At 72.2% G+C, this 113,065-nt stretch carries 101 protein-coding genes, 7 tRNA genes and 1 pseudogene (2 of these 109 only partly in view); 60 read left to right on the top strand and 49 right to left on the bottom strand.

Going from position 1 to position 113,065, the window contains the following annotated elements; genetic code table 11:
• On the top strand, positions 1-102 hold the 3' portion of the coding sequence (locus HUT06_RS26635; protein ID WP_176198208.1) for a TetR/AcrR family transcriptional regulator. 486 nt of this gene lie to the left of the window's left edge; the window shows 102 of its 588 coding nt (coding positions 487-588); its start codon lies beyond the left edge, outside the window; its stop codon occupies positions 100-102.
• Positions 103-416: 314 nt separating this feature from the next.
• On the opposite strand, the gene HUT06_RS26630 is transcribed toward HUT06_RS26635, so the two are convergent.
• The 5 genes from HUT06_RS26630 to HUT06_RS26610 form a co-directional block, all read right to left on the bottom strand.
• Positions 417-488: transfer RNA gene (locus HUT06_RS26630), tRNA-Val, on the bottom strand.
• A 26-nt stretch (positions 489-514) separates the two neighbouring features.
• Positions 515-585, bottom strand: a tRNA-Cys gene (locus HUT06_RS26625).
• A gap of 27 nt (positions 586-612) precedes the next feature.
• Positions 613-685 (bottom strand) — tRNA-Gly (locus HUT06_RS26620).
• Positions 686-727: 42 nt separating this feature from the next.
• On the bottom strand, positions 728-1,696 hold the full coding sequence (locus tag HUT06_RS26615) for a CHAP domain-containing protein (RefSeq protein ID WP_176198207.1): 969 nt from the start codon (positions 1,694-1,696) through the stop codon (positions 728-730).
• Positions 1,697-1,863: 167 nt separating this feature from the next.
• A complete protein-coding gene (locus HUT06_RS26610) occupies positions 1,864-2,667 on the bottom strand; it encodes a universal stress protein (protein WP_176198206.1) in 804 nt (267 codons plus the stop codon).
• Between the two features lie 88 nt (positions 2,668-2,755).
• Between HUT06_RS26610 and HUT06_RS26605 the strand changes: the two genes are divergently transcribed.
• Positions 2,756-3,337, top strand: a complete 582-nt coding sequence (locus HUT06_RS26605; RefSeq protein ID WP_176198205.1) for a YceI family protein — start codon at positions 2,756-2,758, stop codon at positions 3,335-3,337.
• A 46-nt stretch (positions 3,338-3,383) separates the two neighbouring features.
• Here HUT06_RS26605 and HUT06_RS26600 read toward each other — a convergent pair whose 3' ends face one another.
• A complete protein-coding gene (locus HUT06_RS26600; protein ID WP_217711471.1) occupies positions 3,384-4,157 on the bottom strand; it encodes a maleylpyruvate isomerase family mycothiol-dependent enzyme in 774 nt (257 codons plus the stop codon).
• Positions 4,158-4,243: 86 nt separating this feature from the next.
• On the opposite strand from HUT06_RS26600, the gene HUT06_RS26595 reads away from it, so the two are divergent.
• The 6 genes from HUT06_RS26595 (at position 4,244) to hypF (ending at position 10,363) form a co-directional block, all read left to right on the top strand.
• On the top strand, positions 4,244-5,164 hold the full coding sequence (locus HUT06_RS26595; RefSeq protein ID WP_176198203.1) for a MerR family transcriptional regulator: 921 nt from the start codon (positions 4,244-4,246) through the stop codon (positions 5,162-5,164).
• A 157-nt stretch (positions 5,165-5,321) separates the two neighbouring features.
• Positions 5,322-6,401 (top strand): LLM class flavin-dependent oxidoreductase, encoded by a 1,080-nt coding sequence (locus HUT06_RS26590; protein WP_176198202.1) that lies wholly within the window; start codon positions 5,322-5,324, stop codon positions 6,399-6,401.
• Entirely contained in the window at positions 6,398-6,991 is a 594-nt protein-coding gene (locus HUT06_RS26585) for an FMN reductase (protein WP_176198201.1), read from the top strand. Before HUT06_RS26590 ends, HUT06_RS26585 begins: the two co-directional genes overlap by 4 nt.
• A gap of 52 nt (positions 6,992-7,043) precedes the next feature.
• Entirely contained in the window at positions 7,044-7,394 is a 351-nt protein-coding gene (locus HUT06_RS26580; protein WP_176198200.1) for a helix-turn-helix transcriptional regulator, read from the top strand.
• Complete coding sequence (locus tag HUT06_RS26575; protein WP_176198199.1) at positions 7,391-8,026, top strand: SRPBCC family protein; 636 nt, start codon at positions 7,391-7,393, stop codon at positions 8,024-8,026. Before HUT06_RS26580 ends, HUT06_RS26575 begins: the two co-directional genes overlap by 4 nt.
• A 111-nt stretch (positions 8,027-8,137) precedes the next feature.
• Complete coding sequence (gene hypF / locus HUT06_RS26570; RefSeq protein ID WP_254715396.1) at positions 8,138-10,363, top strand: carbamoyltransferase HypF; 2,226 nt, start codon at positions 8,138-8,140, stop codon at positions 10,361-10,363.
• A 20-nt stretch (positions 10,364-10,383) separates the two neighbouring features.
• Here the strand turns inward: hypF and HUT06_RS26565 are convergent, their stop codons facing one another.
• The 3 genes from HUT06_RS26565 to HUT06_RS26555 are packed head-to-tail and all read right to left on the bottom strand — an operon-like array spanning position 10,384 to position 12,851.
• The gene (locus tag HUT06_RS26565; protein ID WP_254715395.1) at positions 10,384-11,673 is read right to left on the bottom strand and encodes a serine hydrolase; all 1,290 of its coding nucleotides are present in this window, start codon (positions 11,671-11,673) and stop codon (positions 10,384-10,386) included.
• Positions 11,674-11,731: 58 nt separating this feature from the next.
• Positions 11,732-12,133 (bottom strand): pyridoxamine 5'-phosphate oxidase family protein, encoded by a 402-nt coding sequence (locus tag HUT06_RS26560; RefSeq protein WP_176198198.1) that lies wholly within the window; start codon positions 12,131-12,133, stop codon positions 11,732-11,734.
• A 10-nt stretch (positions 12,134-12,143) separates the two neighbouring features.
• Positions 12,144-12,851 (bottom strand): Sir2 family NAD-dependent protein deacetylase, encoded by a 708-nt coding sequence (locus HUT06_RS26555; protein ID WP_176198197.1) that lies wholly within the window; start codon positions 12,849-12,851, stop codon positions 12,144-12,146.
• A gap of 115 nt (positions 12,852-12,966) precedes the next feature.
• Here HUT06_RS26555 and HUT06_RS26550 point away from each other — a divergent pair, with 115 nt between their 5' ends.
• From HUT06_RS26550 to HUT06_RS26520, 7 genes are all read left to right on the top strand, one after another.
• Complete coding sequence (locus tag HUT06_RS26550; protein ID WP_217711469.1) at positions 12,967-14,676, top strand: MFS transporter; 1,710 nt, start codon at positions 12,967-12,969, stop codon at positions 14,674-14,676.
• A gap of 115 nt (positions 14,677-14,791) precedes the next feature.
• Positions 14,792-15,796 carry a LacI family DNA-binding transcriptional regulator gene (locus HUT06_RS26545; RefSeq protein WP_176198196.1) on the top strand — a complete coding sequence of 335 codons (1,005 nt, stop codon included), beginning with the start codon at positions 14,792-14,794 and terminating at the stop codon, positions 15,794-15,796.
• Positions 15,797-15,828: 32 nt separating this feature from the next.
• Positions 15,829-17,049, top strand: a complete 1,221-nt coding sequence (locus tag HUT06_RS26540; RefSeq protein ID WP_176198195.1) for an extracellular solute-binding protein — start codon at positions 15,829-15,831, stop codon at positions 17,047-17,049.
• Positions 17,046-18,257, top strand: coding sequence for an ABC transporter ATP-binding protein (locus tag HUT06_RS26535; protein WP_176198194.1), 1,212 nt, complete (start codon positions 17,046-17,048; stop codon positions 18,255-18,257). Before HUT06_RS26540 ends, HUT06_RS26535 begins: the two co-directional genes overlap by 4 nt.
• On the top strand, positions 18,247-19,179 hold the full coding sequence (locus HUT06_RS26530) for an ABC transporter permease (RefSeq protein WP_176198193.1): 933 nt from the start codon (positions 18,247-18,249) through the stop codon (positions 19,177-19,179). Before HUT06_RS26535 ends, HUT06_RS26530 begins: the two co-directional genes overlap by 11 nt.
• Complete coding sequence (locus HUT06_RS26525; RefSeq protein ID WP_176198192.1) at positions 19,176-20,045, top strand: ABC transporter permease; 870 nt, start codon at positions 19,176-19,178, stop codon at positions 20,043-20,045. Before HUT06_RS26530 ends, HUT06_RS26525 begins: the two co-directional genes overlap by 4 nt.
• 10 nt (positions 20,046-20,055) lie before the next feature.
• Complete coding sequence (locus tag HUT06_RS26520; RefSeq protein ID WP_176198191.1) at positions 20,056-20,811, top strand: SDR family NAD(P)-dependent oxidoreductase; 756 nt, start codon at positions 20,056-20,058, stop codon at positions 20,809-20,811.
• A gap of 9 nt (positions 20,812-20,820) precedes the next feature.
• Here HUT06_RS26520 and HUT06_RS26515 read toward each other — a convergent pair whose 3' ends face one another.
• The 3 genes from HUT06_RS26515 to HUT06_RS26505 form a co-directional block, all read right to left on the bottom strand.
• Positions 20,821-21,828 (bottom strand): hypothetical protein, encoded by a 1,008-nt coding sequence (locus tag HUT06_RS26515; RefSeq protein WP_176198190.1) that lies wholly within the window; start codon positions 21,826-21,828, stop codon positions 20,821-20,823.
• A 144-nt stretch (positions 21,829-21,972) separates the two neighbouring features.
• Positions 21,973-23,097 carry a DUF2637 domain-containing protein gene (locus HUT06_RS26510; RefSeq protein WP_176198189.1) on the bottom strand — a complete coding sequence of 375 codons (1,125 nt, stop codon included), beginning with the start codon at positions 23,095-23,097 and terminating at the stop codon, positions 21,973-21,975.
• A 221-nt stretch (positions 23,098-23,318) separates the two neighbouring features.
• Positions 23,319-24,023 carry a dioxygenase gene (locus HUT06_RS26505; protein ID WP_176198188.1) on the bottom strand — a complete coding sequence of 235 codons (705 nt, stop codon included), beginning with the start codon at positions 24,021-24,023 and terminating at the stop codon, positions 23,319-23,321.
• 263 nt (positions 24,024-24,286) lie between these two features.
• On the opposite strand from HUT06_RS26505, the gene HUT06_RS26500 reads away from it, so the two are divergent.
• The 6 genes from HUT06_RS26500 (at position 24,287) to HUT06_RS26475 (ending at position 29,222) form a co-directional block, all read left to right on the top strand.
• Positions 24,287-25,273, top strand: coding sequence for a helix-turn-helix domain-containing protein (locus tag HUT06_RS26500; RefSeq protein ID WP_176198187.1), 987 nt, complete (start codon positions 24,287-24,289; stop codon positions 25,271-25,273).
• A gap of 111 nt (positions 25,274-25,384) precedes the next feature.
• Entirely contained in the window at positions 25,385-25,582 is a 198-nt protein-coding gene (locus HUT06_RS26495; protein ID WP_176198186.1) for a hypothetical protein, read from the top strand.
• Positions 25,579-26,907 (top strand): erythromycin esterase family protein, encoded by a 1,329-nt coding sequence (locus HUT06_RS26490; RefSeq protein WP_254715394.1) that lies wholly within the window; start codon positions 25,579-25,581, stop codon positions 26,905-26,907. Before HUT06_RS26495 ends, HUT06_RS26490 begins: the two co-directional genes overlap by 4 nt.
• 46 nt (positions 26,908-26,953) lie before the next feature.
• Positions 26,954-27,742: a DUF427 domain-containing protein gene (locus tag HUT06_RS26485; protein WP_176198185.1), complete on the top strand. Its 789-nt coding sequence runs from the start codon at positions 26,954-26,956 to the stop codon at positions 27,740-27,742.
• Between the two features lie 146 nt (positions 27,743-27,888).
• Positions 27,889-28,593 (top strand): Crp/Fnr family transcriptional regulator, encoded by a 705-nt coding sequence (locus HUT06_RS26480; protein ID WP_254715393.1) that lies wholly within the window; start codon positions 27,889-27,891, stop codon positions 28,591-28,593.
• A 38-nt stretch (positions 28,594-28,631) separates the two neighbouring features.
• Complete coding sequence (locus HUT06_RS26475) at positions 28,632-29,222, top strand: TetR/AcrR family transcriptional regulator (protein ID WP_254715392.1); 591 nt, start codon at positions 28,632-28,634, stop codon at positions 29,220-29,222.
• A 22-nt stretch (positions 29,223-29,244) separates the two neighbouring features.
• Here the strand turns inward: HUT06_RS26475 and HUT06_RS26470 are convergent, their stop codons facing one another.
• The 3 genes from HUT06_RS26470 to HUT06_RS26460 all read right to left on the bottom strand — a co-directional run bounded on the left by HUT06_RS26470 (position 29,245) and on the right by HUT06_RS26460 (position 33,190).
• The gene (locus HUT06_RS26470) at positions 29,245-30,939 is read right to left on the bottom strand and encodes a cytochrome bc complex cytochrome b subunit (protein WP_368406991.1); all 1,695 of its coding nucleotides are present in this window, start codon (positions 30,937-30,939) and stop codon (positions 29,245-29,247) included.
• A gap of 141 nt (positions 30,940-31,080) precedes the next feature.
• Entirely contained in the window at positions 31,081-31,725 is a 645-nt protein-coding gene (locus HUT06_RS26465) for a hypothetical protein (RefSeq protein WP_176198184.1), read from the bottom strand.
• Between the two features lie 211 nt (positions 31,726-31,936).
• The gene (locus HUT06_RS26460) at positions 31,937-33,190 is read right to left on the bottom strand and encodes a hypothetical protein (protein WP_176198183.1); all 1,254 of its coding nucleotides are present in this window, start codon (positions 33,188-33,190) and stop codon (positions 31,937-31,939) included.
• 176 nt (positions 33,191-33,366) lie between these two features.
• Between HUT06_RS26460 and HUT06_RS26455 the strand changes: the two genes are divergently transcribed.
• Positions 33,367-33,909: a DoxX family protein gene (locus HUT06_RS26455; protein ID WP_176198182.1), complete on the top strand. Its 543-nt coding sequence runs from the start codon at positions 33,367-33,369 to the stop codon at positions 33,907-33,909.
• A 139-nt stretch (positions 33,910-34,048) separates the two neighbouring features.
• Here HUT06_RS26455 and nrfD read toward each other — a convergent pair whose 3' ends face one another.
• On the bottom strand, positions 34,049-35,101 hold the full coding sequence (gene nrfD, locus HUT06_RS26450; RefSeq protein ID WP_176198181.1) for an NrfD/PsrC family molybdoenzyme membrane anchor subunit: 1,053 nt from the start codon (positions 35,099-35,101) through the stop codon (positions 34,049-34,051).
• Complete coding sequence (locus HUT06_RS26445) at positions 35,098-35,928, bottom strand: 4Fe-4S dicluster domain-containing protein (RefSeq protein WP_254715801.1); 831 nt, start codon at positions 35,926-35,928, stop codon at positions 35,098-35,100. The genes nrfD and HUT06_RS26445 overlap by 4 nt, the downstream gene beginning before the upstream one ends.
• A 199-nt stretch (positions 35,929-36,127) precedes the next feature.
• Here HUT06_RS26445 and HUT06_RS26440 point away from each other — a divergent pair, with 199 nt between their 5' ends.
• On the top strand, positions 36,128-36,535 hold the full coding sequence (locus HUT06_RS26440) for a PaaI family thioesterase (protein ID WP_176198179.1): 408 nt from the start codon (positions 36,128-36,130) through the stop codon (positions 36,533-36,535).
• Positions 36,536-36,559: 24 nt separating this feature from the next.
• Here HUT06_RS26440 and HUT06_RS26435 read toward each other — a convergent pair whose 3' ends face one another.
• Positions 36,560-37,420 carry a PaaX family transcriptional regulator C-terminal domain-containing protein gene (locus HUT06_RS26435; RefSeq protein ID WP_176198178.1) on the bottom strand — a complete coding sequence of 287 codons (861 nt, stop codon included), beginning with the start codon at positions 37,418-37,420 and terminating at the stop codon, positions 36,560-36,562.
• A 193-nt stretch (positions 37,421-37,613) separates the two neighbouring features.
• Between HUT06_RS26435 and HUT06_RS26430 the strand changes: the two genes are divergently transcribed.
• From HUT06_RS26430 to boxB, 3 genes are all read left to right on the top strand, one after another.
• A complete protein-coding gene (locus tag HUT06_RS26430; protein ID WP_176198177.1) occupies positions 37,614-39,218 on the top strand; it encodes a benzoate-CoA ligase family protein in 1,605 nt (534 codons plus the stop codon).
• A 126-nt stretch (positions 39,219-39,344) separates the two neighbouring features.
• Entirely contained in the window at positions 39,345-40,988 is a 1,644-nt protein-coding gene (gene boxC, locus HUT06_RS26425; RefSeq protein ID WP_176198176.1) for a 2,3-epoxybenzoyl-CoA dihydrolase, read from the top strand.
• A gap of 3 nt (positions 40,989-40,991) precedes the next feature.
• On the top strand, positions 40,992-42,419 hold the full coding sequence (boxB, locus tag HUT06_RS26420) for a benzoyl-CoA 2,3-epoxidase subunit BoxB (protein WP_176198175.1): 1,428 nt from the start codon (positions 40,992-40,994) through the stop codon (positions 42,417-42,419).
• Here the strand turns inward: boxB and HUT06_RS26415 are convergent.
• A complete protein-coding gene (locus HUT06_RS26415) occupies positions 42,416-43,558 on the bottom strand; it encodes an acyl-CoA dehydrogenase family protein (RefSeq protein ID WP_176198174.1) in 1,143 nt (380 codons plus the stop codon). The genes boxB and HUT06_RS26415 overlap by 4 nt on opposite strands.
• Positions 43,559-43,643: 85 nt before the next feature.
• On the opposite strand from HUT06_RS26415, the gene HUT06_RS26410 reads away from it, so the two are divergent.
• A complete protein-coding gene (locus HUT06_RS26410; protein WP_176198173.1) occupies positions 43,644-44,234 on the top strand; it encodes a TetR/AcrR family transcriptional regulator in 591 nt (196 codons plus the stop codon).
• A 9-nt stretch (positions 44,235-44,243) separates the two neighbouring features.
• On the opposite strand, the gene HUT06_RS26405 is transcribed toward HUT06_RS26410, so the two are convergent.
• The 4 genes from HUT06_RS26405 to HUT06_RS26390 are packed head-to-tail and all read right to left on the bottom strand — an operon-like array spanning position 44,244 to position 48,209.
• Positions 44,244-44,786 carry an ATP/GTP-binding protein gene (locus HUT06_RS26405; RefSeq protein ID WP_254715800.1) on the bottom strand — a complete coding sequence of 181 codons (543 nt, stop codon included), beginning with the start codon at positions 44,784-44,786 and terminating at the stop codon, positions 44,244-44,246.
• Positions 44,787-44,826: 40 nt separating this feature from the next.
• Complete coding sequence (locus tag HUT06_RS26400; RefSeq protein ID WP_138635379.1) at positions 44,827-45,204, bottom strand: DUF742 domain-containing protein; 378 nt, start codon at positions 45,202-45,204, stop codon at positions 44,827-44,829.
• Positions 45,205-45,210: 6 nt separating this feature from the next.
• Positions 45,211-45,648 (bottom strand): roadblock/LC7 domain-containing protein, encoded by a 438-nt coding sequence (locus HUT06_RS26395; protein WP_138635378.1) that lies wholly within the window; start codon positions 45,646-45,648, stop codon positions 45,211-45,213.
• Positions 45,645-48,209: a nitrate- and nitrite sensing domain-containing protein gene (locus HUT06_RS26390; protein WP_176198171.1), complete on the bottom strand. Its 2,565-nt coding sequence runs from the start codon at positions 48,207-48,209 to the stop codon at positions 45,645-45,647. Before HUT06_RS26390 ends, HUT06_RS26395 begins: the two co-directional genes overlap by 4 nt.
• Before the next feature lie 442 nt (positions 48,210-48,651).
• Here HUT06_RS26390 and HUT06_RS26385 point away from each other — a divergent pair, with 442 nt between their 5' ends.
• The gene (locus tag HUT06_RS26385; protein ID WP_176198170.1) at positions 48,652-50,172 is read left to right on the top strand and encodes a M20/M25/M40 family metallo-hydrolase; all 1,521 of its coding nucleotides are present in this window, start codon (positions 48,652-48,654) and stop codon (positions 50,170-50,172) included.
• 66 nt (positions 50,173-50,238) lie between these two features.
• Here the strand turns inward: HUT06_RS26385 and HUT06_RS26380 are convergent, their stop codons facing one another.
• The gene (locus HUT06_RS26380; RefSeq protein ID WP_176198169.1) at positions 50,239-51,066 is read right to left on the bottom strand and encodes an LLM class F420-dependent oxidoreductase; all 828 of its coding nucleotides are present in this window, start codon (positions 51,064-51,066) and stop codon (positions 50,239-50,241) included.
• 61 nt (positions 51,067-51,127) lie between these two features.
• Between HUT06_RS26380 and polA the strand changes: the two genes are divergently transcribed.
• On the top strand, positions 51,128-53,761 hold the full coding sequence (gene polA, locus HUT06_RS26375; protein ID WP_176198168.1) for a DNA polymerase I: 2,634 nt from the start codon (positions 51,128-51,130) through the stop codon (positions 53,759-53,761).
• Here the strand turns inward: polA and HUT06_RS26370 are convergent.
• Positions 53,758-54,825 (bottom strand): maleylacetate reductase, encoded by a 1,068-nt coding sequence (locus HUT06_RS26370; protein ID WP_176198167.1) that lies wholly within the window; start codon positions 54,823-54,825, stop codon positions 53,758-53,760. The genes polA and HUT06_RS26370 overlap by 4 nt on opposite strands.
• Positions 54,826-54,898: 73 nt before the next feature.
• On the opposite strand from HUT06_RS26370, the gene HUT06_RS26365 reads away from it, so the two are divergent.
• From HUT06_RS26365 to HUT06_RS26345, 5 genes are all read left to right on the top strand, one after another.
• Positions 54,899-55,396: an inorganic diphosphatase gene (locus HUT06_RS26365; protein ID WP_176198166.1), complete on the top strand. Its 498-nt coding sequence runs from the start codon at positions 54,899-54,901 to the stop codon at positions 55,394-55,396.
• Positions 55,397-55,439: 43 nt separating this feature from the next.
• Positions 55,440-56,984 (top strand): FAD-dependent monooxygenase, encoded by a 1,545-nt coding sequence (locus tag HUT06_RS26360; RefSeq protein WP_254715391.1) that lies wholly within the window; start codon positions 55,440-55,442, stop codon positions 56,982-56,984.
• 86 nt (positions 56,985-57,070) lie between these two features.
• A complete protein-coding gene (locus HUT06_RS26355) occupies positions 57,071-57,886 on the top strand; it encodes an SAM-dependent methyltransferase (protein ID WP_176198164.1) in 816 nt (271 codons plus the stop codon).
• A 57-nt stretch (positions 57,887-57,943) separates the two neighbouring features.
• Positions 57,944-58,492 (top strand): carboxymuconolactone decarboxylase family protein, encoded by a 549-nt coding sequence (locus tag HUT06_RS26350; RefSeq protein WP_176198163.1) that lies wholly within the window; start codon positions 57,944-57,946, stop codon positions 58,490-58,492.
• A 43-nt stretch (positions 58,493-58,535) separates the two neighbouring features.
• Positions 58,536-61,439 (top strand): hypothetical protein, encoded by a 2,904-nt coding sequence (locus HUT06_RS26345; RefSeq protein WP_176198162.1) that lies wholly within the window; start codon positions 58,536-58,538, stop codon positions 61,437-61,439.
• On the opposite strand, the gene HUT06_RS26340 is transcribed toward HUT06_RS26345, so the two are convergent.
• A complete protein-coding gene (locus tag HUT06_RS26340) occupies positions 61,417-63,057 on the bottom strand; it encodes a glycosyltransferase family 39 protein (protein WP_217711467.1) in 1,641 nt (546 codons plus the stop codon). The genes HUT06_RS26345 and HUT06_RS26340 overlap by 23 nt on opposite strands.
• Entirely contained in the window at positions 63,006-64,703 is a 1,698-nt protein-coding gene (locus HUT06_RS26335; protein WP_254715390.1) for a sulfatase, read from the bottom strand. The genes HUT06_RS26340 and HUT06_RS26335 overlap by 52 nt, the downstream gene beginning before the upstream one ends.
• A gap of 192 nt (positions 64,704-64,895) precedes the next feature.
• On the opposite strand from HUT06_RS26335, the gene HUT06_RS26330 reads away from it, so the two are divergent.
• The gene (locus tag HUT06_RS26330; RefSeq protein WP_176198160.1) at positions 64,896-65,495 is read left to right on the top strand and encodes a dihydrofolate reductase family protein; all 600 of its coding nucleotides are present in this window, start codon (positions 64,896-64,898) and stop codon (positions 65,493-65,495) included.
• Here the strand turns inward: HUT06_RS26330 and HUT06_RS26325 are convergent.
• The 4 genes from HUT06_RS26325 to HUT06_RS26310 form a co-directional block, all read right to left on the bottom strand.
• Positions 65,485-66,339, bottom strand: coding sequence for a class II fructose-bisphosphate aldolase (locus HUT06_RS26325; protein ID WP_176198159.1), 855 nt, complete (start codon positions 66,337-66,339; stop codon positions 65,485-65,487). The two genes, HUT06_RS26330 and HUT06_RS26325, sit on opposite strands and share 11 nt — an antisense overlap.
• The gene (locus tag HUT06_RS26320; protein ID WP_176198158.1) at positions 66,317-67,240 is read right to left on the bottom strand and encodes a 1-phosphofructokinase family hexose kinase; all 924 of its coding nucleotides are present in this window, start codon (positions 67,238-67,240) and stop codon (positions 66,317-66,319) included. Before HUT06_RS26320 ends, HUT06_RS26325 begins: the two co-directional genes overlap by 23 nt.
• Complete coding sequence (locus HUT06_RS26315; protein WP_217711466.1) at positions 67,237-68,130, bottom strand: SIS domain-containing protein; 894 nt, start codon at positions 68,128-68,130, stop codon at positions 67,237-67,239. The genes HUT06_RS26320 and HUT06_RS26315 overlap by 4 nt, the downstream gene beginning before the upstream one ends.
• Before the next feature lie 274 nt (positions 68,131-68,404).
• On the bottom strand, positions 68,405-70,078 hold the full coding sequence (locus tag HUT06_RS26310; protein ID WP_176198157.1) for a hypothetical protein: 1,674 nt from the start codon (positions 70,076-70,078) through the stop codon (positions 68,405-68,407).
• A 119-nt stretch (positions 70,079-70,197) separates the two neighbouring features.
• Between HUT06_RS26310 and HUT06_RS26305 the strand changes: the two genes are divergently transcribed.
• The gene (locus HUT06_RS26305) at positions 70,198-71,310 is read left to right on the top strand and encodes a S1 family peptidase (RefSeq protein WP_176198156.1); all 1,113 of its coding nucleotides are present in this window, start codon (positions 70,198-70,200) and stop codon (positions 71,308-71,310) included.
• On the opposite strand, the gene HUT06_RS26300 is transcribed toward HUT06_RS26305, so the two are convergent.
• The gene (locus HUT06_RS26300) at positions 71,303-72,127 is read right to left on the bottom strand and encodes an SAM-dependent methyltransferase (RefSeq protein WP_176198155.1); all 825 of its coding nucleotides are present in this window, start codon (positions 72,125-72,127) and stop codon (positions 71,303-71,305) included. The genes HUT06_RS26305 and HUT06_RS26300 overlap by 8 nt on opposite strands.
• Positions 72,128-72,229: 102 nt before the next feature.
• On the opposite strand from HUT06_RS26300, the gene HUT06_RS26295 reads away from it, so the two are divergent.
• Positions 72,230-73,105, top strand: coding sequence for an SDR family oxidoreductase (locus HUT06_RS26295; RefSeq protein WP_176198154.1), 876 nt, complete (start codon positions 72,230-72,232; stop codon positions 73,103-73,105).
• Positions 73,106-73,180: 75 nt separating this feature from the next.
• Positions 73,181-73,738, top strand: a complete 558-nt coding sequence (locus tag HUT06_RS26290) for a G5 domain-containing protein (protein ID WP_217711465.1) — start codon at positions 73,181-73,183, stop codon at positions 73,736-73,738.
• A gap of 612 nt (positions 73,739-74,350) precedes the next feature.
• Here HUT06_RS26290 and HUT06_RS26285 read toward each other — a convergent pair.
• The 3 genes from HUT06_RS26285 to HUT06_RS26275 all read right to left on the bottom strand — a co-directional run bounded on the left by HUT06_RS26285 (position 74,351) and on the right by HUT06_RS26275 (position 74,639).
• A tRNA-Val gene (locus HUT06_RS26285) sits at positions 74,351-74,422 on the bottom strand.
• Between the two features lie 34 nt (positions 74,423-74,456).
• A tRNA-Cys gene (locus tag HUT06_RS26280) sits at positions 74,457-74,527 on the bottom strand.
• A 40-nt stretch (positions 74,528-74,567) separates the two neighbouring features.
• A tRNA-Gly gene (locus HUT06_RS26275) sits at positions 74,568-74,639 on the bottom strand.
• Positions 74,640-74,764: 125 nt separating this feature from the next.
• Here HUT06_RS26275 and HUT06_RS26270 point away from each other — a divergent pair.
• The 8 genes from HUT06_RS26270 to HUT06_RS26235 all read left to right on the top strand — a co-directional run bounded on the left by HUT06_RS26270 (position 74,765) and on the right by HUT06_RS26235 (position 84,759).
• Positions 74,765-75,469 (top strand): helix-turn-helix transcriptional regulator, encoded by a 705-nt coding sequence (locus HUT06_RS26270; protein ID WP_176198153.1) that lies wholly within the window; start codon positions 74,765-74,767, stop codon positions 75,467-75,469.
• A 167-nt stretch (positions 75,470-75,636) separates the two neighbouring features.
• Positions 75,637-76,473, top strand: a complete 837-nt coding sequence (locus tag HUT06_RS26265) for an aminotransferase class IV (RefSeq protein ID WP_254715389.1) — start codon at positions 75,637-75,639, stop codon at positions 76,471-76,473.
• 78 nt (positions 76,474-76,551) lie between these two features.
• Entirely contained in the window at positions 76,552-77,964 is a 1,413-nt protein-coding gene (locus tag HUT06_RS26260; RefSeq protein WP_254715388.1) for an extracellular solute-binding protein, read from the top strand.
• Entirely contained in the window at positions 77,936-78,907 is a 972-nt protein-coding gene (locus tag HUT06_RS26255; protein ID WP_176198151.1) for a carbohydrate ABC transporter permease, read from the top strand. Before HUT06_RS26260 ends, HUT06_RS26255 begins: the two co-directional genes overlap by 29 nt.
• The gene (locus HUT06_RS26250) at positions 78,904-79,731 is read left to right on the top strand and encodes a carbohydrate ABC transporter permease (RefSeq protein ID WP_176198150.1); all 828 of its coding nucleotides are present in this window, start codon (positions 78,904-78,906) and stop codon (positions 79,729-79,731) included. Before HUT06_RS26255 ends, HUT06_RS26250 begins: the two co-directional genes overlap by 4 nt.
• Complete coding sequence (locus tag HUT06_RS26245) at positions 79,731-80,840, top strand: ABC transporter ATP-binding protein (protein ID WP_176198149.1); 1,110 nt, start codon at positions 79,731-79,733, stop codon at positions 80,838-80,840. The genes HUT06_RS26250 and HUT06_RS26245 overlap by 1 nt, the downstream gene beginning before the upstream one ends.
• Positions 80,837-82,039, top strand: coding sequence for a CehA/McbA family metallohydrolase (locus tag HUT06_RS26240; protein WP_176198148.1), 1,203 nt, complete (start codon positions 80,837-80,839; stop codon positions 82,037-82,039). The genes HUT06_RS26245 and HUT06_RS26240 overlap by 4 nt, the downstream gene beginning before the upstream one ends.
• A complete protein-coding gene (locus tag HUT06_RS26235; protein WP_176198147.1) occupies positions 82,030-84,759 on the top strand; it encodes an alpha-mannosidase in 2,730 nt (909 codons plus the stop codon). The genes HUT06_RS26240 and HUT06_RS26235 overlap by 10 nt, the downstream gene beginning before the upstream one ends.
• Here HUT06_RS26235 and ppgK read toward each other — a convergent pair.
• Together ppgK and HUT06_RS26225 are read right to left on the bottom strand one after the other, a co-directional pair.
• Entirely contained in the window at positions 84,756-85,691 is a 936-nt protein-coding gene (gene ppgK, locus HUT06_RS26230) for a polyphosphate--glucose phosphotransferase (protein WP_176198146.1), read from the bottom strand. The genes HUT06_RS26235 and ppgK overlap by 4 nt on opposite strands.
• A gap of 28 nt (positions 85,692-85,719) precedes the next feature.
• Positions 85,720-86,040, bottom strand: coding sequence for a multidrug efflux SMR transporter (locus HUT06_RS26225; protein ID WP_176198145.1), 321 nt, complete (start codon positions 86,038-86,040; stop codon positions 85,720-85,722).
• Between the two features lie 120 nt (positions 86,041-86,160).
• On the opposite strand from HUT06_RS26225, the gene HUT06_RS26220 reads away from it, so the two are divergent.
• Positions 86,161-86,769, top strand: coding sequence for a TetR/AcrR family transcriptional regulator (locus HUT06_RS26220; RefSeq protein ID WP_176198144.1), 609 nt, complete (start codon positions 86,161-86,163; stop codon positions 86,767-86,769).
• Between the two features lie 70 nt (positions 86,770-86,839).
• Positions 86,840-88,243: a Si-specific NAD(P)(+) transhydrogenase gene (gene sthA, locus HUT06_RS26215; RefSeq protein ID WP_176198143.1), complete on the top strand. Its 1,404-nt coding sequence runs from the start codon at positions 86,840-86,842 to the stop codon at positions 88,241-88,243.
• On the opposite strand, the gene HUT06_RS26210 is transcribed toward sthA, so the two are convergent.
• A complete protein-coding gene (locus tag HUT06_RS26210) occupies positions 88,240-88,653 on the bottom strand; it encodes an SsgA family sporulation/cell division regulator (protein WP_131944314.1) in 414 nt (137 codons plus the stop codon). The genes sthA and HUT06_RS26210 overlap by 4 nt on opposite strands.
• Before the next feature lie 273 nt (positions 88,654-88,926).
• Here HUT06_RS26210 and HUT06_RS26205 point away from each other — a divergent pair, with 273 nt between their 5' ends.
• The 3 genes from HUT06_RS26205 (at position 88,927) to HUT06_RS26195 (ending at position 90,457) form a co-directional block, all read left to right on the top strand.
• Complete coding sequence (locus HUT06_RS26205) at positions 88,927-89,334, top strand: TIGR02611 family protein (protein WP_176198142.1); 408 nt, start codon at positions 88,927-88,929, stop codon at positions 89,332-89,334.
• A gap of 26 nt (positions 89,335-89,360) precedes the next feature.
• Complete coding sequence (locus tag HUT06_RS26200) at positions 89,361-90,395, top strand: ABC transporter permease (protein WP_176198141.1); 1,035 nt, start codon at positions 89,361-89,363, stop codon at positions 90,393-90,395.
• A tRNA-Val gene (locus tag HUT06_RS26195) sits at positions 90,386-90,457 on the top strand. Before HUT06_RS26200 ends, HUT06_RS26195 begins: the two co-directional genes overlap by 10 nt.
• A gap of 146 nt (positions 90,458-90,603) precedes the next feature.
• Here the strand turns inward: HUT06_RS26195 and HUT06_RS26190 are convergent.
• The 5 genes from HUT06_RS26190 to HUT06_RS26170 all read right to left on the bottom strand — a co-directional run bounded on the left by HUT06_RS26190 (position 90,604) and on the right by HUT06_RS26170 (position 97,275).
• Positions 90,604-91,845, bottom strand: coding sequence for an IS256 family transposase (locus HUT06_RS26190; protein ID WP_176194839.1), 1,242 nt, complete (start codon positions 91,843-91,845; stop codon positions 90,604-90,606).
• An 822-nt stretch (positions 91,846-92,667) separates the two neighbouring features.
• Entirely contained in the window at positions 92,668-95,481 is a 2,814-nt protein-coding gene (locus tag HUT06_RS26185) for an NACHT domain-containing NTPase (protein WP_176198140.1), read from the bottom strand.
• Positions 95,482-95,526: 45 nt separating this feature from the next.
• Positions 95,527-96,567: an IS3 family transposase gene (locus HUT06_RS26180; RefSeq protein ID WP_176195100.1), complete on the bottom strand. Its 1,041-nt coding sequence runs from the start codon at positions 96,565-96,567 to the stop codon at positions 95,527-95,529.
• Positions 96,564-96,983 carry a transposase gene (locus HUT06_RS44050; protein WP_217711149.1) on the bottom strand — a complete coding sequence of 140 codons (420 nt, stop codon included), beginning with the start codon at positions 96,981-96,983 and terminating at the stop codon, positions 96,564-96,566. The genes HUT06_RS26180 and HUT06_RS44050 overlap by 4 nt, the downstream gene beginning before the upstream one ends.
• Positions 96,984-97,035: 52 nt before the next feature.
• The gene (locus HUT06_RS26170; RefSeq protein WP_176198139.1) at positions 97,036-97,275 is read right to left on the bottom strand and encodes a hypothetical protein; all 240 of its coding nucleotides are present in this window, start codon (positions 97,273-97,275) and stop codon (positions 97,036-97,038) included.
• A 169-nt stretch (positions 97,276-97,444) separates the two neighbouring features.
• Between HUT06_RS26170 and HUT06_RS26165 the strand changes: the two genes are divergently transcribed.
• The gene (locus HUT06_RS26165) at positions 97,445-97,708 is read left to right on the top strand and encodes a hypothetical protein (RefSeq protein ID WP_217711464.1); all 264 of its coding nucleotides are present in this window, start codon (positions 97,445-97,447) and stop codon (positions 97,706-97,708) included.
• Between the two features lie 133 nt (positions 97,709-97,841).
• Here HUT06_RS26165 and HUT06_RS26160 read toward each other — a convergent pair whose 3' ends face one another.
• Positions 97,842-98,306, bottom strand: coding sequence for a DUF4365 domain-containing protein (locus tag HUT06_RS26160; protein ID WP_176198137.1), 465 nt, complete (start codon positions 98,304-98,306; stop codon positions 97,842-97,844).
• A gap of 771 nt (positions 98,307-99,077) precedes the next feature.
• On the opposite strand from HUT06_RS26160, the pseudogene HUT06_RS26155 reads away from it, so the two are divergent.
• From HUT06_RS26155 to HUT06_RS26145, 3 genes and pseudogenes are all read left to right on the top strand, one after another.
• Positions 99,078-100,032, top strand: a pseudogene (locus HUT06_RS26155) (transposase); the annotation flags it as partial.
• A gap of 205 nt (positions 100,033-100,237) precedes the next feature.
• Positions 100,238-100,657, top strand: a complete 420-nt coding sequence (locus tag HUT06_RS44045) for a transposase (RefSeq protein WP_217711149.1) — start codon at positions 100,238-100,240, stop codon at positions 100,655-100,657.
• Positions 100,654-101,694 carry an IS3 family transposase gene (locus HUT06_RS26145; RefSeq protein WP_176195100.1) on the top strand — a complete coding sequence of 347 codons (1,041 nt, stop codon included), beginning with the start codon at positions 100,654-100,656 and terminating at the stop codon, positions 101,692-101,694. Before HUT06_RS44045 ends, HUT06_RS26145 begins: the two co-directional genes overlap by 4 nt.
• Before the next feature lie 196 nt (positions 101,695-101,890).
• Here the strand turns inward: HUT06_RS26145 and HUT06_RS26140 are convergent, their stop codons facing one another.
• Complete coding sequence (locus tag HUT06_RS26140; protein WP_176198136.1) at positions 101,891-103,822, bottom strand: hypothetical protein; 1,932 nt, start codon at positions 103,820-103,822, stop codon at positions 101,891-101,893.
• Positions 103,823-104,165: 343 nt separating this feature from the next.
• Between HUT06_RS26140 and HUT06_RS44040 the strand changes: the two genes are divergently transcribed.
• Positions 104,166-104,708, top strand: a complete 543-nt coding sequence (locus HUT06_RS44040; RefSeq protein WP_217711463.1) for a transposase — start codon at positions 104,166-104,168, stop codon at positions 104,706-104,708.
• A gap of 61 nt (positions 104,709-104,769) precedes the next feature.
• Positions 104,770-105,060 carry a hypothetical protein gene (locus tag HUT06_RS44035; RefSeq protein ID WP_217711462.1) on the top strand — a complete coding sequence of 97 codons (291 nt, stop codon included), beginning with the start codon at positions 104,770-104,772 and terminating at the stop codon, positions 105,058-105,060.
• Positions 105,061-105,278: 218 nt separating this feature from the next.
• On the opposite strand, the gene HUT06_RS44785 is transcribed toward HUT06_RS44035, so the two are convergent.
• The 3 genes from HUT06_RS44785 to HUT06_RS26125 form a co-directional block, all read right to left on the bottom strand.
• Positions 105,279-105,620, bottom strand: a complete 342-nt coding sequence (locus HUT06_RS44785) for an amidohydrolase family protein (protein ID WP_302931888.1) — start codon at positions 105,618-105,620, stop codon at positions 105,279-105,281.
• Between the two features lie 96 nt (positions 105,621-105,716).
• Entirely contained in the window at positions 105,717-105,902 is a 186-nt protein-coding gene (locus tag HUT06_RS44030; protein ID WP_217711461.1) for a hypothetical protein, read from the bottom strand.
• Between the two features lie 196 nt (positions 105,903-106,098).
• Positions 106,099-106,704: a TetR/AcrR family transcriptional regulator gene (locus HUT06_RS26125; RefSeq protein WP_176198135.1), complete on the bottom strand. Its 606-nt coding sequence runs from the start codon at positions 106,702-106,704 to the stop codon at positions 106,099-106,101.
• Between the two features lie 60 nt (positions 106,705-106,764).
• Between HUT06_RS26125 and HUT06_RS26120 the strand changes: the two genes are divergently transcribed.
• A complete protein-coding gene (locus tag HUT06_RS26120) occupies positions 106,765-107,667 on the top strand; it encodes an oxidoreductase (RefSeq protein ID WP_176198134.1) in 903 nt (300 codons plus the stop codon).
• A gap of 1,452 nt (positions 107,668-109,119) precedes the next feature.
• Positions 109,120-109,953, top strand: coding sequence for a PE-PGRS family protein (locus HUT06_RS26115; protein WP_176198133.1), 834 nt, complete (start codon positions 109,120-109,122; stop codon positions 109,951-109,953).
• Here HUT06_RS26115 and HUT06_RS26110 read toward each other — a convergent pair.
• Entirely contained in the window at positions 109,886-111,421 is a 1,536-nt protein-coding gene (locus HUT06_RS26110) for a cell envelope integrity protein TolA (protein WP_176198132.1), read from the bottom strand. The two genes, HUT06_RS26115 and HUT06_RS26110, sit on opposite strands and share 68 nt — an antisense overlap.
• Positions 111,422-111,844: 423 nt before the next feature.
• Between HUT06_RS26110 and HUT06_RS26105 the strand changes: the two genes are divergently transcribed.
• Positions 111,845-113,065 carry the 5' portion of an ABC transporter substrate-binding protein gene (locus HUT06_RS26105; protein WP_176198131.1) on the top strand. Its footprint extends 18 nt past the window's final position, so 1,221 of the gene's 1,239 nt are visible here — the first part of the coding sequence; it begins with the start codon at positions 111,845-111,847; its stop codon lies beyond the right edge, outside the window.

Genomic DNA, 113,065 nt, shown 5'->3' with positions numbered 1-113,065 from the left:
GGCCCCTCCGCCGGCATGCGCAGATCCGACGACCCCGAAACAGTGGCCGCCTTCCGCCAGCACCTCCACGTCCTGATGGACCGCCTGCTAGCCCCCCAGTAGCCACACGAGACGGCCAGCCCGGACGCTCAAAGCGCCCCCAACCCGACCCACCTAGGGGGCAAAGCCCCCAAACAAAACCCCACGCCAACAGCACAGGAACGCCCCCCTATAAGCCGGAAGGGGGGCGAGGGGCGTAGCCCCAAAAACAGACCCCCGCCGTCGACAGCACGTAAGCGCGAACCTGAGCCGGGAGGGGGGCGTGGGGGGCGGAGCCCCCCACATCGGGGGTCCGGGGGTCGCCCCCCGGGTCAACATGACGAAGGAGTGGCGGCGAAGAAGCCAAAGGCTTCGAGCACACCACTCCCACTCCGAAGTGGGCGATACTGGGATTGAACCAGTGGCCTCTACCGTGTCAAGGTAGCGCTCTCCCACTGAGCTAATCGCCCTTGTGCGTGCTGCTGCGCGTACTGCGAGGTGGAGACGGGATTTGAACCCGTGTACACGGCTTTGCAGGCCGTTGCCTCGCCTCTCGGCCACTCCACCAGAGCGAGACCTGATGGGGCCTCTCAGAGCGGACGACGGGATTCGAACCCGCGACCCTCACCTTGGCAAGGTGATGCTCTACCAACTGAGCCACGTCCGCGTGCCGGTCCGGGGGTCGCCCCCCGAGCTCGCATGGACAACTCTAGCGGAATCCTGGAGTGCTCGCGTACGGAGCGGCTTCGGAGTCGGTGAGGTCGGCGTGCAGGGTGTTCCAGAAGTCGAGTTCCTTGTCCTCTTCGAGGTGGGCGATGCGGCCCCAGAACTCGCGGTCCTCGGCGTCGCGCGCGGCGGCGAGGGAGAGGGCGGGCATGAGGGTGGTGCCGGCGTCGGCGGCGTCGAGGTCGGCGGGGGTGACGTCGGCGGGGAGGGCGACGGGGGTGGACGGGCGGTGGTGCTTGCCGCGCTTGCGGACGCGGATGGGCGGCGTGGTGGGGGCCTTGGCGGCGGCGGCGCGGCCGGCGGCGAGGGCGACGGTGCCGCAGAGGATGAAGGCGAGGATGCCGCCGAGGACGACGTCCTGGGCCGGGAGCTGCTCGGCGGGGGCGCTGTGCTCGGCCTCGTGGGTGTTGGCGCCGGTGACGGGGGCGCCGACCTTGTCGACGGTGGGCGCGGGGGCGGCGTGCCTGGGGGCGTACTTGGCCTCGACCTTGATCTTGGACGGGTAGCCGTAGCCGACGACGGCGTCCGTGTCGCGGGTCTTGCGCATGAGCTTGTAGCCGTCGGCGTTGCCCTCGATGGTGTGGAGGGTGCGGCCGTCGACCTTCTCGACGATGCCGACGTGGTCGATCTGGTCGATGTCGCCGGAGCCGGTCCAGTCGTAGAAGACGATGGCACCGGGTTCGGGGTCGTGGCCCCAGGCGTCGTTCTTCTTGAACCACTGGGCGTGGTCGACGGTGGAGGCGAACTGCCCGGCCTGGTCGGTGACGTCGGCCTTGTCGGCGGCCCAGGCGAGGAACATGTCGCACCAGGGGGCGGTGGAGAAGTACTCGTCGTGGTCGCCGTCGACGTTCTTGCGGTACCACTCGCCGAACTTGGTGTACCCGTCGCCCTTCTCGGTGTAGCCGAGTTCCGTCTTGGCGATGTCGAGCAGCTTCTTGCCGATCGGGTCCATCTCGCTCCCTGCGCCTGGCTCGTTCGGGCAGGGTGCGCCCGACCGGGGACGGAACGCGCCGCGGTCCGGTGCCCCGGTCCAATGGTCACGTTCCGATCTCGACGGAATGTAGCGGAGGTAAATGAGGGGCGGCAAGCGGTTCCCGGCAAACGGTCAAAACGGACTACTCAGTAGTAGCCACGCGGGAGGACCGTGACCGGACACGGCGCCGCGCGCAGCACCTTGAGTGCGATCTCGCCCAGGAAGACGCGGTGGGCGGCGGCGTCCTCGCTGGACGCGCACACGAGCAGCTCGCCCTCGGTCCAGTCCACGTCGTCCAGCGCGTCGGCCACGTCGTCGCCCTCGGCGAGCTCGGCGGACACCTCCTCCGGCAGCAGGTCGGCCGAGTCGAGGGCGAGCCGGATGGCGAGCGCCAGGTCGTCGCGGAGCGGGTCGCCGGCCACGTCCCCGACGGCGAGGGTGACCAGGCGGAGCGGCACCTCCAGGCGCTCGGCGGCCTGGGCGGCGCGGATCACGGCCTCCTCGCACTGCGGCCGCCGGACGTACATGACCGTGATCCGGCTCGGCTCGTCCGGCGGGGCGTAGCCGGACGGGGCGAGCATCACGGCCTCGGTCGCCGAGTGCAGCAGGTGGTCGGCGGCGGCGCCGACGCCGATCCGGCCGCGGGCGCCGCCCTCGGGGGAGCCGACGACGATCAGGTCGGCGCCGATCCGGCTGGCCAGCACGGTCAGCCCGCGCCCGACGCTGCGGCCCTCCTGGACGAGCAGGTCGGCGGGCTGGTCGTCCAGCTGGTCGGCGAGTTGGTCCAGCGCGGCCCGGGCCTCGCCGGCGGCGGCCGGCAGGTCCGGCGGGTGGACGGTCGCCACGCTGAGCCGGCCGCCGGTCAGCGCGACGATGCCGAGCGCGAGGTCCAGCGCCTCCCGGCCGCCCGCGTCGGGGACGTAGCCGGCCAGGACGTGTTCACCGATCATGTACCCGAGCATTCCCCCGGGGCGGCCCCTCAGACCAGTAGGGATTTGAGGTAGTTTTTCCTGGTTGTCACTCTTTGGGGGGATTTTCATGGGTGCCGAGGTTTCCGACCTCGAAGCCGGCCGCTGGAGCATCGATCCGGTCCACTCCGAGATCACGTTCACGATCCGGCACCTGATGACCACGGTGCGGGGCTCGTTCCTCGACTTCGGGGGCGAGGTCGTGATCGGCGCGGACCCGCTGGACTCCACCGCCCGCGCGGAGATCCGGATGGGCTCGATCGACACCCGCAGCGCCGAGCGGGACGAGCACGTCCGCTCCGCCGACTTCCTGGACGTGCGGCGCCACCCCGTGATGACGTTCACCGGCACCGGGATCGAGCGCGCCGCCGTCGGCCGTCGCGCCCGCTCGCCCCGCTACCACCTGGACGGCGAGCTGACGATCAAGGACGTGACCCGCCCCGTCCGGCTGCTGACCGAGTTCCACGGCGTCGGCGCCGACCCGTGGGGCGGCACCCGCGCGGGCTTCACCGCGACGGCCGCCATCAGCCGCCGCGACTTCGGCATCGAGTTCAACGTCCCGCTGCAGGGCGACCGGGTCATGCTCGGCGACGAGATCACCATCGGGCTGGAGATCCAGGCCGTCCTCGCCACGGCGGACACCCCCGCCTGACCGCGCCCCGGCCGCCCCCGCACGGGCCGGGGCGCGGACGTGCCGGCTAGACCGCCGTGTGGGCGAGCCAGTGGTCCAGCAGGGACGCGTCACCCGTCACCTTCAGCCCGGCCGCGTCCGCCGGGGCGAGCCGCCGGGCGAACACCAGCAGCAGCTCCTGGACGGGCCCGGCAACCGTCATGTCCGCACCGCTCGCACCCTCCCCGGCCCCCTCCTCGAAGACGGGCCCGTCCGGCATGCGGGTGATCAGCCACCCCGGCAGGGACGGCTCCGCCGGGCGCAGCCGCAGCGTCTCGCCCGTCCCGCGCAGCTCCGCCAGCTCCGGCTTCTGCGCGGCCGCCGTCGGCGCCGTCAGCAGCCCGAGGAACTCGGTGATCACGTCGCCGGCGAGGCCGGGCGCCACCGTGAACGGCGTCCCCGCGGCCAGCGCCGCGTCGGCGTGGTGGACGGCGGTCTCGTTCGCCATCCGGCGCAGCCACATGACGGTCGGCCACGCTCCGAGCAGCGGGTGGTCGACGGTCTCGTCCGGCTTGGCCTCGACCGCGGCGATCAGCTGCTCCGCGCCGTCGCGCAGCCAGGCAGGCCAGGCGGCGGGGGAGTCCGGCACCGTGCGGGGCAGGCCGTCGATGACGTCGGTGCCGCCGGTCCGCACCAGGTCGGCCGCCCACAGGTACCCCTGGCCGACGTGACCGACCAGGTCCTGCAGCGTCCACTCCGGACAGGTCGGCACCCGCGTGGACGGGTCGGAGCCCGATGCGGCCTCCGCGAGCCCCCGGGCATGCTCGCGCAGGCCCTCCTTGTAGCGTCCTGCCTCCAGCACGCCGTCTCCCCTCTGTAGGTCTTCTGCGGGTCTCCCCGTTGGCGCTCGTAAGGTAGGACCTCCAGCCTGCTGGAGGTTCAACTGGTGTGAGCGAAGACACATCGCTGGGGATCGGCGATCTGGCGGCGCTGACCGGGGTGCCGGTGCGCACGATCCGCTTCTACTGCGACGAGGGACTCCTGGAGCCGGCGCGCAGCGCGGGCGGGCACCGGCGGTTCGACGCCGCGGCGGCGGACCGGCTCCGGTTCGTCCGGCGGCTGCGCGCCCTCGGTCTCGGCCTGCCCGCCGTCACGTCCGTCCTCGCCGGGGACCGCTCGCTGGAGGAGGCCGTCGCCGCGGAGCGGCGCGCGGTCGACGCCGAGCTGGCCGCGCTCGCCTGGCGCCGCGCCTCGCTCCGCGCCGTCGAGCAGACGCCCCCGGCGGACCGTGCCGCGCGCCTGGACCTGCTCGCCGCCGTCCAGGACGGCCCGGCCGCGCGGGACGTCCTGCTGGAGTTCTGGCGCCGCCGCATCCTGGTGCCGCTGCCGGACGCGGCGGTGCGCGAGTTCCTGGAGCGCAGCGTGCCGGAGCCGCCCGCCGATCCGACGCCCCGGCAGGTCGTCGCCTATGCCGGGATGGTCGCGGTGGCGAACGACCGGCCGCTGCTGCGCGAGGTGCGCGCCCTCGGCCGGGTGGCCGCCGACCGGGTGCGCGACGAGCCGGCCCTGATCACCGGCCTCGGCGAGGCGGCGGCGCTGGCCGCCCCGCTGGTCGCGGCGGGCGGCGAGCCCCGCCCCGGCCCCGCCCTCGACCTGTTCGTCGCGGCGCACGCGGCCGGCCGGGACGAGCGCGACACCCCGCGCTTCCGGCGCGACCTGCTGCCCGCCGTCGCCATGGAGCAGGACCCGCGGCTGCGCCGGTACTGGACGCTGTTCGGCGAGGTCACCGGCGAGCCCGCGACCGCCGGGACGATCAACACCTGGCTGGTCGACGCGCTCGAACGCGACATCGCGCACACCGCCGCCTGACGCCGCCCCCCCCCGGCAACCCCCGGGCCCCGCCCCTCAGGCCCCTGGTCCGCACCCTGGCCCGCACCCTGGAACGCACTGGTCGGGGGCGGAATAGCAGCCCGGCCCGCGCGGTTCCGGTAGAATGGTTGAAAGTTCTACTATTTCGGAGGCCGGCATGCAGTTCGGGATCTTCACGGTCGGCGACGTCACGCCCGACCCGACCAACGGCCGGATGCCGACGGAGGCCGAGCGGATCAAGGCGATGGTGGCGGTCGCGCTCAAGGCCGAGGAGGCGGGTCTGGACGTGTTCGCGACCGGCGAGCACCACAACCCGCCGTTCGTGCCGTCCTCCCCGACGACGATGCTCGGCTACATCGCGGCCCGCACCGAGCGGCTCATCCTGTCCACCGCGACCACGCTGATCACCACCAACGACCCGGTGAAGATCGCCGAGGACTTCGCGATGCTCCAGCACCTCGCCGACGGCCGGGTGGACCTGATGATGGGGCGCGGCAACACCGGCCCCGTCTACCCCTGGTTCGGCAAGGACATCCGCGACGGCATCGCGCTCGCGATCGAGAACTACCACCTCCTGCACCGGCTCTGGCGCGAGGACGTCGTCGACTGGGAGGGCAAGTTCCGCACGCCGCTCCAGTCGTTCACCGCGACGCCGCGCCCGCTGGACGGCGTCCCGCCGTTCGTCTGGCACGGGTCGATCCGCAGCCCGGAGATCGCCGAGCAGGCCGCCTACTACGGCGACGGCTTCTTCGCCAACCACATCTTCTGGCCCACCGAGCACTTCCAGCGCCTCATCGGCCTGTACCGGCAGCGCTTCGAGCACTACGGGCACGGCTCCGCCGACCAGGCGTACGTCGGCCTCGGCGGGCAGGTGTTCATGCGCAAGAACTCCCAGGACGCCGTCCGCGAGTTCCGCCCGTACTTCGACAACGCGCCCGTCTACGGGCACGGGCCGTCGCTGGAGGAGTTCACCTCCGGGACGCCCCTCACCGTCGGCAGCCCCCAGCAGGTCATCGACAAGACCCTGACGTTCCGCGACCACTTCGGCGACTACCAGCGCCAGCTGTTCCTGATGGACCACGCGGGGCTGCCGCTGAAGACCGTCCTGGAGCAGATCGACATGCTGGGCGAGGAGGTCGTCCCCGTGCTGCGCAAGGAGTTCGAGGCGCTGCGCCCGGCGCACGTCCCGGCCGCCGCGCCGACCCACGCGTCCCGCCTCACCGAGGAGGTCCGATGACGACCCTCGCCGTCGTCTCTGCCGGGCTCGGGCAGCCGTCCTCGACCCGGCTGCTCGCCGACCGCCTCGCCGCCGCGGCGGCCGAGGCGCTCGGCGCGGACGCCGCCGTCGAGACGATCGAGCTGCGCGACCACGCGCACGCCATGGTCGACGCGACGCTCACCGGCTTCCCGTCCGGGGCGTTCCGCGACGCCGTCGAGACCGTGACGGGCGCCGACGGCCTCATCGCCGTGACGCCGGTCTTCAACGCGTCCTACAGCGGCCTGTTCAAGACGTTCTTCGACGTCATCGAGCGGGACTCCATGGACGGCAAGCCCGTGCTCCTCGGCGCGACCGGCGGCACGGGCCGGCATTCGCTGGCCATCGACTACGCGATGCGCCCGCTGTTCGCCTACCTGCGCGCGACCGTGGCCCCGACCGCCGTCTACGCGGCGTCGGAGGACTGGGGGAGCGGCGAGACCGGCCTGCCCGACCGCGTCGCCCGCGCCGGCGCCGAACTCGCCGCGCTGATCCAGGCCCGCCCGGCCCCGGCCAAGGAGGACCTCTACGAGAACCCCGTCCCCTTCGAGCGGCTCCTCGCCGGCGGCTGAGGGCGTTCCTTAAGACTTGGCTTATATAAGCTGAGGCTGTAGTTTGGGGGACGTGCACGCGTTCGATGTCCTGGGTGACCCGGTACGGCGCCGGATCCTGGAGCTGCTCGCCGACGGCGAGCGGTCCTCCGGCGAGGTCGCGGCCGTCGTCCGGGCGGAGTTCGGGATCTCCCAGCCCGCGGTGTCGCAGCATCTGAAGGTGCTCCGCGACAGCGGGTTCGCGGTGGTGCGGGCGGAGGGGACGCGCCGGCTCTACGCCGTCGACGCCGCCCCGCTGCGGGAGATCGACGACTGGCTCGACCGGTTCCGCCGGTTCTGGACCCCGCACCTGGACGCCCTGGCGACCGAGATCGCCCGGGGCCGGCGCGCACGCCGAAACGACGACTCAGGGAGCGAGCCATGATCGAGGTCACGGGGCAGATCAACGCCGTCCGGCGCAGGGTCGGCGAGCGGGTGCTGGAGGCCGGGACCGCGCGCACCGCGACGGTCAGCCAGGTCTACGACACCGACGTCGAGGACCTGTGGGACGCCGTCACCAGCCCCGAGCGCATCCCGCGCTGGTTCCTGCCCGTCTCCGGCGACCTCCGGCTCGGCGGCCGGTACCAGCTCGAAGGCAACGCGGGCGGGACGATCGAGCGCTGCGACCCGCCCAAGGGCTTCGCCGCGACCTGGGAGTACGGCGGCCAGACGTCCTGGATCGAGGTCCGCCTCACCCCGGAGGCGGACGGCCGGGCGCGGTTCGAGCTGGAGCACATCGCCCACGTCGGCGACGACATCTGGGACCAGTACGGCCCCGGCGCCGTCGGCATCGGCTGGGACCAGGGCCTGCTCGGCCTCGCCCTGCACCTGGCGACCGGCGAGAGCGCCCCGGAGAAGGTCGGCCCCGACTGGTCCCTGTCCGGCGAGGGCAAGGAGTTCACCCGGCAGAGCGGCGAGTCCTGGTTCGCGGCGCACGTCGCCGCAGGCGCCGACGAGGCCGCCGCCCGCGCCGCCGCCGACCGCACCATCGCCGCCTACACGGGCGAGGCGGAATGACCCTTCACATGACGCCGCCCCGGCGTCCCCTGCCCGGCGGCGGCCGGCCGTAGCACGCGCCCTGCCCCGGCTTTCCCGGGCCTTGGGGGGCGGCTCGGCAGAATGACGCGGGTGGACGTGAGGATGGGCGTCCGCGTCGAGGGGGTCGTGCAGGGCGTCGGATTCCGGCCGTTCGTGCACGGGCTCGCCACCGGCCTCGGGCTGTCCGGGCTGGTCGGCAACGACGCGGCCGGCGTGTTCATCGAGGTCGAGGGCGCGCCCGACGAGATCGGCCGCTTCCTGGACGGGCTGCGCACGCGCCCGCCGCGGCTCGCGGTCGTCGACCGCCTCACCACCCGCCGGCTGGACGTGCGCGGCCGCGCCGGCTTCACGATCGTGGGCAGCGACGCCTCGGGGGAGCGCCGGGCGCTCGTCCCCTGGGACTCCGCGACCTGCGACGACTGCCTGCGCGAGATGCGCGACCCGGCCGACCGGCGGTACGGGTACCCGTTCGTCAACTGCACGAACTGCGGGCCGCGCTTCACGATCGTGAAGGACGTCCCGTATGACCGTCCCAACACGACCATGGCCGGCTTCGCGATGTGCGGGGCGTGCGCCGCCGAGTACGCGGACCCGGCCGACCGCCGGTTCCACGCCCAGCCGGTGTGCTGCCCCGCCTGCGGCCCGTCCCTCACCCTGCACGTGCCCGCCGCGGAGCCCGATGCCGCCTGCGACCCGCTGACGGCCGCCCGCGGCCTGCTCGCCGCCGGTGCCGTCCTCGCGGTGAAGGGGCTCGGCGGCTACCACCTCGCGGTGCGGGCGGCGTCCGGGAGCGCGGTCGCCGCCCTCCGCGCCCGCAAGCACCGCGAGGACAAGCCGTTCGCCGTGATGGTCCCCGACCTGGCCGCCGCCCGGAGCCTGTGCGCGCTGTCCGGCGCCGAGGAGGCGCTGCTCACCGGCCCGCGCCGCCCGATCGTGCTGGCGCGCCGCCGCCCGGACGCGGCGCTCGCCGACGCCGTCGCAGCCGGCGGCCGGCACCTCGGCCTCATGCTGCCCTACACCCCGCTGCACCATCTCCTCGTCACCGAACCGGTCGTGCTGACCAGCGGGAACGTCTCGGACGAGCCGATCGCCCACCGGGACGCCGAAGCGCTCGAACGCCTCGGCGGCATCGCCGATGGCTTCCTGCTCCACGACCGCCCTATTCACACCCGCACGGACGACTCCGTGGTGCGCGTCTTCCAGGGGCGGACGCTGCCGGTGCGCCGGTCACGCGGCTATACACCCGAGCCCCTGCCGATCCCGGAGGGACGGCCCGTCCTGGCGTGCGGCGCCGAACTGAAGAACACGTTCTGCCTGACCCGCGACGGCCGCGCGTTCCTCTCCCACCACATCGGCGACCTGGAGAACTATGAGACCCTCCGCGCGTTCGAAGAGGGCATCGCGCATTTCCGGCGGCTCTTCGACATCGTCCCCGAAATCATCGCGCACGACCCGCATCCCGAATACCTGTCGACGAAGTACGCCCTCGACCTGGAACTGCCGTCCATCGCCGTCCAGCACCACCACGCGCACATCGCCTCCTGCCTGGCCGACAACGGCGCGCCCGGCCCGGTGATCGGCGTCGCCTTCGACGGCACCGGATACGGCACGGACGGCACGCTCTGGGGCGGCGAATTCCTCGTCGCCGACCTCCGCGGCTTCGAAAGGGCCGGCCACCTGGCCCCGGTCCCGATGCCGGGCGGCGCCGCCGCGATCCGCGAACCCTGGCGAATGGCGGCCGCCTACGGCGTCCCCGAAGACCTCCCGGTGGCCGGGCGACCCTCCTGGCCCACCGTGGTGGAAATGGCGCGCCGCCGCGTCAACGCACCGCTCACCTCCAGCATGGGACGACTCTTCGACGCGGTCGCCGCCGTCCTCGGCGTCCGCGACCGCGTCAACTACGAAGGCCAGGCCGCCATCGAACTGGAGCAGCGCGCCGACCCCTCAGAAGGCGCCGCATATTCGGCCGCCATCACCGGATCGGCGCCTTTCACCGTCGCCGGGAGCGACCTGCTGAACGCGGCGGTGACCGATCTCCGCGCGAAAGTCCCCGTTTCCGCGATCGCCGCCCGCTTCCACAACGGCATCGCCGCACTGGTCGTGGACGCAGCGTCCCGAATACGCGAGAGGACCGGCCTCGCTACCGTCGCTCTATCGGGCGGCGTGTTCCAGAACATGCTCCTCCTGGAACGGACGGCATCGGGCCTAACGGCCGCAGGCTTCGACGTGCTGACCCACCATCGCGTCCCACCCAACGACGGCGGAATCAGCCTCGGCCAAGCAGCCGTGGCCACCACCCGCCAACGCCCCCAATGAGCCGATTCGAGGGTAAGGAGCTACCTCAACCTCACCGGAGCGCGGACGTCGGCTCGGCCTGTGTGCAGGTAGCGTGCGCGGCCCTCGCCGTCGTCGCCCAGGAACGCGACGGGGCCGTGGCCGGGTTCTGCGGGCAGCAGGGAGTTTCCTCGCCAGCCGAGCAGCTCCGTCCGGTATGGTTCGTCGCCGAGTTCCACCGCGAGGCCGACGGGGACCTGCTCTAGCCAGAGACGTCCCTGTTCGTCCGTGCTCACCGTGGTCTCGCTGGTGCTCGACACGTAGACGCCCGCGCAGCGCCTGGGGTCGAGGCGCGCTGCGGGGTTCGGGACGGGTTCGGCGGGGGTCTCGACGACCCTGCCCAGGATCTCCCTCATCAGGGGCTTGCGGTCGCCGCCGTTGGTGAAGACCGCCACGCACACGTCGCGGCCGGGGTCGATCCGCAGGGCGGCCGACTGGCCGATGGTGTTGCCGTCGTGGCCGAACACCGGGCCGCCCGGGAGGTCGTGGAGCGTCCAGCCCAGGCCCCAGGCCGTTCCCCAGTCGATGTCCGGCAGGGCGACCTGCGGCTCCCGCATGACCCGCAGGCTCTCGTCGGTGAGGTGCGACCGGGCGAAGGCCAGCAGGTCGCGGGGGGTCATGGCGAGCATCGATCCGGCGGGCGCGTTGGAGCGTGCCATCGCCCAGACCGGCGCGGGGCGTCCGTTGAGGTGGCCGACCGCCGCGCGGTGCAGGATCGCCTCGTACGGGTCGGTCGCCGCGTGCGTCATGCCGAGGGGCGCGAGCAGGCGGTCCCGCAAGCACCGGTCGAACGGCTCGCCCCGCACGACCTCGACGATCCGCCCGAGGACGCTGTAGCCCGCGTTGTTGTAGGAGAACATCTCCCCGGGCTCGGAGATCTGCGGCACATCGGCCAGCAGGTCCACGTACCGTTCCAGGCAGTCGTCCCCCTTGCCCGTGTCGGTGAACAAGTCGCCCTCGAAACCGGCCGTGTGGCACAGCAGCTGCCGGACGGTCGCCGGCCGGAACCCGGGAAGGTACCTGTCCACCGGGGCGTCGAGCTCCACCAGCCCTTCGGCGACCAGCCCCATCACCAGCGTCGCCGTCAGCGTCTTGGTGATCGAGCCGATCTGGAACACCGAGTCGACCGTCGCCTCCACGCCGGTCGCCCTGCTCAGTACCCCCGCCGCCGCCTCCACGAGCCGGCCCCCGGCGTCGACGGCGACCGCCACCCCCGGTACCCCGTGCTCCTCCGCCAGCTCCGGCAGCCGCTCCCGCAGCCAGCCTTCTACCTCGTCGATCTCCATGCGCATTCGCCCACCGTAGACGGGGTCACGGATCGCGACCATGTGCTACTGGTCGGCTTGATCGTCACAGGTTGCCCATGGCCCTGGTCGCGGTGATCTCTATGACCACTCGGTCGGGGTTGGGGCGCGGGGGCTTGTAGCGGGCCGCGTAGCGGTTCTCGGCGTCGGCCACGGAGGTCGGGTCGGTTCTCAGGACGGCGCGGCCCTCGACGGTGGCCCAGCGGCGGCCGTCCACCTGGGAGACGGCCACCGGGAGGCCCTCCTCGCCGGCGCGGGCGACGTGGCGGGCCTTCGCCGAGGTGGACGAGGTGATCACGCGGACGGTGCCGCCGTCCAGGGTGGCGCCCACCGGGACGGCGTGCGGGGTGCCGTCCCGGCGGACGGTGACGAGCGTGCAGACGCGGCGGTCGCGGAAGAACGCGATCAGGCGCTCGTCGTCCAGGGCCAGGTGGTGTTTGCCGTTCATCGGCCGGATCCTAGACGGCGGCCAGTTCCGCGCAGAGGGCGGGGACGGCCTCGGCGATCGGGGTGCGGATCACCTCGTCCGCCAGGTCGTCGTAGGGGGTCGGGTCGCGGTTGACGATGATCAGGCGGGCGCCGCACTCGGCGGCGATGGCGCAGAGGCGGGCGGCGGGGTCCACGGTCAGGGAGCTGCCGATCGCGATGAAGACCTCCGAGGCGCGGGCGATGTTGCCCGCGAGGGAGAGGGTGTCGGAGTCCAGGTACTGGCCGAACAGCACGATGGAGGGCTGCAGGACGCCGCCGCAGGCCGGGCAGGCCGGGTCGTCCTCGCCGCGGGCCAGCACGTCGGCGGTCGCCGACGTGGCGCGGCAGCGGGTGCAGGACGTGGTGGCGAGCGTGCCGTGGAGTTCCAGGACCTTGCGGGGCGTCGAGCCGGCCTTCTGGTGGAGGCCGTCGACGTTCTGGGTCAGGATCCGGACGGCCTTGGTCTTCTCCAGGTCGGCCAGTGCCCGGTGGGCCGCGTTCGGGCGGGCGTCCCGGTGCAGGTCGAGGGTGCGCCAGAAGCGGCGCCGGACCTCGGCGTCGTTGGCGAAGTGCTTGCGCGTGAACAGTGCGGCCAGTTCCGGGTCGCGGGTCCACACGCCGGACGGGCCCCGGTAGTCCGGGATGCCGGAGTCCGTGGAGATGCCCGCGCCGGTCAGCACGCCGATTCGTCCCGTCATGAGGGAGAACGTACGGGCGGAGAGGTGATGGATGCGACTCCTTTTTCGGACTGGCGAGGAATGTATGCCTATGATTAGTTAGCGGAGGAAACTACTTGACGGGGGTGGGGTCGGCGTGCCGTCCAAGCACTATCCGTGGATCGCGCTGAGCAACACGACGCTGGGCATGCTGCTGGCCACGGTCAACTCGTCGATCGTGATCATTTCGCTGCCGGCGATCTTCCGCGGCATCCATCTGAATCCGCTGGAGCCGGGCAATGTCAGCTATCTGCTGTGGATTCTGATGGGCTACATGCTCGTCTCGGCGGTGCTGGTGGTCACGCTCGGCCGGCTCGGCGACATGTTCGGGCGCGTGCGGATGTACAACGCGGGGTTCGCGGTGTTCACGGTCGGGACGCTCGTGCTGGCGCTCGATCCGCTGCACGGGAGCGCCGGGGCGCTGTGGCTGATCGGCTGGCGGGTGTTCCAGGGGATCGGCGGCGCCATGCTGATGGCGAACTCGGCGGCGATCCTCACCGACGCGTTCCCGGCGCACCGGCGCGGGATGGCGATGGGCGTCAACCAGGTCGCCGGGATCGCCGGGACGTTCATCGGGCTCGTGGCGGGCGGGCTGCTCAGCGAGATCAACTGGCGGCTGGTGTTCTTCGCCTCCGCGCCCATCGGGATCATCGGGACGGTCTGGGCCTACCGGAGCCTGGTCGAGACCGCGAAGAGGGCCGTCGCCGCGAGGATCGACTGGCTCGGCAACGTCACGTTCGCGGTCGGGCTGACCGGGCTGCTCGCCGCGATCACCTACGGCATCCAGCCCTACGGCGGGCACGACATGGGCTGGACGAACCCCTGGGTGCTCGCCGGGATCATCGGCGGGATCGCCGTGCTCGCGCTGTTCTGCTGGATCGAGACCAAGGTCGAGCAGCCGATGTTCCAGCTCGGCCTGTTCCGCATCCGGGCGTTCACGGCCGGGAACGCCGCCGGGCTGCTGGCCGCGATCTCGCGCGGCGGGATGCAGTTCATGTTGATCATCTGGCTGCAGGGCATCTGGCTGCCGCTGCACGGCTACGACTACGAGGACACCCCGCTGTGGGCGGGCATCTACCTGCTGCCGCTCACCGCCGGGTTCCTGGTGGCCGGGCCGATCTCCGGGCACCTGTCCGACCGGCACGGGGCGCGCGCGTTCGCCTCCGGCGGGCTGGTGCTGTCGGCGGCGGCGTTCGCCGGGCTGCTGCTGATCCCGACCGACTTCGGGTACGCCACGTTCGCGCTGCTGATCTTCCTGAACGGGGTCGGGTCCGGGCTGTTCGCCGCGCCCAACACCACGGCGATCATGAACTCGGTCCCGGCGGACCAGCGCGGGGTCGCCTCCGGCATGCGCGCCACGTTCATGAACGCCGGCATGGTGCTGTCGATCGGCGTGTTCTTCTCGCTGATGATCGCGGGCCTGTCCGACACGCTGCCGAAGACGCTGACGCAGGGGCTGACGCAGCACGGCGTCCCGGCCGGGCCCGCCGGGCGGGTCGGCGAGCTGCCGCCGGTCGGCACGCTGTTCGCGGCGTTCCTCGGCTACAACCCGATCCAGAACCTGCTCGCGCCGTTCCACGTGCTCGGCGGCCTGGCGCCGGACGACGTCGCCACCCTGACCGGACGCTCGTACTTCCCGCACCTGATCTCCGAGCCGTTCCACCACGGGCTCGTCATCGTGTTCAGCCTGGCGATCGCGATGTCGCTGGTCGCGGCGGTGGTGTCGCTGCTGCGCGGACGCCGCTACGTGCACGAGGACGCCGAGGGCGAGCCCGCGCTGCAGCGGGCCGGGCGGGACGCCGCCTAGCCGCGCCGGCACAGCCCCCGGCCGGTCCGGTCTCAGATCACGAGGCCGTTGCGGTCGGGGGCTTTTTCGCGCCCGCCATTGACACTGTTCCGCAAACGTTTTCATAATCTCCGCCATGAGCGCAGACGGAACCCGGGCCTCGATCCGGGCGGTGGCGAGCCTGGCGGGGGTGTCCCCCTCGACGGTCTCGCGCGCGCTGAACTCCCCGGAGCTCGTGAACGCCGAGACCCGGCGGCGCGTGCTCGAGTGCGCCGAGCGGCTCGGCTACCAGCCGAACCGCGCGGCGCAGTCGCTGGTCCTCGGGCGGACCCGCAATGTCGGGCTGATCGTCCCCGACATCGCCAACCCGTTCTTCGCCCCGTTCATCAAGGGCGTCGAGGCCTACTTCCGCGACACCGACTTCGCGGTGTTCCTGGCCGACACCGACGAGGACACGGCGACGGAGGTCCGGCTGGCCGAGGCCATGGTCGAGCGCGTGGACGGGCTGATCCTGTGCGCCCCCCGCATGTCCGGGACGCGGCTGCGCGCCGTCGCGGCCAAGACCAGCGTGGTGCTCGCCTACCGGACCAACCGCGGAGCTCCGGCCGTCCTGCCGGACTTCCAGCCCGGCCTGGAGCAGGCCGTCGCGCACGTCCACGCCCTCGGCCACCGCAGGTGCGCGTACCTGTCCGGCCCGGCCAACTCGTGGTCGAACCGGCAGCGCCGCAGGTTCCTCGGCGCGGCCTGCGCGGAACGCGGCATCGAGCTGGTGGACCTCGGCCCGTACGAGCCGCGGTTCACCGGCGGGTACCGGGCCGCGGACGAGGTGGTCGCGGCGGGCGTCACCGCCGCGTTCGGCTACAACGACCTGGTCGCGCTCGGGGTGCTGTCACGGCTCACCGAGCGCGGCGTGAAGGTGCCCGGTGATCTGAGCATCGTCGGGTTCGACGACATCCCGATGGCGTCGATGACCAATCCGCCCCTGACCACGGTGGCCATGCCCGTCAGCGCGCTGTCGCGGGCGGCGGCCGCCACCGTGCACACGACGCTCGACCCGGGGGCGCCGAAGGCGCCTCCCCTCCCGCCGGCCGCCGAGCTGGCGACCCGACTCCTCATCCGAGGCACCACCGGGCCGGTGTGAAACCCGGCCCAACCGCCAGGAGGACCCACCCCATGCGAACTCCTCGATCAGCCCTCCTCACCCTCGCGACCGCCGCTGGCCTGCTGCTGACCGCCTGCGGCGCGCCCAGCTCGGACGGCGGCTCCGCGTCCGAGCCGGCGGCCGGCGACGTCAAACTGCCGTCCGAGCCCGTCACCCTGAACATCATCGACGTCGCCGGGAACCTCCAGCTCACCCAGCAGATCTTCGAGAACTACAAGAAGGAGCACCCCAAGCTCGTCGGCAAGGTCACCTACACCAAGGCGACCGCGCCCGAGCTGGCCGGCAAGGTCAAGGCCCAGCAGGACGCCGGGCAGCTCGACATCGACCTCGTCCTGACCGGCACCGACGGGCTGTCCGCCGGGCTGGAGCAGGACCTGTGGGTCGATCTCGTCGGCAAGTACTCCGACAAGCTGCCCGACCTGAAGTCGCTGTACCTGGAGCCCGCGTCCAAGATGCAGGACCTCGCCCAGGGCAAGGGCGTCACCGTGACGTACTACCCGTCCGGCCCGCTGCTGGAGTACAACCCGAAGACCGTCCCGAACCCGCCGAAGACGGCCGACGAGCTGCTCGCCTGGGCCAAGGCGCACCCGAACAAGCTGGAGTACGCCCGCCCGTCCAACTCGGGTCCCGGGCGCACGTGGCTGATGGGCCTGCCCTACATCCTCAAGGACTCCGACCCCAAGGACCCGTCGAACGGCTGGGCCAAGACCTGGAAGTACCTGAAGGACCTCGACAAGTACATCGAGTACTACCCGACCGGCACGACGCAGACGATGAAGGAGCTGGGCGAGGGCACCCGCGACATCGTCCTCAGCACCACCGGCTGGGACATCAACCCGCGCGTCCTCGGCCAGGTGCCGAAGGACGTCAGGATCCAGGCACTCGAAGGCTTCACCTGGGTCACCGACGCGCACTACATGGTCGTCCCGAAGGGCGTCTCCGGCGAGAAGCTCGCCGTCCTGCTGGACATGATGAAGTTCGCCCTCCAGCCGCGGCAGCAGGCGATCACCTTCGACAAGGGCTACTTCTACCCCGGCCCCGCCGTGAAGGGCGTGACCCTCGACATGGCACCGGCCGAGAGCCGGAAGGCGATCGAGGAGTACGGCCGGAGCGAGTACGACAAGCTCATCGCCGACAACCCGAAGGCGCCGCCGCTGGACGCCAAGGCCCTCGTCGCCGCGTTCGACCGCTGGGACCGCGAGATCGGCGGCCAGAAGGTCAAGAAGTCATGACGGCCGAGAGCGCCACGGAGAGCGCGGTGAAGAGCGCGGTGGCGGGCGACGCGCGGGCCGCGTTCGGGCGGCTGCGGCTGGACGGGGTCACCCGGCGGTTCGGGAAGGCGACGGCGCTCAGCGGCTTCGACCTGCGGATCGAGGGCGGCGAGTTCATCGCGCTGCTCGGCCCGTCCGGGTGCGGGAAGTCGACCGCGCTGAACTGCCTGGCCGGGCTGCTGCCCCTCTCGGACGGCGCGATCTGGCTGGACGAGGCGCGCATCGACACCCTCCCGCCGGAGAAGCGCGGGTTCGGGATGGTGTTCCAGAACTACGCGCTGTTCCCGCACCTGTCGGTCCGCAAGAACGTCGCGTTCGGGCTGTCGGTCCGGCGGGTCGGGAAGGCGGAGACGGCCCGCCGGGTGGACGAGGCGCTGCGCACGGTCGAGCTGACCGAGCACGCCGACAAGCTGCCCGGCCAGTTGTCCGGCGGCCAGCAGCAGCGGGTGGCGATCGCCCGCGCGATCGTGCTGCGGCCGAAGCTGGTGCTGATGGACGAGCCGCTGTCCAACCTGGACGCCAAGCTGCGCGTGCAGATGCGCACCGAGATCCGCCGCATCCACCAGACGCTCGGCCTGACCACCGTGTACGTCACGCACGACCAGGAGGAGGCGCTCGCGCTCGCCGACCGGGTCGTGGTGCTGCGGCACGGGAAGGTCGAGCAGATCGGCACCCCGGAGGAGGTCTACACCTACCCGGCCAGCACCTACATCGCCGGGTTCATGGGCTACCGGAACCTGCTGGAGCTGCCCGTCCTGTCGTCGGGCGACGGGACGGTGACGCTCGGGGAGGAGGGCGGACTCACCCTCACCGGGGTCGGGCGGCAGCCGCTCACGGGGGGACGGGCGGTCGCGGCCGTCCGGCCCGAGGACTTCACGGTCGCCGGGGACGGCCCCGGCGGGGAATCCACTGGGGACGCCGCCGGCGCGGGGAACCGCGTGCGCGTCCGGGTCGAGGTGTCGGAGTTCCACGGGCGCGAGGTCGCGGCCGAGGGCGTCACCGATGACGGGCGGGTCGTCCACTTCACGTCCCCGGAGCGGATCGCGCCGGGGGAGCGGGTGGCGCTGACCGTCCCGCCGGAGCGGGTGCTGGTGTTCGGCGAGAGCGTGCGGGAGGCCGCCGAGGCGCTCGACGAGCCCGCGGAGACGGGGGCCGGCGATGGCGGTTGAGGCTCCCGCCCGGCCCGCGGCGCCGGCGCCCGGGCGCGGCCGCGGCGGACTGCGGCACCGGCTCGCCGAACGCGGCGTCGACCGGGTGCTGCTCCTGCTGGTGCCCGCCGTGCTCATCATCGGGCTGCTGTTCCTCTACCCGATGCTGTACGGGGTGAGCCTGTCCCTGCAGCCGAAGAACGGCGGCGGCCCGCTGCGCAACTACGCCGACTTCTTCCAGGACTCCTACCAGCGCGGCACCGTGTGGAAGACGCTGAAGCTGGCGCTGCCCGCCGCGCTGATCAACGTCGGCGCGTCCGTGCCGATCGCCTACCGGCTGCGCGGCCGGTTCCGCGGGCGGCGGGTGCTGACGGCGCTGCTCGTCCTGCCGGTGACGCTCGGCACGGTGCTGGTCGCGGACGGCCTGCTCCGCTACCTCGGCCCCAAGGGCTGGTTCAACCGGGTCCTGCTCGACCTCGGCCTCGTGGACGAGCCCGTCCGGCTCATCTACAACTACTGGGGCGTGCTGTTCTCGCTGATCATCACCGGTTTCCCGTTCGCGTTCCTGCTGGTGCTGTCGTACATGTCGGGGATCGACCCGACGCTGGAGCGGGCCGCGGCCACGCTCGGCGCCGGGCCCTGGCAGCGGATGCGGCGGATCGTCCTGCCGCTGCTGGCACCCGGCCTCGCGACCACGTTCGTGCTGGCGTTCGTGCTGGCGTTCTCGGTGTTCCCGTCCGCGAACCTCGTCGGCGAACCCGCCGGGGAGACGCGGGTGATGGCGATCGCGGCGTACCAGGCGGCGTTCGAGAAGTACGACTACTCGATGGCCTCGGCCATCGCCGTGCTGATGGGCGTGTTCGAGCTGCTCGTCATCTCGGTCACGCTGCTGCTGCGCGGCCGCCTCTACACCGGCCCCGCGATGGGAGGTAAGGGATCATGACCGCCGTCTCGCGCCCCGCCGGGCTGCCCCGCGTGCGCCTGCCGAAGGGCCGGCTGAGCGGCTGGCTCGTCTGGATCAGCGTCGTGTTCTTCCTGGTCAACCTGTTCGCGCTGATCCTGTCGGTGGTCGTCAACTCGTTCGGGACCAGGTGGTTCGCCGGCTGGCTGCCGCAGGGCTTCACCGGCGCGTGGTACTCCGACGCGTGGTCGGAGTTCGCGCTCGGCGACGTCCTCACGGTCACGCTGGAGATCACGCTGATCGTGGTGGCGCTGGCGCTGCTCATCGGCGTCCCTGCCGGGTACGCGCTCGCACGCCGCGACTTCCCCGGCAAGCGGATCGTGATGTTCCTGCTGCTGCTCCCGGTGCTGCTGCCGCCGATCACCTACGGGATCCCGCTCGCGACCGTCCTGTACAAGGTGCACCTGGCCGGGACGATGACGGGCGTCGTCGCGGCGAACCTCGTCCCGGCGCTGCCGTTCGTCGTGCTCGTGATGACGCCGTTCGTGGAGCAGATCGACGCGAACGTGGAGTCGGCGGCGCGGATGTGCGGGGCCCGGACCCGGCAGGTGTTCACCCGGGTGCTGGTGCCGCTGCTGCTGCCGGGCATCCTCGCCGCCGGGATCCTGGTGCTGGTCCGCACCGTCGCCATGTTCGAGCTGACGTTCCTGGTGGCGGACGCCGACAGCCAGACCCTGATCGTCGCGCTCTACAGCGCCGCGTTCACGCCCGGCATCCGCGCGGCGCAGGCCATCGACGCGATGGCCGTGATCTACATGGCGCTGTCCGCGGTGCTGCTGATCGTCGCGCTGATGTTCGTCAACCCGACACAGATCGTCGCCCAGGTGAGGGAGGCTCCGGCCGAATGAGGGCTGTCATATGAGCACTGTCACGTTCGACTTCACGGGGGAGCGGGTGCTGGTGACCGGCGCCGCGGGGCTGATCGGCCGCGCGCTGGTGCACCGCTTCGCGGACGCGGGCGCCGAGGTGCTCGCCGTCGACGTGGACGCCGACGGCCTCAAGGTCTTCGACGCCGTCGCGCGGGTGGCGACGCTGCCCGGCGACCTCGCCCGCGAGGACGTCGCCGACGCCGTCTTCGCGCGGCTCGCCCGGGACGGCGGGCTGGACGTCCTCGTCAACAATGCCGCGATGACCGAGCTGCGCACCCCGTTCATCGACATCGAGGCGGACGTGTGGGACGCGGTCGTCGCCGCGAACCTGCGCTCGGCGTACCTGCTGTCGGTGCGGGCCGTCCGGCACTGGCGGGACGCGGGGCGCGGCGGCGCGATCGTCAGCATGTCGTCGCCGGGCGGGTCCCGCGCCCACGACGACCAGAGCGCCTACGACGTGACGAAGGCGGGCATCGAGGCGCTGAGCCGGGCGATCGCCGTGGAGCTCGGCGGGCTCGGCATCCGCGCGAACTGCATCGCCCCGGCCAGCGTCGTCGGGGAGGTCCGGCCCGCCACCGACATCCCGGCGGGCCGCACCACCGCGCCGGAGGAGGTCGCGGACGCGGCGCTGTACCTGGCGTCCCCGGCGGCGGCGCAGCTCAACGGGCACGTCCTGCGTGTGGACGGCGGCCTGCACGCCCGCCTGCGCACCGACCCGTCCCAGGAGCAGCAGCGCGACGTCTAGCGTGGACCTCTAACGCTGCGCCGGGGTGGTGCGGCACGGCGCCGGCGGTGACTCGGAGACCGCCGGCGCCGGCGTCGGCGTCCGCCCCGGACGGTGCGTGGGCAGGCCGGGGCCGGTGCGGCGCGTGTTGTGGGCCTTCATGACCGACCGCAGGTCGGGGAGCCCGCCGCGGCCGTCGGCGTCGGACAGCGCCGGACACGCCCAGGCGTCCTGGCGGCCCCACGAGTAGCTGATGTCGAACGCGGGCCGCGGGACGAGCCGCTCCCACCGGCCGAGGATGGACCGGAGCTGCCGCTCGCTCGGCAGCCGCCAGTTCCGCTCCCCGTCGTTGCAGGACTGCCCGAACGTCTGGAACACCGGCACGACCATGCGGCGCGGGAACCCGGCGCGGGCGGCCTGCGCGACCATGGCGTCGATCGCGCCGAGGTCGCAGCGCGGGGCGTCCGCCCGGCACGGGTAGGGGTCGAGGCCGATGAGGTCGAGATGGGTCTCGGACGGCTTGAGCGGGCGCATCGGCCAGTCGGTCAGCGACGCGAACGCCCGCTGGCCGGGCGCGTACCGGTGGACGATGTCGGCCCGCTGCCGGATCTTGGCGGCGATGTCGGGGCATTCGTCCGGGTTCGGCTCGTCGGACAGGTACCACCCGTAGACGCGCTCGTTCCCGGCGAACCGCTTCACCGTCTCGGTGAACGCGGAGGCGCTCTCCTGCTGGAAGCCCCCGCAGGTGGTGTTGCCCACCCACAGCAGGGCCCGGCCGCCGGCGGGGAGCGAGGCGATGTCGCCCTCGTCCGGGTCGACGTCGAACAGGGTGTAGCCGAGGGCCGCCGCCTCGGCGCGGTCGCGGGCCGGCATGTTCAGCGCCAGGTGCAGCGTGCCGCCCTTCGGGGGCGGGGCCTGGGCGGCGGCCGGACGGGCGGCGGCGCCGCCCGGCGAGGGGGCGACCAGGTATCCGGTGACGGCCCCGCCGAGCGCGGCGGCGAGGGCCACGGCGGCGAGCTGCGTCCACATCGGCTTCATCGGCTCTCCCGGCGTCGCAGGTCTCCCCAGCGTCGCACGGACGGAGCGTGATCACGCCGATACGCCGGGACCGGCCGCCCGCAATCAGGGGGACGGCCGGTCCGGAACGGCGATGGGGGGGTGAGATCCCCCCGGGGAGTCGTGTCAGACCCGCCAGGACTGGACGAGCGCGTCCAGTGTGGCCTGGTCGTAGACGATCCCCTGCGAGGTCAGCTCCTCGGCGACGAGCTCTCCGTCGCCGTGGTGCTTGGCCAGCAGCCGGTACACCGCGTACGGGAACCAGTGGTTGTCGCTGATCCGCTGGATCTCGGCCTCGTCGCAGACGTAGCCCTCGGCCCTGACCTCGGCGAGCGTCGCGGCGACGTCGCCGTGCCGCCGTTCGAGGATGTCGATGACGACCGAGCGCAGGTTCTCCGGGGAGGGCGCGTGCGGCGCGGCCGCCTCGGTCGCCGTGCCGTAGGAGCTGCGCCCGTTCAGGCTCCCGGCGGAGGCGGCGGCGCTGACGACGGCCAGCGCCGGCTCGGGCTCCGGGGCGGGGGCCGGCGTCTCCGCGACCGGCGCGGGCGCCGGGGCGGCGGCGGGGGCGGGCTCGCTCGGCGCCGCCTTGGGGGCCGGGGCGTCCGCCTTGGCCGGGGCGGCCTCGGCCGCGGGCGCGGCGGACGTGCCGGACTCCAGGGCCTTGCCGGAGTGGCCGGGCACCTGGATCTGCGCGAACGGGCCGGTGGTCCGCAGCGGCATCAGCGTGATCTGGTTCAGCGTGACGGGGCCGGCGATGGCGCGCGGCTGCGGCTCCGGAGCCTTCGGGGGCTCGTCCTCCTCGATCTTCTGCGACACGTACCGGTGCAGGGTCCGCAGCAGGACGAACAGGCCGAGCATCGACACGATCGGCGGGACGGCGGCCGTCGCCTGGTAGGAGAAGGTCTTGTGGCCGACGTGGCCCACGTTGAAGATGAGGCTGGCCGTCCAGCCGGCGAGGGCGATGGTGAGCGGCAGGCAGAAGTCGAGCCAGCTCATGATGGCGCGGCGCTTTATCACGAAGGCGTCGATGGCCAGCAGGAAGAGCCCGAGCTCTCCGACGATGATGAAGAGGTCGACCAGCAGGGGGAACGATTCGGCCTTCCAGCCCCGCAGGCCGTGTTCCAGAGCCCAGTGGTAGAGACCGGCATAGGACTGGGCGAAGCCACCGGCGGTGGCGGTCAGGACCGCGGCCGCCATGAAGGCGATGGCCCCCCACCGTGTGATGACCTGTGCCCGGTTGGCAGCGCTCATGCGGCGTATGCTCCCAGAGTTTTTTACCAGACCAAGAGTGATCGCCTGGGAGACTATCCATTCCTTTGGCGTTTCGTGGCCGATTCACGTTACGGCTCGGTCGCATTCCGGGAGGTTCTGGGCGCAATGCGGCAAACGAGCGGGCGTGAACGGGTGCGAGCGGGCGGGCGTCCCCGCCGGGGCGCGCCGGTGCCCCGGCGGGGACGTGATCCGCGGGCCGGCTACGGCACCTGCAGCACGAAGTCGAACGTCGCGGTGCGCCCGGTGGGGCCGGTCTGGACGTTCATCAGCAGCTCGGGGTCGAACAGCATGTCGGAGGAGTTCCGGGGCTCGTTCGGGAAGTAGAGCTGCGTCGTCAGGATCCGCTGGTACGGGGCCTGGACCTTGACGTGGATGTGCCGGGTGCGGCCGGGGTAGAGGCCGGGCACGATCGTTGTCAGGGTGAATCGTCCCATTGTGTCCGTGTATTGATGTCCGCGTAGCGTATAGCCGTAGTTGTCGTAATTCCCGTAGTAGTCGGCCTGCCAGAAGTCGAGCAGCGCGCGGCCCACCGGGCGGCACGACAGGGAGTAGACGATCCCGGTCACGGTGAGCGGCGTGCCGGGCATCCCGGGCGTCACGATCGACGAGCGCTCCGGCGAGCCGGGCTTGAAGTAGGGGCCCTCCATCTGCGGCGGGGTCGGGTCGTCGTCGCCGTCGTCGCACTTCGGCGTCGGGGTGAGCCGCGGCGGTCCGGTCCTGGCCTGCGCGGGCGCCGCCGCCGCGACGGAGACGGCGGCCGGCAGCGCCATGGCGCCGAGGCCCGCGGCGACGATGAAGTTCTTGCGGCTGATGCCGTCCTGCGGGGTGTCCGCGGGGCCGGTCTCGTGGCCGGCCGGGGCGGCGGCCTCAGGGGTGGTGCTGCGGTCCTGCTCGTCCTCTGGCATGGGGGGTTCCTCTCGGGGGTCGGTCCGGGATCGTCCGGCTGGCGGGGGCTCCCTGGGAGTGCGGACGCGGTGGGTGCGGTGCGTCCGCGATATGTATAAGCCGGTCAGGGGCGGCCGGTCTTGTCGGTGCGTGCCCGGCCGTTGGCGGCGAGTGCCAAAGCCCGCCGCGAGCGTCGTGCTGACTCGCTCATTGACCTTCCTGACGGGGCGTAGAAGCCTGGCGGGTGGCGTCCGAGACCCCGCCCGCCGACCGGAGGAGCGTCATGCCCACGCTCGTTGACACCTCGGACCTCCCTGCCCGCGACCAGGCCGACTACTGGCGGCACCTGGTCAGCTCGGCCTTCGGGCCGTTCCACGTCCGGCCCGCGCGGCCCGGCGGGTTCGCCGCCCGGCTGTCCGCCCGCGCGCTCGGCCCGGTCGAGGCCGGCGACGTGGACGCGCCCGCGCACGCGGTGCGCCGCGGCGCCCGGCAGATCGCCCGCGACACCCGCGAGTGCTACAAGCTCGGCCTCGTCCTGCGCGGTTCGTGCGTGCTGCGGCAGAACGGCCGCTGCGCCGAGGTCGGGGTCGGGGACGTGGTGTTCTACGACCTGACCCGGCCGGTGGAGATCGTGTTCGGCGCCCACCGCATCTTCACCGTCGTGATCCCGCACAGCGCCGTGCCGCTCCCGCCGGAGCGGCTGGCCGCGTTCGGCGGCAGGCTGCTCGGCGGCGCCGGCCGGACCGGGCGGCTCGCCTCGTCCTTCCTCGGCGCCCTCGCCGAGGACGGCGCCGAGGCCGCCGGCATCGGCGCCGGCGCCGGGGACGAGCCCTACGCCCACCACCTCGGCGGCGCGATCGTCGAGCTGGTCGCCGGCGCGGCCGGCGAGTGGCTGGGGGCGCCGCCCGCCGCGTCCCCGCAGAGCGCGGAGATGCTGCGCGCGATCCAGGAGTGGATCGAGGCGCGGCTGCACGACCCGGCGCTGTGCCCGGCCGCGATCGCCGCCGCGCACCACGTCTCGGTCCGGCAGCTGTACCGGGTGTTCCGGCCGGCCGGGACGACCGTCGCCCGCTACGTCCGCGCCCGGCGGCTGGAGAACTGCCGCCGCGAGCTGGGCGACCCGTTCCTCGGCACGCAGCGGATCGGCGCGATCGCGAACCGCTGGGGCCTGCCCGACGCGGCCGCGTTCAGCCGCGCGTTCCGCGCCGCCTACGGCGAGACCCCGAGCGCCTACCGGGCGCGCGCCACCGGCCTGCAGCGCGACGACTAGCGCCGCGGCGCCCCGCAATGTTGCCCAAAATGCCCCGTTTGTCTGCATTGATTCCGGGATCGGGGGAACGCGGGGAGGACGACGAGAAACGGGGGACGGGGGGACGGCGCCATGCCACGACCGGGAAGCCACAAGTACGACGCCGAGCGGCGCAGGCTCCGCAAGGAGCTGGAGGACCAGGGCATCGCCAGCGACCAGGAGGCCGGCGAGCGCGCCAACCGGCTGCTCCAGCTGGACGAGCACCACCGGCCCCGCCGCGCCACCGAGCGCGGCGCCGGGCCGAAGGGGGAGCGGAGGGGATCGCGGTGAGCCCCGCGATGAACCACGACGCGGCCGACGCCGGGGACGTCCAAGGGGCGGCGCTTCCGCTGGAGTACGAGGAGGACCTCGATCCGCTCATGGACCGGATCGGGGACGCGCGCTGCGTGCTGATCGGCGAGGCCAGCCACGGCACCCACGAGTACTACGCGTGGCGGGCCGCGCTGACCCGGCGGCTGATCTCCGAGCGCGGGTTCTCGTTCGTCGCGGTCGAGGGCGACTACCCGGACTGCCGCCGGGTCGGCCGCAGCGTGACGCTGGCGCCGGGCGCGCCCGCCGACCCGCGCGACGTCCTGGACGCCTACGAGCGCTGGCCGACGTGGATGTGGGCCAACGAGGAGACCGCCAAGTTCTGCCGCTGGCTGCGTGGCCACAACGCGGACCTGCCGCCGGACGACCGCGCCGGATTCTACGGCCTGGACGTCTACAGCCTGTGGGAGTCGCTGCGCGCCGTCGTCGACCACCTGGCCGAGCACCGCCCGGAGTACCTCGGCACGGCGCTGGAGGCCTACCGCTGCTTCGAACCGCACGGCGAGGACCCGCAGGCCTACGGCTGGAACACCGCGCTCGTCCCGGACGGGTGCGCCGACGAGGTCCTCGCACTGCTCACCCGGCTGCGCACGCCCGCCGGGGCGGCGGGGGACGGCGACCCGGCGGAGCGGTTCGACGCGCGGCAGAACGCCGAGGTGGCGGCGGGCGCCGAGCGGTACTACCGCGCCATGATCGGCGGCGGGCCGGAGTCGTGGAACGTCCGGGACGTCCACATGGCCGACACCCTCGACCGGCTCCTGGAGTTCCACGGGGCGCGGCGCGGCGGGGGCAAGGCCGTCGTGTGGGCGCACAACACCCATGTCGGCGACGCGCGGGCGACGGACATGGCGGGCGCGGGGATGGTCAACCTCGGCCAGCTGGCCCGGGAGCGGCACGGCCGGGACGACGTCGTCGTGATCGGCTTCGCGGGCGGGCCCGGGGACGTGGTCGCCGCGCCGCGCTGGGGCGGCCCGATGGAGGTCATGCGCGTCCCGCCGCCGGCGCACGGGTCGCTGGAGGACGCCCTGGCCGGGTCGGAGCTGCACCGCGGGATGTTCATCGTGCCGCCCGAGCCGGACAAGCCGCCCTTCCTCACCCGGACGCTCGGGCACCGCGCGATCGGCGTCGTGTACGACCCGGACCGCGACCCGCGCCAGTACGTCCCGACCCGGCTCGCCGACCGCTACGACGCGCTCTGCTGGTTCCGGATCACCTCCGCCCTCGAGCCGCTGCACGCGGAGGCGGCGCGCCGTGGTGAACTGGAGACGATGCCCAGCGGGGTGTGAGCCGGCGCCGGGTGAGCCGGCGCGACGTGAGTAAGAGGAGTCGTCCATGTCCTTGACGATGCGGCCGGGACCGCTCGCGGGTTCGCCCGGCGACGAGGTCAACTTCACCATCGACGGGCCGAAGCACCGGCTGTTCATGCACCGGTTCCCGCGCCGCGTCCACGCCTGGTTCGCGGGGGAGGTCGTCCTCGACACCGAGCGCGGCGGGTTCCTGCACGAGACCGGCCTGCTGCCCGTCCTGTACGTCCCCGAGGAGGACGTGCGGACCGACCTGCTGGTGAGGACCGACCACACGACGCACTGCCCGTTCAAGGGCGACGCCGCGTACTGGACGATCCGCGCCGGCGGGCGCGAGGCCGAGAACGCGGTGTGGGCGTATCCGGAGCCGAACGGCGAGACGCCGTGGCTGCGCGGCCTGATGGCCTTCTACTGGGAGCCGATGGACGCCTGGTACGACGAGGACGAGGAGGTCCACGGCCACCTGCGCGACCCCTTCCACCGGGTCGACGCGCGGCGCGCGCGCCGCCACGTGCGGGTGCTGCGGGACGGGGAGGTCGTCGCGGAGACCGAGCACCCGATCGTGCTGTCGGAGACCGGGCTGCCGAACCGGTACTACATCCCGGCCGAGGACGTCCGCCGCGAGCTGCTGACCCGCAGCCGGAAGCGGACCGTCTGCCCGTACAAGGGCGAGGCGACGTACTGGTCCCTGGAGGGCGCCGGGGACGCGGCCTGGTCGTACGAGGAGCCGCTGGAGGACGCCGCCAAGATCGCGGGCTACCTGAGCTTCGACCACGAGGCCCTGACGATCGAGTCCGAGCCGCCGCCCGGCGCCTGACCGAACCGCGCTTCCGGGTTCTCGCGGTGCCCAAGGCGGTGCCGCCCGGTTTACAGTGCCAGTGACCGTGGGCAGTGACCGGGGCAAGCATCGCGGCGGACGGGCACGCCGGTGAGCGAGTGCGCGGCAGGCAAGGAGACGGGCTGTTGTCAGGGTACGGGGCGTCCTCCCCTCGACCGGGTTTCTGGGCCGCGCTCAACCCCGCGCAACGGTCGGCCCTGCGCGAGGCCGCGCGCCCCCGGCAGTACCCGGTCAAGGCGCCGCTGGTCTACCAGGGCGACGAGTCCGACCATGTGATCGTCATCGAGCGCGGCTGGGCGAAGGTCACCTCGTCCACCGCCGACGGCCACGACGTGGTGCTGGCCGTGCGCGGCCCCGGCGACCTCATCGCCGAGAGCGCGGTGCTCGGCGGCCGGCCGCGCGCCGCGACCGTCACCGCGCTGTCGCCGATCCGCGCGCTGGTGGTGCCCGCCGCCCGCTTCACCGGGTTCCTCGACGAGCACCCGGACGTGTGGATGCTGGTCACCGGCACCTTCGTGCAGCGGATGGACGACTCCGACCGGCGGCTCACCGCGCACGTCGCGAGCCGCGGCCCGCAGCGCCTCGCCGCGCTGCTGACGCATCTCGCGGAGCTGTCGGCCCACCACGCCCCGCCCGCGCCGGACGGGTCGATCGAGATCGGCCCGCCGCTGTCGCAGGAGGAGCTCGGCAGCTGGATGGACGCGTCCCGGGAGACCGTCGCGCGCGCCCTCAACGGCCTGCGCCGCCAGGGGCTGATCCGCACCGGCTGGCGCCGGATCACCGTGGTCGACCTGCCAGGCCTCCGCGAGTTCGCCAAGGAGGAGGACTGACGCGGGGGACAAGCGGCACGGGCTCTAGGATCTCCGGCGTGAGCGGCGACGGGTACCACCACGGGGATCTGCGGCGGACGGTCATGGCCGCCGCCGTCGCGGCGATCGCCGAGTCGGGCCCGGCCGGGTGGAGCCTGCGCGAGCTGGCCCGCCGCGCGGGGGTGTCGCACGCCGCGCCCGCGCACCACTTCGGCGACAAGACGGGCCTGCTGACCGCCGTCGCCGCCGAGGGGTACGGGCTGTTCGCGGACGCCCTCGAAGCGGCCGGCGACGACCTGCACGCGGTCGGGCTGGCCTACGTCCGCTTCGCCGTCGAGCACCGGGCGCACTTCGAGGTGATGTTCAGCCCCGGCCTCTACCGCGCCGGCGACCCGGCGGTGGCCGCCGCCCGCGACCGGGCGGGCCGGGTGCTCGCCGCGAGCGTCCGGGCCGGCGGGCCGGACGCCGCGCCCGGCGACGGGGACGGGGACGGAGGCCGGGACGGGGACGACCGGACGCGGGGCATCGCGGCCTGGTCCATCGTGCACGGCTTCGCGCACCTGTGGCTGAGCGGCGCGCTCCCGCCCGAGCTCGGCGACGACCCGGTGGCCGCCGCCGCGCCCGTGATCGCGCACCTGTTCCGTCTGTGAGCGCGGCCCCGCCGTCCCGCCGTCAGTGCCGCGAGGCGGCCTCGTCAACGGCCCGCCGGTCGCCGTCGCCGCTGCCGCCGCCGTGACCGTCGCCGTTGCCGGAGGCCGGCTCGGGGCTGCGTTCGGGGACGACGGCCAGGTCGGCCCTGAACCGGCGGTTGAGCGCGGCGCGCAGCCGGCCCCGCGCGGTGCGGCCGCGCGGGCTGTCGATCCCGTCCACCGGCGGCGGGACGTCCAGGTCGACGGCGACCGCCGGGCGCGGGTCGGTGATCGCGGCGATCGCCTCGTCCGGCAGCGGCCGCTCCACCTCGCTGTACCCGCCGTCCGGCGACCGCCGGATGATGCCGGTCTCCAGCCCGTGCCGGGCCAGGCCGAGGTCGCGGCGCTGCAGGCCGACGCAGATCCGGTAGGCGACGATGTAGCCGATCACCGGGCCGAGGACGATCAGGCCGCGGAAGAACCAGGTCGTCCAGAACAGCGAGACGTGGAACCGGTCGGCGAGGATGTCGTTGCCGCCCGCGAGCCACAGCGCACCGTAGAAGACGACCCCGGCGACGCCGATGCCGGTCCGCGGCGGGACGTCGCGCGGCCGGTCCAGCAGGTGGTGGATCCGGTCGTCGCCGGTCACCCAGCGTTCCAGGAACGGGTAGACGGCGAGGCCCGTGAACAGCACCCCCGGCACCACGAGCGCGGGGACGAGCACGTTGAGCGCCACCGTGTGGCCCCAGGCGGTGATCTCCCACGCCGGCATGATGCGCAGCGCGCCCTCCAGCCAGCCCATGTACCAGTCGGGCTGCGAGCCGGAGCTGATCGCGCCCGGATCGTACGGCCCGAACAGCCAGATCGGGTTGATCTGGACGAACGCCGCCAGCAGCGTCGTCACGCCCAGCAGCCACAGGAAGAACGCGCTGGTCTTGGCGATGAACACCGGGAAGAACGGGTAGCCGCGGACGGTGCTGTTCGAGCTGCCCTTGCCGGGGAACTGGGTGTGCGTCTGCCGCCAGGTCAGCACGACGGCGTGCAGCGGGATGAGCGCGGCGAGCAGGCCCGGGATCAGCAGCACGTGGATGACGTACAGGCGGGGGATGATGTCGGTTCCGGGGAACTCCCCGCCGAACAGGAACATCACCGCGTACGACCCGACGAGCGGGATGGAGGCGGTGACGCCCTCGACGATGCGCAGGCCGGTGCCCGACAGCAGGTCGTCCGGCAGCGTGTAGCCGAACAGCCCGTTGAACATGACGAGCACGAGCATGACGACGCCGATCAGCCAGTTCAGCTCGCGCGGCTTGCGGAACGCCCCCGTGAAGAAGTTCCGCAGCATGTGCACGAGGATCGCGGCCATGAACAGCAGCGTCGCCCAGTGGTGCAGCTGCCGCACGAGCAGCCCGCCCCGCACGTCGAAGCTGATGTTGAGCGTCGAGGCGTACGCCTCGCTCATCTCCACGCCGCGCAGCTTCGTGTAGGAGCCGTTGTAGACGACCTCCTGCATGCTCGGCTTGTAGAACAGCGTCAGGTACACGCCCGTGAGCAGGATGATCACGAACGAGTACATCGCGATCTCGCCGAGCAGGAAGCTCCAGTGGTCCGGAAACGCCTTGCGCAGCGCCCTGCGCGCGAAGCCGGTGGTGCCGAGCCGATCGTCCAGGGCCCGGGCCGAGCGGTCCACTGCCCTGCCCCGGGACTGGGGCGTCGTCGTCCCCGCCATCGTGAGCATCCCTCCGTCGCACGTCCGCGGATGTTCCGCATCTGCGAATAAGACGGAGATTCGATGGGGAATGTGACATGCCTGGATGTGCGCCGCGTCACAGCGCGGCCCGTGCCGCCGACCGTGCCGGTGCCCCCGTCGCCCGGGCCGTCAGCAGGCGGGAACGGCCAGGTGGGTGCGCCGCTGGTAGCGCGGCCGCCAGGTGGTCCTGTAGGCGAGCCGGATCGGCGGCGGCAGCAGGCGCAGCACCGCGCGGCGGGTGGCGTCGGGAGCGTCGTCCAGCAGCCAGGGCAGGAACACCCCGAGGCCGCGGACGCCCAGCTCGCGGCGGAGCTCGACGTCGTAGGTGCCCCACTCGTAGGGCGTGAGCGTCTCCTGGATCAGCGGCAGGACGTCGGACTCCTTGAAGTCCAGCAGGGCGCCGAGGCGCGTGCGGAGGTCGCCCGCGCACTGGGCGAACGTGCGGTGGTCGTGGTGCTCCAGCGCGGCGTCCACCCCGTCGATCAGCGGGACGACCCGCAGCGTCCGCAGCGCCAGGTCGTCGAGGACGGCGGAGACGCGCCCGAGCCGGCCGGGGGAGCGGACACCGGCGTCCTTGGCGTACATGACCGTCCACAGGGCGCGCTTTTCCGCGTTGTCCTGGAGCCGCCAGTGGCGGGCGAACAGCGACCAGCTGTTCGTCACGGCCGGGCCGGCCGGTCCGGACGCGGCCTCCAGGCGGGCCGCGTCGCGGCGGAACGCGTCGTCCACGGCGTACAGCATCGTCAGGTCGTACTTCCTCGCCACGCCTTCCATGCCGCCTCCTCGACCTCCGCACCGGTGCCGTCGCACGGACAGCCGTCGCACAGATAGACGTGCCGGACGCCTCCGAACGTGACGCGATCTGGAGTCTGACCCTTGTGACCTGCCCCACGCCGGGCGATCTATGCGGTTCGGTGAGGGACGCGGAGGAGCGGCGGCCGGGCCGGACGGCGGGGCGCCATCGCCGTCCGGCCCGGCGGGCCCGTCAGGTCACCGGGTTGTCGACCAGGTAGACCTCGGGGGACGGGGCGCCGCACGTCGCGGGGACGGTGCCGGTGCCGCCGTCGAAGGTGAAGTCGGCCGCGGCGGACCCGAGCCGCACCGCGACGCTCGTCGCGCCGGGGGCGGGGGTGAACGGCCCGGCGGTCAGCGTGCCGTCGCTCGGCAGCGGCACGGTGATCTGCCGGTCCCGGACGAGCGGCGTCGGCGGGATGGCGACGCCGCCCGCCGGGATGACGTTCTGCGTCGCCGGAGTGCCGCCGTCCACCTCCAGGTTGAGCGTCCTGACCGTGCCGGACGCCGAGCGGTGGCCCTTGCCGATGAGCCGGTTCACGGTCTCCGCCGGGATGACCAGCGCGCCGCTCGCCTCGGTGAAGGAGAACGAGCCGCCCTTCTTCGCCACCAGCGGGATGTGCGCGCCGACGGCGATGCCGACGTTGACCGGCTCACCGCCGAGCGTGCACGCGTACGGGGCGTTGATGATGCCGACCAGCTCGTTCGAGGCGGGTTCGGGGAAGTTCAGCGGCGCCCCGGTGATCTTCGCGGGCGGCTGCCCCGGCGCGCCCCCGACGCCGATCGTCAGCAGCGCGTTGCCGGCGGACGGCTTGCAGTCGGCCTTGATCGGCAGGGTGAACCCGGCCTGCGACTTCAGGTCCACCTCGGCGACCGCGTGGTCGAAGGCCAGCGTGACCTTGCCGGCGTCCGGCGCCTTGTACGGGCCGACGTCGAACGTCCCGGTGAGGGGCAGCCCCACCGTCAGCGGTCTGCCCGCCTCGATCGCGATGTCCTTGATCTCGAACGGCTCGCCCTCCGCGATGTTGATCGCGGACGGGGTGGAGTCGCTCGCGCCGATGGTGAGGTCGGTGACCCGCGCGTCCGCCTTGTCGATCCCGAGGATGGGCGCGAGCGAGGTCAGCCAGGACGGGAACGTGATGCTGCCCGACCCCTGCGTGAGCCAGAACTCCTGGCCCGGCCCGAGCTGCACGGGCGCCACGCCCTGCACGTCCACGTCCGTCGGCAGGTAGAACACCGGCAGCCCGGCGAGGGAGATCGTGCAGCCGATGGGCAGCTTGAACCGGCCGGTGTCCACGCCGACCGCCGGGACGTCCCGCGGCGGGAGGGCGTGCGCGGCGGGCGCCTGCACGAGCGAGAGCACGACCGCGGCGGCGCCGGCGGCGGCCGCGAGCCCGCGCCGCGGCCGGCCGCCGGAGCCGGGTCTCCCGGCGTTTCCGAGTCTCATGGGGCTTCCCTTCAGGAGTTCGGGGCCTGTACTGATGGGTGCCGACATGGTGAACCGGGCGGCCCGGGGCGAGATACGGACGGCGATGAGGAAAGCCGTCATCGGGGTTGGCAACGGCACATACAAAGCGCAGATCGTCTGTACGGTGCGGGAACGGCGGATGGGAAGGGCCATAAATGGCTGTTGAGGCGGTTGGCGGCGACATCGCGGCGCTGGTGCTGCGGGTCTCCGTGGGCGGCACACTGCTCGCGCACGGCTGGAACCACGCGTTCGGCGGCGGGAAGATCGAGGGCACGGCGGGCTGGTTCGAGTCCATGGGGCTGCGGCCGGGCCGCCTGCACGCGCTGATGGCGACCGGCACCGAACTGGGCGCCGGGATCCTGCTGATCCTCGGCCTGCTCACGCCGCTGGCCGCCGCCGGGGCGGTCGGCACGATGGCGGTCGCGTTCATCACCGCGCACCTGCGCAACGGCTTCTTCATCTTCCGCCCCGGGCAGGGCTACGAGTACGTCCTGATGATCATCATGGTGGCGTGCGCGGCCGGCGCGCTCGGCGGCGGCGCGGTGTCCCTGGACCGCGCGCTCGGCGTCGACGGCGACCTGTCCGGCTGGACGGGCCTGGCGGTCACCGCGCTCGCCGGCGGCATCGGCGCCGCGCTGCTGCTGGCGGTCTTCTGGCGCCCGGCCAAGGAACCGGCCGGGGAGGCCGCCGCGGAGTGAGCCGGCCGAGAGCGCGGCCGGGCCTCCGCACCCGAGGAGGCCGGCCGCGCCCTGCGGGGGCGGCTATCTCCAGGTGTCGTTCACGGTGGGCGGTGACGACACCGTCCTGGCGTCCGACTGGATCGCCACCGCGCCGGTGTCAGGTGCGGGCCTCCGCCTCGCGCGCGTTCACGCGTTCCCGCTGGGGGACCACGGTGTACTTGGGGTCCCGTGCCGACTGCATGCCGGCGTGGAAGATGCCGAAGCGCGTGCAGGTCGAACCCGCCAGCAGCGCCGTCCCGCAGAGGGCCGCCGCCGCGCGGCTGCGCCCGCCGAGCAGGACGGCGCCGGCGGTGCCCGCGCCCGAGAGGATCTCGCCCGCGCGCATGAACCGGCCGGCCTTGCCCTGCTTGTACGGCTCGGCGGCCAGTCCGGCGCGGTGCTCCAGCGTCTTCGCCGCGGCCAGCTCCAGGACGCCGCCGAGCAGCGCGGCCGTGCGCATCGGTCCCGTCTCGCGGACGGGCGCCGCCGCCAGCGCCATGCCCGCCGCGGCCGACATGGCCGACCCGGTGAACACGAACGGCATCTCCCGCCGCCCCTCGTGCCAGGCCGGCACCGCCGTGTCGCAGATCAGCACGGCGGTGTAGGTGGTGACGGCCGGGCCGAGCGCGGCGGCCGCGCCGGTGGCGGCCGCGCCGAGGCGGGGGAACAGGCCGGTCGCGTCCAGGACGGCGGCGGCTCCCGCGGCGGGCCCGTACCCGGCCAGGATCCAGGAGCCCATGCTCATCGGCGAGGTCGGCTTCATGACCCGCAGCATGTTGGCGAACCGCGCGGGCCGTCCGAGGTCGTGGATCAGCGCCGCCGTGGACCCGGTGATGGCGGCCAGCGAGGAGATCTTCAGCGCCCGCGCCGCGACCGGGCGCCCGGTGAGCTGCGCGCCCGCCGCCAGCACCGACCCGGCGCCCGCCAGCCCGCCGAGGAACAGGTAGGCGGCCACGTCGGACGCCTTCCAGGTCGGGGCCTTCAGCACCGGCCTGCCGTAGTAGGAGGTGAACTCGGCCTCCGGCACCATCGCCTTCTCGCCGCGCCCGCCGCGCCTGCCGCGCCGCCCGCGCCCGCCGCCGCCCCGGCCCGGCAGGCCCTTGCCGACCAGTGCCTCCCGGTCCGGCCGCGCACCGTGCACGCCGTCCTTGCGCACCTCCGACTCGCTCATCGCGCCCCTCCCTCGCGGCCGTGCGCGGCGAAGACGGCGGCGAGGCCGCCGAGCATGGCGGCTGCGGCCACCCCGGCGTGCCGCCACATGGACGGCATGTCCCGCGTGGTGACGACCGGGTCCGGTGGGAGCCCGTACACCTCCGGTTCGTCCAGCAGCAGGAAGAACGCGCCGTCGCCGCCGACGCCGTCGTCCGGGTCGTGGCCGTAGAGCCGGGCGTCCTCGACGCCGATGCCGTGCAGCTGCTCGACCCGCAGCGCGGCCCGCTCGCGCAGCTCGTCCAGCGGCCCGTACTGGATCGAGTCGGTCGGGCACGCCTTCGCGCAGGCCGGCTCCAGCCCGCCGCCGATCCGGTCGTAGCACAGCGTGCACTTCCAGACCCGCCCGTCCTCCTTGCGCTGGTCGATGACCCCGTACGGGCAGGCGGGCACGCAGTAGCCGCAGCCGTTGCAGATGTCCTCCTGGACGACGACCGTGCCGAACTCCGTGCGGAACAGCGAACCGGTCGGGCAGACGTCCAGGCACGCGGCGTGCGTGCAGTGCTTGCACACGTCGGACGCCATCAGCCAGCGCATGTCCGTGCCGCCGCCGTCCGACGCGGCGCCCGGGGAGCCGCCGTGGTCGGTGCCCGGCTCGGCCTGCCCGATCGGCTTGCTCTGCTCGATGAACGCGACGTGCCGCCAGGTGTCGGCGCCGAGCTGCTGGGTGTTGTCGTAGGACATGCCGGTGAACTCCAGGCCGTCCTCGGGCACGGAGTTCCACTCCTTGCAGGCCACCTCGCACGCCTTGCAGCCGATGCACACGGACGTGTCGGTGAAGAAGCCCATCCGGGGCGGGGGGGCGGTGTAGCCGGCGTCCGCCGCGACCTCCGGCTCGGCTCCGGCGAGCAGGTTCCGTCCCACCAAGCCGCTCATCCCAGCCTCCCATCCGTGCCGCCGACCCTTCTCCGACTTCCCGGCGAAACGGCTCCTACACACCCCGTCCCGTCCGTTGACGCGGATTTCGGCGCATCGATAGCGTCAGGGGATGACCGCCGAGTTCACCGGTTACGCCGGCCCCCTGGACCAGACGCTCGGGCTGCTGGTGACCGAGGCCTCCGAGCAGGAGGTCGTGGCCGAGCTGGAGGTCACCGACAAGCTCATGCAGGCGTACGGGATCGTGCACGGCGGCGTGTACTGCGCGATCACCGAGACGGTGTGCAGCATGGGCGCGGCCCTCACCGTCGGGCTCGACCAGCAGGTCGTCGGGGTCAGCAACCACACGCGGTTCATCCGCGCCGTGCGCGGCGGGCGGCTGACGGCGCGGGCCCGCCCGGTCGACCGGGTCGGCGACCACGTCACCTGGCAGTCGACGATCAGCGACGAGCGCGGCCGCGTCGTCGCCGAGGGCACCGTGAACCTGCTGCGGCTCTCCCCGCCCGCCCCGCCCGCCTAGCCCGGCGGGCCCGCGGGGCCCGGCTCACTCGCCGGACATCGCCTTCCACTGCCGGTCGGCGGCGGGACGCCAGGCGTCGTGGCGCTCGTGGAAGAGCGCGAACGCCTGCGAGCCGCTCCAGTCGTCCGGCAGCAGCTCCGCCGGGAGCGCCGGGTCGAGGAACGGGAACCGCCGCCACTCCTGGACGAGCCTCGCGTGCGCGGCGAACGTGCCCGGCTCGTCGGCGGGGCGCAGCGCGCGGACGGCGTCGAGGAAGTCCTCGTAGGCGAGCTCGATCTCGTCGAGGTCCCAGGCTTGGCGGGCCACGCGGCGCGCCTCCGCCAGGTCGCCGAGAGAGCCGGTGAACAGCGTGGAGGTGTCGGCGACGCCGATCTCGGCGAGGACGCCGCGCACCTCGGGCCCGCGCTCGGGGTGCGGGCTCACCCACACGCCGGGGGACAGGTTGCCGAGCCCGCTCCAGGCGAGCCGGGTGCGCAGCAGGTGCCGGAGCCGGCGGCTGGTCTCCGGGACGGTGGCGAGGACCAGCAGCCACCGCCCGTCCCACGGGCCGACCGGGCCGCCGAACCCGTAGATCCGCTCGGTGCCGTCGGTCAGCAGCCGCTCGCCGGCCGGGGTGAGCCGCCAGGCGGTGCGGCGGCCGCGGCGCTCCCCGGCGAGCCAGCCCTCGGCGGCGCTGCGCGCGAGCGCCTGCCGGACGGCCTTCTCCTCCACGCCGAGCAGCCCGAGCGCGCGCAGGAACGACGCCGTCCAGACCGGCTCGCCGCCGGGCAGGACGAACTCGCCGAGCACCGTCAGCAGCAGCGACCGGGCGCTCGCCGCGCCCAGCTCGCGCCGCCGCCGGAACTCGGGCCGGGGCGGCGCCGCGTCCCCGCCGGATCGGGCCATGTGCTTCTCCTTCCGAGCCCTTCAGGGGCGCGGCGGTCCGTGGAACGCTGTCCAGTATCGCGCCAGTATCGCGCGCCTCGCGCGCGGTCCGCGCGCGATCCGCACGGCCCGAGCTTCATTCCACAAGTCTATTGACTGGCGTTTCATCCATGTAGAGCATAAGTGCCACGGTTCCCGGCGACTGGAGACCCAGATGACCGCTGAAACGGCGACCGCACCGGCCGCGTCCGACACCTTCAACGCCTGCGACTACCTCCTCCGGGCGGCCGGCCGTACGGACACCGCCGGCCGTACGGCGCTCACCGGGCCCGCCGGCGATCTCAGCTACGCGGAGCTGGCGGAGCTCGCCGGGCACATCGCCGCCGGGCTGGCGGGCCGGGGGCTGCGCGGCGAGGAGCGCGTGGTGCTGTTCATGGCCGACGGGCCGCTGATGGCCGCCGCGGTCCTGGGCGCGATGCGGCTCGGCGCCGTCCCCGTCCCGGTGTCGACGATGCTGACGGGCGGCGAGCTGGCCGCGCTGCTCAACGACGCGCGGGCCAGGGTGCTGCTGGTCAGCGACCGGTTCGCGGTGGCGGCGGAGGCTGCGCTGGCGCGGGTGCCGGGCGTCCGGCACGTGGCGGTGGAGGGCGGCGGTCCGCTCCAGGCGCCGCCCGGCGTGCGGGTGACCCCCTTCGACGACCTGGTCCGGGACGGGCGCGAGCGCGGCGACGAGCCGTCCGGCTCCTACACGACCTCTGACGACTCCAGCGCGCTGTGGCTCTACACGTCCGGGACGACCGGCAAGCCGAAGGGCGCGATGCACCGGCATGCCAACATCCGGCACGTCGTGGAGACCTACGGCCGCCAGGTCCTCGGCATCACGCCCGAGGACCGCTGCTACTCGGTCGCCAAGCTGTTCTTCGCCTACGGGATCGGCAACTCGCTGTTCTTCCCGCTCGCCGTCGGCGCGACCGCGGTCCTGGACCCAGACCGGCCGACGCCCGCGTCCGTCGCCGAGCGGCTGGCCGAGTACCGTCCGACGCTGTTCTTCGCCGTCCCGACCTTCTACGCGGCGATCCTGAACGCGGACGTGCCGGTGGATGCGTTCGCGTCCGTGCGGCTGGCGGTGTCGGCGGGCGAGCCGCTGCCCGCCGAGCTGTGCCGCCGCTTCACCGCCCGGTACGGCGTGGAGATCATCGACGGGATCGGCTCGACGGAGTGCCTGCACATCTTCCTGTCGAACCGCCCGGGGCGGGTGCGGCCGGGCACGACGGGCACCGCCGTCCCCGGGTACGAGTTGCGGGTCGTGGACGACACCGGGGCCGACGTGCGTCCGGGCACGCCCGGCTCGCTGCTGGTGAAGGGCGAGTCGATCGCGACGGGCTACTGGTGCCGCACGGACACCACCCGCAAGGTGTTCCAGGGCGAGTGGCTGCGCACCGGCGACACCTACGTGGTGGACGAGGACGGCTACTACACCTGCCTCGGCCGCACCGGCGACATGCTCAAGGCCGGCGGCATCTGGGTGTCGCCCGCCGAGGTCGAGGCGCGGCTGCTGGAGCACCCGGCGGTGGCGATGGCCGCCGTCGTGGGGCTGCCGGACGCCGACGGCCTGGACAAGCCGGTCGCCGCGGTCGTCCTCAAGGGGGGCGCCGCCGCCGAGCCGGCGGAGCTGATCGAGTTCTGCCGGGCCGGGCTCGCCTCGTTCAAGCGCCCCCGCGAGGTACTGGTCGTGGACAAGCTCCCGACCACCCCCACCGGCAAGCTCCGCCGCTTCGCCGTCCGCGACCTGGCCGCCACCCTGCTGGCCGCCGACTGACCCCTCGGCCGCACCACGTCCCGGAGTGAGGGCGGGCCTGTCGCGTCCGTCCATATGCTACAAACTCTTGACGTGCTGACCGTGTTCTGTGGAACATAGAGGGACGGACAGAGCGGAGGAGCGCGCATGCACGTCGAGTTCCGGACGGACCCGGCCCGCTACCGGCACTGGCGCCTGGACGTCGACGGGCCGGTCGCCACGCTCACGATGGCGGTGGACGAGCGGGGCGGCCTGGTCCCCGGCTACGAGCTGAAGCTCAACTCCTACGACCTCGGCGTGGACATCGAGCTGTACGACGCCGTGCAGCGGCTCCGGTTCGAGCACCCCGGCGTCCGCACGGTGGTCATCACCAGCGGCAAGGAGAAGGTCTTCTGCGCGGGCGCCAACATCCGGATGCTGGCCGCGTCGCCGCACTCCTGGAAGGTGAACTTCTGCAAGTTCACCAACGAGACCCGCAACGGGATCGAGGACGCGACCGAGCACTCCGGCCAGACCTACCTCGCGGCGCTCAACGGCACCGCGTCCGGCGGCGGCTACGAGCTGGCCCTCGCCTGCGAGCACATCATGCTGGTGGACGACCGGTCCTCGGCGGTGTCGCTGCCGGAGCTGCCGCTGCTCGGCGTCCTGCCCGGCACCGGCGGCCTGACCCGGGTGGCGGACAAGCGGCACGTCCGCCGCGACCGGGCCGACTACTTCTCCACCAAGGCCGAGGGCCTCGGCGGCAAGAAGGCGGTGGCGTGGCGGCTGGTGGACGAGGCAGTACCGCGCACGGCGTGGGACGCGACGGTCGCCGAGCGCGCGCGGGAGCTGGCGGCGCGCTCGTCCCGCCCCGCCGATGCCGAGGGCGTCGCGCTGGCGCCGCTCGCCAAGGAGCGCACCGCGACCTCGATCGCCTACCGGCACGTGTCGGCGGCGCTCGACCGCGACGCGGGCACCGCCGAGATCACCATCGCCGGCCCGGAGGCGCCCCCGGACGGCGGCTTCCACCGGGCGGACTTCTGGACGCTCGCGATGACCCGCGAGCTGGACGACCTGATCCTCGACCTGCGCACCAACGAACTCGAACTCGGCACCTGGGTGCTCCGCACGACCGGCGCCGCCGAGCACGTCCTGGCACACGACCGGCTGCTGCTCGACAACGCCGGCGACTGGCTCGCCAACGAGACCGTCCTCTACCTCAAGCGGACCCTGAAGCGCCTCGACGTCACCAGCCGCAGCCTCATCGCTCTGGTCGAGCCGGGATCGTGCTTCGCGGGCTCGCTGCTGGAGGTCGCGCTCGCCGCCGACCGCACCTACCACCTCGACGGCGTCTTCGAGGACGTCGACCCGGACGCAGACCCGGCCGCGGTCACCGTGGCCGCGATGAACCTCGGCCCGCTGCCGATGGCCAACGGCCTCACCCGGCTGGAGACCCGGCTCCTCGGCGACGGCGCGACCCTCGCCGCCGTCCGCGACGCGGCGGGCAAGCCGCTGGAGGCCGCCGACGCCGAGCGCCTCGGCCTGGCCACCTTCGCGCCCGACGACCTCGACTGGGACGAGGAGGTCCGCATCGCGATCGAGGAGCGGGCCGGCTTCAGCCCGGACGCGCTGACCGGGCTGGAGGCCAACTACCGCTTCGCCGGCCCGGAGACCCTGGAGACCAAGATCTTCGGGCGGCTCACCGCCTGGCAGAACTGGATCTTCACCCGTCCGAACGCCTCCGGCCCCGACGGCGCGCTGCGCCGCTACGGCACCGGCCGGCGCGCCGACTTCGACCGAAAGCGAGTCTGACCCATGGCGACGAACACGGCGAGCGCGGCCGACTACGGCGAGAAGATCCCCAACAACGTCGGCCTGCGCGAGGACCGGCGGCTGCAGCGGGCCCTGGAGTCGTGGCAGCCCGACTTCCTGAACTGGTGGGAGTCGATGGGCCCGGCCCTGCCCACCCAGGACGTCTACCTGCGGACCGCCGTCAACGTCGGCCGCGAGGGCTGGGCGCACTTCGGGCACGTCGCCATGGAGGACTACCGCTGGGGCATCTTCCTCGCCGAGCGGGACGGCGACCGGCGCATCGGCTTCGGCGCGCACAAGGGCGAACCCGCCTGGCAGAAGGTCCCCGGCGAGTACCGCGCGGACCTGCAGCGCCTCATCGTCATCCAGGGCGACACCGAGCCCGCGTCCGTGGAGCAGCAGCGCAACCTCGGGGCGACCGCGCCGAGCCTGTACGACCTGCGCAACCTGTTCCAGGTGAACGTCGAGGAGGGCCGCCACCTGTGGGCGATGGTCTACCTCCTGCACGCCCACTTCGGACGCGAGGGCCGCGAGGAGGCCGAGGAGCTGCTGCACCGCAACTCCGGCAGCGAGGAGTCGCCGCGCATCCTCGGCGCCTTCAACGAGGAGACGCCCGACTGGCTGTCGTTCTTCATGTTCACCTACTTCACCGACCGGGACGGCAAGTTCCAGCTCGGCACGCTGAAGGAGTCGGGCTTCGACCCGCTGTCGCGGACCTGCGAGTTCATGCTCAAGGAAGAGGCCCACCACATGATGGTCGGCACCACGGGCATCGACCGCGTCGTGGAGCGGACCGTCCAGCTGATGAAGGAGCACGACACCGACGACGTCACCGCGCACGGCGCGATCTCGCTCGACGTCGTCCAGAAGTACCTGAACTTCCACTACTCGGTCTCGCTCGACCTGTTCGGCTCCGAGACGTCCAGCAACGTCGCCAACTACTACACCGCCGGGCTCAAGGGCCGCTGGATGGAGGGCCGCCGCAAGGACGACCACCGCCTCACCGACGACGCCGCCCTGGTGGACGCCCTGGTGGACGGCGCCGTCGGGCAGACCGAGGTCGCCGCCCTCACCGGCCTGAACACCGACCTGCGCCGCGAGTACATCGCCGACTGCCAGAGCGGCGTCAACCGGTGGAACCGCATCCTGGCCGACGCGGGCCTCCCGCAGCGCCTCTACCTGCCGAGCGTCGCGTTCAACCGGAAGGTCGGCGCGTTCGCCGGCATCGAGGCCGCCCCGGACGGCGAGGTGATCCCGGCCGGGGAGTGGGAGCGGCGCAAGGACGCCTGGCTGCCGACGGAGGTCGACAAGACCCACGTCCGCTCGCTGATGCGCCCCGTCCACGAGCGCGGCAAGATCGCCGCCTGGATCGCCCCGCCCCGCAACGGCATCAACGGCAAGCCCTTCGAGTACGAGTACGTCCGCCTCTAGCGGGCGAGGTGGCGGGAGATGACCAGGCGCTGGATCTGGTTGGTGCCCTCGAAGATCTGCATGACCTTGGCCTCGCGCATGTAGCGCTCCACCGGGAAGTCGCGGGTGTAGCCGGCGCCGCCGAGGACCTGGACGGCGTCGGTCGTCACCTTCATCGCGTTGTCGGTGGCGACCAGCTTGGCGATGGACGCCTCGCGGCCGTAGGGCAGGCCGGCGTCCTTGAGGCGGGCGGCGGACAGGTAGGTGGCGCGGGCCGACTCGACGGCGGCGGCCATGTCGGCGAGGACGAACGCCAGGCCCTGGTGGTCGATGATCGCCTTGCCGAACGCCTCGCGCTCCTTGGCGTAGCCGACGGCGGTGTCGAGGGCGCCCTGGGACAGGCCCGTGGCGACGGCGGCGATGCCGAGGCGGCCCGCGTCGAGGCCGGCGAGGGCGATGGACAGGCCCTGGCCCTCGTGGCCGATCAGGTTCGCGGCCGGGACGCGGGCGTCCACCAGCCGGACGGTCGCCGTGGTGGAGCCCATCAGGCCCATCTTGTCCTCGGGCTCGTCGAACTCCAGGCCGGGGGTGCCGGCGGGGACGTGGAAGCAGGAGATGCCGCGGGAGCCGGTGTCGGCGGTGCGGGCCATGACCGTGTAGAAGTCGGCCTTGCCGCCGTGGGTCGTCCACGCCTTGGCGCCGTTGAGGACGTAGGAGTCGCCGTCCCGGACGGCCTTCGCGCGCATCGCGGCGGGGTCGGAGCCGGCGTGCGCCTCGGAGAGGCAGTACGCGCCGAGCCGCTCCCCGGACAGCATGCCGGGCAGCCACTCCGCGCGCTGCTCGTCGGTGCCGTAGGCGAACAGGGGGAAGCAGGACAGGGCGTGGACGCTGACGCCGACGCCGACGCTCGCCCACACCGCGCCGATCTCCTCCAGGACCTGGAGGTAGACCTCGTACGGCTGGGCGCCGCCGCCGAACTCCTCCGGGTAGGGGAGCGTGAGGAGCCCGGCCCGGCCCAGCGTCGCGAACACCTCGCGGGGGAACGTCCCGGTGCGCTCGGCCTCGGCGGCGTGCGGGGCCAGCTCCTTGGCCGCGATCTCGCGGGTCAGCGCGATCAGGTCCGCGGACTCGGGGTTCGGCAGGTGCCGGGTGGCGGGCATGGGCGACTCCTTTCGGCCGCTCCACAGTACCAAGGCCGGTACCAGCGAACCCGTTTCGGTACCGGCCTTTGGTACCGTCTCCCGCATGGACGAGCGGGTCACCCGGGCGGCGCGGCGGCGGGAGGCGCTGATCGGGCGGCTCATGGACGTCTTCCTCGACCGCGGGTTCGCCGAGCTGAGCGTCGCCGACCTCGCCGCGCTGCTGCGCTGCTCCAAGAGCACGCTGTACGCGGTCGCGGCCAGCCGGGAGCAGATCATCGCGGCCGTCGTGCGCGCGTTCTTCCGGCGGGCGACCGAGCGGGTGGAGGCCGCGCTCGACCCGGCCGCCGATCCGCGCGAGCGGGCCGGCGCCTACCTGCGGGCGATCTCGCGGGAGCTGGCCCCGGCGTCGCCCGCGTTCTTCGCCGACCTGGACGCGTTCGCGCCCGCGCGGGAGATCTACAAGCAGAACACCGGGTTCGCGGTCCGCCGGGTGCGGGGGCTCGTCCGAGAGGCCGACGGCCGGATGCCCGGCGCCGACGCGGCGTTCGTCGGCGCCGTCGCGGGCCAGGTGATGGAGTCCATCCACCGCGGCGAGATCAAGGCGCAGACCGGCCTGGACGACTCCGCCGCCTACGCCGCGCTGGCGTCGCTGATCGTCGCCCGCATGCGGCCGTCCGAGGCCGTCTCCGGCTAGCGCCGGCGGTCAGCGCTGCGCCGCCTGGAGCGCGTGCTCCACCAGGGCGACCAGCACGCCGCGGGCCACCTCGCGGCTCCGCACGTCGCACATCAGCACGGGCACCTCCGGGTCGACGTCGAGGGCGTCGCGGATCTCCTCGACCCCGTAGCGGCGGGCGCCGTCGAACTGGTTCGCGGCGACCACGAACGGGATCTCCCGCTGCTCGAAGAAGTCGATGGAGGCGAAGCTCGACGACAGCCGGCGGGTGTCGACCAGCACGATCGCGCCGACGGCGCCGTAGGCGATCTGGTCCCACATGAACCAGAACCGCTCCTGGCCGGGCGTCCCGAACAGGTACAGCCGGACGCCGCCGGAGAAGGTGAGCCGGCCGAAGTCCATCGCGACGGTCGTGGTGGTCTTGCCCTCGACGCCGCCGAGGTCGTCCACCCCGATCGAGGCGTCGGTGAGGGTCTCCTCGGTGCGCAGCGGCCGGATCTCGCTCACCGCGCCGACCAGCGTCGTCTTGCCGACGCCGAAGCCCCCGGCCACCAGCACCTTCAGCGTGTGCATGGGGACGTCGTCGCCCGTCGCGTACGGCGTCGCGGACGGGTCAGAGGCGGCGAAGTTCATCGAGCACTCTCATCAGGATGCGGGGGTCGGGGCGTTCGGACGGTTCCGCCGCCTGCGGGACCTCCTCGATCAGGCCGTACTGGTGCAGGTCCTCCAGCAGGATCTGCACGACCCGGAACGGAAGGTCGGTCTCCGAGGCCAGGTCGGCCGGCGTCGACGGCCGCCGGCACAGCTCCAGCAGCCGCCGCTGCTCGCGGGACAGCCACACCCGGTCGCCCGGGGTGCGGCCCGTCGCGACCAGGATCGTCACCAGGTCGACGACGAGCCCGCGGGGGCGGGTGCGCCCGCGGGTCACCGCGTACGGCCGGACGACCGGGCCGGCGTCCCGGCCGATCCAGCGCTCTCTCGGCGTCTCCACGGTCGCTCAGCCCGACGCACCCGGCCGTACCGACGCGTCCTCGGCCTCGGCGCGCGGCGACGCCGACAGCGCCCGCCGCACCCGCTTGATCAGCATCGTGGTCTCGTAGGCGACGAGCCCGGCGTTGCCGCCCGCGTCGCTGAGCACCGCCAGGCAGCTGCCGTTCCCGGCCGGCATGACGAAGAACAGCCGGTCGTCCAGCTCCACCACGGTCTGCCGCACCTGCTTGGCCTGGAAGTGCTCGCGGGCGCCGTTGGCCAGGCTGTGGAAGCCCGACGACAGCGCCGCGAGGAACTCGGCGTCCTTGCGGGTGACGTCGCCCGAGGCGCCCATGACCAGCCCGTCGCGGGACAGCAGCACGGCCTGGCGGACCTCGCCGACCCGTTGCACCAGATCCTCCAGCAGCCAGTCGAGCTCGCCGGTGGCATGGCCCTGCCGAGTCATGATTCCCCCCATTCATCGCGTGGTTCCAGATCGCCCGGTTCGTCGTCGGCGATCCTGCCGCGCAGCCATCCCGACTGTAGCGAGGCCATCAGATCGCGGCTGAGCTCCGGACTCGGCTCCTCGAAGTCCTCATCCGCCGGGGCGGCCGCCTTCGGCCGCCCGTTCGGCGGGCGTTTGCGCAGCTGAGGAGCGAGGTTGCGCTGCCGGACGCGGCGCGGGAGCCGCCCGGTGACCTCGCTGTCCTCGACCGCCGCCGGTTCCGGATCCTCCTCCCGCGGCCGGGACCGGCCATCGGCCTGCCCGGGTGGGTCGAAGGACACCGGCGAATCGGCGGAGGGCCCCTCGTGGGAGCCCTGCGCGTCATAGGAGTCCTGCGCGTCGTACGAGACCTGCGCCTCGTAGGAGACCCGCACGTCGTAGGGGGCCGGCGCGCCGGCGGCGGGCGGCGGCGCGAACTCCGGCGGCGTCTCGAAGGAGACCTGCGTGTTGAAGGCGACCGGGGCGGGCGGCCCGTCCGGGGGCGCCGTGCGCGCCGGCGGGACCGCCGGGCCGGGCAGCGCGCGGCGGACCGGGCGGCCGAGCCGCGGCGCCCCCGCGCCGACCGGCTGCGCCGCCGCGGCGGTCCCCTCGCCGATCGGCTGCCACTGCTCGTCCAGCACCACCAGGGCGTGCGGGACGAGGACGATCGCGGTCGTGCCCCCGTACGCCGACGGCTGCAGCGAGACCCGGATGTCGTGCCGGGCGGCGAGCCGCGCGACGACGAACAGGCCGAGCCGCTCGGTGTCGACGAGGTCGAACTCGACGGCGCTGGCGAGCCGCTGGTTGAGCGCGTCCAGCTCCTCGGGGGCGAGGCCGATGCCGCGGTCGACGACCTCCACCGCGAGCCCGTTGGCGACGGTCTCGACCTTGACGGTGACCTCGGTGGTCGGCGGGGAGTAGGCGGTGGCGTTCTCGATCAGCTCGGCGAGCAGGTGGATGACGTCGGCGACGACGTCCCCGCTGACCGCGGCCGACGACGCGCCGGTCACCTCGATGCGGGTGTAGTCCTCGACCTCGGCGATCGCGGCCCGCACCACGTCCTCGGCGGCGACGGGGTGGTCCCAGGCGCGCACGGTGGGCGACCCGGACAGGATGACCAGGCCCTCGGCGTGCCGCCGCATGCGGGTGGTGAGGTGGTCGAGGCGGAACAGGTCGTCCAGCTCCTCGGGGCTGGAGGCGCGCCGCTCCATCTGGTCCAGCAGCCGCAGCTGCCGGTGCAGCAGCGACTGGCTGCGCCACGACAGGTTCACGAAGACCCGGTTGATGCTGGCGCGCAGCTCCGCCTCGCCGATCGCGGTCCTGATCGCCTGCCGCTGGACGGTCTCGAACGCCTCGCTGACCAGCGCGACCTCGCGGGTCCTCCCGGAGGCCGGGCGGGGCGTCTCGGCGTCCAGGTCCACCCGGTCGCCGCGCCGCAGCCGCGCCACGACGCGGGGCAGCCGCTCGTTCGCCAGCTCCTGCGCCGACCGCTGCAGCCGCCGCAGCTCGTCGGCGTGCCGCCGGGCGAACAGCAGCGACAGCACGATGGACGCGATCACGGCGAGCAGCCCGACGCCGCCCGCGAGGTAGACCCGCAGCATGATCCGGTCGCCGGCGGGCTCGACCTCGTCGTGCTGGAGCTGCTGGCCGGCCTTGTAGGTGGTGCCGAGCCACAGCTGCCCGGCCGCCCTGACGGTGGCCTGCCACCGCTGCGGGGCCGGGGCGCGGCCCTGCTTGACGATGGCGGTCTCCAGCGCGACGAAGTCGCCGTAGGCGGGGGAGTTCACCAGCCCGCTCATGGTCTTGGCGACCGACCCGCTGAGCCCGGACTGCCCGAGCTCGATCAGCTCGGCGCGGGCGCCCGCCCACTCCGAGAACGCGGCCCGGCCGCCGGCCTTCAGCCGGCCGCCGCCGAGGCCGGTCAGCAGCAGGTCCTCGCGCAGCATGAAGTCGCGCGCCCAGTACATGTAGAGGACGCCGTTGGTCTGCTGGTAGACGTCGACGTCGTCGATGGTGACGAGCGTGGTGAGCAGCCGGACGGTCTTGTCGAAGGCGTCGCTGTAGGCGTTGATGGCCTCCAGCGCCGTGACGTTCTGCGCGGTGATCTGCGACCGGATGCTGGCGAGCTGGTCGAACTGGTTGCCGACGTCGCGGGTGCGCTGGATGCCGCCCTCGGCCATGTGCTCGGTCGCCGCGGGCGAGAGCCCGAGCTTGCGGAACAGGGCCACCGCGCGCTCGGTCTTGGCGACCGCGGCCTGGAACTTGCGCTCGCTGGCCGCGGACGGCGCCGCCAGCGCGGTGACCGCGGCGGCGCGCTCCTCCTGCACCGCCTGCATGGCGAGGTTCGCGGGCTGGCCGACCCGGTCGTGGTTGTCGGCGTACTGGTTGCGCAGGAGCGCGTCGTTCAGCGCCGGGACGGCCGAGTACGTCCACAGGGCCACCAGCGACACCAGCGGGATCGCCAGGAGCAGGACGATCCGCCGCCCGATCGGGCGCGTGCGCGGGCGCCCGTGGGATCTGGGCTCCTGTTCGGGACTCGACAACGGCCCACTCCTGATCGTCGGCGGCCACCTTCAAGGGTGACGAAGCATACTCACGCCGATTTGTCCGGGGCCAGGGGTCTCACCTGCTGGAACACAAATCCGGGGAAGTACGGAGCGGGGTGCGGGGGCGAATCGGCGGGCGGTGCGCGCCACTGCCCCCGCCGCGCCGGTTTTCCCGCTGTTCATGCAGGTCAGCGCGTTCTGATTGGCGCCATTCCGGGCCGGGCCCGCGGAATGCATTCCGGTTCCGCCGGTGGTGATCGACACGAGCCGTGCAGGCGGCCGGGACGGACGGTGATGGGCGAACCGGAAGTCGATCTTGTAAAACGAGAGAAGAAAGAGGCCAATATTGGCCGTTTTGATGCAGAGTCGTGTCTTGTTGCAGGAATTGACGCGTGTCAGGCTTCGGGTTGCTTCGTCCCCCCACAAACGGAGACCTGGTATGCGCAGAGCCGCGCTCGCAACCCTCACCGGGCTGTCGCTCGCAGCCGCCACCCTGGCCGCGGTGCCGACAGCGCAGGCCGCCGGACCGGCCCACTCGAAACTGGCCCGGCTGGTCACGCTGAAGAACGTCCGCCACCACCAGCTGAACCTGCAGAAGATCGCGGACGCCAACGGCGGCAACCGGGCCGCCGGGCTGCCCGGCAACACGATCACCATCAAGTACCTGGCCGACCAGCTCAAGCGGGCCGGCTACAGCCCCGTCGTGCAGAAGTTCGCCTTCGACTTCTGGCAGCAGACCGCCGAGCCGGTCTTCGCCGAGACGGCCCCCGAGCAGAAGACGTTCGCGCCGGACACCGACTACGCGACCCTCCAGTACTCCGGGACCGGCGACGTCACCGCCGCCGCGGCCCCCGTCGACAGCGGGGCCACCGGGCTCGGCAGCGGCTGCGAGGCCGACGACTTCGCCGGCTTCCCGGCGGGCGCCATCGCGCTGATCCAGCGCGGCGGCTGCTTCTTCTCGGTCAAGGCCGACAACGCCGTCGCGGCGGGCGCGTCCGCCGTGGTCATCTACCAGCTCCCCGACCAGCCCGGACCCGTCGCGGGCACGCTGACCAAGCCGTACGGCGTCCCGGTGGTCGGCCCGACCAACGCGGTCGGCAAGGCGCTCGTCGACCAGGCGAACAACGGCGGCGTGACGCTGCGCGTGAAGACGCAGACGCTCAACGAGAAGCGCGAGACCGCCAACGTCATCGCCGACACCGAGCGCGGAAGGCCCGGCAACATCGTGGTCGTCGGCGCCCACAACGACAGCGTCACCGAGGGCCCCGGCATCAACGACGACGGCTCCGGCACCGCGACGCTGCTGGAGATGGCCAAGCAGATCAACAAGCTCGGCTCCAAGCTCCGCAACAAGGTGCGCTTCGCGTTCTGGGGCGCCGAGGAGGAGGGCCTGCTCGGCTCGCAGTACTACGTCGACAACCTCCCGCAGGCCGAGCGCGACAAGGTCGCGCTGATGCTCGACTTCGACATGCTCGCCTCGCCCAACTACGTGAACTTCGTGTACGACGGCGACGACAGCGCCGGCGAGAACAACGTCGAGCCGCCCGCCGGGTCCGGCGCGATCGAGAAGGCGTTCACCGACTACTTCGCGGGCCGGGGCCTCGCCACCGACCCGACGCCCTTCAACGGGCGGTCGGACTACAACGCGTTCATCACCGCGGGCATCCCCGCCGGCGGCGTCTTCACCGGTGCCGAGGGCATCAAGACGCCCGCGCAGGCGGCGGTCTACGGCGGCACCGCCGGGGTGGCCTACGACCCCTGCTACCACGCGGCCTGCGACCGCTACGACAACGTGAACCTCAAGGGCTTCGACCAGATGATCGACGCCACGGCCGCGGTGACGCAGCTGTTCGCGCACAGCACGCTCACGGTCAACGGCAACGAACTGGCCAGGCGCGCCCCGGCCAAGGCGGCCAAGCGCACCGTGCCGGACGAGATCGGCATCTACGCGACCCGGTAGTCCGGTAGTTCCGCCTCGGTGAGGGGCGCGCCCCGCTGCGGGCGCGCCCCTCTTCCGTCCGTCTGCTCAGCCGAGCGCTTCGGCTACCGCGCGCAGCGCCGGACGCGGGTCGCCGTCGCCCAGCACCTGCACGGCCACCTGGTCGGCGCCCGCGTCCAAGTGCTCCCGCACCCGCGCGGCCAGCGCCGCCGCGTCGCCCTGCGCGACCAGCGCGTCGATGAGCGCGTCGCTGCCGCCGCCGGCCACGTCGGCGTCGGTGAAGCCGAGCCGCTTGAAGTTGCCGACGTAGTTGCGCAGCCCCAGGTACATCTTCGCGGCCTCCCGGGCCGTCGCGCGGGCGCGCCCGGCGTCGGTGTCGAGCACCACCTTCTGCTCGGGGACGAGGAGCGGCCCGGCGCCGAGCGTCTCGCGCGCCTCCCGGGTGTGCTCGGGCGTGGTGAAGTACGGGTGCGCGCCCGCGGTGCGCTCCGCCGCCAGCCGCAGCACCTTCGGCCCGAGCGCGGCCAGCACCCGCCCGCCGGCCGGGACGCCGGCCGCGTCGAGGTCGTCCAGGTAGCGGACGATCGTCTCGTACGGGCTGCGGTACTCCTGCGTCGCCTCCGGGTGGCCGATGCCGACGCCCAGCAGGAACCGGCCGCCGTGCGCCTCGTTCAGCCGGTGGTAGGACGCGGCGACCTCCGCGGCCGGCGTGGCCCACATGTTCACGATGCCGGTCGCGATCACGATCCGGTCGGTGCCGGCCAGCAGCCGTTCGGCGATCTCCAGGTCGCCGCGCGGCGACCCGCCGATCCAGACGGCGCCGTAGCCGAGGTCCTCGACGTCCTTGGCCAGCTCCGGGTCCAGCGCGCTCCACGGCCGCCAGATCCCGAGCCGGCCCAGTTCGATCTTGTCCATGTCGCCCCCAACACTCGCCCCGGCCGTTTCATGCCCCCTTCCCCGGTGCCAGGATGTGAACATGACCGACCGGCCGCGCCTGCTGCTCCTGGACGGCCACTCGCTGGCCTACCGGGCCTTCTACGCGCTGCCGGTGGAGAACTTCACCACCACGGCCGGGCAGCCCACCAACGTCGTGTACGGGTTCGCGAACATGCTGGCGAACGTGCTGCGGGACGAGCGCCCGACGCACGCGGCCGTCGCGTTCGACGTGGGCCGGCGGACGTTCCGCGCCGAGGCGTTCCCTGAGTACAAGGCGACCCGGACGCGGTCGCCGGCGGAGTTCGGCGCCCAGCTGCCCGTCCTGGACCGGCTGCTCGCCGCGATGAGCGTCCCGGTGCTGCGGGCGCCCGGCTACGAGGCCGACGACGTGATCGCGACGCTCACCGCGGCGGCGGTGGCCGACGGCATGGCCGTGCTGATCGTCACCGGCGACCGCGACGCGCTCCAGCTCGTCGGCGACGACGTCACCGTCCTGTACTTCTACCGGACGGCCGCCGAGATGGTCCGGTACACGCCGGAGGCCGTGCGGGAGAAGTACGGGCTGACCCCCGCGCAGTATCCGGACTTCGCGGCGCTGCGCGGCGACCCGTCCGACAACCTGCCGAGCATCCCCGGCATCGGGGAGAAGACGGCCGCGAAGTGGGTCCGCGAGTTCGGCACCCTCGACGCGCTGCTGGAGCGGGCGGGCGAGGTGAAGGGCAAGGCGGGGGAGCGGCTGCGCGGCGCGCTCGACGCGGTGCGGCTGAACCGGCGGCTCACCGAGCTCGTCCGCGACGTGGACCTGCCGGTCGCGCCCGCCGACCTGCGGCGCCGCCCCTACGACCTGTCCGCGTTCACCGCGCTGCTGGACGAGCTGGAGTTCCGCAACGCCAGCCTCCGGCAGCGCCTGTTCGCCGCCGACCCGGGCGGGGGCCGTCCCGCCGGGACGGCGCGGCCCGAGCCGGTGAAGGGCCGCGAGCTGGGCCCGGACGAGCTGGCGGGCTGGCTCCGCGCCCACGGCACCGGCCTGACGGGACTGGCCGCCGACTGGACGTGGGCGCGCGGCACCGGCGACATCGCGCGGATCGCGCTGGCGACCGGCGACGACCGCGCGGCGGCGTTCGAGCCGTCCGCGCTCACCGGGGCCGATGAGCGCGCCTTCGCGGAGTGGCTCGCCGATCCGTCCCGCCCCAAGGCGCTGCACGACGTCAAGGCGCTGCTGCGCGTGTTCGGTGAGCGCGGCTGGCGCCTCGGCGGCGTCGCCACCGACACGGCGATGGCCGCCTACCTGCTGCTCCCCGGCCTGGCCGCCTACGGGATCGCCGACCTCGCGGGCCGCCACCTCGGCCGCCGCCCGCCCGCCGAGGGGGCCGCCGGGCTGATGCTCAGCGCGCGCGCCGTCCTCGACCTGGCCGGGAAGTTCGCCGCCGACCTCGCCTCCACCGGCATGGACGCGGTCCTCCGCGACGTCGAGCTGCCGCTGTCGGACCTGCTCGCCCGCGCCGAACGCGCCGGGATCCACGTGGACGCCGCCCTCCTGGACGAGCTGGAGCGCCACTTCGCCGCCGGCATGGAGCGCGCCGCCGACGAGGCCGCGGAGATCGCCGGGCACCGCTTCAACCCCGGTTCGACCAAGCAGCTCCAGGAGGTGCTGTTCGGCGAGCTGGACCTGCCCCGCACCAAGAAGATCAAATCCGGCCACTCCACCGACGTGGACGCGCTGACCTGGCTCGCCGCCCAGACCGACAACGGGCTGCCGCAGGTGCTGCTGCGCCACCGCGACCAGGCGCGGCTGCGCGCGACCGTCGCCGGGCTGATCCGGGAGACCGGCGCGGACGGCCGGATCCACACCACCTTCCAGCAGACCGTCGCCGCCACCGGCCGCCTCACCTCGACCGAGCCGAACCTCCAGGTCATCCCCGTCCGCACCGAGGAGGGGCGGCGCATCCGGCGGGCGTTCCTGCCCGGCCCCGGCTACGAGTCGCTGCTGACGGCCGACTACGGCCAGCTCGAACTGCGCGTCATGGCGCACCTGTCGCAGGACCCGACGCTGCTGGCCGCGTTCGCCTCCGGCGAGGACCTGCACGCGACGATGGCGGCGCAGGTCTTCCAGGTAGCGCCCGCCGCCGTCACCGCCGACATGCGCCGCAAGATCAAGGCGATGTCGTACGGGCTCGCGTACGGGCTGTCGGCGTTCGGGCTGGCCAAGCAGCTCGGCATCCCGCAGGCGGAGGCGCGCCCGCTGATGGACGCCTACTTCGACCGGCTCGGCGGCGTCCGCGACTACCTCGACCACGTCGTCGCCGAGGCCCGCGCCACCGGCTACACCCGGACCGTCCTCGGCCGCCGCCGCTACCTGCCGCACCTGACCAGCGACAACCGGCAGCGCCGCGAGACCGCCGAGCGGATGGCGCTGAACGCGCCGGTCCAGGGCTCGGCCGCCGACATCGTCAAGATCGCCATGCTGCGGGTGGACGAGGCGCTCACCGCGGCCGGGCTGCGCAGCCGGCTGCTGCTCCAGGTGCACGACGAGATCGTCCTGGAGGTGGCGCCGGGGGAGCGGGACGCGGTGGAGGCGGTCGTCCGCGACCGCATGACGACCGCCTACCCGCTCACGGTCGGCCTGGAGGTCGCCATCGGCGCCGGCGCCGACTGGAACGCCGCGGCCCACTAGGCGCCGGGCGGGCGCCCCTCCCAGGCGTTCCCGAGCAGGACCCGAAGGCCCGCCTCCTCCACCGGGCGCGGGTTCGCGAAGCCCCCGGCGGCGGCCCGCGCGACCACGTCGTCCAGGCGGGCGGGGTCGGCGCCGAGGTCCTTGAGCGAGCGCGGCAGGCCCAACGAACCGGACAGCTCCCACAGTGCGCGGGCGGGGTCGTCCCGTCCGAGCGCCCGGCGCAGCGCGTGCACGGCGTCCGGCGCGGCCGGGGCGTTGTAGGCGAGGGCGTGCGGCAGCAGGACGGTGTGGGTCTCGGCGTGCGGCAGGTCCAGCGACCCGCCGAGGATGTGGCACAGCTTGTGGTGCAGGCCCATCGTCGTCGCACCGAGGCAGGTGCCGCACAGCCACGCCCCGTACAGGGCGCGGGTGCGCGCGGGCAGGCCGCCGGGCGACCGCACGACCTCCGGGAGCGCGTCCGCCAGTACCCGGACGGCCTCCTCCGCCATCAGCGACACCACCGGCGACGCGTCGGGGGAGTACAGCGCCTCGACGGCGTGCGCCATCGCGTTCATCGCCGACGCCGCCGAGACGGCGGGCGGCAGGCCCAGCGTCAGGGACGGGTCGTAGAGGACCGTCCGGGCCAGGACGCGCTCGTCGCGCCCGGTGCGTTTGACGCCGTCCTCCGTCATGCCCCACACCGGCGTCATCTCCGAGCCGGAGTACGTCGTCGGGACGGCCACGATCGGCAGCCCCGTCTCCTTCGCGACCGCCTTGGCCAGCCCGACCGCCGACCCGCCGCCGAACGCGACGAGGCCGTCCGCGCCCGCCGCCGCGGCGGCCCGGCACGCCTCCGCCGCCACCTGCGCCGGGACGTGCATCACCGCTCCGGCGTGCACGCCGGCCAGCCGGTCCCCGAGGGCCGCCGCGGCGCGCTCGGCGTCCCCCCGCCGCCCCGGCGTCGCCAGCACCAGCACCCGGGACAGGCCCAGCGCGGCCGCCTCGGCGGGCAGGCCGGCCAGCACGCCCGCGCCGAAGACGACCCGCACGGGCAGCGGCCGGTAGGTGAAGCGGAGCGCGTCCATGCCCCGACTCTACGGGCGCGGATCGTCCCGCCGGCGCCCCGGATGGGGTAGGGATGGGACGGGGGAGGTACGCATGGAGATCGAAATGGTCGTCGAGATCCCCGGGGGATCGCGCAACAAGTACGAGATGGACCACCGGCTGGGCCGCATCCGCCTCGACCGGATGCTGTTCACCGCGACCCGGTACCCGCACGACTACGGCTACATCCCGGACACCTGCGCGGAGGACGGCGACCCGCTGGACGCGATGGTGCTGCTGGAGGAGCCCACGTTCCCCGGCTGCCAGATCACCGTCCGCAGCGTCGGCGTGTTCTGGATGCACGACGAGAAGGGGGCCGACGCCAAGGTCCTCACCGTCCCGTCGCGGGACGTCCGCTACGAGGAGATCCGCGACCTGCGCGACGTGCACGAGCACATCCTCGACGAGATCGCGCACTTCTTCGACATCTACAAGAGCCTGGAGCCGGGCAAGAGCGCCGACGTGCGCGGCTGGCAGGACCGGCAGGTCGCCGACCGGACGATCGTCGAGGCCGCCGAACGCGCGCGGGCGACGAGCGGCCCGACGGCCTGACCGGGCCTTTACGGCGGGGAGGGGGCGGCGCACCATGGCGGGCGTGGGCTCCGTCGCGGAACCGGTCGTGGTCGCCGGCGCCGGGCCGGTCGGCCTGGTCACGGCGCTGCTGCTGGCCCGGCACGGGGTGCCGGCCGTGGTGCTGGAGGCCGCCGCGCGGCGCGACCCGGCCGGGTCGCGGGCCATCTGCTTCCAGCGGGACGTCCTGGACGTCCTCGACCGGGCCGGCTGCGCCGAGCGGATGATCGCCCGCGGCGTGACCTGGACGACCGGCCGCACCTACCACCGGGGCGACGAGCTGTTCGCCGTCACCTTCCCCGGTGCCGGGAGCGGCGAGGTCCCGCCGTGGATCAACATCTCGCAGGCCGAGGTGGAGGCGTACCTGCGCGACCTCGCCGGCGCCGAGCCGCTGGTCGAGGTCCGGTACGGGCACCGGGTCCGCGCCGTGCGCCAAGGCGAGGGCGGCGTCGAGGTCGAGGCCGGCGGCGCCACGGTGCGCGGGACGCACCTGGTCGGCGCGGACGGCGGGCACGGCGCGGTCCGGGAGCTGCTCGGCATCGGCTTCCCCGGCCGCACGTTCGCCGACAAGTTCCTCATCTGCGACATCCGGGCCGAGCTGCCGTTCCCGAGCGAGCGGCGGTTCTTCTTCGACCCGGAGTGGAACCCGGGGCGGCAGGTCCTCGTCCACCAGTGCCCGGACGGGACGTGGCGCATCGACTGGCAGGTGCCCGCCGACCACGACCTGGACGCCGAGCGGGCCTCCGGCGCGCTCGACGCCCGCATCCGGAAGATCGCCGGGGACGTCCCGTACGAGATCGTGTGGGCCACCGTGTACCGGTTCCACGAGCGGTGCGCCGAGGCGTTCGCGTCGGCGCGCGCGTTCCTGGCGGGCGACGCCGCCCACCTGTACGCGCCGTTCGGGGCGCGCGGGCTGAACTCCGGCGTCCAGGACGCGGAGAACCTCGCCTGGAAGCTCGCGTTCGTCCGGCACGGCTGGGCGCCGCCGGAGCTGCTGCGCAGCTACGACCTCGAACGCCGCGCCGCCGCGCTGGAGAACCTGCGCGTCACCACCCGGACGATGGAGTTCCTCGTGCCGCAGACGCCGGCGCAGCGGGCGCACCGCCTGGACTCGCTGGAGCGGGCCCGGACCCATCCCGACCCCCGCGCGATCATCGACTCCGGCCGGCTCGCCGAGCCGTACTGGTACCTGGACTCGCCGCTCACCACCCCGGCCGGGCCGCTGGACGGCTTCCCATCCGAGCCGGGCGCGGTCCGCCCGCCGGTGCCGGGAGTGCTCTGCCCCGACGGCCCGTGCACCGTCGCGGGCGAGCGCACCCGTCTGCGCCGCCTCTTCGGCACCCGGTTCGTGATCCTGGGCGCCACCGCCGTGGAGGCGCCCGGCGGCATCCCGTGCGACAGCTACGCGCTGGACGACATCGATACAGAAGGGGCACTCCGGGCGGCCCTGCGGGCGGGCCCGGACACGGTCCACGTCGTCCGCCCGGACGGGCACCTCGCCGCGGTCCTGCCGGGCCGCGACTCCGGCGCCGTGGCCGCCGCCGTGCGCCGCGCCTGCGGACGGCCGTGACCGACGTCACCCGTGCCCGTCACGGCGGCCGTGTACCGTCTGTCCTTCCGGGGCGGACGCGCCCCGGGGACCGGAGGTGAGACCGGATGAGCACCGCTGGCACGGAGGGCGCGGGCGACGGGATCCGCACGGACCGCCCGGTGTCGGCGCGGGTCTGGGACTACTGGCTCGGCGGCAAGGACCACTACGAGGTCGACCGGATGGCCGGGGAGGCGGTCGCCCGGCAGGTCCCCGGCATCGTCGCCGCCGCCCGCACCGACCGGCTGTTCCTCGGCCGCTGCGTCCGCCACCTGGCGGGCGAGGAGGGCGTGCGGCAGTTCCTCGACATCGGCACCGGGCTGCCGACCGCCGACAACACGCACGAGATCGCGCAGCGGGTGGCGCCGGAGTCGCGCATCGTCTACGTCGACAACGACCCGCTCGTGCTCGCGCACGCGCGCGCCCTGCTCACCAGCGCGCCGGAGGGGGCGACCGACTACATCGACGCCGACGTCCGCGACCCCGGCCGCATCCTCGCGCGGGCCGCCGCGACGCTCGACTTCGACCGCCCCGTCGGACTGATGATGCTCGCCCTGCTGCACCTCGTCACCGACGACGGCGAGGCCCGCGCCATCCTGGACCGGCTCGTCGGCGCGCTCGCCCCGGGCAGCTTCGTGGCGCTGTCGCACGCCTGCCTGGACGTGGACGTCACGCACACCGCCGTCAAGGCGTGGAACGCGAGCGGCACCCCGCACCCGCTCAGGGCCCGGAGCGCCGCGGAGATCGAGGCGCTGTTCGACGGCCTGGAGCTGGTGGAGCCCGGCGTCGTGTCGTGCTCCCGGTGGCGCCCCGAGCCCAATCCGTGGGGCGAGCCGCAGGAGACCATGACCTTTTGTGGAGTGGCGAGAAAACTGGCCGCCTGACGAACTTCGTACGAAGATCAGGGGAATTGTCCGACATCATTTCCCCGGAGGCAGTCCTTGGCGCATATCGAACTGGACGAGAACGTTCCCGGGCTGCCGTCCCTGCTCCGGTTCCGGCCGGAGACAGCGGGTCCGCTGAGCGCGCTCGCGGAGGCCCTGCTGCGCGGCCCGAGCCCCCTCGCGCCCGGCGAGCGGGAGCTGATCGCCGCGTACGTCTCCGAGCTGAACGGCTGCCGGTTCTGCGCGTCGTCGCACGGCGCGTGCGCCGCCGCGCAGCTGCCCGGCGGGATGACGCTCGTCCAGCAGGTCCACGCCGACCCCGGGGCGGCGCCCGTCTCCGCCAAGCTCCGGGCCCTGCTCGGCATCGCCGCCGCCGTCCAGCGCGGCGGGAACGAGGTCGGGCCGGAGCATGTCGGCGCCGCGCGGGACGCCGGCGCCACCGACGTCGAGATCCACGACACCGTGCTCATCGCCGCCGCGTTCTGCATGTACAACCGGTACGTGGACGGCCTCGGCACCAGCGCCCCCGAGGACCCGGCCGCCTACGCGATGATGGCCGAGCGGCTCGTCGCCGACGGCTACGGGACGGCCGCGGGCCCGCGCTGAAACCGGGTCGACCCGGGCGCGCCCGGCCGGGATCATGGGACGGGTGAAGATCCGGCTCACCGGCGGTGTGGTGGCTTCGGGGCGGCATGCCTGGATCGCCCGGCCGTCCGGTCCGGTGCGGCTGCTGGAGCAGGCGGACGCGCCGCCGGGCGCCGCCGTCGCGCTCGGCCCCGAGGAGGCCTCGGACGCGGACGCGGCCGGCGCCGTCCGCGAGCTGTCCCGCCTGGTGGCCGGCGGCGGCGTCGCCGCGGCGGGCGCGGGCGTCGACCTCGGCGCCGGCTTTCGCTCCGCGCGGCTGGACGGCGCGCACGGGGACCAGCGCGACGCCGTCCTCGCCGCGCTGCGGGCCGTCGGCATGGGCGACGCGCACCGGCTGGGGCCGCGCGCCGGGCTGCTGGTGGCGCTGTTCGGCCCGGCGGTCACGAAGCCGGTCGGCGCCGCCGCCGCGCGGGCCGTCGAAGACGGGCGCTGGGCGGCGCTGCACCTGGCGTCGGCGGCCAGCGACGTCCTCGGCCCCGAGCAGCTCGAACGGGTCCTCGCCCTGGAGGCGCCCGAGGACACCGCCCTCGCCCCCGACGGCCCGCCCTCGGCGCTCGCGCGGTACTTCCGGCAGGTGTTCGCGGACGTGCCCGGCCCGCGCCGGCTCCACCTCGTCCTGGACCTGTGGGAGCGGGTGCTGGAGCACCGGCGCGCGCGCGGCGTCCGCGAGCGGAGGCTGGCGACGCAGGCCCGCCGCGACCGCCTGGACGCCCTGCGCGAGCGCCGCCGCCACCACGACGACCAGCGGGTGCTGTTCTGGCTGCGGGTCTCGCGCGACGACTTCCAGTTCGAGCCGTCCCTCGCCGACGCCGCGCGGTGGGTGCCGAGCGAGCCGTACTGGCACGACCGCCTCGACCGGCTGCTCCAGGACGCGCTCGGCGCCACCGCCCTGCTGCGCGCCGCGGCCGCCGTCGCCGACCACGGGCTCGGCGCCGGGCTCGACCGCTCGCTGCCGCTCCTGCGTGCCGCCGCCGGCCGGGTCGCCGACACGGTCGCGGCGCATTCGGCGCGGCGCGTCCCGGGCCTCACCGGCCTCCCCGCGCGCCCCGCCGCCCACGTGCGCGACCTCGTGCGCAGGCTCGACAAGGACAAGCCCCGGGACGCGAAGTTCGGCGCCTACGTCCGGCCCCGCCTGTCCCACGCCCGCGACTACGCGCTCCTGGTCGTCGAGGACGCGGAGGCGCTGCTGAACGACGTGTGCGGCCTCGGCGACGACGCGCCCGCGGTGCAGAAGCAGGTGCTGCGGGCGTGGGCGGACTCCGGGCTCGCGCGGTGGCGCGAGGACGCGGGGTACGGCGCGGCGCGCCCGCCCGCCGAATGGTCCGGCATCCAGCCCTGGACGACCCCGCTGCTGAACGGCCCCGCCCCGCTGCGCGAACGGCTCGCCGCCGACCCCGCTGCCGACCCGGCCGCCGTGGAGACGGTCGGCGACCTGCTCTGGTACGCCGACCTGATCGACGCGCTCGCCCAGCTGCACGGGCACGAGCGGGCCGAGCCCACCCCCGGCACCGGCGCGCCCTGGTACGACCACGACCCGCCGCCCCCGGACGACGAGCCGCTGCGGCCCGGCCTGGGTTCGGTGACTCTCGCCGTCTCCGGCGCCGCGCAGCTCGCCGCGCTCGGCGGCGTCCCGCCCCGGGCGCCGCGCGGCTGGACGGAGTTCACCGAGGGCCTCATGTCGGCCACCGCGATCAGCTCGGCCCTCACGGGCGACTTCGCCGTCCCGCCGGCGCTCGCCGCGCTGGACGGGACCACCGTCCCCGGCGCGGGCGTGCGCGTCATGGTGGCGCGCAGCGCCCGAGACCTCGCCGAGTGGGCCGCCTACATGGGCAACTGCATCGCCGAATACGCCGACGAGGCCAGGACGGGCCGCACCGTGCTGCTCGGCCTCTACGGCAGGGACGGCCTGCTCGCCGCCAACGCCGAACTGGCGGCGCTGAAGCCCGCGGCGCGGGGCTGGCGGGTCGTCGAGATCAGGGCCCGGTTCAACGACGACCCGCCCGCCGAGCTGGAGCAGGCGTTCGGGGAGTGGGCCGCCGCGATCCCCGGCACCGTCCCGGACGAGCCCGGCCCGCCACCGGAGGAGCCGCCGCCCGCCCGCGCCGCGCGCCGCCGCGCCGCGCCCCGCCTGGTCGAGGAGGCCGGCCCGGCCCTCGCCCCGCTCGCCCGGCGGGCGTTCCGCGCCACCCCTCCCGGGGCGTCCGCCGCGCTCGCCGCCGTCGCCGGGACCGCGCCGGACGCCGCGCCCGCCCGGCTGCGCCGCCTCGGCGGAACCCAGCTGGCCGGCGCGGTCCGCCGCGCGCTCGACGGCGGCGCCACCGACCTCGTCGCGCTCTGGACGGCCACCGGCCACCGCCCGATGGCCTCCGCCCTCGACGCCCTGGACCCCGGCCTGCGCGACCGCTTCGACCGGCTCGGGCTGCTCCTCGGCGAGCCGCCGCTGCCGAAGGCGCTGCGCCGGCTCGTCAAGGCTCCCGACATCGCCGCCGCCCACGCCTTCGATCTGGCGGCGCGCCGGGTCCGCCGCGCGATCGGGCGGCTCGCCGCGGACGACGACCCGGTGATCGCCGCCGCCCTCGCGCGGCCGTCGGCCGAGCCGCTGCTCTGCGCGCTCGCCGTCGCGGCCGCCTGCGCCCCGATGGAGGCCGCCCGCACTCCGGTGACGCGGCCGCGCGGCGTCACCGTGCCCGGCTACCCCGCCACGTCGCTCGACGACAAGGACGGACCCTGGCAGCGCGCCCTGCCGGCCGCCCGCGAGCTCGGCGCCGACACCTCGGTGTTCTGGGACGAGGTCGCCGCGCACGGCCTGCGCGTCCCCGCGTCGTGGCTCGCCCACGGCGGCTGGCCGGCGCTGTGGTCGCGCGCCCACGCCCACCGCCGGCCGGTCACGGCCGGCGGAAGATCGTGATGGAGTGGCCGACCTCGTCGACCGGGTCGCTGGAGGCGATGAGCGGGACCAGCCGCGGGTCGTCCTTGGCGATCCAGCTGTCGGAGACGACCAGCAGGCCGCGCACCCGGTCCGGGGGCGCGGTGAGCGGGTCGGACGCGCGGATGCCGTAGTGGGACGGGACGCCGCTGCCCTTGTAGGCGAGCCACACCGCCTCGCCGGGGTAGCGGTCGCGGAGGCGGTCGGCGAGCCGCCCGAGGTCCTGGCCCCAGTCGACGTTGGAGTCGTGCAGGTACCGGTGCGTCCCGGCCGGGCCGCCGAACGCCTCGTTGGCGTAGGGCAGGTAGTACGGGAAGGCGCGCAGCGAGCTGACCGCGACGTACAGCACCAGCGCCGCCGTCACCGCCGCGGCCCACCGCCGCCGGACGGCCGTCAGCCCGGCCGCCGCCACCGCCCCGAACAACGGCAGGAAGATCACGTACCGGACGCCGAGGTCGCGGGCGCCGGTCATCGCCACCGCCAGCAGCACGGCCGGCGGCGCGAGGACGTACGGCGCGGCGGGCCGCAGCCGGGGGAGCCGCACCATCGCCGCCGCCCCCGCCGCCCACAGGGCGAGCGCCCCGAGCGGGGTCTTCACCAGCAGCGCGGCGGGCAGGTAGTACCAGCGCGACCCCCGGTAGGTGTCGCCGAACAGGAAGCTCGTCCAGGCCAGGTCCTCGAAGCCGAACTGGACGCGCATCCCGTCCCGGAACGGCCTCGGGAACGGGAGCAGATCGACGGCGAGCCCCCGCAGCCCGCCGATCGCGGGGACGTCGCCGGGCGCCGTCCACCGCAGGCGCGGATCGACGGCCAGGTAGCTCGCCCACACGACCGCGACCACCAGCGCGGCGACGCCGCCCGCCGCCAGCACCCCCGCGAGGACGGGCCGTCCGGTGCCCCGCGACCGCCGCGCCCACCAGACCGCCAGCGCGACCAGCACCAGCAGCACCGGCACGGCGGGCAGCGCGCTCATCTTGGTCGCGACGGCCGCGCCGAGCGCCGCCCCGGCGAGCGGCACGCGGAGTCTCGGCCGCCGCCGCGCCCGCCACGCCAGCCACGCCGACGTCAGCAGCAGGCCTGCCACCGGGACGTCGAGGGTCGCCAGCGACCCGTGCGCGATGACGCCGGGGGAGAACGCGTAGAGCGCGAGCGCCGCCACGCCCCCGGCCGGGCCCGCGAGGTCGCGGGCGAACGCGAACACGACCAGCCCGAACAGCAGGGTCAGCGCGATGACCGGCAGCCGCGCCGCCAGCAGCACCCGCTGCGCGTCGTTGCCCGACTCGTACAGGAGGTGCCGGCCGACGTCCTGCTGCGTGCCCGTGAAGGACGGGTCCAGGCGGGCGCCGCCGAGCACCGCCCCGGCGCCGATGAGCAGCTTGCCGAGCGGCGGATGCTCCGGGTTGTACCGCAGGTCGTGCTCGCGCAGGTAGACGACGCCCGCGCCGACGTACACGGGCTCGTCGACGGTCGGGGACTGCCGGACGGCCGTGGACACCATCGCCGCCGCCATCTGCGCCAGCAGCGCCGCGACGACGACCGCGAGGAGCGTCAGCCGCCGAACGCGGTGAGGAAGCGGTCCCGGAACGCGCTCATCGGCCACACCGGGGTGTCCTTGCCGGGGCGCAGCCCGTCCTGCCAGTTCCATCCCGAGATCCTGTCCAGTACGGCCTTGTCCTTCGCGACGATCGTGACCGGCACGTCCCGGCTCGCGCCCGCGCCCGTGATGAGCGGCGCGGGCTGGTGGTCGCCGAGGAACACCAGCACCGTCCTGTCGTTGCCGTAGGTCTCCAGGTACGACACGAGCGTGTTCAGCGTGTACTCGATCGACTTGCGGTACTCGGTGCGGATCCGGCCGCCGGCGGGCCACGGCGCGTCATAGCCCTTGCCCATCCCGTTGAAGACCGAACCGTCGCCGACCTGGTCCCACGGCACCAGCCGGGGGATCGACGCCCACGGCGCGTGGCTCGACACCAGCGCCGTCTCCGCCATCACCGGCGCGCGGTCCTTCCCCGCCAGCTCGGCGCGCTGCAGCGTCGACAGCGTGTACTGGTCCGGCATGGTCGCGAAGCTGAACCGGGGGCCGCGGTACCCGAGGTTCCGGTCGTCGTACACCTTGTCGTAGCCGAAGAACTTCCCCTCCGGCCATGCACGGGTGATCGCCGGCATGAGCGCGACCGTCCGGGCGTCCGCCCGGTGGAACGCCCTGTTCAGCGTCAGCCGGCCGCTGTTCACCAGCGTCCGGTACCGCTGCTGGTTGTCGACCCACAGGCCGGACAAGAGGGTCGCGTGCGCGAGCCAGCTCCCGCCGCCCGCCGTGGACGAGGTCAGCCATCCGCTGCGGGCCCCGAACCCGGCCTTGCGGAGCCGCTCCGACCCCTGGTCCAGGACGGCGCCGACCCGCGGCGCGTACTGCGGGCTCTCCACCGCCGAGCGCCCGTAGCTCTCCACGAACGCGAGCACGACGTCCTTGCCGCGCAGCCCGGTCAGCAGCTTGTCGTCGGGGGTGTCGCGGAACCGGTCGACGGCGGCGGCCTTCGCGAACTCCTCCCGGTCGTTCAGGCTCTCCCGCACCTGCCGCGCGTGGTCGTAGGCGAGCACCGCCGCGCTCCGGGACGCGACCGGCACCCCGTCCACGAGCTGCGCGCCGAGCACGGCGCACACCACCCAGACCACGCCCAGCACCGCCGCCGCGCGCGCCGCCGCCCGGTCGTGCCGGACGGCGACGCCGCCGAGCCGCAGCGCCGACAGCGACATCAGCGCCACCACCCCGACCGCCAGGACGACCGCCAGGACGACCGCCGCGACCGCCCCCGCGGGCCCGGCCGACTCGCCCACGAACTCCACGGCCGGGCGCAGCAGCGGCCAGTCCAGCACCAGGTCGAACGGCCGGACGAGCACCGCGTCGAACCCGATGTCGAGCACCTTCAGCACGAGCACCAGGCCGAGGGCGGCCCCCGCCGTCCCCGCCGCGCGGCGCCTCGCCCACGCCGGGACCACGAGGACCAGGGCGACGCCGAGCACGCCCTCGATCGGGACGCGCACGAACGCGCCCGGGGTCAGCCGGGCGTACTCCGCCGGGGCGACCAGCGCGGCCAGCACCAGCAGGAAGGCCGCGCCGGTCACCGCCCGTGCCGCGATCCGCCGGCGCCGCCCGGCCCGTCCGCCCCGCTCCTGCGGCCCGGTGTCCTGCGCGTTCTCGTCCGTCACCCGCTTCGCGCGGCTATCGGTGGTCAGCTCGTCCTCCAAGGGCTCGGTCCCCCCTGCCGCGTACGCGACACCAACAGCACGTCCGCCCGGAGCCCGCCGGTTCAACCTTCCCCGGCCGGGATCGTGCCAGAGCCGACGAGTTTTTTGCCCGGAGGATGTCGAGAACCGATGGGCGGCTCCGATCTCCTGGTGAGCGGCGCCGGAGGGGCGCCCCGACAGGGAGGCAACGCCATGGGAAAGGTCACCTGCGACATCGGCATCTCCGTGGACGGCTTCGTCGCCGGCCCGAACCAGCGGCTGGAGGAGCCGCTCGGCGACGGCGCCGAGCGGCTGCACCGGTGGATGTTCGAGCAGCCCGAGGCCAACGCCGAGGCCATCGAGAAGATCACGGCGGCCGGCGCGTTCATCATGGGCCGCAACATGTTCGGCCCGGTGCGCGGCACCTGGGGCGACTCGGACTGGACCGGCTGGTGGGGCGAGGAGCCGCCCTACCACGCGCCCGTGTTCGTCCTGACCCACCACCCGAAGGACCCCGTGCCGATGAAGGGCGGCACCACGTTCAACTTCGTCACCGACGGCGTCGAGGCCGCCATGGAGCGGGCGCGGCGGGCCGCCGGCGACGCGGACGTGTCGGTCGCCGGCGGCGCGCAGACCGTGAACCAGTACCTGAAGGCGGGCCTGATCGACGAGCTGCGGCTGCACATCGCGCCGATCGTGCTCGGCGCGGGAGAGCGCCTGTTCGCGGACGTCGGCGACCTCGCCCTCGAACCGGTCGCGGTCTCCCACACCGACCTGGTCACGCACGTGACCTACCGGCGGCTCAACCGGTAGCGGCCCCCGCCGCCGGGGCGGCCGCCCGGATCACCGCGAGGAGCCGGGCGACCTCGGCGGCGACCGCGTCCCGCCCGGCGGCGATGTAGCGGCGCGGGTCCACCAGGGCCGGGTCGGCGCCGAGCCGGTCGCGGACGGCGCCGGTGTAGACCTTGTTGAGGTGCGTCGCGATGTTGATCTTCGTCATGCCGTGCTCGACGGCGGCGGTGAGCGCGCCGTCGGGCACGCCGGACGAGCCGTGCAGCACCAGCGGGACCGGCACGGTCGCCGCCAGCCGGGCGATCAGCGGCAGATCCAGGACCGTGTCGCGGGTGAGCATCGCGTGCGACGTGCCGACCGCGACGGCGAGGGCGTCCACGCCCGTCGCGGCCACGTAGCCGGCGGCCTCGCCGGGGTCGGTGCGGGCGTGCGGGGCGTGCACGCCGTCCTTGCCGCCGATCTCGCCGAGCTCCGCCTCCACCCAGACCCCGGCCGCGCGGCAGCGCGCCGCGACCTCGGCGGTGGCTGCGACGTTCGCGCCGTGGGGCAGCCGGGACGCGTCGAACATCACCGACCCGAACCCCAGCTCGACGGCCTCCCGGACCAGGTCCGCCGACGTCGCGTGGTCCAGGTGCGCCACCACCGGCACGGCGGCGGCCCGCCCGACCGCGAGGACGGCCCGCCCGATCGGCGCGAGCGCGCCGTGGTAGGCGGCGCAGTTCTCGCTGACCTGCAGCACCACGGGCGCGCCCGCCCGCTCCGCGCCGGCGACGATCGCCTCGGCGTGCTCCAGCTGGATCACGTTGAACGCGCCGAGGCCGCGCCCCCGCGCGGGGACGGCCTCACTCATGGGGACGAGCGGCATGGCTCTCCTCGGATCGGAGGGTGACGCGCGCGAGGAGCGCGGGGAGGCCGGCGGCGTCGAGCTCGCCGGCGACGGGGGAGCGGACCGCGCAGGCGGCCAGCGCGACGGCGCGGCGCAGCCGGTCCGGCCAGGGCAGGCCGCCCGCCAGGCCCGCCGCCAGCGCGGCGACGAGCGCGTCGCCCGCGCCCGTCGGGTTGCCCGGCTCCGGGCGGTCGAGGGCGGCGCGCAAGACCCCGTCCGGGGTATCGGCGAGGACGCCGTCCGGGCCGAGGGACGCGACGACCGCGCCCGCGCCCGCCGCGCGCAGCGCCCGGACCCCGGCGGCGGTGTCGCCGGTGCCGCTCGCGCGGGCCAGCTCGCCGGCGTTCGGCTTCACCACGTCGGGACGCCCCGCGACGCCGAGCCGCAGCGCCTCCCCGTCGGCGTCCAGCACCACCGGGCCGGGAGCGCGCCGGGCCAGCTCGGCGTAGGCGTCCGGCGGGACGCCCGGCGGCAGGCTCCCCGACAGGACGACCACGGCGGCGTCCGCGGCGAGGGCGTCGTAGCGGCTGAGGAAGGCGTCCCACTCCGGGCCCGTCACCATGGGGCCCGGCTCGCAGTACATCGTCACCTCGGGGCCGACGACCGTGACGGTCCGGCGCGACTCCGCGGCCACCGGGCTGAAGGCGGCGGGCACGCCGAACGCGGCGAGGCCCTCCTCGATCCGCCGGCCCGCCGCGCCGCCGGCCAGCCCGGTCGCGACCACGGCGTGGCCGAGGCCGTGCAGGACGCGGGCGACGTTGACGCCCTTGCCGCCGGGGCGGCGGTGCACCGCCGCGACCCGGTTGACCTCCCCGGACCGCGCGTCCGGCACCTCGTAGGTGTCGTCGAGCGCCGCGTTCAGCGTGACCGTGACGATCATCCGTCGGCGTCCAGGATCACCGAGCGGGTCAAGTGCCGCGGGCGCTCGGGGTCCAGGCCCGCCGCCTCCGCCAGCGCCACCGCGAGCCGCTGCGCCCGGACCAGGTCGGCCAGCGGGTCGGCGGCGGACGTGCGCAGCGTCCCGCCGGTCGCGGCGACCTGCTCGGCGAGGCCGTCCGGCAGCTCGCCGAACATCCAGACCGCGCGGCCGGGGCCGGTGATGCTGATCGGGCCGTGCCGGTACTCCATCGCCGGGTACGCCTCGGTCCAGAAGCCCGCCGCCTCGCGCATCTTCAGCGCGGCCTCCCGCGCGATGCCGACCGTCCAGCCGCGGCCGAGGAAGGTGATCTGCCCGGCGGCGAGCAGTTCGGGCGGGGGCGGGGCGGCCACGGCCGCCGCCGCGTCGGCGATCGCGGCGTCCAGGTCCTCGCCCAGGTGGGCGCGCAGCAGCGCCAGCTGCGTGGTCGCGAACCGGGTCTGGACGACCGACTCCTCGTCGGCGAACTCCAGCGCGATCACCCGGCCGGCGCTCGCCGACACCGGGGTGTCCGGGTCGGCGGTGATCGCGGTGGTGGGCACGGTGCCCGCGAGCCGGCCGAGGAGCTCCAGGACCTCCGTCGTCGTCCCGGACCGGGTCAGCGCCAGCACCCGGTCGTAGCGGCGGCCGTCCGGCATCTCCGAGGCGGCGAACGCGTCGGTCTCGCCGTGCCCGGCGCCCTCCCGCAGCGCGGCGTACGCCTGCGCCATGTACAGCGAGGTGCCGCATCCGACGACCGCGACCCGCTCCCCGCGGGCCGGCAGCGCCTCCCCGGCCTCCGCCGCCAGCCCGGCGGCCCGCCGCCAGCACTCCGGCTGCGCGGCGATCTCGGACATGATGCGGGTGCCGGCCATGAAATCTCCTGACGTGAGTCGAGCTGCTGCGAACACGGAGAGCGGCCGCGCGGCCCTCGCCCGAGCGTGCTCTCTAGCGTGAGAGCTTATGCTTGCTTCTGCTCATAAGTGAAGAGAAGGAATCAGAAACCATCATCTGAGATAGAGAACCGTGCCTGATGTGCGCGAACTGGGATGGAAGCCGCTGCGCGAAGACGACGGGTTCAGACGGCTCGCGCGCAGTGTCGAAACCACGCGGGCACTGGATGCGCGCGGGAGGCCGGCCCCTGCTCCGTCAGTCCTGGTCCGGCCGGTTCTGCCGCACCACCCGGACGAACCGGACGTCAATGTTGTCCCCGTCACCGGTGGTGATCCGGAAGTCGGTGCCGCCGCCCATGCCGCCGGCGAACGCGGCCTCGGGGATCCGGAACGTCGCGGTCTTCCACACCCCGTCGCCGGTGCGCCGCACCTGCGCCGTACGGCCGTCCTCGTGCTCGATCCACCAGGCGCCCTTGCCCGCGTCCCGGTACGTCACCTTGATCTGCACCGGCTCATCGCCGCCGTGAAGGAACCGGTCGTCCAGGTCGAAGTACAGCGACGTCTGCCCGTGCGCCCTGTCGGTGCTCAGCCCCTCGTAGGCGGTGCCGTTCTCCTTGGACAGGACGTTCTTGTGGACGTCCGCCATGGAGCGGCGGGCCTTGCCGTCCGGCTTGACGTCGCGCTGCACGAGCCAGCGCTCCAGGTTGCGCACCCAAGGCTTGCCGGCCCACGCACGCTCGCCGGTGAACGGGCCGGTGTTGTCGCGCCAGTAGGTGTCCTCGGCGTCGCGCAGCGCCGCCCACGCGTCCGGTGAGGTGGACGCGGTCTTGCCGATGCTCAGCCGCACCCACTCCCAGTGGTCGCGGTACTGCTTCATGTAGGACGGCCCCGGCACCACGTAGACCCAGTTCATCCGCAGTTGGAGCGCCTTGAGGTTCGACTGCCGCACCGCGTAGTACGGATCGCCGGTGCTGTATCCGCAGTCGTTGTAGCACTCGTTCTCGGTGGCGACGATGTGCTTCCCGTCGTGGACGGGCACGCTCTCGTCCACCGTCATGTGGCCGTCGGGCCGGATGCGGCTCCCGTACGAGGGCGCCTCGTTCAGGTGGACGTTGAACTCTTCGGTGATGCCGGTGCGGATGCCCAGGCCCGCGTCCACGGCCTGCTTGGCGAACAGGTCGGTCTTCGAGCCCCACGGACCCCACGGGTAGTCCTCGCCGGTGAACACGAGCTTGCCGCTGTACGGCCCGAACACCTCGGCCAGGTCGCGCCAGGCGTGCCGGTACCACGACTGGTACTTCTCGAACGTCAGGCCCTTCTCGACGGCCTGGGCGACGACGTCGTAGTCGTACTCCGCCCAGGTGAACGCGCCCGGCACGTAGACGAACTTCAGCCGGGGGTCCGCGCGCAGGCCCTTGTCGACGAACAGCTTCCGGTAGAGGCCGAGCAGCCGCCCCCACACGCACTCGTCCCAGATCGGCAGATGGTACTGGCCGTCGTAGTCGGGACCGATCGGCTCCACCCGGCACTCGTCGGCGACCCAGCCGGGCGCCCATCCCGCCCCGCCGGCGAAGACGCGCATCCAGAACGGCCGGCGGTCGGCGAGCTGCTCGCCGAGCGGGGCGAGGTCCATCTCCTGGGCGCTACCGCTCGTGCCGGCCGACACCTGCCCGGGGCCGTCCGGCTGGAGCTGCCGCCAGGTCACGTCCAGCGCGCGCGTGTCGACATGGTCGGCCGGCGCCGCCTCCTCGGAGAAGAACCCAGAGTTCGGCGAAGGCCGCACCCAGCCCGGCAGCGTCCAATCGTCGCCTGCCCGCACCTGGACGCCGCCGGTCACCTCGTCGCCGGAGCACGCGCCCGCGACGGTCAAGGCCACCACGAGGCTCATCAGGGCGGCGACCACCCGGGCGCCATCACCAACTCGTCGCACAGTCTCCTGATCTCCTCCAAGGTCAGCGTATCGGCGCGCCCGCCCGCACGGATTGAACTCCCTGCGCCGAAGCCGCGTACCCCCACCCGTAGATCGAGGCCCCGGAACCGGGAGGGTTCATGAGCGTGAGGAACAGCCGGCTGCGCACCGCGGTGACGACGGCCGCCGCGGCCGCCGGATCCGCCGGGCTCCTGGCCGGCGCGCTGTACGTGGTGCACGCCGAGTCGGACTCCGGCGACCGGCCGGCGAGCCTCGCCGGCGACGCCCAGGCCGGCCGCCGCACGACCGACCGGGCCGCGGCCACGGCCGCCCGGCTCGCGGACCGGCTCGGCGACCGCACCACCGGCGCCTACATCGATTCGGCGGGACGCCCCGTCGTGACGGTCACCAACGAGACCGACGCCGCCACCGTCCGCGCGGCGGGCGCCGTCCCCCGGCTGACGCGGCGCAGCCCCGCCCGGCTGCGCGAGGTCACCGCCGACCTGCGCCGCTCCTTCGCCGACGTCCCCGGCACCGGCTGGGCCGTCGATCCCGCCACCTCGAAGGTCACCGTCTGGACCGACGCGTCGGTCACCGGCGCCCGGATGGCCGCCGTCCAGCGCACCGCCGAGCGGATGGGCACCGCCGTCCGGATGGTGCGCTTCCCCGGCCGCCTGCACACCCTCGCCCTCGGCGGCGACCCGATCTTCGGCCAGGGCGCCCGCTGCTCGCTGGGCTTCAACGTCGAGCGGGGCGGGCAGCCGTTCTTCCTGACCGCCGGGCACTGCGGCAACGCCGTCCAGACCTGGACATCCGACCAGCAGGGCGGGCAGCCCCTCGGCACGACCGTGCAGAGCAGCTTCCCCGGCAACGACTTCGCGCTCGTCCGCGCGGAGGAGGGCGCCGCCGGCGAGGGCGCGGTCAACCTCTACAACGGGCAGGCGGTGGACATCACGCAGGCGGGCGAGGCCGTGGTCGGCCAGCGCGTCGTCCGCAGCGGCAGCACCACCGGCGTCCACGCCGGCCGGGTCCTCGCCACCGGCGCCACGGTGAACTTCGCGGAGGGCACCGTCACCGGCATGATCCAGACCAGCGTCTGCGCCGAGCCCGGCGACAGCGGCGGGCCGCTCTTCGCCGGCGACACCGCGCTCGGCCTCACCTCCGGCGGCTCCGGCGACTGCCGGAGCGGTGGCGTCACGTTCTTCCAGCCGGTGACCGAGGCCCTCCAGGTCTTCGGAGCCGACGTCACTTGACGCGCGCGGCCGGCCCCAGCACGGCGAGCCCCCCGTACGCGGACACCGCCGCGGCGCCGGGCGCCGGCGGGTCGCCCGCGTCGCGATGCCACTGGGACACCAGGACCACGCCCGGTTCCACGAGTTCGAGGCCGGTGAAGACCAGCCGCTCGAACTCGGCGGCCGTCCGCGCCTGCGTGCGGACGCCGTCGTCGCGGTACCCGGCGGAGGCCGGCGCCAGCCGGGGCTCGTGCTCGGGCGTCACATGGCTGGCGAGCACGCAGCTGCCCGGCGGCAGGGCCGCCACGAAGGTCCGGACGATCTCCTCCGGCCCCTGCTCGTCCGGGACGAAGTGCAGGATCGCGCTCATGATCAGCGCGATCGGCTCGGTGAAGTCCAGCACGTCGCGGACCAGCCGGCTGCCGGTGATCTCCGCCGGCCGCCGGATGTCGGCGTCCAGATAGCCGACCGCCCCGCGCGGATCGGAGGTCATCAGCGCCCGCGCGTGCGCCAGCACGACGGGGTCGTTGTCGACATAGGCGATGCGCGCCGACGGCGTGATCCGCTGCGCGACCTCGTGCACGTTCGGCGAGGTCGGAATCCCGGTGCCGATGTCGAGGAACTGCCGGATTCCGAGTTCGCCGACGATGTGCCGGACGGCCCGCAGCAGAAAGCGGCGATTCTCCCGGGCCCCGACGCGAATGGCGGGAAAAGCCTCCTCGATCTTCCCTGCGGCGATCCGGTCGGCGGCGAAGTTGTCCTTTCCGCCCAGCAGGTAGTCATAGACCCGGGCGGACGACGGATGGGCCGCGTCGACGAGCGGCCGCGAACCTGACATGTTCCACTCCTGGCGCCGGTGCGGAGGCGAGTGCCATAGTTTAGTCCACCGCGCCGCCCGCCGGGCAATTCGCTTTCCGTAATCGACCGATCGAGGAACGTGATGAGGATCGTCATCGGCAGTGCATCGGGGCAGCTCGCCCGTGCGACCGCGAAATACGCGCTGGAAAAGGTGCCGCCCGGTGACCTGGTCTTGGTGACCCGCGATACGGCCGCGCTCGCCGAGTTCGCGGACCGCGGCGTGACCGTCCGGTACGGCGACTACGACCGCCCGGAGTCGCTGCCCGCCGCATTCGAGGGCGGCGACCGGCTCCTCCTCATCAGCCTGCATGAACTGGGGCATCGGGTCACCCAGCACAAGAACGCCATAAACGCGGCCAAAAATGCAGGTATCCGGCACATTGTCTACACGTCGTACATCATGGTCGATCCGGACTGCCCGTCCACGGTGGTCCCCGACCACCTGCGCACCCACGAACTCCTCGACGAGTCCGGGCTCGACGTCACCTATCTGCGCAACGGCCTCTACGCGGAGACCCCCGTCACCCAGATCCTCCCGCCCGCGATCGCGCGCGGCGTCCTGGTGGACAACACCGACCACGCCCGCGGCGCCTTCGTCCACCGCGACGACTGCGCCGCCGTCGCCGCCGCCGTGCTGGCCTCCAGCGGCCACGAGGGCAGGACCTACGACGTCACCGGCCCCGAACTGCTCAGCTTCGCCGACCTCACCGCCCTGGCGGCCAAGGTCTCCGGCCGCCCCGTCGCCTACCAGAGCGTGGACGACGAGAGCTTCGACGCGGGCCTGCGCGAGGCCGGCCTCCCCGACGACGTCCGCGGCATGATCGTCTCCTTCGGCACCGCGCTCCGCGCCGGCTACGGCGAGCCCCTCACCGACACCGTCGAACGCCTCACCGGCCGCCCGCCCCGCCCGATCGCCGACCTGATGGAGCGGCACCGCGACCTGCTGACCGGACCCTGACCGCAAACGGCCCAATTCCCACATTGACCGGCAAACAGCAACGCAGCACGATTTCCTCCAACAAAGGGGGAATTCATGAAACGCATGATCGCCGGCCTGGCGGCCGGAGGCCTTCTGCTGCTGAGCGCCTGCGACTCGAACGCCGCCGCCCCCATCGAGGCGGCGGCGTCTGGCACCCCCGCGACCACGGCACCGGCGACCACGACTCCGCCCACCACCCCGCCGGTAGAGAAGCGCAAGGTCACCACCACCCGCAAGATCCCGTACAAGACGAGGAAGGTGGACGACCCGACCCTTGCCGCGGGTAAGACCCGCGTGCGCAGAAAGGGCGCCACCGGCATCAAGAAGCTGACCTACGAGGTCACGTACACCGCCGGCGCGGAGACGTCCCGCAAACTGCTCGGCCAGAAGGTCACCAGGCCTCCGGTGACCCGGATCATCGCCGTGGGCACCAAGCGCGCCCGCTCATGCGACCCGAACTACAGCGGCGCCTGCGTCCCGATCGCCAGTGACGTCGACTGCGCAGGCGGCAGCGGCAACGGCCCCGCCTACGTCCAGGGCCCGGTCCGCGTGACCGGCTCCGACATCTACGACCTGGACCGCGACGGCGACGGCATCGCCTGCGACACCTGACCCACCACGGCGACGAGCAGCCGCCGACCGCCCACGAAGTACCGACCAAAGCCGGAGGAGGCAAGGGGCGGAGCCCCAAGCAGAAGCCGAGCCAGGAGGGGGCAAGGGGCGGAGCCCCAAAAACAGAACCCCGCGCCGGCAGCACGTAAGCGCGAACCTGAGCCGGGAGGGGGGCGGAGCCCCAAACAGAAGCCGAGCCAGGAGGGGGCAAGGGGCGGAGCCCCCAAAAACAGGACCTCGCGCCGGCAGCACGTAAGCGCGAACCTGAGCCGGGAGGGGGGCGGAGCCCCAAGCAGAAGCCGAGCCAGGAGGGGGCAAGGGGCGGAGCCCCAAAAAACAGAACCCCGCGCCGACAGCACATAAGCGCGAACCTGAGCCGGGAGGGGGGCGGAGCCCCAAGCAGAAGCCGAGCCAGGAGGGGGCAAGGGGCGGAGCCCCAAAAAAACAGAACCTCGCGTCGGCAGCACATAAGCGCGAACCTGAGCCGGGAGGGGGGCGTGGGGGGCGGAGCCCCCCACATCGGGGGTCCGGGGGTCGCCCCCCGGGTCAACATGACGAAGGAGTGGCGGCGAAGAAGCCAAAGGCTTCGAGCACACCACTCCCACTCCGAAGTGGGCGATACTGGGATTGAACCAGTGGCCTCTACCGTGTCAAGGTAGCGCTCTCCCACTGAGCTAATCGCCCGTTTCCGCGGCCTCCGGGGGGAGGTACGGCGTTGAGGTGGAGACGGGATTTGAACCCGTGTACACGGCTTTGCAGGCCGTTGCCTCGCCTCTCGGCCACTCCACCAGAATGAGACCTTCTGGGTCATAGCCGAAAGGCCCCTCAGAGCGGAAGACGGGATTTGAACCCGCGACCCTCACCTTGGCAAGGTGATGCTCTACCCCTGAGCCACTTCCGCGTGCGCCCTGCGGCGACGAGGAAGACTTTAGCGCGTCGGAGGCCGTTCCCCAAACCGGGTTTCGGCGGCGGGTGCGCGGGACGCTTCGACGGGCGTCGAAGGACGGGTCGCCTAGGGTCGGTGGCATGGGGTCGGAACATGTCGTGAGCGTGGACTTCGCGCCGGTCGCGGCGCTGCTGGCGGACCGGGCGCGGGCGGTGATGCTGACGGTGCTGCTGGACGGCCGCCCGCTGGCGGCGGGGGAGTTGGCGCGGGCGGCGGGGGTGAGCGCGCCGACGGCGAGCGCGCATCTCGGGAAGCTGCTGGACGGCGGTTTCGTCACGGTGGTGCGGCAGGGCCGGCACCGGTACTACCGGCTGCGGGGGAGCGAGGTGGCGCAGGTGATCGAGGCGCTGTCGCGGATCAGCCCGCCGGTGCAGGTGCGGAGCCTGCGGCAGTCGCGGGACGCGCGGCGGCTGCACGAGGCGCGCACGTGCTACGACCACCTCGCGGGGGAGGCCGGGGTGGCGCTGTTCGCGGCGCTGCTGGACGGCGGCCTGATCGAGGACGACGGCGCGGACGGGTTCGAGGTGACGGAGAAGGGCGAGGAGCGGCTCGGTGCGCTGGGCCTGGACGTCGCGGCGCTGCGGCGGGCGCGGCGGAGGTTCGCCTGGCAGTGCCTCGACTGGACGGAGCGGCGGCCGCATCTGAACGGGGCGCTGGGCGCGGCGCTGACGGAGCGGATGATCGAGCTGGCCTGGTTCGAGCGGGGGACGACCCGGCGGGTCCTCTCAGTGACGGCGGCGGGCCGCCGGGGGCTCGCGGATTCGTTCGGTTGCGTGCTGCCCTGACCGTCTGGGCGGTTCCTCCCGTTTCGGCGGGCCGCATGTGCGGTGGCCGGCGCGAAGAACTCGAACCCGCGGCCCCGGGCGCCGTACTGTGGGGCCATCGGCCGGGGACGGCCGTGCGAAGGCGCGAGTCCGGGCCGCGGCGGCCCGGCTTTTGGGAGGTGGCTCCGGTGACGGCGCAGGCCAGGATCTGGCTGAACGGGGAACTGGTCGATCCCGAGCGGGCGGTGGTGTCGGTCCTCGACCACGGCATGCTCGTCGGCGACGGGATCTTCGAGACGGTGAAGGCGGCGAACGGGGTGCCGTTCGCGCTGACCCGGCACCTGCGCCGGCTGGCCCGGTCGGCGGCCGGGCTCGGGCTGCCCGAGCCCGACCACGACGCCCTCGCCCAGGGCACCCTGGAGGTGCTGGCCGCCGCGCCGAAGTGGCCGCTGGCCCGCGTCCGCATCACCTACACCAGCGGCCCGGGGCCGCTCGGCTCGGCGCGCGGCGACGCGGGCCCGACCGTGTCGATCATCGCGGGCCCGCAGGACCCGTTCCCCCCGACGGCGGACGTGACGGTCGTGCCGTGGCCGCGCAACGAGCGGGGCGCGCTGTCCGGGCTGAAGACCACGTCCTACGCCGAGAACGCGCTGGCGCTGGCGTACGCGAAGGAGCGCGGCGGCGGCGAGGCCGTCTTCGGCAACACGGCCGGGAACCTGTGCGAGGGGACGGGCAGCAACATCTTCGTCGTCCTCGGGGGCCGGCTCGTGACGCCGCCGCTGTCGTCGGGCTGCCTGGCCGGGGTGACGCGGGCGCTGACGCTGGAGTGGTGCGGCGGCGAGGAGGAGGACCTCGCGCTCGACGACCTGTACCGGGCCGACGAGGCGTTCCTGACGTCCACGACCCGCGACGTCCAGCCGATCCGGGCGGTGGACGGCACGGTCCTGCCGGCGGCGCCCGGCCCGATCACCGCCAAGGCGATGGAGGCGTTCGCGGCCCGCTCCGCCGAGCTCATGGACCCTTGATCGAAGAAGTGGCCGCCGGGGTCTTTACGTGATCGGATTCTTCGTTCACGTTCGAGGTGACGCTTGTAGGAGGTCACCGTGGACTTCTCCAGGAGGCGGATCGGCGCGGCGGCCGCGCTCGCCATGGCGGGCGCGCTGCTCGCCGGGTGCGGCGGCGGCGGATCCTCGACGGATCCCGACCGGGGCAAGGGCGCCAAGAGCTTCTCCCTGACGATCACCCGGAACGCCATCGAGGGCGGCAAGAACACCGAAGAGGCCGAGTGGATCACCACGAAGGTGATCCCGGCGTTCGTCGCGGCGCAGAAGGCCGAGGGCGTCACCGCGAAGGTGACGTTCCGCGGCCAGGGCGTGGACGACGAGGCGTACAAGACGAAGCTGGCGCTGGACCTGAAGTCCCGCTCCGGTGCCGACATCATGGACGTCGACGGCATCTGGGTCGGCGAGTTCGCCCAGGCCGGCTACATCAAGCCGCTCACGGACGTGGTGGGCGCCCCCGCCGACGCCTGGGACGGCTGGACGAAGATCCCCGGCTCGGTCCAGAAGCTGGCGACGTTCGAGGGGAAGCGCTACGGCGTCCCGCCCGCGACCGACGGCCGCGTCCTGTTCTTCAACAAGAAGCTGTTCGCGCGGGCGGGCCTTCCGGCCGACTGGCAGCCCAAGACCTGGCCGGACATCATCGCGGCGGCGCGCGCGCTGAAGAAGCTCCCCGGCGTGACCCCCGTCCAGCTGAACGCGGGCACCGCGATGGGCGAGGCCACCACGATGCAGGGTTTCCTGCCGCTGCTGGCCGGTGCGGGCGCCGAGATCTACGCGGACGGCAAGTGGACGGGCGGCGGCCCCGCCGTCCAGCAGGTCCTCGGCCTGTACGCGCAGATCTACGGCGGTGAGGGCCTCGGCGACCCCAAGCTCCAGCAGGAGGCGAAGGGGCGCGACAAGTCGTTCGAGGAGTTCGCCGCGGGCAAGATCGGCATCCTGGCGGAGGGCGACTACTTCTGGCGCGACGTCATCAACCCGAGGACGGGCGTGGCGAAGATGCCGAGCCGCGACCGGGACGTCGGCTACGCGCTGATCCCGGCCGCCGCGCCGGGCAGGGGCGTCCGCGGGCAGGACTTCGTCAGCATGTCGGGCGGCTCGGTCACCGTCCTCAACCCGAACACGAAGTACCCGCAGCAGGCGTTCGAGCTGCTGGCCTTCATGAACTCCCCGGAGATGGTCAAGGCGCGGACGGCCGGGACGCCCGAGCTGACGTCCCGGACGGACGTCAACAAGGAGATCCTCGCGGGCGACCCGTTCCTGACGTTCGTGTCGGAGAAGGTGCTGCCCGTCACGTCCTACCGTCCGGGACTCGCCGTGTACCCGCAGGTGTCGACGGCGTTGCAGGAGGCCACGGCCGCCGTCGTGTCGGGCAAGTCGCCGCGGCAGGCCGCCGCCGAGTACACGAAGAAGCTCGAAGGGGCCGTCGGTGGCGCCGCCAACGTCACCCCGCGCTGAGGCCGCGCCCCCGCGGGCAGCGTCCCCGCGGGCCGCGTCCTTCGGGGAGGACGCGGCCGGGCTCGGCCGGGCCCGTGCGGCCGCCTTCACCGCGCCGGCGCTCATCCTCGTCGCGGTGTTCCTGGTGTTCCCGGCGCTCTGGACGCTCTACCTCGGCACGACCGACTACCGGCTCACCGGCATCGCGGCGAGCGACCCCCGGTTCGTCGGCGCGGACAACTACCGCGACGTGCTCGGCGACGGGGAGTTCCACCGGTCGCTGTGGCTGACGCTGCAGTTCGTGGTCGGATCGGCGGTCGTCGGGCAGACGCTCCTGGGGTTCGCGATCGCGTGGGTCATGCGCGACCGGTCCGGCCCGGTGCGGCGGCTCGTCGAGGGCCTCGTCCTGCTCGCGTGGATCCTGCCGTCGTCGGTGATCGCGTTCCTGTGGATCGCGCTGCTCGACCGCGACGGCGGCACCCTGAACGCGCTGCTCGGCACGCCCGGCACGGCCTGGCTGCTCGACCACCCGATGGCCTGCGTCGTGGTGTTCAACGTCTGGCGCGGCACCGCGTTCTCGATGATGCTCTACGGCGCCGCGCTGGGGAACGTTCCACCGTCCCACCTGGAGACGGCCCGGCTCGCCGGCGCGTCCACCTGGCAGACGCTGCGGGACGCGGTGCTCCCGCGCATCCGCGGGCACGTGCTGACGAGCCTGCTGCTGGTCAGCCTGTGGACCTTCAACGACTTCACCCCGTTCCTGATCACCGCCGGCGGCCCGGACGGCCGCTCGGAGATCATGTCGGTGTACGTGTACCGGACGGCGCTCGGCGACGGCCGGCTCGGCTTCGGCGCCGCCATCTCGCTGCTGATGATCCTGATCAACCTGGTGATCGCGCTGGTCTACCTGCGCGTCCTGCGGAGCCGGCGGGCCCCCGGGAACGCGGGCGAGGCGGCGGCGTGAACGCGGCGGTCCGGGAGGCGCTGCGCCGGATCGGCCTGGCCACGTTCGTGTCGGCCGTCCTCGGGTTCTTCGCGCTGCCGCTGCTCTGGCTGGCGTTCGCGCCGTTCGACGCGAACCCGGGCATCGCGGCGTCCCCGCCCGAGTTCACGCTGCACAACTTCAAGGTCCTGATGGACAACCCGTACGCGCTGGCGTCGCTGCGCAACTCGGTGCTGCTCGCCGCCGGGACGGCCGCGCTCGTGGTGACGGCGGCGGCGCTGGCGGCGTACGCGCTGAGCCGGGTCCGGGTGCCCGGACGGGACGCGCTGCTGTACGTCCTGCTCCTGCTGTCGTCCATCATCACCGGGACGGCGGCGATGGTGCCGGTGTTCCTGCTGGCCTTCAACCTGCACCTGATCGACTCGCGGCTCGGGGTCGTGCTCGTGCTGACCGGCGGGCTGCTGCCCGCGGCGATCTTCCTGCTGAAGGACTTCACCGACGCGACGCCGGCGTCCTACGAGGAGGCCGCGCGGGTGTTCGGGGCGTCGCCGCTGCAGATCCTGCGGCACGTGGTCGTCCCGGTGATCCGGCCCGGCCTCGCCACGGTCGCGGTGTGGACGGTGGCGCAGGTGTGGGGCGACTTCCTGATGCCGTTCCTGCTGCTGCGGAACCCGGACAAGGCGCCCGCCTCGGTGATCATGTACACCTTCTACACGGAGGGCGGCCAGCCCGACCTCGCCCTGATCTCGACGTTCTCGCTGCTGTACTCCCTGCCGGTCGTCCTCATGTACCTGTTCGTGAGCCGCCGGTACGGCTTCCGCTTCCACGGAGGGATCAAGCGCTGATGGCGGCCATCACCATTCGGGAGCTGACGAAGGTCTATCCGGGCGGCGTGCGGGCCCTGGACGCGCTCGACCTCGACGTGGCGGACGGCGAGTTCTTCGCGCTGCTCGGCCCGTCCGGCTGCGGGAAGACGACGCTGCTGCGCACGGTCGCGGGCCTGGAGGCGGCGACGGGCGGGACGGTCCGGCTCGGCGGCGCCGACGTGACCCGGCTGCCGCCGGGGCGGCGCGACGTCGGCATGGTGTTCCAGGACTACGCGCTGTTCCCGCACATGACCGTCCTGGACAACATCGCCTACCCGCTGCGGATCAAGAAGCGGAGCCGGGCGGCCCGGCACGAGCGCGCCGCCGAGGCCGCCCGCTACCTCGGGCTCGGCGGGCTGGAGCCGCGCCGGCCGGGCGAGCTGTCGGGCGGCCAGCAGCAGCGGGTGGCGCTGGCCCGCGCGCTGGTCGCCGAGCCGCGGATCTTCCTGCTGGACGAGCCGCTGTCCAACCTCGACGCCCGGCTCCGGCTGGAGGCGCGGACGTTCCTGAAGCGGCTCCAGAAGGAGCTCGCCGTCACCACCGTGTTCGTCACCCACGACCAGGCCGAGGCGCTCGCGCTCGCCGACCGGATCGCCGTCATGGAGGACGGCCGGATCAGGCAGCTGGGGACGCCCGTGGAGGTGTTCCGGCGCCCCGCCAACCTGTTCGTCGCGTCGTTCATCGGCTCGACGCCCATGAACCTGCTCCCGGGGCGCGTCCGGGACGGCGCCGTGGCCGTGGCGGGCACCGAGCTGCCGGTGCCCGGGGATGTGCGCGTCGCGGACGGGGAGCCCGTCGTGTGCGGGGTACGACCCGAGTACCTGGACTACAGCACCGGCCCGGTGGACGGCGCGTTCGGCGGGCGGGTCTCGGTGGTCGAGCATCTCGGCGGAAGCTCGCTGGTGACGCTCGACGTCGCGGGGGAGCCCCTGCGCGTCGTCGTCGGCGAGGAGCGCGAACCCGAGCCGGGGGAGCGGGGCTGGGCGCTGCCGCGCCCCGGACGCGTCCTGCTGTACCGCGACGGGGAACTCGTGGCCGAAGGAGGCCGGCCGGCGGCTCCGTTGGCCAAGGACGGGGGACATGGATGACCACAGTGCACCGGGGGCGCTGGACCCTGGAGGACCGCCTGGAGCAAGGGCTCCGCGAACTGCCCTTCGACGTCCCGCCGGGCACGGCGTCGGTCACCGTGGAACTGTCCCATGAGGGCGGTGTCATCGACCTGGGCTGCCACGGGCCGGACGGGTTCCGAGGCTGGTCCGGTGGAGCGCGCGACAGGTTCACCCTCGGTCCGGACTGGGCCACGCCCGGGTACCTGCCAGGGGAGCTTGAAGCGGGCACATGGCATGTCTGGCTCGGGCTCCACCGCATACCGCCGGACGGTGTCCCCTACGAGGTCACCGTGACCCCATCGAACACGGCCCCACCGCGACCGGAGGCGACCCCGCCTCCCCGGCCGGAACGTCCACCGCGCAGGAACCTCCCTGCACCGGACGGGATGCGATGGCTCGCCGGTGACCTGCACTCCCACACCGTCCACAGCGACGGCACGCTGACCGTCGACGAGCTGGCGTGCCTGGCCGCGTCCCAGGGCCTCGACTACCTGGCGGTGACCGATCACAACACCGTCAGCCACCACGCCGAACTAGCCGCCGCCGGGGCGCGCGCGGGTGTGCTGCTCCTGCCCGGCCAGGAGGTCACCACCGACCTCGGGCACGCGAACGTGTTCGGCGACACCGGCTGGGTCGACTTCCGGCGGCCCAGCGCCGACTGGGCCGCGCACGCCGCCGCGCGCGGCGGGCTGATGTCGGTCAACCATCCGCTGAGCGGCGACTGCGCCTGGCGCCGCCCGCTCCCCGCGCCGGACCGCCCGCCGTTCGCCGAGATCTGGCACTCGTCCTGGTGGGACCGGCGCTGGGGCGCCCCGCTCGCCTGGGCCGACCTGTGGCGGCCCGGCGGCGTCGTGCCGCTCGGCGGCAGCGACTTCCACGACCCGGCGCAGCACAAGACCCTCGGCGAGCCCGTCACCTGGGTCCTGGCGGGGGAGGACGGCGACGTCCTCGGCGCGCTGAGGGCGGGGCGGACCGCCGTGTCCGCCGCGCGGGACGCGCCCGTCCTGCTGCGCGTCGAGGACGAGCTGATCGCCGCCGGCGCGGACGGCGCCGTCCTCGTCCGGCCCGACGGCGGGCGGACCGCCGTCCGCGCCGAATTCGTCCGGATACCGGCCGGGCACCCGGGCATGCACCGCCTGGAGAGCCACGAGAACGAGGTGATCGCACTGTGCGGGTAGAGGGTTCGGAGATCGTCGTCGTGCCGCACACCCACTGGGACCGGGAGTGGTACCTGCCGTTCCAGCGCTTCCGGCTGCGGCTGGTGTCGCTGCTGGACGCCGTCATCGACCGGATGGAGGCCGATCCCCGCTGGCGCTTCACGCTGGACGGGCAGATGGCGGCGGTCGACGACTACCTGGAGATCCGCCCCGAGCGGCGGGAGCGGCTCGCCGCCCTCGTCCGGGAGGGCCGGCTCGCCGTCGGGCCCTGGCAGATCCTCCACGACGAGTTCCTGTGCTCGGGGGAGAACATCGTCCGGAACCTGGAGCTCGGCATGCGCCGCGCGCAGGAGCTGGGCGCCGCGATGATGGTCGGCTACCTGCCCGACCAGTTCGGGCACTGCGCGCAGATGCCGCAGATCCTGCGGCTCGCGGGGATCGAGCACGCGTGCGTGTGGCGCGGCGTCCCCGACCGGGTCCGGACCTGCGCGTTCGCCTGGGAGGCCCCGGACGGGACGGCGATCCGCACCCAGTACCTCCCCGAGGGCGGCTACGGCAACGCCGCGTCGATGTTCGAGGAGTTCGGCGACACCGGGAGCGCCGGGGACGGCGCGTCGCTGCTGCCCGGCCGGGTCGCCGGGTTCGCGGAGGCGATGGGCCGCTGGAACCGGCACGGCGGCCCGCTGCTGGCGATGTACGGCGCCGACCACACCGCGCCCGCCGCCGACCTCGCCGACCGGATCGCGGGCGCCGGCCTCGGCATGCGGCTGGACACCCTCGCCGGCTACTTCGCGGAGCGGACGCCGTCCATCGACGGGCTGCCGCACGTGCGCGGGGAGCTGCGCTCGCACGCCCGCGCCAACATCCTGCCGGGCGTCCTGTCCGCCCGGATCCGGCTCAAGGAGCTGCTGGGCCGCGCCGAACGGCTCGTCGAGCGGTACGCCGAGCCGCTGACCGCGCTCTGGTACGCGGGCGACGCGCAGCGGTTCCTGGACCTGGCGTGGCGGCGGCTCATCGAGGCGAGCTGCCACGACTCGGTGACCGGCTGCGGCTGCGACGAGACCGCCGAGCAGGTCGCCGCGCACATGGCCGAGGCGGAGCAGCTCGGCCGCGCCGTCTGCGACCTCGTCACCGCCGAGCGGGCGGCGTCGGTCCCGCTCGGCTCGCACCTGGTGTTCAACCCGACCCCGGCGCCCCGCACCGGCCTGGTCACCCTCGACATCCCGTCCGAAGGGGAGCCGGGCCTCGTCACGGGCGACGGCCGGCCGGTGCCGGTGCAGACGCTCGCCGTCGCGCCGACCGTGCTGGACGACGCCGTCCACCCGGCCGCCGAGCTCCCCGTCCTGCTGGAGCGGGTGTACGGGCGGGTGCTGTTCGGGCAGGAGATCCGCGACTGGTCGGTGTCGCGGGACGAGCGCGTGCTCACCTTCCGCGTCACGGCCCGCGCCGGGGTCCCGTTCGACATCGGCGACGTGCGGGAGGCCCTGCGCGGCGCGGAGGGGGAGTGGCGCGTGCGGATCCTGGCCGACCCGCGGCGCACCGTCGCCGCGCTGGTCCAGGTGCCGCCGCTGGGGCTGGCGGCGGTGGGGCCGGATCCGGCCGCGCGGGCGGCGGACGGCCCGGTGACGGCCGGGCCGGACTTCCTGGACAACGGGCTGCTGCGCGCCGAGGTGCGCGCCGACGGGACGCTCGGGCTGCGCACCCCGTCCGGCGACGTCGTCGAGGGCGTCGGGCGGATCGTGGACGGCGGCGACCACGGCGACTCCTACAACTACGCGCCGCCCGCCGCCGACCGCATCGTCGGCGACCCCGTGTCGGTGGACGTGCGCCCCGCGCTGGACGGGCCGCTCGTCGCCGCGGCCGACATCGTCCGGACCTACCGGTGGCCCTGCCGCGGCGACCTGGAGGCCGGCGAGCGGTCCGCGGCCGAGGAGGACGTCACCGTCACCACCCGCGCCGAGCTGCGCGCCGGTGAGCCGTTCCTGCGGCTGCGCGTCACCTTCGACAACCGCTGCGAGGACCACCGCGTCCGGCTGCACGTGTCGCTGCCGCGCCAGGCGGACGCGTCCTACGCCGAGGGCCAGTTCGCGATCACCGAGCGCGGGCCGGCGGCGGAGGGCGGGTTCGGGGAGCGGCCCGTCCCGACGTTCCCGGCGTCCGGGTTCGTCGCCGCGGGCGGCCTCGCCGTCCTGCTGAAGCACGCCACCGAGTACGAGGTCACCGGCGGCGGACGGGAGATGGCCCTCACCCTGCTGCGCGCGGTCGGCCACCTGTCCCGGGACCGCAACGCCTACCGGGACCAGCCCGCCGGGCCGCAGCTGGCCACCCCCGGCGCGCAGTGCCGCGGCGAGCGGACGGCCGAGATGGCGGTCCTGCCGTACGGCGGGGGCCCGCCGGGGAGCGACGTGCTGCGGGCCGCCGAGGAGTACCGGCACGACCTGCTCGCCGCCGCCGGCTACGGGCCCGCCTCCGCGGCCCTCCCGCCGTCCCGCGAGGGCGTCGCGGTCACCGGCGACGGGGTCGTGACGACCTCGCTGCGCGCCCGCGACGGCTGGACCGAGACCCGGGTCGTCGCCCAGTGCGCCGAGCCCGCCACGGCCGTCCTGCGCGGGGAGTTCACCGAGGCGGTCCGCGTCGACCTGCGCGGCCGTCCCGGCATCCCGCTCGACGTGCACGACGGGACGGCCGCCCTGTCGCTGCGCCCCTGGGAGATCGCGACCGTGCGCCTCCGCACGGGCTAGCCGGTCCGGCCGGGGCGGCGGGCGGGCTCAGCGGGCGGGCTCAGCGGGCGGGCTCGGCGGGCGGGCTCGGCGGGCGGGCTCGGCGGGCGGGCTCGGCGGGCGGCTTCGGCGGTGCCGGGCTCGCGCTGCGGCCCGCCGGTCGCCCCGGCCGCCCGGACCGCGTGCGGCACGGGCTCGGCGGTCTCCGCCGGATGCGCGGCGGCCGCCGCCATCGCCGCGCCCACGATCCCCGCGTTGTTCACCAGCCGGGCCGGGACGATCTCCGCCCGCACCCCCTCGACCAGCGGCAGGAAGTGCTCGGCCTTCCGGCTCACCCCGCCGCCGACGATGATCAGCGACGGCGAGATCAGCGCCTCCAGGTGCCGCAGGTACACGCTGAGCCGCCCGGCCCACTTCGGCCAGCTGAGGCCCTCCTCGGTGCGCGCCCGCGCGGACGCGCGGAGCTCGGCGTCCCGCCCGTCGATCTGGATGTGCCCGAACTCGGTGTTCGGGACGAGGACGCCGTCGGTGAACAGCGCGCTGCCGATGCCCGTCCCGAGCGTGAGCAGGACGATGGTGCCGCGCCGGCCGCGCCCCGCGCCGAGCCGCATCTCCGCCACCCCGGCCGCGTCCGCGTCGTTGAGCAGCGTGATCTCGCACCCGGTGGCGTCCGCGAACAGGGCGGCGGCGTCCACCCCGAGCCAGTGCTTGGACACGTTCGCCGCCGACATCGCCACACCGTCGATCACGACGCCGGGATAGGTGACGCCCACCGGGCCGTCCCAGCCGAAGTGGTCGACGATCTCGGCGATGACCTTCGCGACCGGCTTCGGCCTGGCGGGCCGCGGCGTCTCGATCCGGAACCGCTCCCGCGTGAACGCGCCGGACGGATCGACCGGCGCTCCCTTGATCCCCGACCCGCCGATGTCGATCCCGAGCATCTCCCGTGCCATGCCTCCACTGTGCCCCATCCCCACCGGGCTAAGAGTTCTCGGCGAACTGGAGGCCGACCACGCCGACGACGATGAGGCCCAGGAACCCCAGGCGCGCCGGCGAGGCGCTCTCGCCGAACGCGAAGACGCCCACCAGCGCCACGCCGAGCGCGCCGAGCCCGGTGAAGACCGCGTAGGCGGTGCCCACGGGCAGGGTGCGCAGCGACAGCGACAGGATGACGACGCTCAGCAGCGCCACCACCAGGCCGATGGCGGTCGGCCACGGCTTCGTCAGGCCGTCCGACTCCTTCAGCGCCGTCGCCCACACCAGCTCCATCAGCGACGCGATCACCAGGAAGACCCAGGCCACGACACACCCCCCATATATCCGGAAAGATCTCCGCTTGAGATTAACCGGAGAATCTTCCGGATACAATGTGCCCGCTCCGGTAACCTGCCGGAGCAGGATCTCCCCGGGACGGAGGCCGACATGCGGGAACTGCCGGTGCTGGGCCGACCGCCCGCCGAGCGCGCCGACGCCGCCCGCAACCGCCGCCGCATCCTGCGCGCCGCGGCCGAGGTGCTCGCGGCCCGCGGCCCCGAGGCGGTCACCATGGACGAGGTCGCCAGGGCCGCCGGCGTCGGCGTCGGCACCGTCTACCGCCGGTTCGGCGACCGCGCCCGGCTCGTCTACGCGGTGATCGACGACCGCGAGCGCGCGTTCCAGGCCGCCTTCCTGCAAGGCCCGCCGCCCCTCGGCCCCGGAGCGTCCCCGCGCGACCGCCTGCGCGCGTTCCTGCACGCCCTCGCCGACCGCACCGAGGCGCAGGCCGACCTGCTGCTGATGGCCGAGGCCGACCCGCCCGACGCCCGCTTCCGCGACGGCTCCTACGGGCTCTACCACATGCACCTCGGCATGCTCCTCGGCCGGATCCGCCCCGGCTCCGACACCGCCTACCTCGCCGACGCGCTCCTCGCCCCCCTCGCCGCCACCCTGTTCCTCTACCAGCGGCGCACCCGCGGCATGCCGCTGGACCGCGTCAAGGCGGGCCTGGACGCGCTGGCCGCGGCCCTGACCGGCGATGAGCCCCCGTCCTGAACCGGACGGATGACGATCTGTCGCCGCAAACCCTTTATCGGGGCGCGGGCGTGCCCCCACACTGGGGGACGTGAACGACTTCGATCTGCTCGTGCTCGGATCCGGGCCCGGCGGGCAGCGCGCGGCCATCGCCGCCGCCAAGCTCGGCCGCAGGGTCGGCATCGTGGACCGCCGCGACATGATCGGCGGCGTCTGCATCAACACTGGGACGATCCCGTCCAAGACGATGCGCGAGGCCGTCCTGTACCTGACCGGCCTGAACCAGCGCGAGCTGTACGGCCAGAGCTACCGGGTCAAGGACGAGATCACCGTCGCCGACCTCGGGATGCGGACGCAGCACGTCATCGGCCGCGAGACCGACGTCGTCCGCAGCCAGCTCGCCCGCAACCGCGTCGCCGTGCTGCCCGGCATGGCCCGCTTCCTGGAGCCGCACACGATCGGCGTCGCCGGCGCCGGCGACCGCGAGCGGAAGGTCACCGCCGACCGCGTCGTGATCGCCACCGGCACCCGGCCGGCCCGCCCCGACACCGTCGACTTCGACGACCGGACGATCATCGACTCCGACGGCATCATCAACATGGACCGCATCCCGGAGACCATGGTCGTCGTCGGGGCCGGCGTCATCGGCATCGAGTACGCCTCGATGTTCGCCGCGCTCGGCACCAAGGTCACCGTCGTCGAGCGGCGCGAGCGGATGCTGGACTTCTGCGACCTGGAGATCGTCGAGGCGCTCAAGTACCACCTGCGCGACCTGGCCGTCACGTTCCGGTTCCGCGAGTCGGTCGCCTCCGTCGAGCGGATGCCGAACGGGGCGATCACCGTCCTGGAGAGCGGCAAGCGCATCCCCGCCGACACCGTCATGTACTCGGCCGGGCGGCAGGGCATGACCGGCGACCTGTGCCTGGAGGCGGCCGGCCTCGCCGCCGACCGGCGCGGCCGGATCAAGGTCGACGGCGACTACCGCACCGAGGTCCCGCACATCTACGCGGTCGGGGACGTGATCGGCTTCCCGTCCCTCGCCGCCACCTCGATGGAGCAGGGCCGCCTCGCCGCCCACCACGCGTGCGGCGAGCCCGTCTCGGACATCAACGAGACGCAGCCCATCGGGATCTACACCATCCCCGAGATCAGCTTCGTCGGCCGCACCGAGGACGCCCTGACCGAGGCCAAGATCCCCTTCGAGGTGGGCGTCTCCCGCTACCGCGAGCTGGCCCGCGGCCAGATCATCGGGGACTCCTACGGAATGCTGAAACTGCTCGTCTCACCGGAGGACCGGCGCCTGCTCGGCGTCCACGTGTTCGGCACGGGGGCCACCGAGCTCGTCCACATCGGCCAGACGGTCATGGGCTGCGGCGGCACCGTCGACTACCTGGTCAACGCGGTGTTCAACTACCCCACGCTCGCCGAGTCGTACAAGGTCGCCGCCCTGGACGCGATGAACAAGATGCGCCACATCGCCCGCCTGTCCGGTTAGGACGGCCAGAGGAGGTTCTCCAGCTCGGCGTCGATGTCGATGAACTCGCTCTCCTCGCCCGCCGGGACGGCCTGGTACGTCCGGTGCAGGAAGTCGGCGAGCGGCGACAGCGGCACCTCGAACAGCGCGTCCCCGAACGGGGACGACAGCGCGATGTTGAGCGAGCCGTCGTCGTCGGCGGGCCAGACCTCGACGTCCCCGTCCCCGACCCTGCGCACGATGCCGACCGTGAGGAGCTCCCTGGCGAAGATCCACTCCACCGGCTCGTCGTCGCCCACGTAGAAGGCCATCCGGATCGCGTACGGGTCGTCGGCCGCGTACTCGAGCCCGGCGAGCAGGGGGACGGTCGTGCGGTCGGGGACGACGAGACGAAGGCCCAGCTGTGCTGAGACGGTGGTACTGCTGTTCATGGCCATTCCCTCTTACGTCGGTCCCGCTGGCTCGCGGGGTGCTCCGGTGGTTCTCCCTCTGACGGACATCCCCGCGATCTATGACGCCTAACTGCCTGATCTCGGCCGAACATTCCGGCGCCCCACCCGATTGTGATCCATCTCACCGTAGCAAAACCTGCGTCTGACCTGCGCAAAAGCGGATCTTGCGGTGGGGCGTCAGCCCACAATCCGGGACGATCTGGACGTTCTGTGGAGTCCCCGCGGCGGCCACACCTCGCTTAAGGTAAATCCGTGGCAAGCAATGATGAAAAGGACGGCCGGCTCCACCGCTTCCGCGAACGGGTCCGGCGCAACCCGCTGCTGAACACCGCCTGGCGCGCCGGCGTCTTCGCCGTCGGCACGACCGTCCTCGTCGGCGGCCTGGTCATGATGATCACCCCGGGCCCCGGCCTCCTCGGCATCATCGTCGGACTCGCGATCCTCGCCACCGAGTTCGCCTGGGCCCAGCGCGCCCTCCACCGCGCCAAGACCGCCGCGGACCGCGCCAAGGAGAAGGCCCTCGACCCCCGCAAGCGCCGCCGCAACACCATCCTCGGCACCCTGACCGCCGTCGTCCTCGCCGCCGCCGTGGCCGCCTACCTCGGCGTCTACGGCCTCACCCTGCCCTGGAAGATCGAGGACCCCACGTTCTGGACCTGACCCGGGCGCTCACATAGCGTGACCATGTGCACTCGATCCGCGACCGCTGGGCGGACTTCCGTGCGTCCCCGTACCTCCCCGCCGCCGTCCTCCTGCTGATCCTCACCGTCGCCGCGGGCCTGTTCGCCGGCTCCTACTGCTACGCCATGGCCAACCCGGCCCCCCGCCACATCCCCGTGGCCGTAGTGGGCCAAGGCCAGTCCACCGCCTTCCTCCAGACCCTCGACGGCCACCTGGACGCCTCCCTCGCGGTCCAGAAGTACCCGTCCTACTCCGAGGCCGCAGCCGCCATCGAAGAGCAGCGCGCCTTCGCGATCATCGTCCTGAACGGCCCCCAAGCGGCCCTGGACACCGCCGCCGCCTCCGGCGCCTCCGTCGCCCGCATCCTCACCCAGGCGGCCCCCGCCGCCGGCCAGGCCGCCGGCGTCCCCGTGACCGTCCGCGACATCAAGCCCCTGCAGCCCACCGACCCGCAGGGCCTCGCCATCTTCTACATCTCCCTGGCCGCCGTGATCATCGGTTTCGTCGGCGCCATCCAGTTCAACGTGCACGCCGCGGCCCTGACCCCCGCCGCCCGCATCGCCTTCACCGCCGCCTACGCCGCCCTCGGCGGCCTCGCGATCTGCACCGTCGTCGACCACGGCCTGGGCGTCCTCCACCTCCCCTTCCGGGAGTCCTGGAGCATCTCCGCCCTCACCATGCTGACCAGCGGCATGGTCTTCACGATGTTCAACGCCCTCATCGGCCGCTGGGCCATGATCCCCACCTGGGGCCTCATGGTCCTGATCGGCAACCCGTCCTCCGGCGGCGCCGTCTCCTGGCCGCTCCTCCCGTCCCCCCTCGGCACCATCGGCCGCTGGCTCCCGCCCGGCGCCTCCGTCGACGCCCAGCACACCGCCATCTACTTCCACGACCACCAGCGCGCCCAGCCCTTCATCACCCTGGCGGCCTGGACCCTGACCTGCACGGCCATCTACCTCATCTGGCACCACCGCACTCAACGCGCGACCACCCCCCAAGATGCGCTAGAGTTTCCGACGTCGGAACACCGGGGCGATTAGCTCAGTGGGAGAGCGCTTCGTTCACACCGAAGAGGTCACTGGTTCGAACCCAGTATCGCCCACCCCTTACGACACAGGCCCTCCCGCATCTCAGCGGCAGGGCCTCAGTGATCAACTGGGAGGATTTTGGGAGATCATCTCCCTCCCACCGGTGACGTCCACTGGAGTGGTGTAAGAGTTGATCTTCGCGTGATCCTGTTTCTGCAGGTTAAGCGGTGAGTTCCTGCTGCTCGGTAGCGGGGTCGGGTGTGGTGCCGTCGATGACGCGCAGCCGGGCTTTGGCGAGGCATTCCGGGCCCATGTAGCGGCGGGCCTCGGTCCATTCGTCGGTCTGCTCCATCAGCACCGCGCCGACCAGGCGGACGATCGCGGCCCGGTCGGGGAAGATCCCGACCACGTCGGTGCGCCTGCGGATCTCCTTGTTCAGGCGCTCCTGCGGGTTGTTGGACCAGATCTGCCGCCAGAGCTGGCGCGGGAAGCCGGTGAAGGCCAGCAGATCGGGTCTGGCCTGGTCCAGGTGCTCGGCCGCGTCGGGGTGCTTGGCCTCCAGCGAGGCGACGACCCGTGCGTGCTGGGCATGGACCTCCTCGGCGGCGGGCTGGTCGAAGATGGTCCGCACCAGCGTCGCCACCCACGGCTGCGCCGACTTGGGCACCCTGGTCAGCAGGTTGCGCAGGTAATGCGTCCGGCACCGCTGCCAGCCCGCGCCCGGCAGCGTCGACCCGATCGCCTCGACCAGGCCCCGATGCGCATCGGAGATCACCATCTGGACGCCCGACAGGCCGCGCGCGACGAGCCCGCGCAGGAAGGCGAGCCAGCCGGCTCCGTCCTCGGCCGAAGTGACCTCGACCCCGAGGATCTCGCGGTGCCCGTCGGCGTTGACCCCGGTGGCCACCAGCACATGCACGTTCACGATCCGGCCGCCCTCACGGACCTTCTGAGTCAGGGCGTCCACCCACACGAACGCATACGGGCCGCTCTCCAACGGCCGGTTCCGGAACGCCGCCACCTGCGCGTCCAGCACCTTGGACATCTCCGACACCTGGCTTTTGGAGATGCCCTTGATGCCCATTTGCTCCACCAGCTTGTCCACCCTGCGCGTCGACACCCCCAGGAGATAGGAGGTGGCCACCACCGAGACCAGGGCCTGCTCGGCCCGGCGACGCCGCTCCAGCAGCCACTCGGGGAAGTAGGACCCCGACCGCAGCTTCGGGATCGCCAACTCCACGGTGCCGGCGCGGGTGTCCCAGTCCCGGACCCGGTAGCCGTTGCGGCGGTTCACCCGGTCCTCTGAGCGGGTCCCGTAGTCGGCGCCGCAGACCGCGTCCGCCTCCGCCGACATGAGGGCCTCGGCCATCGTCTTGACCATCGACCGCAACACATCGGGCTCACACACCCCGATCTGCTCGGCCAGCCACCCCGCAGGGTCCACACTGTTGTCCACGGCCATCGCGTTCCTCTCCTTCTGATCTTGGTCGATTCGAAGGATCACGCGATGGCCGTCTCACGTCACGACGCCACGCCCTCTGACCAGGTCAAACTCATACACCACCTCCGTGGACGCAACCGAGGAGTCTGACCACGGTGGCTCCCCAATTGGCTTCCCTGCAGCTCCCCTCAACCCGGGAGCTCCTGCGGACATCACCTCACCGAGCCCTGGACTCGATGAGGTGCCAGTCGTTGGATCGCGTCGAGGAGTGAACCGCTAGACAGCATCCCTGCACCCATGGGCGACCAAGTTGCTGGAGCATAGAGGCGATTCTGCCAAGTCTGCCGCTCTGGACGCTGGACGGGGGACTCAAGGAGCACTGCGCCGCCCACCTGGTCTCGGAACGGGCGACGCTCACAACACTCCATACTCCGAGGCTCAGACACGAAGTGCGCTTTTTGGAACGTGCGTGCTTAACCGCCCATCACTTGCTGACCCACAAGAAGCGATCCAACTTCAGAAGCTACTCCAGCGCATCGTGCATCGGCGTTGCGCTTTAGGCCAGTCTGGGGGGCTATGTCAGGCTGATCTTGGAGTTCTGGGTCATCGGATTAGAAGTCCGAAGTCGGCGCTATCGGTCCATTGCTCCAAGGGGCGAACTCTATCACTCCGTCCCATTGTGCGCGGTTGTGAGTGGTCTGCAATGCCGCTCTATGTCGCCTGCGGCCGACGCGTTCCGTGACATGCGAGCAAACAAGGAGCGAACACCAATGCGGGCGTTGACCATCCACTGGGTCAGGGCGCTGGCGAGGTCGCCAGCCGCGGAAAACGGCACCTGGTTTTTCAGTCTTGATCGAGGTCGCCGAAAGCATGTGCCGCCCAGGCCTCAATGTGGGGGCTGGAAACGTCAAGGAGTCCGCTGCGACGAAAGATCTCCAGCAGTTCAGCGCGGAAGCTTTTGGGGAGACGGTCGGCATCGGCGGCAAGTTGCCGCAGCACTCGCGAATAATGGGTGTTTCTGCTGCGTGTTGCTTCCTGCTGACGTCCTCGCTCGATCGCCTCTACACACTCACGATATGCCCGTTGGAGCTCATCAGGGTTAGCGCCTTCACCTGACTTGAGCCACATATGAATCATCGTGTGCGCAACCGATAGCGCGATGGAGTTTGTGGAGAGGACGCCGAACTCGGTGAGCCCCTCGTTCACTGCGTCGTCGGGATCCCGGTCGAGATTGATGATCAGTGGCTCGATACCGTGCCAGGCGTAATCCTGTCCCAGGTCGCAGGCGAAGTAGCTTTCCCTGCGCAACTCGCGGGTGCTCATCCTTCGCCAGCCGATATAGGTCGCGCCAGGTGGGGTGTTGGACAGCCAACGTCCGTCGAGCGGGGGCGGGTCCCAGCCACCGGGGCAGGAGGAGATCAAGATGTCTCTCTCATCGCCGTTCCAGATTCGGTCCAGCCGTAGCGTGGCGACTAGGTTCCGCCATCCTTCGGTCTTGAACTGGGTCCGCCAGAGCAGGGTGTGGCGGCGCCAGTCTTCCACTGGGAAGGTGGCGTCCGGGAAGAGTGCGCGGGCTGTGAGCCGGCTTCCTGGAAGAAGTAGCAGAAGCAGCAGGTTAGCCGAGAGCGCGGCGCAGCGGGCCGGTGCGCCGAGGCGAACGGGTTCGTAGTTCTCTTGTCCCCAGTCGCGCTGGGCGTCGTGCGCCGTGCGAAAGCCGTCCAGCAGCAACTCGCACAATTGTGGGCTGTGAGCGGTGATGAGACCGGTGAGGAACTCGACCACCTTCCCGCGTAGGGTCAGCGGCGCGAACGACAGCAGAGCACGCAGGAAACCGTCGTCGGCTGGCCGCCTGGTGCGCGAAGTGGACACGGAGAGGACGGCGGCCAGGTCGGCAAGTTCCCGCGCGATCAGTCGGGCTATGAGGAACTCACCGAACGTCGCGTGTAAGAACTCGCAGGTGGTGAGTCTAAGGTCGGCACGGACGGCTTGGGCTTGGTGAATGAAGAAGAACCGGCTGATGACCGTCTGTGCCGGAGAGGATGCTTTTGCGAAGCCAGCGGCATGTGGAGCAGACATCTCGAGGAGAGCAGCGAGATCGGCCGTCAGTTCTTCCTCGCTGGCCCATTGTCGGCCTCTATTGAACATGGCGAAGGCCGCTACGGAGAGGCACAGCAGTTCCTCTTCGACGGCAGCGCCCAGCTCTGCTGGGTTCAGTTCTGGATGAGACTTCCGAACCTCACGCTCGGCGAAGGCCATGATGATCCGTTCGTACAGATCGGCCTCATCGAGTGCTTCGCTGTGCCGCTGGAGCGCGTTGTCAGCCGCGTCGTAGAGAGCCAGCATCAGCAGCAACAGTGGCTGTTCGGCGCAGGCAGGTTGTTTCAACACGGCGTCGAGAGGTAGGGGACGCAGGCCGCGCGCGGCGAGATGCGGGGTGTTGACAGCGTTCCAGACAGTCAGCCAGCGGTCGACCCGCGCCTCGTCGAAGGGCTCTAGCCGCACTGCAACCGCACCGCTACGGGGGATGCGCGCGCGGTCCGCCACCGCTGTTCGGCTGGTGATGATCACCGCGACTGGTCGTCCCTGGTCGGCCTCACGCTCCTGGAACCGCGCGATCTGTTCCAGATAGTCGGTTTGCCCCACACCCGTGGCCTGAAGTAACTCGTCGAAACCGTCCAGTAACAGGACGGGCATGGCGCCGCTGCTGGCGCGGGCAAGCGCCGGCCAGGTCAGATGGTCGCCGGTGGCGTCCCTGATCGCGAACTCGATTTGCGATTGAAGGTCGGTGTCGGCGGGAACCTCTCGCAGCACGACCCGCACCGCGAGGAAGTCGGTCACAGGTAGGCGGGCCGCGAGGACCTGGGTGAGAAGTGATTTGCCCGATCCCGGCTGTCCGAGCACGATCAGCGGGCCCTCGGCCACGCGCAGCGAGGTGAGATACGAGATCAGGAAACTCTGCAGGTCCTCCCCGACCGGGATCGGGTTCCAGAAGCTCTCATCATCGATGCGGTCGGACGGACCGACAGAGTAGCTGCGGTACGCCGGATTGACGTACGCCTCAGCGAGCGAAGGCAATGCGAGCCCTTCGGGGACGTCTCCGGCGGCGAGGACCGGACGATCGAGAATCCGGCGGTACCGCCGGGCGAGGGCTTGGCGACGCTCGTCTGGCGCTCGTCCGGACGCGATGTGATCAAGGGTTTCCTGCAGGCCGGCCAGGCCCATCTGGGTCGTCCGGTTGTCGTGTCGACCGGCCCAGAACGCCACCTCGGGGAACTGGCCCGCGAGTTGACGTAGATGCTGCTCATACTGCCGTACTGCCGCGACCGGGATGCGTTGCTGCAGAGTCTCCCGCACGCCGACGCCAAGCGGTCCCCGAGCCTCCAAGTAGCCGATCAGTCGCTCGCTCAGGCTCGCGTAGAACTCCTCCAGCTTGGGGTCCGAGACCTCCGGCACGTCGCTGTCGTTGAGAATGCTCGCGAGCGCGCGAAGACGTTCGCCCGAGACATCCTGACCAGTGGCGAGCTGTACCAACCTCAGCTCGCGCAGGTCGATGGGCGGCTCGACGCCGCTCAGCGCCTCGAAGTACCCGGTCAGCACGATGATTTGGTGGGCTGCGGTGAGCCGTTGGGTACGGTCGAAGCGGCCGAGCCCGCGCATCCGGTCGGTAGGTGTCAAGTCAAACGGGACAGGGGCCAGTGATCGTTAGGCGGCCTGTTTCTCCTGGTCAGAGCTGCTCGGGTCGGTGGGGTCTTCGTCGGGTCGGTTGATCTGCGCGACTGTGGGGATCTTGGGCAGCGTGGGCGGCTGGGTGAACCGTCGCGGGTTGGCCGCGCGGAACGCTGCGATCGTGGCGGCTCGGTTGTGCTGGATCGCCTGTGCGGTGCCGATATGCATGGTGAACGGCGTGTGGAGCCCGATCCCGGCGTGGTAATGCCGGTGATTGTAGTAGTCGAAGAAATGGTGGCAGAACGTCTCGGCCTCGTCGAGCGAGGTGAACCTGGCAGGGAACACCGGGCAGTACTTCAAGGTTTTGAACTGCGCCTCGCTGTAGGGGTTGTCGTTGCTCACCTTCGGGCGGGAGTGGGACTTGATGATGTCCAGGTCTGCCAGTAGTGCCGTCACCGGCTTGGAGGTCATCGAGGTCCCGTTGTCGGAATGGATGGTGCCGGGCACGATCCCGCCGTTGGCGGCGAACGAGTTCTGCATGAACTGCTCGGCCAGCTCACCTGACTCGCGCAGGTGGATCTCCCAGTGCACGACGTAGCGGGAGAAGATGTCGAGCATCACATACAGGTCATAGAACTGGCGTGGCCCCGGACCTGGCAGTTTCGTGATATCCCAACTCCATATCTGGTTGGGGGCGTGCGCGGCCAGATACGGTTTGGTGCGCGCCTGGTGCCGGGCGTGGGCGCGCCGCTCCCGGACCTGGTCACGCCTGCGTAGTTCCCGGTACATCGTCGACACCGACGCCAGGTACACCCCCTCGTCCAGCAGCGCAGCCCACACCTGTCGGGGTGCCTTGTCGGCGAACCGGTCGCTGTTGAGCATCTCGACCAGTTCGGCCCGTTCGCTCTCGCTCAGCGCGTTCGGCGGCGCCGGCCGCTCCGCCGGCTCACTGTTTCCCGGCGCCGGGTTCCGCCGTCGGTAGAAACTGCTGCGCGGCACACCCGACAATGCGCACGCGAAGCGAATCGGCAGATGCTCGACCAGCAGGGAAAGGGTTTCGTGGCGGCAGCGGGTCACGAATTCTCGGTGTCCGCGCTCTCGGACATTGTTTCCAAGAGCGCGATACCTTTTCCCATGATGTCCAGGGCGGCCTCGGTCTGCTTGAGTTTTCTGGCCATGGCGGCGTTCTGCCGCTCCAGCCGCGCCTTCTCCTTGCGCAACTGCTCCAACTCGGCCTGCTCCGGCGTCTTCTCCTTCTTGGCGGCCGGGCGGCTCGTTCCCGCAGCGGTCAGTTCACCGGCGTCGCGCTGCCGGCGCCACAGTTGAACGCTGGACTCATAAAGTCCCTCACGGCGCAGCAGTGCGCCCTTGTCGCCATGCTCGGCCGCGTCGTACTCCTCGACCATCCGCAACTTGTAGGCGGCACTGAAGGTCCGCCGCTTGGGCCGGCCGGTCCGCGGCCCGTCACCGGAAGGAAGATCGTGGCTGGTCATCGTCACTCTGCTCAGTACCCGTTCTCGCCCTGTCTACATCAGCTAGGGAACTTCATCCCCTCGTGTCCCATCTGAGCCTGACACAGAGGGGGTCGCCGAGCCCGGCGACCAGTTCACCGCTGAGCCGCGCCAGTTCCCCCTTGGCATCGAAGAGACTGAGCGCGAATGCCGAACCGCCGCCGGTCAATGCCAGAAGAAGACCGCCAGTGAGCCGGTCCAGCGCAGCCACGATCCTGCTGTCGGTGCCACCAAGAAGCTTCACCGCATCGGCGTAAGACAGCCGCTTCGACATTAGTCGCTCCACCTGTCAGCGGCACGGACAATCTCCGCACCTGGTTCTGGATTAGACGGCCTCTGGGGAGCACTGGTTTCCGGCTTCAGACAGGCCGACCTCATGGGGCTTGACATCAAGTAGCGGGATCTACCCTGTGAGGTTGCGGACCGGGGTACAGATGCTGTGGGTGAACGCAGTGATGGAGCGGTGGGTGCAGACCTGCCGCCGTGAACTCATGGGCACGTTGATCTGGAACCAGCGGCACCGGCTTCAGGCCCTCCACGAGTTCGAGTTCTACAACGAGCATCGGCCTCATCAGGTCATCGCCATCGCACGCCCGTTGAAGCCGCTGCCTCCACCGATCATCGAACCCGGCGAGATCGCCCACCTGAACATCCGAAGAAGACAACGGCTGGGCGGAATCCTCAACGAGTACGAACATGCCGCTTGACCTGCCCGACGCGATTTCCGGCAGGGACAACGCGGGGCCAGTGGCCAGCCCGCAAAGCCACCTATGGTGACAACAGCTCCGAGAAGGCCGGGGCTGATCGACGTTGTATGGACGGAGGAATCTCCGGGCAGTCTCAGCTGGGCGACGTCGACTCGAAGGCCGTGGGCAAGAGATCGCCGGGCTTCATTCGCCAGGGGGCGAGTTGCGACCGCCACGTCCTGGAGAAGTTCACACCCCACTCCGGCGGGGATTTGAGCCCCGGCTTGTCGTAGTCGCGGGATACCAGGGGTGGGGCAGGGGTACGCCACGCGGCTGCGGGGATGACAAAGAGCTCTGGTTGCTCGCTGTCGGGTGGGTACACCAGCAGAGCCAGCGCGCGGAAGTCGTCCAGGGGGAAGACCTTCTTGCGCATGAACACGTAGTTCAGGCGGCTGGACTTGACTTGGACAAGTAGGTGCTGGCCGTCGCCTCGGTCGATAAGCAGGTCGACGCCACGATCGTCGACCAGTGGCCGGAATACCTGGTAGCCCGACAGCGCGAACTCCGCAGCGGCCGCAGCGCCCAGATTCGTGGGGTTCGCGTTCTTCCATCGTGTCATGGCGCGAACCTACCGATGGCGTGCTCCGTGCGCCGCCGTATCCCAAGCGCGTCGTGCGGGGAGCAGACCTCGCGATCGTCGCCGGCGTACCCAACTGGGGTTTCGCGCAGCAGGACGGGCAGCGCGCCAGCCCGGCGTTCTGGAAGCCGGGCCTGCCGACCGAGACCCCCTCGCCAGCCACAGCGCCCGGGGCACGACCTCGAATTCCACGCCAGGCAAGATCATCTTTCATGCTCGGGTTGGGAAGAAGCCAGGCACAAGCTGGCTGGCTCACGCGGTCCCTGCCAGATCGGCGCTCATGCTGACGCAGGTTGCGTCCACGGGGGTGGTGTATGAGTTTGACCTGGTCAGAGGGCGTGGCGTCGTGACGTGAGACGGCCATCGCGTGATCCTTCGAATCGACCAAGACCGAAGGAGAAGAAACGCGATGGCCGTGGACAACAGTGTGGACCCTAATGACTCCCGAGGGGCTGCGGTCCTGCAGCTCTTTCTCGATCGATGCCTATGTGGACCCCGAGGCTTGACCTCTCCCCTCGCAGGCGGTGCGCGGTCGGGATGAGCGATGGGTGGGTGGTGATCGAAGGGTGCCGGGAGACGTCTCGGGTGTCCCTGGACGTGAAGTCCTCCCCATAGGCAGTGCGGCCCGGCGCCTCTCGATCGCCACCCACCGGATCGGCGGGGTCGGCAAGATCGTGTTCTGAGCCGACCGTAGGGACCACCGCTCGGTTGACCGGGGCCTTGAGTCCTCACCTGAGAATGCGGGCCCTGCGGCGGATTGGGGTCGCCAGGTCCAAGAGCGATCATGCTGACGCATTCACCCTGGCCAGCATCTTGCGCGTCGACGCCGCTCATCACCGGCCACTGCCAGAGGACTCCGAACTCGTGCAGTCCATCGCGGTGCTGGCCCGTGCCCAGCAGGACGCGGTCTGGAACCGCCAGCAGCTGGCCAACGAGCTCCGTTCACTACTCCGCGAGTTCTTCCCGGCCGCGCTCCAAGCCTTCCAGGTCAAGAATGTTGGCCTGACCTCCGCCGAAGCCCGCGCCGTCCTCACAGCGGCCCCCAACCCCCACCCGGGCCGCCAAGCTCACCAGAACCCAGCTGCGGGTGGCGCTGCGCCGCGCCGGCCGCCAACGCAACCTAGACAACCGTGCCGAGCAACTCCAAGCCGTCCTCCGCCAGGAGCATCTGCACCAGCTCCCCATGGTCGAGGCCGCGCTCGGCCACCAGACCCAGGCCCTGCTGCTGCAGCTCGACGCTGCCTGCCAGGCCGCCGACGACCTCGCCGAAGCCACCAGCCAGGCATTCCACCAGCACCCCGGCGCCGAAATCATCGTCAGCTTCCCCGGGCTGGCCGACCTGACCGGCGCCCGCGTGCTGGCCGAGCTCAGCGACGACCGGGCCCGCTTCGCCGACGCCCGCGCCCTCAAGGCCTATGCCGGATCAGCGCCCGTCACCCGCGCCTCTGGACGCAGCACGGTAGTTCACCATCGCAAGGTCAAGAACCAGCGGCTGGCCGCCGCCGGCTATGTCTGGGCGTTCGCCTCCCTCCGGGCACCCGGCCCACGCGCTCACTATGACCACCGTCGAGCCGTCGGAGACCGACACTCCAGCGCACTCCGCAACACCTTCAACCGCATGATCGGCTGCCTCCATCACTGCCTGCAGACCGGCCGGCTCTATGACGAAGCCACCGCCTTCCGCACCCACCTGGCCGCCGTCGCTTGACACATTAGGAAGATCGGATGTCTATGGGATTCGTCAAGCTGCTCGGGCGTTGGGTTTGCGGGTGGGTTGGTAGGGCTGCTTGTCGCGGAGCATGGCGTAGATGACGTCGCTGCGGCCCTCTGTGTCAGGCTCAGATGGGACACGAGGGGATGAAGTTCCCTAGCTGATGTAGACAGGGCGAGAACGGGTACTGAGCAGAGTGACGATGACCAGCCACGATCTTCCTTCCGGTGACGGGCCGCGGACCGGCCGGCCCAAGCGGCGGACCTTCAGTGCCGCCTACAAGTTGCGGATGGTCGAGGAGTACGACGCGGCCGAGCATGGCGACAAGGGCGCACTGCTGCGCCGTGAGGGACTTTATGAGTCCAGCGTTCAACTGTGGCGCCGGCAGCGCGACGCCGGTGAACTGACCGCTGCGGGAACGAGCCGCCCGGCCGCCAAGAAGGAGAAGACGCCGGAGCAGGCCGAGTTGGAGCAGTTGCGCAAGGAGAAGGCGCGGCTGGAGCGGCAGAACGCCGCCATGGCCAGAAAACTCAAGCAGACCGAGGCCGCCCTGGACATCATGGGAAAAGGTATCGCGCTCTTGGAAACAATGTCCGAGAGCGCGGACACCGAGAATTCGTGACCCGCTGCCGCCACGAAACCCTTTCCCTGCTGGTCGAGCATCTGCCGATTCGCTTCGCGTGCGCATTGTCGGGTGTGCCGCGCAGCAGTTTCTACCGACGGCGGAACCCGGCGCCGGGAAACAGTGAGCCGGCGGAGCGGCCGGCGCCGCCGAACGCGCTGAGCGAGAGCGAACGGGCCGAACTGGTCGAGATGCTCAACAGCGACCGGTTCGCCGACAAGGCACCCCGACAGGTGTGGGCTGCGCTGCTGGACGAGGGGGTGTACCTGGCGTCGGTGTCGACGATGTACCGGGAACTACGCAGGCGTGACCAGGTCCGGGAGCGGCGCGCCCACGCCCGGCACCAGGCGCGCACCAAACCGTATCTGGCCGCGCACGCCCCCAACCAGATATGGAGTTGGGATATCACGAAACTGCCAGGTCCGGGGCCACGCCAGTTCTATGACCTGTATGTGATGCTCGACATCTTCTCCCGCTACGTCGTGCACTGGGAGATCCACCTGCGCGAGTCAGGTGAGCTGGCCGAGCAGTTCATGCAGAACTCGTTCGCCGCCAACGGCGGGATCGTGCCCGGCACCATCCATTCCGACAACGGGACCTCGATGACCTCCAAGCCGGTGACGGCACTACTGGCAGACCTGGACATCATCAAGTCCCACTCCCGCCCGAAGGTGAGCAACGACAACCCCTACAGCGAGGCGCAGTTCAAAACCTTGAAGTACTGCCCGGTGTTCCCTGCCAGGTTCACCTCGCTCGACGAGGCCGAGACGTTCTGCCACCATTTCTTCGACTACTACAATCACCGGCATTACCACGCCGGGATCGGGCTCCACACGCCGTTCACCATGCATATCGGCACCGCACAGGCGATCCAGCACAACCGAGCCGCCACGATCGCAGCGTTCCGCGCGGCCAACCCGCGACGGTTCACCCAGCCGCCCACGCTGCCCAAGATCCCCACAGTCGCGCAGATCAACCGACCCGACGAAGACCCCACCGACCCGAGCAGCTCTGACCAGGAGAAACAGGCCGCCTAACGATCACTGGCCCCTGTCCCGTTTGACTTGACACCTACCGCGGCGGCGGGCCAGGCAGATCGCAACTGCCCATCATCCTGCGGCGATCTGGTCGTGGGCGGCCCGTCCCTGCGACTGGTCGAGTTTTGCGCCGGAGTCCGCTACCCCTATGCCTCACCTTGCACGGACACGTTTCGTAGGTGGAGGTGTCCAGTCCTCAGGGCCGCCTGGGCGCCCGAGGGTTCGGCCACGGTGTGCCGGATCGTGATGCGTCGAGGATCTCGCCGAGCTGTAGCCAGGCATTCGGTCCTGCATGAGAGGACGGGTTCGCGGCGAACCGCGCCCAGGCCGCTTCGTCCTCACCTAGTGCGGTCATGACGACCGAGGTGACGGCCTCGAGAGGAGGCGAGTACCCGCTGCCTCCCCCGATCGAGAGGACGGTCCACGCGGGCAGGGCACGAACCAACTCGTCGGAGCAGTCGGGGAGGGCCAAGACCGTACGGGTCCACGCCTCGCGAAGGTTGGGGCCCCCACCGAGCCGGCTCCGCAGATCCATCGTGATCTGCAAGATCGCGGTCTGTGGTGCCGGGTGCCGGTGGAGCACGTCGGCAAAGGCAAGCTGTGAGCGTGGACGGTGAGCAAAGGAGAGCAACGCCTTCTCTACGAGCACGTCATCGGTGTGCCGACTGAGATAGTCCTGCAGGACGTCGTCGGTCGTCGCCGCGAGGTCCCGGGCGCTCACTCGGCGAGGATCGCCCAGTGCCTTTTCCCGGCTGGCCACCGTTGGGTCCGCGATGATCCGCTCGATCGCCGCGTGCAGTTCGGACAGTCGTCGCTCGTCGTTCCACCCGAGGATGCGTCCCGCCCTCCACCGGTCTTCGGGAACCTGCCGACCACCCTGGAGCACGAGCCGCACCTTGGCCCTCACCTCGTCCGTGAGGTGAGGGAGGTGAAGCAGCATGGCATGTACCCAACGGATGTCCTCGCGTTCTCGATACCTCCTTGAGTCCGGCGCCTCCCAGAGCTCCAAGGCCCGTACCGCTGCTGCGGCAAAGCGGCGACCGAGCTCGGCTAGTGAGTCTTCCGATGCACGCCAGGTTCTCGGATCGCCATAGCGGTTCGTCGCCTCCGCGGGATTGAGCAGGTAACGCCAGGTGTGGTCCGCTGCACGCCGCGTCCACGAAACCGCGGACCGGCACCCGAACTCCAGCAGAAAATCGGTGTCGGTGAGGTATTCCTCCACATGATGCCGGTCATCTGCGGTCAGAGCGCCAAGCTTGTCGGCGAACAGGGCACGCGCTTCTTCGGCGGACGCGCCGTCCCGCGCGGTCCGACATAGCCGAGTGATCAACACGCTGCGCTCGAAACGCGCCAGATCTTCTGCGGCGAGTTCCTCGAGAAGAGCCTGGTCCACGTTCCAGGGAATGGTTCCCAGGAGATGGTTACGAATGATGGACTGGGTCGGCGTGTCCCGTGTTCGGTCAACGAGTTCGCGGTGTCGATGAACATGGACGGTGACCAACCGTCCCCACATCTCCTGCCACGCCTGCATACCCTGCTCGAACGCCTCCCACTCGGCGTCGCCCCCAGTATCCTCGCCAACTTCGGGACGCCGGGGCAAGAGCGCGACCGCCGCAGCAAAGACGTCATCGTGCAGTCCCGGCTCACGCAGAATGAGTTGAGCTGTGCCTGGCTTCTCCGATAGTTCCCGGGTCATCGGTTGTCCGTGCGGTCCGCGCCTCTGGATTTCCGTAACGATGGCTTGTACCATCGCGTCGGTACTGTCCGCACGTCCGAGAGTTGCAAGCTGAGGAGCGGTGCAGCGGGCCAGGAATTCCTCGCGCAATGCATCGCTGCAGGATGGATGAGAGAGCGCCGCCGCAGCCAACTTCATCGAATCAGAGCGATGAGTCCCGACCTCCCGCCCCAGGTCGGTTTCCGTTGCCGTCCTTAGCATCCACTCGGGCGCCACTTCGGTGAGCGTTTCGCATAGGAGGACCAGCAGCAGGTCGTCGCGTTGCAAGCTCGCGTCCATGGCGCGAACCCGCTCGACCACCATGCGGACCGCCGGAGAATCAGGACTTCCGGCTTTGGCTATCGCATATAGAAAGTTATCCGGAAGTCCGGATTTCGAACCCGCTTGTGCCACCCATTGTCTCCTGCGATCGACGAGCCGAGTCAGGTTTCATTGTGCCGTGTACTGCCAGAAGGTGCACCATGCTCGGGTCACGTCCAGCGGAGTGGTCACCAGGGCACCATGGCTGTCGCCAGGCACCTCTGCTGTCTGGCGGAGAGACTCGGCGGGGGCCGAGGTGACGGCCTGGAGTGGTCGCCGGATAACGGCCACATACACACTGCCGCCCTCGGCCCTATCCGGGGCCGCGGATCGGCAACAGGAAGATGCGCCGCATAGCCCCGCTTAGTGACCACCCGGGAGCCGGCCTCGTCGCCGAGTCGATGCCGTCGATGTCACCTCCACCAGGGGAGCCGGGTTGTCGCTCGCGCTGGGTGAGGCGTTGTTCTTTGTCAGGATCGATTGGGCGGCGGCCGAACACGCGGTATGCGTGATGAACGAGGCCGGGAAGGTCGTGTCGGAGTTCACCGTTAGGCACTCGGCGGACGGCATCGCCCAGCTGGTGCGTCGGCTGGCCAAGTTCGGTGACCCCGAGCTGGTGCCGGTCGCGATCGAACGGCCCAACGGCCGCCTGGTCGACCTGCTGTTGGAGGCCGGGCATGCGGTCGTGCCGGTCAGCCCGAACGCGATCAAGACCTGGCGGGAGGGAGAGGTGCTTTCGGGCGCCAAGTCCGACGCCGGGGGCGCCGCGGTGATTGCCGAGTACCTGCGGCTGCGGCAACATCGGCTGCAGGTCGTCACGCCCTACTCCAGCCAGACCAAGGCGGTGCGGACCGTGGTGCGCACCCGCGAAGACGTGGTGGGGATGCGCGTGACGGCGATCAACCAGTTGTCGGCCCTGCTGGAGGCCCACTGGCCTGGCGCCAAAAGCGCTGTTCGCCGACCTGGAGTCCCCGATTAGCCTGGAGTTCCTCACCCGCTATCCCACCGCGGCTTCGGCCGCCCGCCTGGGGGAAGCACGTATGGCCGCGTTTTGCGCCAAGCACTCCTACTCCGGTCGTCGGTCGCCCGCCGAGCTGGTGGTGCGGCTGCGAACCGCACCGGCGGGGACGGTGGACGAGACGTTGACGCCGGCGCTGCGCGACGCGGTGCTCGCGCTGGTCTCGGTACTCAAGGCCGTCAACGCTGCCTTGAAGGACCTCGACAAGTCCGTCGCTGCCCGCCTGGTCGAGCACCCCGACGGCGAGATCTTCACCTCGCTGCCTCGATCTGGGCGGATCAACGCCGCTCAGATCCTGGCCGAGTGGGGGTGATTGCCGAGCCGCCTATGCCGGGCCCGACTCGGTGGCCGCGCTCGCCGGGATGTGCCCGGTCACCAGGGCCTCCGGACGGCACCGCGCGGTGGGGTTCCGCTGGGCCTCCGGTGACGTGGCGCCCACGCCCACGCGTAGGCCCGTACCGATGGCACAGGACGACACCACCGGGCCATCCGCTTCCTGACGCCACCGCCACACCGCGCGGCCTTCCTCCCTCAGCCCTCGGAGTCGGCCGCTGCGTGTTCGGGACGCTTGTGGACCTGGCCTTCCTTCATGACGAAGTCGACCCGCCCGGTGACCTGGATGTCGGTGAAGGGGGCGCCGGGCATGGCGATGATGTCGGCGGTCTTGCCTTCGGCGACGACACCGAGGTCGTCCAGGCCCAGCAGGTCGACGGCGACGGTGGTGACCGCCTCCAGCGCGCGGGCGGGGGTGATGCCGTTGGAGACCATCATCGGGAACTCCCGCCAGTTGTCGCCGTGGGGGAACATGCCGGCGTCGGTGCCGAAGGCGACCTTGATATCGCTGCCGGCGAGATTCTCGACGCTGTTGAGCAGCGCCTGCTGGCACGTCTGGAACGTGCGGGGCTTGAAGGCAGGTTCGCCCGTCCAGTGTCTCTGGTTGTAGGCGTTCCGGGCGTCATCAATGATCGTTTACTGGGGCGGCGCCACGAAGATGCCCGCGTCCTCGATCATCTTCACCGTCTCGGACGAGGCGAGGTTGGCGTGCTCGATGCTGCGGACGCCCGCCCGGACGGCCCGCTTGGTGCCCTCGTCGCCGTAGCGGTGCTGTGTGGCCGGGACGCCGCGGTCGGCCGCCGCGGCGACCAGGGCGGTCATCTCATCCTGGGACTAAGCGGAGCCCGAGTTCCAGCCCGTGCGGTCGTCCGTCATAGTGAACGGAACACCGCTTACCCAAGTGCTCCTGTTCGCGGCGTGGGTGCGGCGCACCATGGCGCGCGAGTCGGCATGCTGATCCTGACCCGCCCCGGCTTCTCGGCTCAGCCCCCTCCGTCAGCGCTGCGGCTCGTGGCCGTCAGGCGGACCGCTCGCTTTCGTCCGAACGTTCAGCGTGCGGGCCGGTGAACCGGGCGACGGCATCGGCGATGAGGTCCTTGACCTGGTCCGGGCGAACGACGCCGCAGCTGATCAAGCCCGCCAAGCCCTGGAACGTGGCGAGGAAGATCACACTCGCCCGCTCTGCGCCGGAGCCGTCCTCGGCCTGGGCATGCTGGAACACCTCGAGGATGGGCGCGAAGGCCTCGACAGCGCTGTGAGCGATGGCCACCCCTGCCGCACCGTGCTTGTGCGAGAACATCAACTCGACCAGATTAGGCTCAGCGGCGGTGAAGCCGATGTAGGCATTCGCGATCGAACGGATCTGCCCCGCAGGGGCGTCCGCAGCAGAGGCAGCCTCTCGAAGTCGCGCACCCAGCCGTGCGAACCCCTCGGCCGCGAGCGCATCGAGCAGCGCCTGGCGATCCGGGAAGTACCGGCGCGGGGCGGCATGACTCACTCCGATCTCGCCGGTGAGCTCCCGAAGGGAAAGCTCTGCCGCCCCCTTCTCGCGGAGCTTCACCGCAGCGCGATCCAGCACCGCCTGACGCAGGTTGCCGTGATGATACGGACGAGGCGAGGTCATGGCGTCAGACTACAAAAAGTTTCCATTGACAACATAGTAGTCAGTGGATACATTGGCGCCATGCCCACTCTCTCATCTCCCGCACAGATCCCCGACCAGACCGGCCGGACCATCGTGGTCACCGGCGCCGCCAGCGGCATCGGACAGGCCGCGGCCGCAGCGCTCGCCAACAGGGGCGCACGCGTGATCCTCGCCGTCCGCGACCACGAAAAGGGTCGCCTGGCGGCCCGCGACATGGGAGGGTCAGCCGAGGTCCGTACCCTCGACCTGGCCTCCATCGCCTCGATCCGCGACTTCGCCGAAGGCGTGCACGAACCGGTCGACGTTCTGGTGAACAACGCCGGCGCGATGACGGCCACCCGCCAGGAGACGCGAGACGGCTTCGAAAGCCAATTCGGTGTCAACCACCTCGGCCACTTCGCGCTGACGAACCTCCTGCTGGACCGCATCACGGGCCGCGTCGTGACGATCTCGTCCAGCGCCCACCGCTCGGCGCAGATCGACTTCGACGACCTGCAGTGGGAGCGTCGCCCCTACCGACCCTTCGGCGCCTACGGCCAGTCCAAGCTGGCCAACCTACTGTTCACGGCCGAACTGCAGCGTCGGCTCACCAGCGTCGGTTCACCGGTGATCGCCACCGCCGCGCACCCCGGATGGGCATCGACCGGGTTCCGGATCGCCAGCGGCAACCGGCTCTTCGACGCCCTCATGGCGATCAGCACACCGATCCTCGCGCACGGGCCGCAAGGAGGCGCGCTCCCAACCCTGCTGGCAGCGACCGGCGATGTCCCCGCTGGCAGCTTCACCGGCCCGAGCCGCTTTGGCGGTGTGCGGGGCCCGGCCGGACTCGCCGAACCCGGCGCCCTGGCGAATGACTCTGAGACCGCCGCACGACTCTGGGAGGTCTCCGAACGACTCACCGGCGCCCAGTTCCCACTGACCGCGGGTAGGGCCGCCTCATGAGCGCGCACACGAACGCCAGCTTCTGGTCCACGGTATAGCGCATCCAGGACCACCGGCCGTCATGGAGCTGCCCAAGCATGGCTGGTCACCCCTGCAGGTGGCCGGAAGGTCGCCGAGACCATCCCCGGTGACCAGTAGGTGAGGGTGGCTCACGAGGCGATCTGCCGCTGGATCTACGCACTGCCCAAGGGGGAGCCGGCCCGCCGGTGCCTCGTGGGGGCATAGTCGCGCAGTCACGGGCACGTGTCCGCATGACCCGTCCCCGCCGCTGGCGTGCGATGCCGACGGCGTGGTGCGAGGCTCAGAGGAACGCCCAAGGACTCCGGTTCCATCCGGGAGTTACCGGCAAGGGAAAACCGGACATGTGACCGCAAGTGAACTCCCGATGATGCCTTGTGATCCCAAGCCCCGCCGAGGGAAGGCTCCAGCGGGGCGCAGGGCCGGCTGCTGAAAGTGGCAGGCGCCGGTCGGCGGCCGCGTAGCAAGCGCTCCCTTCACCGCCGACTTGAGCGCGCTGGCCACCTGCGGAGCACGCAAGGCCGCGGACCGCCGACACCGCTGCCGCCCGCCGAGGACAGCGACGCGGTCGGCGTCGATCGGACCGTCAGCAAGCTCAACGATGCCGCGCGGGCGAGGTCGCGAGCCTGCGGATGCACGCCCGCGGAAGCGCGTTGCCGACTGCTCTGGTGGCTCTGACCGCTGGAGCTGTGGGCGACATGACCGGCTTGGGTGGGCGCGGGCCCGGATCGAGCCGCCGAGCCGCCGAGCCGCCACGCGGACAAACTGGGACAAGTCGGGCGGTGGGCAAGCCTGGCAGTCTCGCGTTTGCCCTGGTCGGGGGTGGCGGGTCGCGTGGGGCTCGAACCCGCAATCTACGGATTAAAAGTCCGGAGCCTCTCGTATCAGATCCGTGCTCTCAGTGTCAGGCTATACCGCTCTGTCCACATTCGGCGCCATTTCCGTGCTGGCACATCCCGCTCCGCGCCAGTCCGGTTCGGAACCGCCGGCAGAAAACGAGCAAGCATGGACGGCCACCGAACGTGTGACAGTCATGGGTGTTCGTGTCGGTGGGGCGACACGCCCCGACAGCACATGGCCCGCCCATTCACCGCTCGGTGCGCCCTACCGCATTCCGGTTGGTGCATAGTCTGTAGCTGAACGGTCGGATTGATGTGAGCCCGCACGCAGATACGGACGCCTGCGTGCGGGCTCAACAGTACCGTCGCTTGCGGGAATGCCGAAAAGAGACATGGTCAAGTTTCTCCTTCGGCTCGGCGGCTTGAGCGGGTGCGGGTCGGTTCGAGGCTGATGCCGGCCAGCGCTAGATGGTCGGTCCGGAAGCCGTGCTACGGCTGGGGCCACGGTGTTCACGTGCCGGGCTCACCAAAGTGCCCATAACGAAATCGTGTTGGAGTCGCCGCCCGATGGTGTGGCGCGTCTTCAATGGGCTTCATGGAGATCGGCGAGATCTGGGCATACCGGGACGGCGGCGACACTCGTGGCGGGAGGTTGGTGCGTGTGGAGATCGTGTACCTGGATCATCCGCGGCGCCCGGGTTGTGTGCATGTCCGGTTGCTCGATGGTGAGGATGCCGGCGTCCAGGAGTGGGTTTCACCTGACCGGTTGCCCGTGACCTGGGCCGAGGTGGAGAGGGTGCGGCGTGATGACGAGCGCCTGGAAGCCGCGATCAAGAATTCGGAGCATGCCCTTGGAACCGCGGCCCTCGAGGCGGCGAAGCACGTGTTCAACGCGGTCAAGGCAACCGGCTTGTTCCGCTTTCGGGCGACCAAACCGGGGGCGGGTGTTCTCGAGGTAGCCGAGCCGGCCAAGGCAGCGGAATGGCTGGGGTGGGACGAGGCGGAACTGGGCGATGGCGCGGACGGCTTCAGGGACAGGCACGGCACCTACATCGCGGCTTGGCCCATGACGATGCGGATCGCGGCACGGATCGCGCTCCGGCGACCCAATGACGTGCTGCCGGCTGTTCTCCACAGGATGGCGGAGGTTCGGGACGAGCACGAGAATGCAACGTACGGCAGGCTCCGTACCTCGCGGAAGCTCGAACGCTGGGAGGCCGTCGCTCGGGTCCTGCACGAGTGGTGCGGGGAGGAGGCCACCGACCGCTACGACGAGTTGGAGGCGCTGCGAGCCGAGGTCGACCGGCTGGGTGCGGTGGTGGAAGCCGCCGTCGCCGCGCTGCGGCGAAAGGGCCACCACGCTATCGCCGCCACCATTGCGCGCGACCTGGGCGTCCGTATCTCCAGCCCTCCCGGTAGAGGTCGCTGACGGACTGCTGTGTTCCTGAGTGGGGGCGGCGGTATTCCTGGTATGGGCCCTCTGGGCTCCAGTCTCCGAGGTAGGGGCGTAGATCGTCGGGTTGTGGCTCGAACTCGAACTGGGAGTCGGCCAGGCGAGGGAGGTTCTTGACCGGGTCCAGCCGATCGGCGAGCGCACGCGCCCAGTCGAGCCAGGATCGGATCTGGGCCGCCTCTACGTGGTTCGGGTGTCCTGAGTTCGCGGTGTCCAACGCGTCGCACAGTTCGCGGATCTCCCGGGCCGAGTTCCAGCCTTCCCGGAGCACTGTGAGGACCCGGAGTCGATGTTCTTCGGTTACTTGTTCCGTTGCCTGGGCCATCGCGGCTCGCCAGCGGGCTTCGGTCTCGGCCTTCTCTCTGTCTAGTTCCGCGAGGAATTCCGCGTGTTCTCGTTCGGCCTGTTGCTTTCGATGCTCTGCGTCCTTTGCGGCCTCCTCTGCCTTCTTGATTATGTCTAGCAAGCGGGCTTCGAGGCGTGATTTGTTGTTGTCCGTCCATGTCACGTCCTTGCCGTGGTGAACGGTCAGGGTGAGCCGTAGTCGGCCGGTCGGCTTCGATATGACCTCGGGTTCTACCCGCTGCCAGGAATACAGGCGGCGTTGCTGCTTTCCTGGCACATCAGGTACCAGCTCCATTTCCTCGTGCTCTTCGCTGAGCGCTACATCGAAACGGTGCCCGCCGTTCAGTTGCAGGAAGAGACCACGTGGCTTGCGTTTCCGTGACAGAGCGAGTCGATGGCCGCGCTGTTCGGCCTCGCCGGCCAGGGACTGGACGATCCGCAGGGCCCGTTGCCGTTCTCCTTCGGAGACTTGGAGAATTTCGGGGTTGGTCGCGAGCATCCCTGCCAGGCCAGCGGGGTCGCTGACCAGGTCTCGGGCGCCGAGCCGGATGCGGTTCCATTCGGTTTGAGCTTCTGGGCTTCCGTCCGAGAGTCGGATGATCAGGTCGCCGCTCGATCGACCGGTGTGGAGCAATTCGAACCCCTCCGGCACCAGAGCGCCCTGTTTGATCGCGTGTATGGCCTTCCGGTAGGCGGCGCGGGTGCGTTCGTCTGGCTGGAGCACGCGGACGGTGCCTTCCTCTCGCAACTGCCGAACGAGTGCGGCCGCGGTGACGATCGGCTGCTTGACGGATGACGGCGGCGTTTCGGTCGTCTCCGGAAAGCGTCCGTGCTCCAGGTAGTGGCGGCCCGCTTCGGTGATCTCGGCCCGCCAGGTGCCGTCTTCGATCGGCGTGGTCACCAGTCCTCGTCGCCGCAGCGCGTACACGGTGTGTGCAAGGTCGTGATCTCGGCGGGTCACCGGGTCAGTGCCGGTGTCGATGCGCCGCAGAACATCCAGTTGGCGATCGTTGAGCTTCGTCCAGCGCTGCATCTTGCTAGACCAGTCCATGAAGATGTTTGCCGCAACGAGTTCACGAGAATCGGTCGATCTGACCATGACTGCGGGTGTCCGAATCGGCTGCGCGTAGTGCTGCGGTGCGGCGGGAAGCTCGCGCTCGCGTTGGATCTCGGCGGCGTGCAGGATCCCCCCTCTGCGCGCGAGGCGGACCGTCCGGGCTCGATGTTGCGGACGCAGTTGGACAGCTGGACGCGCCGAGGTCGCCGTCGTGCAAGTAGGCCACGGGCGGGCGCCGCTGCCGAATCACGAGATCTGGGCCAGCCCCAGAGATCCTGTCGAACTTCGACCCGGCGGTGACCTTCCACTCCGCGCCAAGGCCCGCTACCTGGCCCACCCATCGCTCGGGCCGGGCTTCTGGGGTTCTCCGCACGGCTCGCGGGCCTTCGGGAACTGCCAGACGTCCCTTGACGTGGATCGGGGGGAAGTATACAAACGTTCATACACCAAATCGAGGAGGCGGCCTTGGTCACTTACCGGACGGACGGGATGTCCCGGCGCGGGTTCCTGGCGGGCGCCGCGTCCGCCGCCGCGCTCGGCGTGGTCGGGCTGGGAACGGCGGCGTGCGGGAGTTCTGGGGGCGGCGGGGCGAAGGCCGCCCGGATCGGGTGGGTGGAGCCGAAGACCGGCCGGCTCGCCGCCGCCTACAAGCCGATCTACGTCGGCGCGAGGCTCGCCTTGGAGGACATCAAGGCGGCCGGCGGGCTGCTCGGGGAGGCCGTTCAGGTCACCGAGCACGACGACAAGGGGAGCCCGGCCAGCCAGCCGGCGGTGGCGCAGCGGCTGATCCGGGACGAGCCCACCTTCGTGGTCGGCCCGACCGGGAGCTCACAGGTGCTGGCGTCGGTGACGGCGCTCTCCCGCGCGAAGCTGATCCAGTCGGCGTGGGGCGGCGCGGAACTGCTCGGGGACGGCGACCGCTTCCCGCACCACTATCAGCTGGTCTACAACACCGCGCAGCAGGCCAGGGTCGCGGCGCGCTTCCTGCACGAGGTCCGCGGGCTGCGCAAGATCGGCATCATCGTGGAGAACTCGGAGTTCGGCACCTCGATCCGGGACGCCGTCGTCCGGACGCTGCGGGACGCCTACTCCGCCAAGCCGGTCGCGGTCGAGGTGTTCGAGGTGGACGCCTCCGACATGACGCCGTTCGTCCGCAACCTGGAACGCGCCGGCGTGGACGGGCTGGGGCTGTTCACCGGCCAGCCGCAGGCGACGGTCCTGATCCTGCGGGCGATGGCGGCGAGCGACTTCCACCCGGTGATCGTGTCTCACGACCTCAACTACATCGACGCGCTCGGCGAGTTCCCGCGCCCGCTGCTCGACGGCTTCTTCGGCACCACCTACCGCGGGCTCACCTACACCGACCAGGAGAAGCCGTCCGCGGAGGTGCGCAAGCTGGTCGAGCGCATCAACAAGCACCCGGACACCGCCGGCCTCGGGTACTCGGCGGTGACCAGCCCCTACTACGACTACATGATGCTGATGGCCGAGGTCGTCGGGGACACCAAGAGCACCGATCCGGCCAAGCTCAAGGCCGCCCTCGACAAGGTCAGCGGCCACCAGGGCATCCGGGCGAAGGTGTCGTTCACCGCGAAGCGGCACTCCGGCATCGCCGACGAGGACATCACCATCGGGACCCTCATGTCGGCGAAGGAGCCGGAGAGCCTGGGCGGGGTCCTGCGCCGG

The organism is Actinomadura sp. NAK00032 (assembly GCF_013364275.1).
Lineage (GTDB): Bacteria > Actinomycetota > Actinomycetes > Streptosporangiales > Streptosporangiaceae > Spirillospora.
The sequence above is the reverse complement of the archived record's forward strand: the minus strand, read 5'-3'. Positions and strand labels throughout refer to the sequence as shown.

Excerpts from the sequence above, each read along its gene's own strand:
- HUT06_RS26290 (WP_217711465.1), top strand. The coding sequence starts at position 73,181 with ATGAAACGCATGATCGCCGGCCTGGCGGCCGGAGGCCTTCTGCTGCTG.
- ppgK (WP_176198146.1), bottom strand. The coding sequence starts at position 85,691 with ATGGCACGGGAGATGCTCGGGATCGACATCGGCGGGTCGGGGATCAAG.
- HUT06_RS26535 (WP_176198194.1), top strand. The coding sequence starts at position 17,046 with ATGACGGCCGAGAGCGCCACGGAGAGCGCGGTGAAGAGCGCGGTGGCG.
- HUT06_RS26295 (WP_176198154.1), top strand. The coding sequence starts at position 72,230 with ATGAGGATCGTCATCGGCAGTGCATCGGGGCAGCTCGCCCGTGCGACC.
- HUT06_RS26115 (WP_176198133.1), top strand. The coding sequence starts at position 109,120 with ATGGAGATCGGCGAGATCTGGGCATACCGGGACGGCGGCGACACTCGT.
- boxC (WP_176198176.1), top strand. The coding sequence starts at position 39,345 with ATGCACGTCGAGTTCCGGACGGACCCGGCCCGCTACCGGCACTGGCGC.
- HUT06_RS26545 (WP_176198196.1), top strand. The coding sequence starts at position 14,792 with ATGAGCGCAGACGGAACCCGGGCCTCGATCCGGGCGGTGGCGAGCCTG.
- HUT06_RS26455 (WP_176198182.1), top strand. The coding sequence starts at position 33,367 with ATGGCTGTTGAGGCGGTTGGCGGCGACATCGCGGCGCTGGTGCTGCGG.
- HUT06_RS26610 (WP_176198206.1), bottom strand. The coding sequence starts at position 2,667 with ATGATCGGTGAACACGTCCTGGCCGGCTACGTCCCCGACGCGGGCGGC.
- HUT06_RS44045 (WP_217711149.1), top strand. The coding sequence starts at position 100,238 with ATGACCAGCCACGATCTTCCTTCCGGTGACGGGCCGCGGACCGGCCGG.
- HUT06_RS26530 (WP_176198193.1), top strand. The coding sequence starts at position 18,247 with ATGGCGGTTGAGGCTCCCGCCCGGCCCGCGGCGCCGGCGCCCGGGCGC.
- HUT06_RS26525 (WP_176198192.1), top strand. The coding sequence starts at position 19,176 with ATGACCGCCGTCTCGCGCCCCGCCGGGCTGCCCCGCGTGCGCCTGCCG.
- HUT06_RS26615 (WP_176198207.1), bottom strand. The coding sequence starts at position 1,696 with ATGGACCCGATCGGCAAGAAGCTGCTCGACATCGCCAAGACGGAACTC.
- HUT06_RS26440 (WP_176198179.1), top strand. The coding sequence starts at position 36,128 with ATGACCGCCGAGTTCACCGGTTACGCCGGCCCCCTGGACCAGACGCTC.
- HUT06_RS26410 (WP_176198173.1), top strand. The coding sequence starts at position 43,644 with ATGGACGAGCGGGTCACCCGGGCGGCGCGGCGGCGGGAGGCGCTGATC.
- HUT06_RS26220 (WP_176198144.1), top strand. The coding sequence starts at position 86,161 with ATGCGGGAACTGCCGGTGCTGGGCCGACCGCCCGCCGAGCGCGCCGAC.
- HUT06_RS26380 (WP_176198169.1), bottom strand. The coding sequence starts at position 51,066 with ATGGACAAGATCGAACTGGGCCGGCTCGGGATCTGGCGGCCGTGGAGC.
- HUT06_RS26330 (WP_176198160.1), top strand. The coding sequence starts at position 64,896 with ATGGGAAAGGTCACCTGCGACATCGGCATCTCCGTGGACGGCTTCGTC.
- HUT06_RS26305 (WP_176198156.1), top strand. The coding sequence starts at position 70,198 with ATGAGCGTGAGGAACAGCCGGCTGCGCACCGCGGTGACGACGGCCGCC.
- HUT06_RS26370 (WP_176198167.1), bottom strand. The coding sequence starts at position 54,825 with ATGGACGCGCTCCGCTTCACCTACCGGCCGCTGCCCGTGCGGGTCGTC.
- HUT06_RS26160 (WP_176198137.1), bottom strand. The coding sequence starts at position 98,306 with ATGACACGATGGAAGAACGCGAACCCCACGAATCTGGGCGCTGCGGCC.
- HUT06_RS26300 (WP_176198155.1), bottom strand. The coding sequence starts at position 72,127 with ATGTCAGGTTCGCGGCCGCTCGTCGACGCGGCCCATCCGTCGTCCGCC.
- HUT06_RS26495 (WP_176198186.1), top strand. The coding sequence starts at position 25,385 with ATGCCACGACCGGGAAGCCACAAGTACGACGCCGAGCGGCGCAGGCTC.
- polA (WP_176198168.1), top strand. The coding sequence starts at position 51,128 with ATGACCGACCGGCCGCGCCTGCTGCTCCTGGACGGCCACTCGCTGGCC.
- HUT06_RS44030 (WP_217711461.1), bottom strand. The coding sequence starts at position 105,902 with ATGACCGCCCTGGTCGCCGCGGCGGCCGACCGCGGCGTCCCGGCCACA.
- HUT06_RS26585 (WP_176198201.1), top strand. The coding sequence starts at position 6,398 with ATGACGACCCTCGCCGTCGTCTCTGCCGGGCTCGGGCAGCCGTCCTCG.
- HUT06_RS26485 (WP_176198185.1), top strand. The coding sequence starts at position 26,954 with ATGTCCTTGACGATGCGGCCGGGACCGCTCGCGGGTTCGCCCGGCGAC.
- HUT06_RS26110 (WP_176198132.1), bottom strand. The coding sequence starts at position 111,421 with ATGGTCAGATCGACCGATTCTCGTGAACTCGTTGCGGCAAACATCTTC.
- HUT06_RS26170 (WP_176198139.1), bottom strand. The coding sequence starts at position 97,275 with ATGTCGAAGCGGCTGTCTTACGCCGATGCGGTGAAGCTTCTTGGTGGC.
- HUT06_RS26590 (WP_176198202.1), top strand. The coding sequence starts at position 5,322 with ATGCAGTTCGGGATCTTCACGGTCGGCGACGTCACGCCCGACCCGACC.
- HUT06_RS26445 (WP_254715801.1), bottom strand. The coding sequence starts at position 35,928 with ATGGGCTTCTTCACCGACACGTCCGTGTGCATCGGCTGCAAGGCGTGC.
- HUT06_RS44035 (WP_217711462.1), top strand. The coding sequence starts at position 104,770 with ATGGCCGCGTTTTGCGCCAAGCACTCCTACTCCGGTCGTCGGTCGCCC.
- HUT06_RS26125 (WP_176198135.1), bottom strand. The coding sequence starts at position 106,704 with ATGACCTCGCCTCGTCCGTATCATCACGGCAACCTGCGTCAGGCGGTG.
- HUT06_RS26385 (WP_176198170.1), top strand. The coding sequence starts at position 48,652 with ATGCGCAGAGCCGCGCTCGCAACCCTCACCGGGCTGTCGCTCGCAGCC.
- HUT06_RS26515 (WP_176198190.1), bottom strand. The coding sequence starts at position 21,828 with ATGAAGCCGATGTGGACGCAGCTCGCCGCCGTGGCCCTCGCCGCCGCG.
- HUT06_RS26465 (WP_176198184.1), bottom strand. The coding sequence starts at position 31,725 with ATGGAAGGCGTGGCGAGGAAGTACGACCTGACGATGCTGTACGCCGTG.
- HUT06_RS26325 (WP_176198159.1), bottom strand. The coding sequence starts at position 66,339 with ATGCCGCTCGTCCCCATGAGTGAGGCCGTCCCCGCGCGGGGGCGCGGC.
- HUT06_RS26365 (WP_176198166.1), top strand. The coding sequence starts at position 54,899 with ATGGAGATCGAAATGGTCGTCGAGATCCCCGGGGGATCGCGCAACAAG.
- HUT06_RS26565 (WP_254715395.1), bottom strand. The coding sequence starts at position 11,673 with ATGCGCATGGAGATCGACGAGGTAGAAGGCTGGCTGCGGGAGCGGCTG.
- boxB (WP_176198175.1), top strand. The coding sequence starts at position 40,992 with ATGGCGACGAACACGGCGAGCGCGGCCGACTACGGCGAGAAGATCCCC.
- HUT06_RS26355 (WP_176198164.1), top strand. The coding sequence starts at position 57,071 with ATGAGCACCGCTGGCACGGAGGGCGCGGGCGACGGGATCCGCACGGAC.
- HUT06_RS26470 (WP_368406991.1), bottom strand. The coding sequence starts at position 30,939 with ATGCTCACGATGGCGGGGACGACGACGCCCCAGTCCCGGGGCAGGGCA.
- HUT06_RS26395 (WP_138635378.1), bottom strand. The coding sequence starts at position 45,648 with ATGACTCGGCAGGGCCATGCCACCGGCGAGCTCGACTGGCTGCTGGAG.
- HUT06_RS26270 (WP_176198153.1), top strand. The coding sequence starts at position 74,765 with ATGGGGTCGGAACATGTCGTGAGCGTGGACTTCGCGCCGGTCGCGGCG.
- HUT06_RS26435 (WP_176198178.1), bottom strand. The coding sequence starts at position 37,420 with ATGGCCCGATCCGGCGGGGACGCGGCGCCGCCCCGGCCCGAGTTCCGG.
- HUT06_RS26510 (WP_176198189.1), bottom strand. The coding sequence starts at position 23,097 with ATGAGCGCTGCCAACCGGGCACAGGTCATCACACGGTGGGGGGCCATC.
- HUT06_RS26185 (WP_176198140.1), bottom strand. The coding sequence starts at position 95,481 with ATGCGCGGGCTCGGCCGCTTCGACCGTACCCAACGGCTCACCGCAGCC.
- HUT06_RS26575 (WP_176198199.1), top strand. The coding sequence starts at position 7,391 with ATGATCGAGGTCACGGGGCAGATCAACGCCGTCCGGCGCAGGGTCGGC.
- HUT06_RS26560 (WP_176198198.1), bottom strand. The coding sequence starts at position 12,133 with ATGAACGGCAAACACCACCTGGCCCTGGACGACGAGCGCCTGATCGCG.
- HUT06_RS26430 (WP_176198177.1), top strand. The coding sequence starts at position 37,614 with ATGACCGCTGAAACGGCGACCGCACCGGCCGCGTCCGACACCTTCAAC.
- nrfD (WP_176198181.1), bottom strand. The coding sequence starts at position 35,101 with ATGAGCGAGTCGGAGGTGCGCAAGGACGGCGTGCACGGTGCGCGGCCG.
- HUT06_RS26520 (WP_176198191.1), top strand. The coding sequence starts at position 20,056 with ATGAGCACTGTCACGTTCGACTTCACGGGGGAGCGGGTGCTGGTGACC.
- HUT06_RS26405 (WP_254715800.1), bottom strand. The coding sequence starts at position 44,786 with ATGCACACGCTGAAGGTGCTGGTGGCCGGGGGCTTCGGCGTCGGCAAG.
- HUT06_RS26460 (WP_176198183.1), bottom strand. The coding sequence starts at position 33,190 with ATGAGACTCGGAAACGCCGGGAGACCCGGCTCCGGCGGCCGGCCGCGG.
- HUT06_RS26415 (WP_176198174.1), bottom strand. The coding sequence starts at position 43,558 with ATGCCCGCCACCCGGCACCTGCCGAACCCCGAGTCCGCGGACCTGATC.
- HUT06_RS26505 (WP_176198188.1), bottom strand. The coding sequence starts at position 24,023 with ATGCCAGAGGACGAGCAGGACCGCAGCACCACCCCTGAGGCCGCCGCC.
- HUT06_RS26240 (WP_176198148.1), top strand. The coding sequence starts at position 80,837 with ATGACCACAGTGCACCGGGGGCGCTGGACCCTGGAGGACCGCCTGGAG.
- HUT06_RS44050 (WP_217711149.1), bottom strand. The coding sequence starts at position 96,983 with ATGACCAGCCACGATCTTCCTTCCGGTGACGGGCCGCGGACCGGCCGG.
- HUT06_RS26190 (WP_176194839.1), bottom strand. The coding sequence starts at position 91,845 with ATGGCCGTGGACAACAGTGTGGACCCTGCGGGGTGGCTGGCCGAGCAG.
- HUT06_RS26555 (WP_176198197.1), bottom strand. The coding sequence starts at position 12,851 with ATGACGGGACGAATCGGCGTGCTGACCGGCGCGGGCATCTCCACGGAC.
- HUT06_RS26315 (WP_217711466.1), bottom strand. The coding sequence starts at position 68,130 with ATGGCCGGCACCCGCATCATGTCCGAGATCGCCGCGCAGCCGGAGTGC.
- HUT06_RS26605 (WP_176198205.1), top strand. The coding sequence starts at position 2,756 with ATGGGTGCCGAGGTTTCCGACCTCGAAGCCGGCCGCTGGAGCATCGAT.
- HUT06_RS26210 (WP_131944314.1), bottom strand. The coding sequence starts at position 88,653 with ATGAACAGCAGTACCACCGTCTCAGCACAGCTGGGCCTTCGTCTCGTC.
- HUT06_RS26120 (WP_176198134.1), top strand. The coding sequence starts at position 106,765 with ATGCCCACTCTCTCATCTCCCGCACAGATCCCCGACCAGACCGGCCGG.
- HUT06_RS26540 (WP_176198195.1), top strand. The coding sequence starts at position 15,829 with ATGCGAACTCCTCGATCAGCCCTCCTCACCCTCGCGACCGCCGCTGGC.
- HUT06_RS26500 (WP_176198187.1), top strand. The coding sequence starts at position 24,287 with ATGCCCACGCTCGTTGACACCTCGGACCTCCCTGCCCGCGACCAGGCC.
- HUT06_RS26320 (WP_176198158.1), bottom strand. The coding sequence starts at position 67,240 with ATGATCGTCACGGTCACGCTGAACGCGGCGCTCGACGACACCTACGAG.
- HUT06_RS26245 (WP_176198149.1), top strand. The coding sequence starts at position 79,731 with ATGGCGGCCATCACCATTCGGGAGCTGACGAAGGTCTATCCGGGCGGC.